Annotated in this window: 99 protein-coding genes and 3 riboswitches (1 of these 102 cut by a window edge); of the genes, 61 read left to right on the forward strand and 38 right to left on the reverse strand. The window is 63.9% G+C overall.

What is annotated here, in order from left to right; all coding sequences use genetic code 11:
• The 13 genes from INS93_RS16980 to tssA form a co-directional block, all read right to left on the reverse strand.
• On the reverse strand, positions 1–3,932 hold a 3,932-nt coding region (locus INS93_RS16980; RefSeq protein ID WP_192984131.1), incomplete at its 3' end, for a DUF6531 domain-containing protein.
• A 6-nt stretch (positions 3,933–3,938) separates the two neighbouring features.
• Positions 3,939–4,367: a DcrB-related protein gene (locus INS93_RS16985; protein ID WP_192984134.1), complete on the reverse strand. Its 429-nt coding sequence runs from the start codon at positions 4,365–4,367 to the stop codon at positions 3,939–3,941.
• On the reverse strand, positions 4,367–6,307 hold the full coding sequence (locus INS93_RS16990; RefSeq protein WP_192984137.1) for a type VI secretion system Vgr family protein: 1,941 nt from the start codon (positions 6,305–6,307) through the stop codon (positions 4,367–4,369). Before INS93_RS16990 ends, INS93_RS16985 begins: the two co-directional genes overlap by 1 nt.
• A 58-nt stretch (positions 6,308–6,365) precedes the next feature.
• Positions 6,366–9,038, reverse strand: a complete 2,673-nt coding sequence (gene tssH / locus INS93_RS16995) for a type VI secretion system ATPase TssH (protein WP_192984140.1) — start codon at positions 9,036–9,038, stop codon at positions 6,366–6,368.
• The gene (tssG, locus tag INS93_RS17000) at positions 9,031–10,083 is read right to left on the reverse strand and encodes a type VI secretion system baseplate subunit TssG (protein WP_192984143.1); all 1,053 of its coding nucleotides are present in this window, start codon (positions 10,081–10,083) and stop codon (positions 9,031–9,033) included. Before tssG ends, tssH begins: the two co-directional genes overlap by 8 nt.
• The gene (gene tssF, locus INS93_RS17005; protein WP_192984145.1) at positions 10,047–11,906 is read right to left on the reverse strand and encodes a type VI secretion system baseplate subunit TssF; all 1,860 of its coding nucleotides are present in this window, start codon (positions 11,904–11,906) and stop codon (positions 10,047–10,049) included. Before tssF ends, tssG begins: the two co-directional genes overlap by 37 nt.
• Complete coding sequence (gene tssE, locus INS93_RS17010) at positions 11,903–12,418, reverse strand: type VI secretion system baseplate subunit TssE (protein WP_192984147.1); 516 nt, start codon at positions 12,416–12,418, stop codon at positions 11,903–11,905. Before tssE ends, tssF begins: the two co-directional genes overlap by 4 nt.
• An 8-nt stretch (positions 12,419–12,426) precedes the next feature.
• Positions 12,427–12,879, reverse strand: a complete 453-nt coding sequence (locus INS93_RS17015) for a hypothetical protein (RefSeq protein WP_192984149.1) — start codon at positions 12,877–12,879, stop codon at positions 12,427–12,429.
• The gene (locus tag INS93_RS17020) at positions 12,876–13,334 is read right to left on the reverse strand and encodes a T6SS effector amidase Tae4 family protein (protein WP_192984152.1); all 459 of its coding nucleotides are present in this window, start codon (positions 13,332–13,334) and stop codon (positions 12,876–12,878) included. The genes INS93_RS17015 and INS93_RS17020 overlap by 4 nt, the downstream gene beginning before the upstream one ends.
• Before the next feature lie 80 nt (positions 13,335–13,414).
• Complete coding sequence (locus tag INS93_RS17025; RefSeq protein WP_160018671.1) at positions 13,415–13,903, reverse strand: Hcp family type VI secretion system effector; 489 nt, start codon at positions 13,901–13,903, stop codon at positions 13,415–13,417.
• Between the two features lie 127 nt (positions 13,904–14,030).
• Positions 14,031–15,524, reverse strand: coding sequence for a type VI secretion system contractile sheath large subunit (gene tssC / locus INS93_RS17030; protein WP_160018672.1), 1,494 nt, complete (start codon positions 15,522–15,524; stop codon positions 14,031–14,033).
• Between the two features lie 14 nt (positions 15,525–15,538).
• Positions 15,539–16,054 (reverse strand): type VI secretion system contractile sheath small subunit, encoded by a 516-nt coding sequence (gene tssB, locus INS93_RS17035; RefSeq protein ID WP_226945585.1) that lies wholly within the window; start codon positions 16,052–16,054, stop codon positions 15,539–15,541.
• 84 nt (positions 16,055–16,138) lie between these two features.
• A complete protein-coding gene (gene tssA / locus INS93_RS17040; protein WP_192984154.1) occupies positions 16,139–17,164 on the reverse strand; it encodes a type VI secretion system protein TssA in 1,026 nt (341 codons plus the stop codon).
• Positions 17,165–17,545: 381 nt separating this feature from the next.
• Here tssA and tagH point away from each other — a divergent pair, with 381 nt between their 5' ends.
• The 14 genes from tagH (at position 17,546) to INS93_RS17110 (ending at position 36,164) form a co-directional block, all read left to right on the forward strand.
• Complete coding sequence (gene tagH, locus INS93_RS17045) at positions 17,546–18,946, forward strand: type VI secretion system-associated FHA domain protein TagH (RefSeq protein ID WP_192984157.1); 1,401 nt, start codon at positions 17,546–17,548, stop codon at positions 18,944–18,946.
• 23 nt (positions 18,947–18,969) lie between these two features.
• On the forward strand, positions 18,970–19,485 hold the full coding sequence (gene tssJ / locus INS93_RS17050; protein WP_319017556.1) for a type VI secretion system lipoprotein TssJ: 516 nt from the start codon (positions 18,970–18,972) through the stop codon (positions 19,483–19,485).
• A gap of 13 nt (positions 19,486–19,498) precedes the next feature.
• Entirely contained in the window at positions 19,499–20,833 is a 1,335-nt protein-coding gene (gene tssK, locus INS93_RS17055; protein WP_192984163.1) for a type VI secretion system baseplate subunit TssK, read from the forward strand.
• 3 nt (positions 20,834–20,836) lie between these two features.
• A complete protein-coding gene (locus tag INS93_RS17060; protein ID WP_192984166.1) occupies positions 20,837–22,168 on the forward strand; it encodes a DotU family type VI secretion system protein in 1,332 nt (443 codons plus the stop codon).
• Positions 22,165–25,665, forward strand: a complete 3,501-nt coding sequence (gene tssM, locus INS93_RS17065; RefSeq protein ID WP_192984168.1) for a type VI secretion system membrane subunit TssM — start codon at positions 22,165–22,167, stop codon at positions 25,663–25,665. Before INS93_RS17060 ends, tssM begins: the two co-directional genes overlap by 4 nt.
• Entirely contained in the window at positions 25,662–26,315 is a 654-nt protein-coding gene (tagF, locus tag INS93_RS17070; RefSeq protein ID WP_192984171.1) for a type VI secretion system-associated protein TagF, read from the forward strand. Before tssM ends, tagF begins: the two co-directional genes overlap by 4 nt.
• Positions 26,312–27,049, forward strand: a complete 738-nt coding sequence (locus INS93_RS17075) for a PP2C family protein-serine/threonine phosphatase (protein WP_160018681.1) — start codon at positions 26,312–26,314, stop codon at positions 27,047–27,049. Before tagF ends, INS93_RS17075 begins: the two co-directional genes overlap by 4 nt.
• Positions 27,040–30,054, forward strand: coding sequence for a serine/threonine-protein kinase (locus INS93_RS17080; RefSeq protein WP_192984173.1), 3,015 nt, complete (start codon positions 27,040–27,042; stop codon positions 30,052–30,054). Before INS93_RS17075 ends, INS93_RS17080 begins: the two co-directional genes overlap by 10 nt.
• The gene (locus INS93_RS17085) at positions 30,054–30,770 is read left to right on the forward strand and encodes an ABC transporter ATP-binding protein (protein WP_192984573.1); all 717 of its coding nucleotides are present in this window, start codon (positions 30,054–30,056) and stop codon (positions 30,768–30,770) included. The genes INS93_RS17080 and INS93_RS17085 overlap by 1 nt, the downstream gene beginning before the upstream one ends.
• The gene (locus INS93_RS17090) at positions 30,770–31,969 is read left to right on the forward strand and encodes an FtsX-like permease family protein (RefSeq protein WP_192984175.1); all 1,200 of its coding nucleotides are present in this window, start codon (positions 30,770–30,772) and stop codon (positions 31,967–31,969) included. Before INS93_RS17085 ends, INS93_RS17090 begins: the two co-directional genes overlap by 1 nt.
• Positions 31,962–33,764 carry an SUMF1/EgtB/PvdO family nonheme iron enzyme gene (locus INS93_RS17095; protein WP_192984178.1) on the forward strand — a complete coding sequence of 601 codons (1,803 nt, stop codon included), beginning with the start codon at positions 31,962–31,964 and terminating at the stop codon, positions 33,762–33,764. Before INS93_RS17090 ends, INS93_RS17095 begins: the two co-directional genes overlap by 8 nt.
• Before the next feature lie 56 nt (positions 33,765–33,820).
• Positions 33,821–34,720 (forward strand): type VI secretion system-associated lipoprotein TagQ, encoded by a 900-nt coding sequence (gene tagQ, locus INS93_RS17100; protein WP_192984181.1) that lies wholly within the window; start codon positions 33,821–33,823, stop codon positions 34,718–34,720.
• A 92-nt stretch (positions 34,721–34,812) separates the two neighbouring features.
• Positions 34,813–35,715, forward strand: a complete 903-nt coding sequence (locus tag INS93_RS17105; protein WP_192984183.1) for an NAD synthetase — start codon at positions 34,813–34,815, stop codon at positions 35,713–35,715.
• Positions 35,712–36,164, forward strand: coding sequence for a hypothetical protein (locus INS93_RS17110; RefSeq protein WP_192984185.1), 453 nt, complete (start codon positions 35,712–35,714; stop codon positions 36,162–36,164). The genes INS93_RS17105 and INS93_RS17110 overlap by 4 nt, the downstream gene beginning before the upstream one ends.
• Positions 36,165–36,313: 149 nt before the next feature.
• On the opposite strand, the gene gyrB is transcribed toward INS93_RS17110, so the two are convergent.
• The 4 genes from gyrB to dnaA form a co-directional block, all read right to left on the reverse strand.
• On the reverse strand, positions 36,314–38,734 hold the full coding sequence (gene gyrB / locus INS93_RS17115) for a DNA topoisomerase (ATP-hydrolyzing) subunit B (RefSeq protein WP_192984188.1): 2,421 nt from the start codon (positions 38,732–38,734) through the stop codon (positions 36,314–36,316).
• A 4-nt stretch (positions 38,735–38,738) separates the two neighbouring features.
• Positions 38,739–39,842 carry a DNA replication/repair protein RecF gene (recF, locus tag INS93_RS17120; RefSeq protein WP_192984190.1) on the reverse strand — a complete coding sequence of 368 codons (1,104 nt, stop codon included), beginning with the start codon at positions 39,840–39,842 and terminating at the stop codon, positions 38,739–38,741.
• Positions 39,842–40,945: a DNA polymerase III subunit beta gene (gene dnaN / locus INS93_RS17125; protein WP_160018690.1), complete on the reverse strand. Its 1,104-nt coding sequence runs from the start codon at positions 40,943–40,945 to the stop codon at positions 39,842–39,844. Before dnaN ends, recF begins: the two co-directional genes overlap by 1 nt.
• 171 nt (positions 40,946–41,116) lie before the next feature.
• Complete coding sequence (gene dnaA, locus INS93_RS17130; RefSeq protein WP_160018691.1) at positions 41,117–42,607, reverse strand: chromosomal replication initiator protein DnaA; 1,491 nt, start codon at positions 42,605–42,607, stop codon at positions 41,117–41,119.
• A gap of 521 nt (positions 42,608–43,128) precedes the next feature.
• Between dnaA and rpmH the strand changes: the two genes are divergently transcribed.
• From rpmH to glmS, 22 genes are all read left to right on the forward strand, one after another.
• Positions 43,129–43,263 (forward strand): 50S ribosomal protein L34, encoded by a 135-nt coding sequence (gene rpmH, locus INS93_RS17135; RefSeq protein ID WP_002551315.1) that lies wholly within the window; start codon positions 43,129–43,131, stop codon positions 43,261–43,263.
• 13 nt (positions 43,264–43,276) lie between these two features.
• Positions 43,277–43,681, forward strand: coding sequence for a ribonuclease P protein component (gene rnpA / locus INS93_RS17140; protein ID WP_036994791.1), 405 nt, complete (start codon positions 43,277–43,279; stop codon positions 43,679–43,681).
• Positions 43,674–43,919, forward strand: coding sequence for a membrane protein insertion efficiency factor YidD (gene yidD, locus INS93_RS17145; protein WP_013717990.1), 246 nt, complete (start codon positions 43,674–43,676; stop codon positions 43,917–43,919). The genes rnpA and yidD overlap by 8 nt, the downstream gene beginning before the upstream one ends.
• Before the next feature lie 2 nt (positions 43,920–43,921).
• Positions 43,922–45,667 (forward strand): membrane protein insertase YidC, encoded by a 1,746-nt coding sequence (gene yidC / locus INS93_RS17150; protein ID WP_104729444.1) that lies wholly within the window; start codon positions 43,922–43,924, stop codon positions 45,665–45,667.
• Between the two features lie 176 nt (positions 45,668–45,843).
• Entirely contained in the window at positions 45,844–47,211 is a 1,368-nt protein-coding gene (gene mnmE / locus INS93_RS17155) for a tRNA uridine-5-carboxymethylaminomethyl(34) synthesis GTPase MnmE (protein ID WP_192984192.1), read from the forward strand.
• An 878-nt stretch (positions 47,212–48,089) separates the two neighbouring features.
• The gene (mnmG, locus tag INS93_RS17160; protein ID WP_192984194.1) at positions 48,090–49,982 is read left to right on the forward strand and encodes a tRNA uridine-5-carboxymethylaminomethyl(34) synthesis enzyme MnmG; all 1,893 of its coding nucleotides are present in this window, start codon (positions 48,090–48,092) and stop codon (positions 49,980–49,982) included.
• A complete protein-coding gene (gene rsmG / locus INS93_RS17165) occupies positions 49,982–50,626 on the forward strand; it encodes a 16S rRNA (guanine(527)-N(7))-methyltransferase RsmG (RefSeq protein WP_420707322.1) in 645 nt (214 codons plus the stop codon). The genes mnmG and rsmG overlap by 1 nt, the downstream gene beginning before the upstream one ends.
• Positions 50,627–50,637: 11 nt before the next feature.
• The gene (locus tag INS93_RS17170) at positions 50,638–51,426 is read left to right on the forward strand and encodes a ParA family protein (protein ID WP_074677179.1); all 789 of its coding nucleotides are present in this window, start codon (positions 50,638–50,640) and stop codon (positions 51,424–51,426) included.
• Between the two features lie 11 nt (positions 51,427–51,437).
• Complete coding sequence (locus INS93_RS17175) at positions 51,438–52,307, forward strand: ParB/RepB/Spo0J family partition protein (protein WP_160018695.1); 870 nt, start codon at positions 51,438–51,440, stop codon at positions 52,305–52,307.
• 130 nt (positions 52,308–52,437) lie between these two features.
• On the forward strand, positions 52,438–52,827 hold the full coding sequence (locus tag INS93_RS17180; RefSeq protein WP_045733559.1) for a F0F1 ATP synthase subunit I: 390 nt from the start codon (positions 52,438–52,440) through the stop codon (positions 52,825–52,827).
• 24 nt (positions 52,828–52,851) lie between these two features.
• Positions 52,852–53,670 carry a F0F1 ATP synthase subunit A gene (gene atpB, locus INS93_RS17185; protein WP_192984196.1) on the forward strand — a complete coding sequence of 273 codons (819 nt, stop codon included), beginning with the start codon at positions 52,852–52,854 and terminating at the stop codon, positions 53,668–53,670.
• Positions 53,671–53,736: 66 nt separating this feature from the next.
• Positions 53,737–53,964 carry a F0F1 ATP synthase subunit C gene (atpE, locus tag INS93_RS17190; RefSeq protein WP_003241387.1) on the forward strand — a complete coding sequence of 76 codons (228 nt, stop codon included), beginning with the start codon at positions 53,737–53,739 and terminating at the stop codon, positions 53,962–53,964.
• A gap of 86 nt (positions 53,965–54,050) precedes the next feature.
• Positions 54,051–54,521: a F0F1 ATP synthase subunit B gene (locus INS93_RS17195; RefSeq protein WP_192984198.1), complete on the forward strand. Its 471-nt coding sequence runs from the start codon at positions 54,051–54,053 to the stop codon at positions 54,519–54,521.
• A gap of 12 nt (positions 54,522–54,533) precedes the next feature.
• Positions 54,534–55,070: a F0F1 ATP synthase subunit delta gene (locus INS93_RS17200; RefSeq protein WP_074677173.1), complete on the forward strand. Its 537-nt coding sequence runs from the start codon at positions 54,534–54,536 to the stop codon at positions 55,068–55,070.
• Between the two features lie 15 nt (positions 55,071–55,085).
• Positions 55,086–56,630, forward strand: a complete 1,545-nt coding sequence (gene atpA, locus INS93_RS17205; protein ID WP_021487437.1) for a F0F1 ATP synthase subunit alpha — start codon at positions 55,086–55,088, stop codon at positions 56,628–56,630.
• 48 nt (positions 56,631–56,678) lie between these two features.
• Positions 56,679–57,542: a F0F1 ATP synthase subunit gamma gene (gene atpG, locus INS93_RS17210; RefSeq protein ID WP_099525062.1), complete on the forward strand. Its 864-nt coding sequence runs from the start codon at positions 56,679–56,681 to the stop codon at positions 57,540–57,542.
• A gap of 30 nt (positions 57,543–57,572) precedes the next feature.
• Positions 57,573–58,949, forward strand: a complete 1,377-nt coding sequence (gene atpD / locus INS93_RS17215) for a F0F1 ATP synthase subunit beta (protein WP_192984200.1) — start codon at positions 57,573–57,575, stop codon at positions 58,947–58,949.
• Positions 58,950–59,028: 79 nt separating this feature from the next.
• Positions 59,029–59,463: a F0F1 ATP synthase subunit epsilon gene (locus tag INS93_RS17220; RefSeq protein ID WP_160018698.1), complete on the forward strand. Its 435-nt coding sequence runs from the start codon at positions 59,029–59,031 to the stop codon at positions 59,461–59,463.
• A 123-nt stretch (positions 59,464–59,586) separates the two neighbouring features.
• Positions 59,587–60,945, forward strand: a complete 1,359-nt coding sequence (glmU, locus tag INS93_RS17225; protein WP_160018699.1) for a bifunctional UDP-N-acetylglucosamine diphosphorylase/glucosamine-1-phosphate N-acetyltransferase GlmU — start codon at positions 59,587–59,589, stop codon at positions 60,943–60,945.
• A 56-nt stretch (positions 60,946–61,001) separates the two neighbouring features.
• On the forward strand, positions 61,002–61,613 hold the full coding sequence (locus INS93_RS17230; RefSeq protein ID WP_192984202.1) for a LysE family transporter: 612 nt from the start codon (positions 61,002–61,004) through the stop codon (positions 61,611–61,613).
• Between the two features lie 73 nt (positions 61,614–61,686).
• On the forward strand, positions 61,687–62,457 hold the full coding sequence (locus INS93_RS17235) for a DeoR/GlpR family DNA-binding transcription regulator (RefSeq protein ID WP_192984204.1): 771 nt from the start codon (positions 61,687–61,689) through the stop codon (positions 62,455–62,457).
• An 11-nt stretch (positions 62,458–62,468) separates the two neighbouring features.
• Complete coding sequence (gene glmS / locus INS93_RS17240) at positions 62,469–64,319, forward strand: glutamine--fructose-6-phosphate transaminase (isomerizing) (protein ID WP_192984207.1); 1,851 nt, start codon at positions 62,469–62,471, stop codon at positions 64,317–64,319.
• Positions 64,320–64,370: 51 nt separating this feature from the next.
• On the opposite strand, the gene map is transcribed toward glmS, so the two are convergent.
• On the reverse strand, positions 64,371–65,150 hold the full coding sequence (gene map, locus INS93_RS17245; protein WP_192984209.1) for a type I methionyl aminopeptidase: 780 nt from the start codon (positions 65,148–65,150) through the stop codon (positions 64,371–64,373).
• A complete protein-coding gene (locus INS93_RS17250) occupies positions 65,147–65,359 on the reverse strand; it encodes a ParD-like family protein (protein ID WP_192984212.1) in 213 nt (70 codons plus the stop codon). The genes map and INS93_RS17250 overlap by 4 nt, the downstream gene beginning before the upstream one ends.
• A 175-nt stretch (positions 65,360–65,534) precedes the next feature.
• On the opposite strand from INS93_RS17250, the gene INS93_RS17255 reads away from it, so the two are divergent.
• Positions 65,535–65,765: a hypothetical protein gene (locus INS93_RS17255; protein ID WP_192984214.1), complete on the forward strand. Its 231-nt coding sequence runs from the start codon at positions 65,535–65,537 to the stop codon at positions 65,763–65,765.
• Between the two features lie 221 nt (positions 65,766–65,986).
• On the opposite strand, the gene cobM is transcribed toward INS93_RS17255, so the two are convergent.
• The gene (gene cobM, locus INS93_RS17260) at positions 65,987–66,742 is read right to left on the reverse strand and encodes a precorrin-4 C(11)-methyltransferase (RefSeq protein WP_192984216.1); all 756 of its coding nucleotides are present in this window, start codon (positions 66,740–66,742) and stop codon (positions 65,987–65,989) included.
• On the reverse strand, positions 66,739–67,179 hold the full coding sequence (locus tag INS93_RS17265; protein WP_192984219.1) for a cobalamin biosynthesis protein: 441 nt from the start codon (positions 67,177–67,179) through the stop codon (positions 66,739–66,741). The genes cobM and INS93_RS17265 overlap by 4 nt, the downstream gene beginning before the upstream one ends.
• 86 nt (positions 67,180–67,265) lie before the next feature.
• A riboswitch (cobalamin riboswitch) is annotated at positions 67,266–67,464 on the forward strand.
• A 94-nt stretch (positions 67,465–67,558) separates the two neighbouring features.
• On the opposite strand from INS93_RS17265, the gene cobW reads away from it, so the two are divergent.
• The 5 genes from cobW (at position 67,559) to cobF (ending at position 75,293) form a co-directional block, all read left to right on the forward strand.
• Complete coding sequence (gene cobW, locus INS93_RS17270) at positions 67,559–68,608, forward strand: cobalamin biosynthesis protein CobW (protein ID WP_192984221.1); 1,050 nt, start codon at positions 67,559–67,561, stop codon at positions 68,606–68,608.
• A gap of 137 nt (positions 68,609–68,745) precedes the next feature.
• On the forward strand, positions 68,746–72,492 hold the full coding sequence (cobN, locus tag INS93_RS17275; RefSeq protein WP_192984224.1) for a cobaltochelatase subunit CobN: 3,747 nt from the start codon (positions 68,746–68,748) through the stop codon (positions 72,490–72,492).
• A 286-nt stretch (positions 72,493–72,778) separates the two neighbouring features.
• Complete coding sequence (locus INS93_RS17280) at positions 72,779–73,780, forward strand: ATP-binding protein (protein ID WP_192984227.1); 1,002 nt, start codon at positions 72,779–72,781, stop codon at positions 73,778–73,780.
• Complete coding sequence (locus INS93_RS17285) at positions 73,762–74,529, forward strand: VWA domain-containing protein (protein WP_319017560.1); 768 nt, start codon at positions 73,762–73,764, stop codon at positions 74,527–74,529. The genes INS93_RS17280 and INS93_RS17285 overlap by 19 nt, the downstream gene beginning before the upstream one ends.
• Positions 74,526–75,293 carry a precorrin-6A synthase (deacetylating) gene (cobF, locus tag INS93_RS17290; protein ID WP_192984230.1) on the forward strand — a complete coding sequence of 256 codons (768 nt, stop codon included), beginning with the start codon at positions 74,526–74,528 and terminating at the stop codon, positions 75,291–75,293. The genes INS93_RS17285 and cobF overlap by 4 nt, the downstream gene beginning before the upstream one ends.
• Positions 75,294–75,351: 58 nt before the next feature.
• Here the strand turns inward: cobF and INS93_RS17295 are convergent, their stop codons facing one another.
• The 4 genes from INS93_RS17295 to INS93_RS17310 all read right to left on the reverse strand — a co-directional run bounded on the left by INS93_RS17295 (position 75,352) and on the right by INS93_RS17310 (position 78,074).
• Positions 75,352–76,248, reverse strand: coding sequence for a nucleotidyl transferase AbiEii/AbiGii toxin family protein (locus INS93_RS17295; RefSeq protein WP_192984232.1), 897 nt, complete (start codon positions 76,246–76,248; stop codon positions 75,352–75,354).
• On the reverse strand, positions 76,235–76,804 hold the full coding sequence (gene abiEi, locus INS93_RS17300; protein WP_160018713.1) for a type IV toxin-antitoxin system AbiEi family antitoxin: 570 nt from the start codon (positions 76,802–76,804) through the stop codon (positions 76,235–76,237). The genes INS93_RS17295 and abiEi overlap by 14 nt, the downstream gene beginning before the upstream one ends.
• A gap of 268 nt (positions 76,805–77,072) precedes the next feature.
• On the reverse strand, positions 77,073–77,531 hold the full coding sequence (locus tag INS93_RS17305) for a GNAT family N-acetyltransferase (RefSeq protein ID WP_192984235.1): 459 nt from the start codon (positions 77,529–77,531) through the stop codon (positions 77,073–77,075).
• Positions 77,532–77,561: 30 nt separating this feature from the next.
• Complete coding sequence (locus tag INS93_RS17310; RefSeq protein ID WP_192984238.1) at positions 77,562–78,074, reverse strand: GNAT family N-acetyltransferase; 513 nt, start codon at positions 78,072–78,074, stop codon at positions 77,562–77,564.
• 391 nt (positions 78,075–78,465) lie between these two features.
• Here INS93_RS17310 and INS93_RS17315 point away from each other — a divergent pair, with 391 nt between their 5' ends.
• Positions 78,466–78,903 (forward strand): hypothetical protein, encoded by a 438-nt coding sequence (locus INS93_RS17315; protein WP_192984240.1) that lies wholly within the window; start codon positions 78,466–78,468, stop codon positions 78,901–78,903.
• 48 nt (positions 78,904–78,951) lie between these two features.
• Here the strand turns inward: INS93_RS17315 and INS93_RS17320 are convergent, their stop codons facing one another.
• From INS93_RS17320 to INS93_RS17340, 5 genes are all read right to left on the reverse strand, one after another.
• Positions 78,952–81,096, reverse strand: a complete 2,145-nt coding sequence (locus INS93_RS17320; RefSeq protein ID WP_192984243.1) for a TonB-dependent receptor domain-containing protein — start codon at positions 81,094–81,096, stop codon at positions 78,952–78,954.
• 119 nt (positions 81,097–81,215) lie between these two features.
• Positions 81,216–81,833: an FMN-dependent NADH-azoreductase gene (locus INS93_RS17325; protein ID WP_192984245.1), complete on the reverse strand. Its 618-nt coding sequence runs from the start codon at positions 81,831–81,833 to the stop codon at positions 81,216–81,218.
• 26 nt (positions 81,834–81,859) lie between these two features.
• On the reverse strand, positions 81,860–82,348 hold the full coding sequence (locus INS93_RS17330; RefSeq protein WP_226945600.1) for a carboxymuconolactone decarboxylase family protein: 489 nt from the start codon (positions 82,346–82,348) through the stop codon (positions 81,860–81,862).
• A gap of 245 nt (positions 82,349–82,593) precedes the next feature.
• Positions 82,594–83,901, reverse strand: a complete 1,308-nt coding sequence (locus tag INS93_RS17335; RefSeq protein ID WP_192984249.1) for an MFS transporter — start codon at positions 83,899–83,901, stop codon at positions 82,594–82,596.
• A gap of 101 nt (positions 83,902–84,002) precedes the next feature.
• Positions 84,003–84,914, reverse strand: coding sequence for a LysR family transcriptional regulator (locus tag INS93_RS17340; RefSeq protein ID WP_192984251.1), 912 nt, complete (start codon positions 84,912–84,914; stop codon positions 84,003–84,005).
• A 140-nt stretch (positions 84,915–85,054) separates the two neighbouring features.
• Between INS93_RS17340 and INS93_RS17345 the strand changes: the two genes are divergently transcribed.
• Positions 85,055–85,798 (forward strand): SDR family oxidoreductase, encoded by a 744-nt coding sequence (locus INS93_RS17345; RefSeq protein WP_192984253.1) that lies wholly within the window; start codon positions 85,055–85,057, stop codon positions 85,796–85,798.
• A gap of 83 nt (positions 85,799–85,881) precedes the next feature.
• Complete coding sequence (locus INS93_RS17350) at positions 85,882–86,451, forward strand: flavin reductase family protein (RefSeq protein ID WP_192984255.1); 570 nt, start codon at positions 85,882–85,884, stop codon at positions 86,449–86,451.
• Positions 86,452–86,497: 46 nt separating this feature from the next.
• On the opposite strand, the gene INS93_RS17355 is transcribed toward INS93_RS17350, so the two are convergent.
• Entirely contained in the window at positions 86,498–87,514 is a 1,017-nt protein-coding gene (locus INS93_RS17355; protein ID WP_192984257.1) for an SEL1-like repeat protein, read from the reverse strand.
• A 150-nt stretch (positions 87,515–87,664) separates the two neighbouring features.
• On the reverse strand, positions 87,665–88,276 hold the full coding sequence (locus tag INS93_RS17360) for a LysE family translocator (RefSeq protein ID WP_192984259.1): 612 nt from the start codon (positions 88,274–88,276) through the stop codon (positions 87,665–87,667).
• A gap of 94 nt (positions 88,277–88,370) precedes the next feature.
• Between INS93_RS17360 and INS93_RS17365 the strand changes: the two genes are divergently transcribed.
• Positions 88,371–89,363, forward strand: coding sequence for a GlxA family transcriptional regulator (locus INS93_RS17365; RefSeq protein ID WP_192984262.1), 993 nt, complete (start codon positions 88,371–88,373; stop codon positions 89,361–89,363).
• A gap of 79 nt (positions 89,364–89,442) precedes the next feature.
• On the opposite strand, the gene INS93_RS17370 is transcribed toward INS93_RS17365, so the two are convergent.
• The 6 genes from INS93_RS17370 to cobG all read right to left on the reverse strand — a co-directional run bounded on the left by INS93_RS17370 (position 89,443) and on the right by cobG (position 95,613).
• The gene (locus INS93_RS17370) at positions 89,443–90,042 is read right to left on the reverse strand and encodes a LysE family translocator (RefSeq protein WP_226945587.1); all 600 of its coding nucleotides are present in this window, start codon (positions 90,040–90,042) and stop codon (positions 89,443–89,445) included.
• Positions 90,043–90,120: 78 nt separating this feature from the next.
• Positions 90,121–90,960 (reverse strand): AraC family transcriptional regulator, encoded by an 840-nt coding sequence (locus INS93_RS17375; protein WP_192984267.1) that lies wholly within the window; start codon positions 90,958–90,960, stop codon positions 90,121–90,123.
• A gap of 146 nt (positions 90,961–91,106) precedes the next feature.
• Positions 91,107–92,756: a precorrin-3B C(17)-methyltransferase gene (cobJ, locus tag INS93_RS17380; RefSeq protein ID WP_192984269.1), complete on the reverse strand. Its 1,650-nt coding sequence runs from the start codon at positions 92,754–92,756 to the stop codon at positions 91,107–91,109.
• A 187-nt stretch (positions 92,757–92,943) separates the two neighbouring features.
• Positions 92,944–93,687: a precorrin-2 C(20)-methyltransferase gene (locus tag INS93_RS17385; protein ID WP_192984272.1), complete on the reverse strand. Its 744-nt coding sequence runs from the start codon at positions 93,685–93,687 to the stop codon at positions 92,944–92,946.
• Positions 93,684–94,310 carry a precorrin-8X methylmutase gene (locus INS93_RS17390; RefSeq protein WP_192984275.1) on the reverse strand — a complete coding sequence of 209 codons (627 nt, stop codon included), beginning with the start codon at positions 94,308–94,310 and terminating at the stop codon, positions 93,684–93,686. Before INS93_RS17390 ends, INS93_RS17385 begins: the two co-directional genes overlap by 4 nt.
• Positions 94,303–95,613 (reverse strand): precorrin-3B synthase, encoded by a 1,311-nt coding sequence (cobG, locus tag INS93_RS17395; protein ID WP_192984277.1) that lies wholly within the window; start codon positions 95,611–95,613, stop codon positions 94,303–94,305. The genes INS93_RS17390 and cobG overlap by 8 nt, the downstream gene beginning before the upstream one ends.
• A gap of 92 nt (positions 95,614–95,705) precedes the next feature.
• A riboswitch (cobalamin riboswitch) is annotated at positions 95,706–95,893 on the reverse strand.
• 250 nt (positions 95,894–96,143) lie between these two features.
• Between cobG and cbiE the strand changes: the two genes are divergently transcribed.
• The 15 genes from cbiE to INS93_RS17470 all read left to right on the forward strand — a co-directional run.
• Complete coding sequence (gene cbiE / locus INS93_RS17400; RefSeq protein WP_192984279.1) at positions 96,144–97,346, forward strand: precorrin-6y C5,15-methyltransferase (decarboxylating) subunit CbiE; 1,203 nt, start codon at positions 96,144–96,146, stop codon at positions 97,344–97,346.
• Positions 97,343–98,080, forward strand: a complete 738-nt coding sequence (locus INS93_RS17405) for a cobalt-precorrin-6A reductase (protein WP_192984281.1) — start codon at positions 97,343–97,345, stop codon at positions 98,078–98,080. Before cbiE ends, INS93_RS17405 begins: the two co-directional genes overlap by 4 nt.
• Positions 98,081–98,496: 416 nt before the next feature.
• Positions 98,497–99,195 (forward strand): (2Fe-2S) ferredoxin domain-containing protein, encoded by a 699-nt coding sequence (locus INS93_RS17410; RefSeq protein ID WP_192984283.1) that lies wholly within the window; start codon positions 98,497–98,499, stop codon positions 99,193–99,195.
• A gap of 277 nt (positions 99,196–99,472) precedes the next feature.
• Positions 99,473–99,667: riboswitch (cobalamin riboswitch) on the forward strand.
• A 333-nt stretch (positions 99,668–100,000) separates the two neighbouring features.
• Complete coding sequence (locus tag INS93_RS17415) at positions 100,001–102,109, forward strand: TonB-dependent receptor (RefSeq protein WP_192984285.1); 2,109 nt, start codon at positions 100,001–100,003, stop codon at positions 102,107–102,109.
• A complete protein-coding gene (locus INS93_RS17420; RefSeq protein ID WP_192984287.1) occupies positions 102,109–102,876 on the forward strand; it encodes an ABC transporter ATP-binding protein in 768 nt (255 codons plus the stop codon). The genes INS93_RS17415 and INS93_RS17420 overlap by 1 nt, the downstream gene beginning before the upstream one ends.
• Positions 102,876–103,847 (forward strand): ABC transporter substrate-binding protein, encoded by a 972-nt coding sequence (locus tag INS93_RS17425; RefSeq protein WP_192984289.1) that lies wholly within the window; start codon positions 102,876–102,878, stop codon positions 103,845–103,847. The genes INS93_RS17420 and INS93_RS17425 overlap by 1 nt, the downstream gene beginning before the upstream one ends.
• The gene (locus INS93_RS17430) at positions 103,844–104,851 is read left to right on the forward strand and encodes a FecCD family ABC transporter permease (RefSeq protein ID WP_192984292.1); all 1,008 of its coding nucleotides are present in this window, start codon (positions 103,844–103,846) and stop codon (positions 104,849–104,851) included. The genes INS93_RS17425 and INS93_RS17430 overlap by 4 nt, the downstream gene beginning before the upstream one ends.
• A 115-nt stretch (positions 104,852–104,966) precedes the next feature.
• Positions 104,967–105,224 (forward strand): hypothetical protein, encoded by a 258-nt coding sequence (locus INS93_RS17435; RefSeq protein ID WP_192984295.1) that lies wholly within the window; start codon positions 104,967–104,969, stop codon positions 105,222–105,224.
• Positions 105,225–105,280: 56 nt separating this feature from the next.
• Entirely contained in the window at positions 105,281–106,126 is an 846-nt protein-coding gene (locus INS93_RS17440) for a DUF692 domain-containing protein (protein ID WP_192984298.1), read from the forward strand.
• On the forward strand, positions 106,117–106,920 hold the full coding sequence (locus INS93_RS17445; protein WP_192984301.1) for a DNA-binding domain-containing protein: 804 nt from the start codon (positions 106,117–106,119) through the stop codon (positions 106,918–106,920). The genes INS93_RS17440 and INS93_RS17445 overlap by 10 nt, the downstream gene beginning before the upstream one ends.
• 156 nt (positions 106,921–107,076) lie before the next feature.
• Positions 107,077–108,261: a C17 cyclopropane fatty acid synthase CfaB gene (gene cfaB, locus INS93_RS17450; RefSeq protein WP_192984304.1), complete on the forward strand. Its 1,185-nt coding sequence runs from the start codon at positions 107,077–107,079 to the stop codon at positions 108,259–108,261.
• A gap of 40 nt (positions 108,262–108,301) precedes the next feature.
• A complete protein-coding gene (locus INS93_RS17455; protein ID WP_192984307.1) occupies positions 108,302–110,059 on the forward strand; it encodes an ATP-binding protein in 1,758 nt (585 codons plus the stop codon).
• 240 nt (positions 110,060–110,299) lie between these two features.
• Positions 110,300–111,640 (forward strand): sigma-54-dependent transcriptional regulator, encoded by a 1,341-nt coding sequence (locus INS93_RS17460; RefSeq protein WP_192984310.1) that lies wholly within the window; start codon positions 110,300–110,302, stop codon positions 111,638–111,640.
• A 533-nt stretch (positions 111,641–112,173) separates the two neighbouring features.
• On the forward strand, positions 112,174–113,127 hold the full coding sequence (locus INS93_RS17465; protein ID WP_192984313.1) for a TAXI family TRAP transporter solute-binding subunit: 954 nt from the start codon (positions 112,174–112,176) through the stop codon (positions 113,125–113,127).
• A gap of 242 nt (positions 113,128–113,369) precedes the next feature.
• Positions 113,370–115,072 carry the 5' portion of a TRAP transporter permease gene (locus INS93_RS17470; protein ID WP_192984316.1) on the forward strand. It continues 325 nt past the right edge of the window, so only the first 1,703 of its 2,028 coding nucleotides appear in the window; the start codon lies at positions 113,370–113,372; the stop codon falls past the right edge of the window.

Genomic DNA, 115,072 nt, shown 5'->3' on the forward strand with positions numbered 1-115,072 from the left:
GTTTCGCGGTCCAGGTACTGGCCCTGGAAGCGCAGGTTCTGCTCTTCGACGAAGAAGCTTTCCTGCGTTTCGGCCAGGGTGTTGCCCCAGACCTGGTAGCGCGCCTGCCAGATGCAGCGGCCGTCGTCTTCGGTAAGTTGCTGCGGCAGGCCGTTGGGGTCGGTGTGGTAATAGCGCAGGCGCGCGTGTTCGCCCTGGCCATCGACGCGCGCCAGCGGGTCGTAGCTGCCTTCGTCGTAGAGGTAGAGGCTGTGTCGGCCGTTGCGGGTTTCGCTGAGCAGGCGCAGGCCGTCCCAGGTGAAGTCGGTCTGGCCGAGCCGGGCACCACGGGCGTCGTAGTGGCTTTTGCCGATACGCCGGCCCAGCGGGTCGTAGTGCATGACCACGCGGCTGCCGTCGTTGTTGGTGACTTCCCGTACGCGGTGTTCGGCGTCGTAGCTCAGGCGCTGCACCTGATGACGGCCGCTGCGTTTTTCCACCAGGCGACCGAAGGCGTCGTAGCGGTAGCGCTTGTCCTGGTAGGTGAGCAGTTTGTTGTGGCGCACCCAGCCGCTGCTGGCGGCTTCGCCGCCGACCGGATGCAGCAGGTTGGCGGCGGCGTCGTAGCTGTAGGTTTCCAGATTGCCGCGAATCAGGTCCTGGCTGGCGATGATGCGCCCGCTGGCGTCGTAGTGCAGTTGCTGCTTCTGTTCGCGCAGGCTGGCCGGGTCACGGTCGAGGCGGCCGATCAGGTTGTCGCTGGGGTCATAGGCGTAGCGCCGCTCGGCTTCGGCCGGCAGTTGCACCGGTTGCTCCAGGCGTCGGCGCAGCCGACCGGTGAGACGACCGCTGCGGTCGTACTGGCTGCGGGTGACGAGCTGCCCCTGGGTGCGCAGCACCTCGCGATGCAGGCGGTCGCGCTCGAAGCGGCTGACCAGTCGATCATCCAGGCTGAGCAACTGCAGGTGACCGCTGCCGTAGTACAGGCGGCGGATACGGCGCTGGTCAGGCAGTTGCGTTTCCAGCAGGTTGCCGAGTTCGTCGTAGGCATGCTGCAAGGTGCCAGCGGCGCTCTGCTCGCTGAGCAGCTGGCCGAGGGCATCGTAGGCGAAGGCCAGTGACTGCACCTGGCCGTCGACGGCGGTGAGGTCGATGCTGATCAGGCGGTCGAGCGGGTCGTAGGCGTATTCGGTACGACCGTCATCGGTGTGCTTGGCGATCATCCGGCCAACGGCATCGCGCTCGAAGCGGTGGATGATCGGCGCCGGTGGTGCCTCGGGTACGCTGCCCAGGCCGGTGCCATGCGGCGCCGGGGTGTAGGCCAGGGCGATGAGGTTACCCTGCGGGTCATAGCGGTAATGCCGGGCGCTGTCGTCGAGGTCATGCTGGGCGGTGAGGCGGTCGAGCACGTCCCAGGTGAAGCGGTAGCGCTCGTCGTTCTCGTTGCTCAGGGCGAGCAGACGGCCATAGGCGTCGTACTCGAAGCCGACGCTGCGGCCCAGGGCATCGATGCGCTGGCGCACCTGGCCACGGCGGTCGTAACGGTAGCGCACCGGCTTGCCGGCAGGATCGAGGTAGGCGCTGAGCTGGCCGATGGCATCGCGTTGAAACGCCTCGCTGCGGCCATCGGCTAGTTGCGTCTGCAACAGGCGCCCCTGGCTGTCGTAGTGGTAGCGGGTAATTTCACCGAGGGCATCGGTGATCTGCACCAGGTTGCCGCGCTCGTCGTAGGCGAAGCGCGTCGGGTAGCCGGAGCAGTCGACCTGCTCGGTGAGCTGGCCGAGGGTGTTCCAGCGCAGGGTCTTGCGCTTGCCGCTGGCGTCGATGATCTCCACCGGCAGGCCACTGCTGTCATAGCGGTAGCGGGTGACATGGCCCAGCGGGTCGGTCTCGGCGATGCAGTTGCCGCGCTTGTCGTAGCGGTACTGCCAGGCATTGCCGGCGGCGTCGGTCTCGGCTTCGGGCAGCGACCAGTGGCCGAGCCACTGGGTGAAGTCACGCCGCCCCAACGGGTCGAGGGTTTCGCAGAGGTTGCCGGATTCGTCATAGGCGAACTGCCAACGCGCGCCGTCCGGGGTGACGGCAGCCAGCAGCTGGCGTTCGTCGTTCCAGTCGAACAGCCAGAGCTGGCCAAGAGCGTCACGGTAGCGGGTGATCTGGTACTGGCTGTTCCAGTGGCGTTCGCTGACGCGGCCAAGGCCGTCGGTGACCCGGGTGATCCCGGCGCCGAGGTCGTACTGCAGGTGGTACTCGTCGCCGTCGTCGGTCCAGTGCCGTGTCACCCGCCATTCGCGACCATCGGCACCGTGCAGCTCACTCCATTCATAAAAGCAGCGCAGACCGGTGGGGCGTTGGTGTTCGATCAGACGGCGGCCGCTGTCGTAGACGAAGCGACGCAGCAACTGGCCCTTGTCATCGCGAACCTCGCTGAGATCGCCCTGAGCGTCATAGCCGTAGGCGACCAGCACTTCGCGCCGGGCATCGGCGAACAGGCGCTCGACCCGGCCGAGGCGCTGCGGGTGCCGGGCGTCGGCAATCAGTTCGATGCACAGCTGGTTGTGGCCATCGCGCACGGCGCGCAGCCGGCCAGCGGCGTCGTATTCGAGCAGCAGGCGGTTGTCGTTGCGGTCGCCGAGCTTGCTCAGGCGCAGACGATCAGGTGACTCGGGCAACGGCTCGAACAGGCGGTAAAGGCCATCGACGCTTTCCACCAGCAGCGCGCCGCTTTCATCGCGGCGGAAGTTCAGGCCTTCGCCGGGGCTGTAGCAGGCATCGCCCGGTGGCAGGCTGCCGATCTCGATGGGGCGACCCTGCTCGTCGATATAGGTCAGCGCTTCGCCGCCCTCCGGGTGCGCGCGCACCTGCACGGCGATCTCGAACGGCAGGCTCCAGCCGGCACCCAGCAGGCCGTCGCGGCGCTCGTCGCGGCTGCTGTAGAAGCGCTGCCACTCGATGGGCATCAGCCCCGGCAGGACGAAATCGAGGTCGTCATCTTCGCCGAGCACCTTGGCCCCGGTGCTGGCGTGCACCGGGTTGGGCGCACCGCTGCTGGCCGCGCCGAGGGCGTTGGAGATGGCGTTGGTGGCGTAGGCGGTCGCACCGCCCATGGCCATGTTGCCGGCGAAACCAGCGGCCAGGCAGGGCAGCTTGCTGCATAGCTTGCGCGGGTTGCCGCGCAGCGCCATGAGCACGGCCAGGGCCAGGCCGATGCCGGGGGTCTTGCCGCTACGGATCGGCTGCACCACCACGGCGTCGCCGCCGATGCGCACGTTCGGCGAGATATTGCCGCTTTCCACCACCGTGGCGTCGCAGGTGCTGCGATCACCACTGCGCACCGCGGGCTGGCCTTCGATGCTGACCTTGCTGGAGCCTTCGGCCAGCAGTTGCACGGGCATCGGCGGGTGCTTCTTGCACTCGATGGCATCCAGCGGGCAGGGGATGACGCCGGGCGCAGGCTGGGCGACGGTCGGGCGCCACATCTCGCTGAAGAAGCTCTTGGCCATGTCGAGGAAGCCGGGCTCCGGTTCCTCGGCGGGCGGTGCCTGCTCCAGCTCGGTGCCGGACGGCGCGGCGGCGCTGCCCAACTTGCCAGCGGCGCGCGCGGCAGGCAGGCCGTTGGTTTTGGTCTTGTTGGCGCCGGTGACTATCTTGGCCTGGACATTGGGCGGGGAGATGGCGTTGCCCAGGCCTTCGCAAAGGGTCGTGAGCCCCTTGTCCCAGCCGGTTTTGTTCATGCCGACCCCCACGGCGATACCGACCACTGCAGCGAGGGCAAAGCCACCGAGACCGCCGGTGAGCACGGTCAGGCCGGTGGCGGCGACTATCGCAGCGCAAGCCACAGCAGTGATGGCGGCATAGGCAGCCACTTCCAGCACGCCGCCGACGATATCGGCCAGCAATGTGGTGTGCAGCAGATCGTCGCCGAGCCGGGCGGCCCAGAGCGCATCAGACATCGCAGGTCATCCGTTGAGGCTGAGGCTGTGCTTGATCTGCGCCCAGTGCGCGGCGTCGGCATCATCGAGCGGCGTCGGCTTGACGTAGCTGAGGGCGAGCAGGCGCCGACCATCGGCCAGCAGTACGCCGAGCTGGAACTGGTAGACCTGCTCCGGCCCCTTGCTGAACTGGCTGCGCAGCTCGACGCCGACGACGGCCTGGGCCGGGCCGACCTGAACATCCTGCAGGGCGCTGCTGCGCAGATCCTTGACCTGTTTCGCCAGCTTGGCGACCTGGGCCTCGAAGTGGCTGCGCAGGGTTTCGCCATCACCAAGGGCGCCACGGGTGATCACCAGCGAGGTGCCAAGATCATTGAGGCGCAGGATGTTGATTGTGCTGTCTTGCAGGTCCTGGCCGGGCAGTTGCAGGCTCAGTTCCTGGGTGGTGTAGCTCATCATGAGTTTCCTTTCTCTTGCCCGAACAGGGATTTGACGGCGGCATCGATGCTGCCCTGATCACCCTGACCATCCGGCGTGGCGCCAGGGCCGCCACCGATGTTCAGGTTGAGTACGCCGCCTGTGTTGAATTCGGCGTCGCCACTGGCGTAGAGGTTGATCGCCACGCCGCTGAGGTTGATCTGGCCGCTGGCGTTGAGTTCGAGAATGCTCTTGCCGCAGACCAGGCGCAGGTTCTGCCCGACCTCGATGAGGTAGCTCTGGCTGATGCTGTCGGTCTTGGTCGAACCCACCACCAGCACGTCGTCGAGCTTCACCGCGCGCAGGCGGTTGTTGCCGATGGTGACGGTCTCGTTCATGCCGATGCTCTTGACCCGGTTGTGGCCCACCGAGTGGGTTTCATCCACCTCGACGACGATGTCCTGGTTGCGCTCGGCGTGGATGTACAGCTGCTCGGCGCCCTTCTTGTCCTCCATGCGGATTTCGTTGAAGTTGGCCGGCGTGCCGCCCTTGCTGGAACGACTCTTGATGCCGCTCTGGGTGGCGTTGGCCGGCAGGTCGTAGGGCACGGTCTGCTCGGCGTTGTAGACGCGCCCGGTGATGATCGGCTGATCGGGGTCGCCTTCGAGGAAGCTGACGATGACCTCCTGACCGATGCGCGGAATCTGGATATGGCCCCAGTTCTTGCCGGCCCAGGACTGCGAGACGCGAATCCAGCAGGAGCTGTTTTCGTTGGACTGGTCGTGGCGATCCCAGTGGAAGTGCACCTTGACCCGGCCGTACTGGTCGGTCCAGATCTCCTCGCCGGCAGGGCCGACCACCACAGCGGTCTGCGGCCCCTGCACCATGGGCTTGGGCGTGCCGCACAGCGGGCGGAAGGTCTGCTGGGCGTCGGTGCAGGTGAGCTGGCACTCGAACTGGCCACCGCCGCCACTGCCGCTCTCCAGCGATTCCTGCGCGACGTGATAACGCGCGCACACCACCAGGTATTCACGGTTCTGGTCGGCGCGGCCAAAGCCGGTGAGGCTGAACAGGTTGCCCGAGGCGATGCCACGCACACTGCCGCCAACCTCGACGCGCTCGTGCAGGCTCTGCAGGGCCTCGATGCGATTGCGTGCGTACTGCTCGCCATCGCTGCTCTGCACGTAGGTACCGGGATAGTCGTACAGCGGGTAGTCGCCGGCGCTGTGCGGACGGGGCATGACCGAGCGCACGTCGATGCGCGCGCTGGGTCGCTGGAAGTCGTAGTCGTTGAGCTCCATCGAGCCCGGCTGCACGTGCTGGGCCAGTTGCCAGTCGTTGATGTGGTCACGCTCGCGGTGCTGCCCGTCCGGCGGGTAGTAGGGCACGCTGGCGTAACCGGGTGCCGGCACATGAGCGCCGTAGGCATCGGCGAGCACCAGCACATGGCGATCGGCCTCGTGGCGGAAGTAGTAGTAGATGCCCTCCTTTTCCATCAACCGGCTGACGAAGTCGAAGCTGGTTTCGCGGTACTGCACGCAGTACTCCCACTCGCGATAGGGACGACTGAGTGCGTCTTCGAAATCGGAGAAACCCAGGTCGCGGAACACCTGCTTGATGATCTGCGGCACGCTCATGTGCTGGAAGATGCGGCAGTCGGAGGTGCGGCTGAGCAGCCACAGCCAGGGTCGCAGGGTGACCCGATAGGCCGCGAACTGGCCACGGTCGACGGTCTGCCCGCAGGCAGCGACGATGCCATGGAAATGCCGTTCACCGCCGCCATGCTGCTGCACGGAGAGCGACAGCGGTTTGCCGAGCAACTGGTTGAGATCGAGGTTGGCGTCGTGGGACACCAGTTGCAGCTCGTACTCGAACAGGCGGCCCAGCTCGTCGCTGCCGTGCATCGAGCGCAGCAGCAGAACGTCCGGCCCGAGCGGGCTGGTGATGCGGGCAAAGCGGGAAGATTGGGCAAAGAACATAGGTCGGGGTTCCGGCCTGCCATGGCGCGGGCCGGCAGAAGCCGACCCGCGCTCGGGCTCAGGCGTTGTCGGCGAAGCTGTAGGTCAGGTCGTTGTCGGCCACGCTGATGCGCACGCCGGCCAGCGGCTTGCCTTCCATCATGCGGGTGAGGAACTCGCGGCTCATGTCCGGCAGCATGCCGTTGGTGAGGATGGCGTCGATCTGCCGACCGCCACTCTCGCTTTCGGTGCAGCGCGAGACCACCAGGTCGACCACCGCCTCGTCGTAGTCGAACGGCACCTTGTGGGTGCTCTCGATGCGCTTCTTGATGCGGCCCAGTTGCAGGCGAGTGATGGCCTTGAGCATAGCGTCGCTGAGCGGGTAGTAGGGGATGGTCACCAGGCGGCCGAGCAGGGCGGGCGGGAAGATCTCCAGCAATGGCTGACGCAGGTCGCGGGCGATGCTTTCCGGCTCGGGCAGGTTGTCCGGGTCCTGGCACAGGCGCGCCACGTGCTCGGTGCCGGCGTTGGTGGTGAGCAGGATCAGGGTGTTCTTGAAGTCGATCAGGCGCCCTTCGCCGTCTTCCATCACGCCCTTGTCGAACACCTGGAAGAAGATCTCGTGCACGTCCGGGTGGGCCTTTTCCACCTCGTCGAGCAGTACCACGCTGTACGGCCGACGACGCACGGCCTCGGTCAGCACGCCGCCTTCGCCATAGCCGACATAGCCGGGCGGCGCACCCTTGAGGGTGGAAACGGTGTGCGCCTCCTGGAATTCGCTCATGTTGATGGTGATCAGGTTCTGCTCACCGCCATACAGCGCCTCGGCCAGCGCCAGCGCGGTCTCGGTCTTGCCGACGCCGGAGGTGCCGGCGAGCATGAATACGCCAATCGGCTTGCTGGGGTTGTCGAGGCCGGCGCGCGAGGTCTGGATGCGCTTGGCGATCATCTTCAGCGCGTGGTCCTGGCCGATGATGCGCTTGCCCAGCAGGCTGTCGAGCTTGAGCACGGTCTCGACCTCGTTGCGCGCCATGCGCCCGACCGGAATGCCGGTCCAGTCCGCCACCACCGAGGCCACGGCCTGGTAGTCGACGGTCGGCAGAATCAGCGGGGCTTCGCCCTGCAGCTGGCTCAGGCGCTGCTGCAGTTCGACCAGTTGGGCGCGCAGGCTCTGGTGGTCCGTGGCGCTGTCGTTATCGACGACACCCGCGCTTTCGCGCAGGCTGGCGCGGGTGGCCAGCAGTTCGTCGACCAGTTGCTTCTCTTCGGCCCAGCGGCTTTCCAGCTCGGCCAGGCGCTCGCGCTCGGCGGCCAGCAGGCTCTCGCTGTTGGCCTGGCGCAGGCTGACGTCGATGCCGATGGCATGCTCGCGGGCGATGATCTGCAGTTCGGTTTCCAGCGCCTCGATGCGCCGGCGGCTGTCATCGACCTCGGCCGGTACGGCGTGCAGGCTGATGGCCACGCGGGCGCAGGCGGTATCGAGCAGGCTGACCGACTTGTCCGGCAGCTGGCGCGCCGGGATGTAGCGATGCGAGAGCTTGACCGCAGCGTCCAGGGCTTCGTCGAGAATCTGCACCTGATGGTGCTTCTCCATGGTCGAGGCCACGCCGCGCATCATCAGCAGCGCCTTGTCCTCGGAAGGCTCGGGCACCTGCACCACCTGGAAGCGACGGGTCAGCGCCGGGTCCTTCTCGATGTGCTTCTTGTACTCGGCCCAGGTGGTGGCGGCCACGGTGCGCAGGCTGCCGCGCGCCAGCGCCGGCTTGAGCAGGTTGGCGGCGTCGCCGGTACCGGCCGCGCCACCGGCACCGACCAGGGTGTGGGCTTCGTCGATGAACAGGATGATCGGCTTGGGCGAGGCCTGCACGTCTTCGATGACCTGGCGCAGGCGCTGCTCGAACTCGCCCTTCATGCTGGCGCCGGCCTGCAGCAGGCCGACGTCGAGGCTGCGCAGCTCGACGTCCTTGAGCGAGGGCGGCACGTCACCGGCGGCGATGCGCAGGGCGAAACCCTCGACCACGGCGGTCTTGCCAACGCCGGCTTCACCGGTAAGGATCGGGTTGTTCTGCCGGCGGCGCATGAGGATATCGACCAGTTGGCGGATCTCCTCGTCGCGGCCAACGATGGGGTCGAGCTCACCCTTGCGTGCCTGTTCGGTGAGGTCGATGGTGAAGCGCTTGAGCGCCTCCTGCTTGCCCATCGCCGCCGGCGCCATGGCGCCACTGGCCTCGCCCGGTGCGGCAGCGGCGAAACCGTCGCTGGCGGCCAGGTGGTTCTCCGGCGAATCACCGACGTACTCGTCGAAGCGCTCGCTCAGGGTCTGCACTTTGATCTTGTCGAACTCGACCGACAGGCCCAGCAGCACCTGGCGCAGGCTCGGCGTCTTGAGGATGCCGATGACCAGATAGCCGGTGCGCACCTGATGCTCGCCGAACATCAGGCTGCCGTAGACCCAGCCGCGCTCGACCGCTTCCTCGACGTGCGAGGACAGGTCGGTGATCGAGGTCGAGCCGCGCGGCAGGCGGTCGAGTGCATCGGTCAGATCCCGCGCCAGGCGCGCCGGCTCCAGGCCGAACTGGCGGATGATGCGGTGCAGGTCGGAATCCTGCAGTTGCAGGAGCTGGTGAAACCAGTGCGCCAGTTCGACATAAGGGTTGCCGCGCAGCTTGCAGAACACGGTGGCGGCCTCGATGGCCTTGTAACCGACGCTGTTGAGCTTGCCGAACAGCGCGGTACGACTGATTTCACCCATGTGGAGTTCTCCTTGATTGATCCGCCGGCGGGGTCGCTGCGGCGTGATGGCGGGCCAGCACCAGATCCCTGGCGTCGTGCTGTGGCTGGCCAAGCCAGGTGGTGTAGCCCAGGCGAGCCTGGCCGTTGAGGCATAGCGCGGGGACTTCCTCGCGCTGCAATACGAGATTCAGTTGCCAGTCGAGTTCGTCGCCCTGGTACTCGGCGACCCAGGCCACCAGCGCGGCGAAGGACTCGCCATCGGGCAGCATGGCGTTGTACTGCTCAAGCGTCAGCGGCCCGAAGCAGATGCGGAAGCTGTGCTGGCGGTCCCAGACCTGGCTGCCGAGGCAGAAGTCCACGCCCAGTTGGCTGGACTCCACGCCCAGGCGCGTGCGCTCGGGCAGGCGCAGCCAACTGCCGGCGTATTCTTCGATCTGCACCGGCACACCGAAGTAGTCGGCGAGGATCGCCTTGAGGCCATCGGGATAACGCGTCTGTGCGGCCAGGTGACCGCTAAAGTGCAGCTTCGCGGCATCGTCCAGCAAGCCCTGCTGACGCAGGCTGGGCATGCCGCGACCACTGAAGGCGGCCAGGCGCGCCGACCAGTAGTCGTCGTCGGGGCGGTCATGGCTGACGGTCGGCCGGGCTTCGGCCCAGGCGCGGTAGAACAGGGTCAGCAGGCGATGATGGAACAGGTCGAGAAAGTGCTTGCTGGTGCTGTCGACGTGGTTGCGCTGGCGCTCGCGCACGTACTCGGTCAGGTGCAGCGGCAGCGGCCCGTTGGGCCCGCCAAGGCCGAAGAAGTATTGCTCCAGACGCGCCGGACGCTCGTCGCTGGCGGGCGTCACGGCGGCCAGGGTGGCCGGAGCGAACGTGCCTTCCTGACGCTGCCCGAGGCGCAGCGGATCGTCAGCCAGGCGCCGGGAATGCCCCAGACGTGGCAAATGCGGGTGCTCGTTCTCGATGCGTCGCAGGGCCTGGAAGAAATCGTACTCCCAGGGCTGTGCCTGCATCTGCTCAAGCGTGTCTACAGGTTCGGACGACGGCCGGGCCGGGCTTTCCATCGCATGATCTCGCCGCGCTCGGTGCTGCGTAGCACCGTCTCGGTAAAGCTGTTGAGGGATACGTAGCGCGCCAGGAAACGCTCGAACACCGCACCGAGGAGAAATACCCCGGTACCGCGAAAGGCGTTCTCGTCGAACTCCAGGGTGATTTCCAGGCCACGGCCGAAGACGATCGGGCCGGGCATCGGCAGACGCCGTGTACAGGGTTTGGCGCTGACTTCGCGCAGACCTTCGATCTGCAGTTGCAGCGCCGGATTCTGCATGTCGCCATACAGGCGCAGCATTTCACGCAAGGCAGCGGCGCCCTGGCCCTGCTCGGCCAGTGACAGGTAGTTCAGCGACAGCTGGCTGATCAGCCGCCAGGCCTGGTTGCCATGGGCCGGGCTGGCACGCGGACGACTCGGCCCCGCGACGCAGCGCACGCTCTGCACCGGCGCGCTGTCGGCCAGGGTGAAGTCGCTCTTGCCGATTCCGACGGTCATGAACAGCGGCAGGTCGCGGTTGGTGCACAGGGCACTGAGACCGAGCTGGCGCAAGTCATGGCGATAAGGCGCCTGGTGGCTGTCGACCAGGCTGATGAAGGTTTCGCTGCCGACATAGCTGGAGCGAGTGCCGCTGCGGCGCTGCTCTGCCGACAGCACGCGCGGTTCACGGCGCACGATGTAATAGGCCTGACCGCGGCCATAGCGAGCAGGGTCGCGCACGGCATAGAAGGGCAAGAAGGGTTGCTCCGGACCACTGCCATGGCCACTGACGCCGCGCAGCGAATGGATCTCGAAATCCATCGGCCGCGTGCGGTCGGCGATGGCGTGGTGCTCGTGCACCTTGTCACTCAGGTGGATGCGATCCAGGCGCCGCGGGAACAGGTTGATCGCCGGAGTACAGAACGGCAGGAACTGACTGGCGCCGACCTGGTTCTGCAGGTGGCTGTCCACACGGTCGAACAACACGATCAATTCCAGCTCTTGACCGCTGCACTGGCGCACGGCACGGCGCAAACCACAGAAATCGACGAACAGGAATCGCTGCGGCAGGGCGAAGTATTCCTGCAGCAGGCGATAGCCCTGGAAGGCCTGCGGCACCACTGGCAAGGCCGCCTCGGCGTCATCGAAGCCGCAAGGGCGCAAGGCGTCGGCAGGCAGCCGTTCGACCCAGTCGCGCCCGGGCTGGCGGGCAAACACGGCGATGCGGTTGCCCAGCAGTTGCTCATAAAGACGAAACGGCAGCTCGTCGAGGCCATTGAGATAAAGCGGCAGGTTGTCCAGCTCCAGGCTGGCGAAGGGTATTTCGGTGCCGCTGCGCAGGGTGATACGCAGCGCGGCCTTGGCCCGTGGCTCGCTGGCGGCGAGGCGACCCAGCGCGGCGGCGGGGTTGCTGATGTACTCGGCCTCCGCCACCTGCAGCGGCCACAGGGTCACCGAGTGAGCCGTGCGGTACTCGCAGGGAGTCTGGCTGTCCTTGCCGAGAGTGGCACGCAGCACGCTGTCGCGCGGCAGATTGAAGCTGCCGTTGAGCGCGCCGTCGTTGGCATCGGTGTGCAACTGCACCACGGTCATCGACGGCGTCGGCGCCAGGTAATGCGGGTAGGCGACCTCCAACAGGTTATGGGTGAAGGTCGGGTACTCGGCGTCGAGTTTCAATTGCACGCGGGCAGTCAGGTAGGCGAAACCTTCGAGCAGGCGTTCGACGTAGGGGTCGGCGCACTCCATTCCCGACAGCGTCAGGCGCCCGGCGATCTTCGGGTATTCGCGGGCGAACTCCTGGGCGCTTTCGCGGATGTGCAGCAGTTCCTGGTTATACAGCTCCAGCAAACGGGGGTTCATGAGCGTCTCCGCTGCTCGGCGGGCAGCACCTGCACATGGCCGGACTCCAGGTCCAGCTCGGTGCGCAGCAGCAAGGGCAGGGCCACCGGCTGGGCCCACAGGTCACCCTGAATCTCGAAACTCAGGGCGTTATGGTTCATCTGTTCGTGACCGACATGGGCCCGCACCCGAACGCTATGGGCCAGGATGCGCGGCTCGAAGGTGATGATGGCGCGCTGGATCAGATTCTCCAGGGCGGCGATATCGACCCCGGAAACACTGCTGCCGGCCAGCGGCGGCAGGCCATAGTTGATCACCGAGGTGCCTGCCGGCGTGTGACGCGTGGTGTCGGCATCGAGCAGGGCGATGGTATTGAACAACCAGGTCAGATCGCGCAGCACCGAAGCCTTGAGCTGATTCATCGACAGCACGCGGCGATCCGCGCTCTCTTGCGGATTGCCGGGGTCATCGTCGGTCAGGCGATCGAGCAGCGAGGGCTGCAGGCGCTCGCGTGGGGTCATGGGGCTGGTCATACGCAGGCTTACCAGTCGAACATCGCGGTGTAGCCCTTCTGATCACCGACACCGCGCAGGCAACTGGCACTCTGAGCCAGCACCGATGGCTCCAGCTGGCCCTCGATCAGTCGAATGGCCTTGTATTGCGAATGACATTCCAGTTTGTTGTCCGCCACGGGGGCTACATGCAGCACCATGACGATCGGCACATCCTGAAAGGTTTCGACATGTGCCTGGCCATCCTTGCCGACGCTGAAATGACACGGCGAGGGAATGTCCAGCGGCAGTACGCTCTGATCTGGCTTGCGCAATACGCAGGCCTGTCCGGCGTTCTCCAGTCTATAAATCTGCCCTGCCAGGTCCACGTGCTCAGGGTAGCCAGAATTGCCTGTGGCAGGCGGTGGAGTCGATTCGGCGCATGCACAGAGGCTGGTCAGCATGCCGAGCAGCAGTAAAGGTGTACGAAGGCGCTTGCTCATGCCAGCTCCCAGAACCAGATCTGCCGGGCCATGTGCCTCGGATCAGCGTAACGGCCTGCAGTAAAGCTGCGCTTCCACAGATCGATGTGGTCGCCCGTGCGCTCATCGACGGTCTGTCCGGCTTGCTGGAAACAGTCCTTGAAGAAGATCAGTCCGGTCTTGTCGGCCAGCTTGAGACGTTCCTGTGCACTGCCACCGATGATCAACGGGCGGCCCAAGTGGTGTTTCCACAACCAGTTGGCCAATGATTCAGCACCCCTGGCGTGTGCGTGCGCACATTTGGGTTCGGTGTAGGTGGCCTTGTTGACCTTGATGGTCTTGTCGGCATTGAGCGTGTAGCTCATGCGAATGGCGCATTGGTTCGCCCATGGACCATCACATACCTTGCCATCGGGGTACTCGTTCCAGATCTTGAGATATTCGTTCCACAGATTGATAAACGAAGGCTTGGCCATGAAACAGTCTCATTACTGGGTGAATCGGATTCTTCCCAAGGCCGACCGCCCCCGGCGCAAGCGCCGGGGGCGGCAGGACATCAGATCTTGACGTTGGAGCGGATGTTCCAGCCGTACTTGATCGGGCCGCCGTCCTTGGTGCCGTCGGCTTTCTGCGGCTGGTAATCGACGGTGACCTTGGCGAAGTTCAGGGTGATGTTCTCGATCAGACGGTCATCGCTGCCCGAACCGCCGGTGCTCAGCGAGGAGATCAGCACTTCCTCGAGGTTGATGATCAGGTACTCCACCTGAGCGTCGCCGCCCGCCTTGCGCACGGTAAGGGTGACCTTGGGCACGTGCTTGCCGCTGGAGCAATGCATCATCAGGTTGGGGCTGGCCTTATCGACGAACTTGGTCAGCGACAGGTCCTGGATGCTCACCTTGCCTGCACCACCGCCGGTACCGGTGTGCATGTTGCCGGACTGGGACATGCCCCAGCTCCAGTTGAGTACTTCGATTTCGTCCTTGTGGGTCTTGTCCTGGGACTCGCCCTTGATGTCACCGATTTTGATGAAGATATCGACAGCCATGTTTTCTCCTGGGTGTGGTCATCGCCACGAGGGTGTGGAAATGCGAAAAGCCCGGGGCTTTCCATGTATCAGGCATGCGGGCCCACGCGGCGACGTCGCCGGGTAGGACCCGCATGCCTGCCGGGGCTCAGGCGCCCTTGGCCGACGGCAGTTTGGAAACCAGCCGCAGCGACACAGTCAGCCCTTCGAGCTGATAGTGCGGGCGCAGGAAGAACTTCGAGTTGTAGTAACCGGGGTTGCCTTCGACCTCTTCCACCACGACTTCGGCGGCGGCCAGCGGATGCTGCGCCTTGGTGGTCTCGGTGGAGTGGGCCGGATCACCGTCGACGTACTTGAGGATCCAGTCCTGCAGCCAGAGCTGCATTTCGTCCCGTTCCTTGAACGAACCGATCTTGTCGCGAACGATGCACTTGAGGTAATGCGCGAACCGGCAGGTGGCGAACAGGTACGGCAGGCGCGCGGCCAGGTTGGCGTTGGCAGTGGCGTCCGGGTCGTCGTACTCGGCCGGTTTCTGCAGTGACTGCGCACCGATGAAGGCGGCGAAGTCGGTGTTCTTCTTGTGCAGCAGCGGCATGAAGCCGTTCTTCGCCAGCTCGGCCTCACGACGGTCGGAGATGGCGATCTCGGTTGGGCACTTCATGTCCACGCCACCGTCGTCGGTGGGGAAGGTGTGCGCCGGCAGGTTCGGCACTTCGCCGCCGGACTCCACGCCACGAATACGCGAACACCAGCCGTAGTGCTTGAACGAACGGTTGATGTTCACCGCCATGGCGTAGGCGGCGTTGGCCCAGGTGTACTTGCTGCTGTCGGCGCCGTCGGTGTTTTCCTCGAAGGCGAAGGCCTCCACCGGATCGGTCTTGGCGCCATAGGGCAGGCGCGCGAGAAAGCGCGGCATGGTCAGGCCGATGTAGCGCGAATCCTCGGACTCACGCAGCGAGCGCCAGCCGGCGTATTCCGGGGTGGTGAAGATTTTGGTCAGGTCACGCGGGTTGGACAGCTCCTGCCAGGAGCCCATGCCCATCACGGTCGGCGAGGCGGCGGAAATGAACGGTGCGTGCATCGCCGCGCAGACCTTGGACAGCTCGCCAAGCAACTCGACATCGGGCGGCGACTGGTCGAAGTAGTAGTCGCCGACCAGGCAGCCGTAGGGCTCGCCACCGAACTGGCCGTATTCCTCTTCGTAGAGCTTCTTGAACACCGGGCTCTGGTCCCAGGCGGTGCCCTTGAATTTCTTCAGGGTCTTGTGTAGCTCCGGCTTGGAGATGTTGAGCACGCGGATCTTCAGCTGCTCGTCACTCTCGGTGTTGTTGACCAGATAGTGCAGGCCACGCCAGGCACTTTCCACCTGCTGGAAGTCGCTGTGGTGAATGATCTGGTTGACCTGTGCGGTGAGCTTGGCATCGATGGCGGCGATGATCGACTCGATCGACTTGATCGCATCGTTGGAGATCAGATCAGTCTGCGCCAGCGCCTGCTCGGCCAGGGTACGCACGGCAGTCTCCACCGCTTCCTTGGCACGTTCGGTCTTGGGTTTGAATTCCTGCATCAGCAGCGAAGCGAATTCGCTGGTCTGCTCGGTGCTGGCCAGTGCGGCCCGGTCTTGTTGCAACTGTTCGCTCATGGTGGTCTTCCGAATCAGGCCTGGGGCTCGTTGTCCTGGGGTTTCGGCGCGCTAGCCAGGGCCTGCAGCAGTGCAGGGTCCTTGATCGCCTTCATGATGATGTCCTCGGCGCCAGTCTTGCCGTCCATGTAGGTCAGCAGGTTGGCCAGCTGGGTACGGGCCTCGAGCAGTTGCTTGAGGGCATCGACCTGGCGCGCCACGGCGGCCGGGCTGAAGTCGTCCATGCTCTGGAAGGTCATGTCGACGCTCAGGTTGCCTTCGCCAGTCAGCTCGTTAGGCACGTTGAAGGCCACGCGCGGCTTCATCGCCTTGAGGCGCGAGTCGAAGTTGTCGACGTCGATTTCCAGGAACTTGCGCTCGGCCACTGGCGCCAGAGGCTCGGCCGGCTTGCCGGTAAGGTCGGATATGACGCCCATGACGAACGGCAACTGCACCTTCTTCTCGGCGCCGTACAACTCGACGTCGTACTCGATCTGCACCCGTGGCGCGCGGTTGCGCGCGATGAACTTCTGAGAACTGCTGTTCGCCATGATTTTCTCCTGGTCGCCTGACGCGACGCGGCGTGTCGGCCTTCGGCCATCTACGGTGAAGCGTGATCCCGCATGCCAGGCCGATCAGGCCTGGTCTGCGTCGGGGCCGCGCAGGTTTTCGAACTGGTTCATGCCATCGGGAATCAGGTTGCGCACGATGGTCGCGAAGTCGGCATTGACCAGGCTGCGAGCCCGGTTGAGCAGCACCGGCAATGGGCTGGATGGCTCGTGGCGGGCGTAGTAGGTGAGGATCCGCTCCAGACTTCTGAGCACATCATCGCGGTTGCTGATTTCGCCGCTGGCGCGTGCTACGGCAGGCGCCGACGCGTGCTGCGCCAGCTGCTCTTGCGCAGCTTCGCCGCCTGCCGGGTAATCCTCCGAAGCGGCCCCAACCGGGCTGTCGCCGAGCACCTGCAGGGCAAGCTTGAGCGGTTGCTGCAGCGCAGAGAAATCCACGCCCTGTGCCGAACCGACCTGCTCGCTGACCAGTTGCTCGATGGCGTTCAAACTGTGCAGCGCACGCTTCAGGGCTTCGTGTGTGAGCTGCAAGGCTTCGCTGTCGGCATCCTGCAGGGCGCCGCCGAGTTCCTCGATGCTGAGGCTTTCGCTATTGGCCAGATGCAGGCCGGCGGCATTCAGTGCCGCGCGTACGGTGATGTTGCCGAACACCCGCGAACGCACCAGCACAGCACTGCGCAACAGGCCGATATTGGTCTCGCAGGTCAGCGCGGAGAGGGTATTGATGCGTACGGTGGGGTCGTTGTCATCATCGGCATCGAGCTGCGGATGAATCTCGGGCCAATAGCGCGAGAGCAGTTCGAAGATCAATTCGAGGCTGTCGGCAAGGCCTTCGACACCGCGCAAAGCCAGGCGGCTTTGCAGCAGATAGCGCGTGATGCGCAGGTCCTTGCTGCGTTGCAGCAGGAGGTGACAGCTCTGTTCCAACTGACGCCATTCGGGCGGCTCGGCGGCCTGGATGGCATCACCCATGCTGCGCTCCGGGCGCCCCAGCGCATCGCGCTCAAGCTGGAGAAAATCGCTGTCGTATTCCAGATCTTCACCGCATGGCGATGCATCTGAAACAGCAGTGAGCAACAACGAATTCTCCACGTACTCGATCTCCTTATCGATTTGAACCGTGTCACAAAAGTGCAGTAGCTTCATCCTGGCTTGCACTAAGCCAATCAACCTTTAATATTGATTGGCCACTACACGATTTCGATGGCGTCGCGCATTTTTCAACTTAAAAATGTTTAAAGTCAAGGTAGACTGGCGCCCACCCAAGACCTTTGTGACTGAGGACAAAGTTTCGGGAAGTTGCGCGCTTCGGCACATACGGGAATCACGAAGCAAAAGGTAAGATCGCGTGTTTTCGCGTTCCAGAGCCCGCTTGATGGACTTTTGAAGAGGGATGTATGCGGCCTGAAAGCCGCATGAATAAAGGCTTTCATGAGTTTTGCGGGATTCACGAAAGCCGGGCAAGGAGGCCACATGGCGCTGCGTTTGATCATCACCAGCTATCACAAGATCACCCCTGGTCAATGCCCCGAGAAAACCCTGGAATATGGTTCGCTGGCAATTGGCCGCGGGCCTGATAATGACTGGGTATTACCGGACCCGTCGCGCCTTGTTTCGACGAAGCATTGCCTTGTGCAAAACAAGGATGGCCGCTACTACATCACCGACAGCAGCACCAATGGTGTGGAGCTGGTCAAGGCTGGTGTACGCATGCAACGCGGCAACAGTGAACTTCTGAATCACGGCGAAGTTATTCGCATCGGTGAATACGAAATTCAGGTAGCACTGGAAAGTTCCATTGCAGAAGGCGCCGCACCGTTTTCCGCCGTCCCTTCCGGGAGCAGTTTCGAAGCCCTGATGGCGAGCCATCAGGACGCTCCGCCCGCACCTTTCAGCTCCCCGGCAACCCCCTTCGACTCCCCGGCCAGCGCCCACCTGCAGAGCGTCGCCCCACACGAGACATTGCCGGATCTTTTCGACTTTCTCGGCCCAAGCACATCGGCGCCAGTACCTGTCTCCGATCATGTCCCGGCGCAGCAGCATGACTTCCGTCCACCAGAGGTCAGAACCCCTCCGGTCGAGCAGAAACCAAGCCTCGAGCCAGGCCTGATCCCCGATGACTGGGACCTGCTCGACAACATCACACCTGCCGCGACAACCCCGGTAGCAGCGCCAGCCGTGGACCTTGCCCTGCAGGCAGAGCCGGCACCTTTGCCACCTCTGCCTGCAGTACCTGCCCCCGCGCCTGCTCCTGCCGCCAGTCAGCCGCAGGTCGCTCAGAACGACGACATGCTGCTGCAGGCCTTCCTCCGCGGTGCCGGGCTTGAGCGCCTGCGCCTGGATACCCAGCAGGCAGCCACGCAGATGGAAAGCATCGGACGCAGTTACCGCCTGATGGTCGATGGTCTGATCGACGTGCTGCGGGCGCGCAGCAGCCTCAAAGGCGAGTTCCGCCTGCAGCAGACCATGGTGCAGCCAGTGGAAAACAACCCACTGAAGTTCGCGCCAAACGCGGAAGAGGCCCTGCTCCTGCTGCTGCGCGGTGGCAATTCGGCGTTCATGTCGGCCGACCAGGCCGTTCAGGACGGCTTCGATGATCTGCGCGCCCATCAGTTGGCCGTCATGGCAGGCGTGCAGGCGGCCATTCGTCACCTGCTGGCACGCTTCGAGCCGCAGGAACTGGAAGCGCGCATGGGTAAGGGCGGCGGGCTGGCCAGCCTGCTGCCGAACGCTCGTCAGGCGCAGTGCTGGCAGCAGTTCGTCGAACTCTACTCGACCCTTTCGCGCGAAGCCGAAGACGATTTTCAGGACCTGTTCGGCCGCGAGTTCGGCCGGGCCTATGAGCAACATATCGCCCGTCAACGTCGCCCTTGAGGGCGTAGACAAGGATGAGCAACGTGCGCAAACGAACACCCCGGCCCGTTCTGTTGGGCCTTCTGCTGGCAGCACTGAGCAGTGGTTGCAGCAAGGACGCGATGGAGAGTGCCGACAACGCGCAGGAACCGACCACCGTCGTCCTGCAATTGCAGGCTGGCGATGAGCTGAACCCCACCACCGACGGCTACAGCGCGCCCGTACGCGTGCGCCTGCTGGAACTGCGCAGCGCCGCCGCGTTCAGCCGGACGGATTACTTCAGCCTCGCCGAACGTGCGGCGACAAGCCTGGGCAACGAACTGGTGGCTGAGGATGAATGGCTGGTGCATCCCGGCCAGACCCGTGAGTTGACCCGTGTGCTGGACCCGGCAACCCGCCATCTCGGCCTGCTGGTCGGCTACCGCGAAATCGACCGGGCGCAGTGGCGCCTGGTGCTGGAGCCGAAGCAGGACACGCTCACTCATTACCGCATCGACCTCGGGATCAACGCCGCCAGCGCTGCTGAGCTCGCCGCGCCGTCTCGCCTTGATTCTCGCTAACAGGAGCCCCCTGATGTCCTGGAACAACCGTGTGATCTGGTCCGAAGGCATGTTCATCGGCACCCAGCATTTCCAGCAGCACGACCGCTACCTGGAGGCGCTGATCGATGCGCGCAGCCGCCCACTGTCAGCGGCTGGCTGGGGTTTCGCCGATCTGCAGCTCGATATGGGACTACTGGCACAAGGCAAGCTGGCCATCGTCAGCGCCCGTGGCCTGTTACCCGACGGCACGCCGTTCAATATCCCGCAGGACGACGTGGCGCCTGCGCCGCTGGAAATCCCCGACGACCTGCGCGACGGCGTGGTCTATCTGGCCCTGCCCCTGCGCCGGGCGGGTGTGCGTGACACCGTCGAAGCGGGTGAAGCACTGGGTGGCGCTCGCTACCGTGGCCAGGTTCGCGAGGTGCGTGACGACAACGCCGCATTCGAAAGCCGCGTACCGGTGATGGTCGGCGAACGCGCCCTGCGTTTGCTGACCGCCGCCGACGGCCTGCAGGAATACGCCGTACTGGGTGTGGCGCGAGTCCGCGAAAAACGCGCCGACCGGGCCCTGGTGCTGGACGAACAGTACATTGCGCCACTGCTCGACGTGGCAGCAAGTGCGCCGCTGGCCGCTTTTCGGGGCGAGCTGCTGGGGCTGCTGCATCAGCGTGGCGAAGCACTCGCCGGGCGTGTGGTGGCCTCCAGCGCCGGCGGCGCCTCGGAGATCGCCGACTTCATGCTGCTGCAGCTGGTCAACCGCGCCCAACCGTTGTTCGCCCACCTGGCCCAACTGCAACCGCTGCACCCGGAGCGCCTGTACAGCGAACTGCTGGCGCTGGCCGGTGAATTCGCCACCTTTGCAAGCGCCGGGCGGCGCCCGTCGGAGTTCCCGATCTACCTGCACGACGACTTGCAAAGCTGTTTCACCCCGGTGATGCAGGCGTTGCGTGAAGCGCTGTCGATGCTGATCGACAGCAAGGCCGTGCCCATTCCCATCGTCGAGAAGGCCTATGGCGTGCACGTGGCCATGCTGGCCGACCGCAGCCTGCTGGACAACGCCAGCTTCGTCCTGGTGGTACGCGCCGACATGCCCGCCGAAACCCTGCGCGGACGCTTCGGCCAGCAGAGCAAGATTGGCTCGGTGGAGCACATTCGCGACCTGGTCAACCTGCAGCTGCCGGGCATCAACCTGCTGCCGCTGCCGGTGGCCCCACGGCAGATTCCGTTCCACGCCGGCTCGACCTACTACGAGCTCGACCGTGGCAGCGAACACTGGAAGCAGCTGGCACATTCCGGCGGCTTTGCCTTCCACGTCGCGGGCGAGTACCCCGGCCTGAACCTGGCCTTCTGGGCGATACGGGGTTAATCCATGACGGATCAAGACGACTGGCTGAACAAGCCACCGGCAGCGCAGCCGCAAAACAACGACCGCACCCAGTTCATGCCGCGCCCGGGTGGTCGTGGGCCGCAGCCCGCCGCCGAGGTGCCGGCTGCGCCGCTGCAGATGCCGGCCGCACCGCTACCGGCGGGCCAGGCCCGTGGCATGAACCCTCTGGAGCAGGCCGCAGGCCCGCTGCTGAGCATGCTCACCCGACTGCGCAGCACCCTCGCCCATCCCGCGCCGGCCAGCCTGCGTGCACAGCTGCTGGGCTACCTGCGCCAGTTCGAGCAACGCGCCGAAGCCGCCGGCGTGCCGCGCAACGATGTGCTGCTGGCGCGCTACGCGCTGTGTACCGCGCTCGATGAAGCGGTGCTGAGTACGCCGTGGGGCAGCACCAGCGAATGGGGCAAGCAGAGCCTGCTGATCACCGTGCACAACGAGGCCTGGGGCGGCGAGAAGGTGTTCCAGCTGCTCGAGCACTGCCTGCAAAGCCCGCGCGAACGCCTCGACCTGTTGGAGTTGCTGTACCTGTGCACCAGCCTCGGCTTCGAGGGCCGTTATCGGGTCATGCACGACGGCCGCAGCCAGCTGGAGGCGCTGCGCGAGCGCACCGCCGCAACCCTGCGCAGCGTGCGTGGTGAGCGCGAGCATGAGCTGTCACCGCACTGGCGCGGAGTCAGCGTGGCACCGGATCGCTTGTCGCGGCTGTTGCCACCCTGGGTTGGTCTGGCCGTGGCGCTGGCACTGCTGCTGGTGTTGCTGCTGGTGCTGCGGATGAAGCTGACGGCCGATGCCGAACCGGTGTTCCGGCAGATTCACGCCCTGGGCGAGGTGCCGGTGCAGAGCATCGAACCGGCTGTGGTCAAGCCGCGCGTGGTCGAGCGGCCACGCCTGGCCACCTTCCTCGCCGACGACATTCGCGCCAATCGCGTAGCGGTCGAGGATGGCGTCGACCGTTCGGTAGTCACCATCCGTGGCGACGAGCTGTTCAGCTCCGGCAGCGCCAGCATCCGCGATGACTTCCAGCCGTTGCTGCTGCGCATCGCCGAGGCAATCGCCAAGGTCAAGGGCCAGGTGCGCATCACCGGACACAGCGACAACCAACCGATCGCCACGTTGCGCTTCCCGTCCAACTGGGCGCTGTCGCGCGCCCGTGCCGAGGAGGTGCTGCAGATGCTCGCGGCGCGTACCGGCCAGGCCCAGCGCTTCAGTGCCGAGGGTCTGAGCGACACCGAACCGCTGGCCTCCAACGCCACGGCCGAAGGACGGGCGAAGAATCGCCGCGTAGAGATCACCGTACTGGCGGAGGGTGTGGAGTGAAGGCGTTGTTCGGATTCATCACCCGCTGGGTCATCCCTGTGCTCGGGCTGATCGCCCTGAGCCTGATCATCTGGTTCATCGGCCCGCTGCTCAACGTGCTACAGCCAGCCTGGACGCGCTGGACGCTGATCATCGTACTGTTCGCATTGTGGCTCGGCTGGCGCCTGTTCTGTCTGCTGCGCGAACGCCAGCAGGAGCGCAAGGTGCTCGACAGCCTGGCCGCGCAAGCGCCGCCGGACGCCGCCAGCGTGGCGACCGCCGAGGAGCTGGCGACCCTGCGCCAGCGCATGGACGAAGCCCTGGCGCTGCTGAAAAAGGCGCGTCTGGGCGGCGATGAGCGGCGCAACCTGTATCAGCTGCCGTGGTACGTGATCATCGGCCCGCCTGGCTCCGGCAAGACCACCGCGCTGGTCAACTCCGGGCTGAATTTCCCCCTCGCCGCCCAGCTGGGCGCCGGCGCCATTCGTGGAGTGGGCGGCACGCGCAACTGCGACTGGTGGTTCACCGACGAGGCCGTGTTGCTCGACACCGCCGGGCGCTATACCACCCAGGACAGCCACGCCCAGGTGGACAAGGCCGCCTGGCTCGGCTTTCTCGACCTGCTCAAGAACCAGCGCGCACGTCGCCCGATCGATGGTGCCTTCATCGCCATCAGCCTGTCCGACCTGCTGCAGAGCAGCGACAGCGAGCGCGCTGCACATGTGGCGGCTATCCGTTCGCGGGTGCAGGAGTTGTACAGCCAGCTCGGTGTGCGTTTCCCGGTCTACGTCATGCTCACCAAGTGCGATCTGGTGCCGGGCTTCATGGAGTTCTTCGATGACCTCAGCCGTGAGGAGCGCGCCCAGGTCTGGGGCTTCACCTTCGCCCTGGATGACGGCAAGAGCATCGGCGGCCCGCTGGAGAGTTTCGACAGCGAGTTCGTCGCCCTCGAACAACGCCTGAATCAACGTCTGGTCGAGCGCTTGCAGCGCGAACGCGACCCGGCCCGACGTGATCTGATCTACGGTTTTCCGCAGCAGTTCGCCGCGATCAAGAGCCTGCTCGGCGAGTTCCTCAATGGCGTGTTCAAACCCAATGCCTACGAAGAACGCACCCTGCTGCGCGGCCTGTACTTCACCAGCGGTACCCAGGAAGGCAGCCCGATCGACCGCCTGATCGGTGCCATGGCGCAGAGCATGAGCCTCGACCGTCAGCACCTGGCCCGGCAGAGTGGCAGTGGTCGCAGCTACTTCCTCCAGCATCTGTTCAGCCGCGTCGCATTCGCCGAACGCGGCCTGGTCGGCGTCGACCAAAAAGTCGAGCGCCGCCGCAAATGGCTGGCCATCGGTTCGCTGGCAGCCAGTGTGCTGCTGGTGCTGGTGGTGAGCACGCTGTGGCTGCTCAGCTTCAACGCCAATCGCGACTACATCGCCCAGGTCGGTGCCCGTACCGCACCGCTAGAGCAGCAGGTACGCAGCCTCAGCCCGGCGCAGCGCGATGTGCTGGCGGTGCTGCCCCTGCTCAGCGCCGTACGCAACCTGGCCGGTGACCCGCCGGACTGGGCCAAGGGCCTGGGTCTGTACCAGGGCGACATGCTCGAAGAGCAGGCCGCCAGCGTCTATCGCCGCCTACTGGTGGCCACCTTCGCCCCGCGCCTGGTCAGCCGAGTGGAGGAACAGCTGCGCACTGGCGGCGGTTCCGACTACCTCTACGAAGGGCTCAAGGCCTACCTGATGTTCGGTGGCGGCGAGCAGTACGACGCCGAGTTCATCAAGGCCTGGATCGGTCTGGACTGGGATCAGAGCCTGCCGCGCGATCTGTCGGGTGAGCAACGCCAGGCCCTCGACGGCCACCTGCAAGCGCTGTTCGAGCGGCGCCCACCGGATGCGCGCCTGGATCAGCGGTTGGTCGACGAGCTGCGCATGCAGCTACAGCGCCTGCCGCTGGCGCAGCGTGTGTATGACCGGGTCAAGCGGCAGAAGCTGCCGGCTGGGGTCAGCGACTTTCGTCTCAGCGAGGCCGCCGGGCGCGACGCCGCACTGGTCTTCACGCGCAAGAGCGGCAAGGCGCTGAGCGACCCGCTGAGCGGTTTCTACACACGCCGTGGCTACCGCGAAGCCTTCCTGCGCGCAAGCGTCAGCCAGGCCAGTGTCGTGGCCGAGGAACAATGGGTACTGGGCCGTCAGCTCGACAGCACACAGGATGCCGTGAACCTGGCCGCCGATGTACGCCAGCTGTACCTGCGTGATTACGTGCAACAGTGGGATGCGCTGCTGGCAGACCTCGATTTCGTGCCGATCACCAGCGTGGCCCAGGCGGCGGATGTGCTGCGGATCCTCTCGGGGCCTTCCTCACCGCTCAAGCAGCTGTTGATCGGGGTAGCGCGGGAAACCGACCTGCAGCAGGCGCCCGAATCTGAAGGCGTCGCCAAGGCGACCGACGAGGGTGTCGACCAGCTCAAGCAGAAACTTGGCTCGCTGCTCGGCCAGACCCAGGCCGGCAATGCCGTGGCGGCGGTTACGCAGATCGATCCAGTCAGCGCGCATTTCGCCGAACTCAACAGCCTGGTCAGCCAGGACCCGTCGGCGCCGATGGCCATCGATGGTCTGCTGGCAGACCTCAACGAGCTCTACGTGCAACTCAGCAGCATGGTTGGTGCCAGCGGCGAGGCGCTGCTCGGCGAAGCGAAGAATCAGGCCAGCGCCGCAGCAGCGCGGGCCAACCTGACCGCCGCACGCCAGCCCGCATTGGTCCAGGGGCTGGTCCGTTCGGTCGTCGCCGCCAGCACCAACAGCATGATGGGCGGGGTACGCAACCAGCTCAACGCCGCCTGGCAAAGCGATGTGGTCAACGTCTGGCGGCAGTCGCTGAGCGGCCGTTACCCGATGGTGCCGGGCAGCCAGCGCGACGCCACGCTGGATGATTTCGGCCAGTTCTTCGGCGTCGGCGGGGTCATGGACAGCTACTTTCGCAAGTACCTGCAACCTTACGTCGACACCTCGGCACGCAACTGGCGCTGGCAGCCGGGCGCGGCGCAGAAGTTGGGCATCTCCGCCGGCGTGCTGCAGACCTTCCAGCGGGCGGCGCTGATTCGCGACGAGTATTTCCGCAGTGGCGGCCTGCAACCGAGCGTGCGCTTCGACCTCAAGCCGGTGAGCATGGATGCCACCATCAGCCAGTCGCAGCTCGATCTCGACGGCCAGCTGATCGGCTTCGACCACGGCCCGAGCCGGCCCGTCGCAGTGCAATGGCCGAACCCCGGCAGCATCGGCGTGGTGCGCCTCACGGTGTCGCCACCGGTCGAAGGCGGGCGCTCGGCGCTGACCCTGGAAGGGCCGTGGGCCTGGTTCCGCCTGCTCGATCAGTCCGAGCTGATTGGTGGCGCCTCGCCGGATCGCTTCAACCTGCGCGTACGCCTGGACCGCTCCAGCGTTGCCTACGAACTGCGCGCCAGCAGTGCTTTCAATCCTTTCAAGAGTCGCGCGGTGGCCGGCTTCACCCTGCCGGAGCGGCTATGACGATGATGGGTTTCTACGGCAAGGTCGCCAGCCGCGGCGACTTCATCGAACGCAACCTGACGAAAGACTTCCTGCGCGGCTGGGACGCCTGGCTATCGGCTGGCCTGCAGAGCAGTCAGGGCCAGCTCGGCGAAAGCTGGCTGGACGCCTACCTGACCAGCCCGCTGTGGCGCTTCGCACTCGCCCCAGGCGTCTGTGGTAGCGAGGCCATGGCCGGGGTGCTGATGCCGAGCATCGACCGCGTCGGCCGCTACTTTCCGCTGACGGTCGCCTGCCGTATTCCTGGCGGGCAGCCGCTGCAGGCCTTGCAGGCGAACGAAGCGTGGTTCGAGCGGATCGAGGACCTGCTGCTGAGTACCCTGGAAGAGGGCGCCCGCTTCGAAGACTTCGAAACAGCGGTGCAGAGCCTGGAGCCCCTGCCGGCTACGACGCTGCCCGCCTACGACCAGGCGCATGGTCTGCAGCATTGGCCGGTGGTCGATGCACCAGGGCGCCTGGCAGCGCTCGCGGCCGAGGCCTGCAGCGGCGCCAGCCTGTGGTGGGGGCGTGGCTCGCAACGCATCGCGCCCGGATTGCGCCGTTGCCAGGGGCTGCCACCGACCGAGTCCTTCGCGGCTTATCTGCTGGGCCCGGAGGTCGTCGCGCAATGACTGCACTGCACTACCAGTCAGCGGCCTACAGCCATGTAGGCCTGGTTCGTCAGATCAATGAAGACGCCTACCTGGAACGTCCCGAGGCGGGCCTCTGGGTAGTGGCCGACGGCATGGGCGGGCACGCGGCCGGCGATTACGTCAGCAGCCTGATCGTCGACAGCCTGCGCCACATCAAGGCGAGCGACACCCTGAGTGACTATGAGCATGTGCTACGGCTCAGCCTGAGCCAGATCAACGCTGCCGTGCGCGAGCAAACCCACCTGCGTGGCGTGACCATGATGGGTAGCACCGTGGTGCTGATGGTTGCCCGCGGCGACCAGGGCTTGTGCCTGTGGGCCGGCGACAGCCGCCTGTACCGACTGCGGGCAGGCGAGCTGCAGGCAGTTTCCCGTGACCACAGCTATGTGCAGGACCTGCAGGACAGCGGCCTGCTCAGCGAGGCCGAGGCGCGCCTGCACCCGCGCGCCAACGTCGTCACCCGCGCGGTGGGCGTGCAGGACCAGCTGGAGCTCGCCTGCAGCGTCTTCGACATCCAACCGGGCGACACCTGGCTGCTGTGCAGCGACGGCCTTACCCGAACGGCCGAAGACCACGAGATCCGCGATGTGCTGGCGCACAACGACCCCTATCAGGTGGTGCGCAGCCTGGTCCATCTAGGCCTGACACGCGGCGCCCCCGACAACATCACCGCCATCGTCATCAAGGCGAGCGAGCCCGTCTCATGGACCTGAATATTCCCGGTTTCGACATCGACAGGATGATTGGCGAAGGCGCCATGGCCACCGTCTACCTGGCTCTGCAACGCTCCCTCGAGCGCAAGGTGGCCTTGAAGATCATGGCCCCGGCGCTGGCGGCCGACGCCTCGTTCTGCGAGCGTTTCCTGCGTGAGGGCAAGACCCTGGCGCGTCTGGCGCACCCGCATATCGTCACCGTGCACGACATCGGCAACGCCGGCGAGCACTACTACATGGCCATGGAGTACCTGCCCAACGGTACCCTGAGTGAGCGTATCGCCGCCGGCCTGAGCCCCGAGCAGGGCTTGCAGTACATCCGTCAGATCGCCTCGGCGCTGGGTTATGCCCACAGCCAGGGGCTGATCCACCGCGACGTGAAACCGGCCAACATCCTCTTTCGCGCCGACGGTACGGCGGTGCTGTCGGACTTCGGCATCGCCAAGTCACTCGACGACCGTACCCAGTTCACCCAGGTCGGTTTCGCCGTCGGCACACCCAACTACATGAGCCCCGAGCAGGCGCGCGGGCTGGATATCGACGGCCGCGCCGACCTCTACGCGCTGGGCGTCGTGCTCTACGAAATACTGGTCGGTGAGCTGCCGTACATGGGCACCGACGCACTGTCCACGGCACTGGCACACCTGACTCAGCCGTTACCGGATCTGCCGCTGCAGCACAGCCGTTATCAGACCCTGCTGCAGCGCCTGCTGGCGAAGAACCCGGATGAGCGTTTCAACAATGCCGGGGAACTGCTAGCCGCGCTCGATGCCCAGCCAGCACCCGACTCGGATGCCACCCTGATCCGTCCAGCGTTCACTCAGCAAGCCACACTGGGCGCGCCCTCGACGAGTGAACTGGGGGAGCTGCAACCGGTATCCATCGAGATTCCACGCAGTACGCCGACGTCGGCGCCGACCGAGGCACCCGCACCGACTGCCGCTGCCAGCAGCGCAGCGGCACGACCGTCCACTGCCAGCAAGGGGCCACGCATGGCGCTGCTGGCGGTTGCCGTGGCTGCTGCGCTGGGCCTCGGTGGCGGCGTCTACTGGTGGCTCGGCCAGCCATCCGCCGTGGTGGCTTCGGATAGCTCGCCGCAAGACAACGGGCAGGTCGCAGCTGTCGCGCCACTGGCTGACGATACGGGTGAGGCCGGCGAGCGGCCGCTGCTGATGCCGGGCAAGACCACGCTCTACCAACGCATCCTGGCCAAGCCCGGGGCGCAGCTGTTGAGTGCTCCGGGCGCCGCCACCGGCGAAGCATTACCGGCCTTCTCGGTGCTCTATGTATATGCCCGGCGCAACCAGGACGGCCAGTCCTGGATGCAGGTCGGCGCAGCCAGCGATGGCCGCGTGCAAGGCTGGATCGCCGCCGAACAGGCTACCGACTGGAAACAGAGCCTGGTGCTGAAGTTCACCGAGCGTTCCGGGCGAGCGCCGGTGCTGTTCATGCAGCAGGCCTCCGACGTCGAACAGCTGATCGACCGCACCAGCCAGGCGCGAGAGCTGCTGCTCAAGGCGCAGAACGATCCCGAGCAGGTACCGCAGGTGGTGGCACTGGAGCCGACGAGCAGTGCGGTTCCGCAGGACCAGTTCTACCTGATGCCGATCTTCGACTTCCGCGAAGCCTTCGATGCCGAAGGCCAGCCGGTGCAGTTGCTCAACATCGCCTCGATCGACCCCGGCAGTGCAGCTCAGAGCCCTGCAGACAAGCCGGTCGCTGCCAACGACTCGGGTTTCCGTACCGGCATCGTGCTGGTGGTCGACACCTCGGTGTCGATGCAGCCCTACATCGACCGCGTGCGCCAGGTGGTCAGCGAGCTGCAAAGTCAGCTGCAGGCGCGCAGTGAGCTGGATAACGTCAGCTTCGGCCTGGTGGGCTATCGCAACAGCACGTCGCGCACACCCGGCCTGCAGTACCTCAGCAAGACCCTGGTGAGCCTGGAGGAGGGCAGTGATCCCCAGCGTTTCCTGCGCGCTGCCGAACAGGTTCAGGCGACCACCGTATCCAGCCACTCCTTCAACGAAGACGCCTTCGCCGGTGTCATGCAGGCCGTAGAAGGCATGGACTGGTCGAGCTATGGCGGCCGCCTGATCCTGCTGGTCAGCGATGCCGGCGCGCTGCGCAAGAACGACCCTTACAGCAGCACCTCGATGAACGAGGCCGAGGTACGCCAGGCGGCACTGAGCAAGCAGATCAAGATCTTTGCCCTGCACCTGCGCACCCCCGCCGGCACGGCCAACCACGCCTCGGCCGAGCTGCAGTATCGGGTGCTGACGGCCGACAGCAACCCGCAGATCGGCGACCTCTACGTCTCGGTGCCGGGCGGTGATGTCCAGGCCTTCGGCGAGCGCGTGCGCGAGATCGGCTCGACCTTCGCCGAACTGGCGCAGCAAGTTCGCGCGCAGCAGGCGCCAGTGACGCCGCAACTGTCCGCAGGTGCCAACCTGGCGGCCAAATCGCAGGCCATCGGCTACGCCATGCACATGGATTTTCTCGGTCGACGTAGCGCCAGTCAGGCGCCGCAACTGGTGAGTGCCTGGACCGCCGACCGCGACCTGAGCAACCCGAACCTGCCGACGCTGCAAGTGTGCGTGATGCTGACCAAGCTGCAGCTCAACGACCTGCAGCAATCGCTCAAGCTGATCGTCGACGCCGCGCGCAAGACCAGGACCTCGCCGGCCGACTTCTTCAGCGAGATCGCCAGCGCCAGCGCCTACATGAGTCGCGACCCCTCGGCACTGCGCCAGGGCGCCAATCTGGCGCAGAGCGGTGTGCTCGGCGAGTACCTCGACGGCCTGCCGTATCGCAGCAAGGCACTGAGCATGAGCCAGGACCTCTGGTTGTCGCTGTCGGTGGCCGAGCAGGAGGACTTCATCGACGAGCTGGAGTCGAAGATTCGCCTCTATGAAACCTTCCACAACGACATGGCCAACTGGGTGCGCTTCGGCAACGCCGAACCGGGCGACGCCCTGTACCGTGTCCCGCTGTCGACGCTGCCATGATGATTCGCCTGCAGCAGGTCCTCAAGCAACGTGGCCAGGGCGCACAGCGCTACAGCCTGGCCATCGAGCAGTTGCAGCTGGAGGCCGGCGCGCAGGTGGCACTGGTTGGCCCCAGCGGCTGCGGCAAGAGCACCCTGCTCGATCTGCTGGCCCTGGTGCTGGCACCGGATGCCGCCGAAACCTTCAACCTCGAGTTGCCCGGCTCGGTCAGCGATATCGCCGGATTGTGGCGACAGGGCCGGCACAGCCAACTGGCACAGCTGCGCAGCCACTATCTGGGTTACGTGCTGCAGGCTGGCGGGCTGCTCGGCTTTCTCGATGTGCGCCGCAATATCGCTCTGCCCCGGCAATTGCTCGGCATGGCAGACAGCGGCCAGGTGCAGCATCTGGCACAGGCGCTGGATGTGCAGGAGCAGTTGGATAAATATCCCGCGCAGTTGTCGATCGGCCAGCGCCAGCGCGTCAGCTGTGCACGGGCTTTGGCTCACGGACCGCAATTGCTGCTGGCCGACGAACCCACTGCAGCGCTGGACCCGCTCAATGCCGAACGAGTCATGCAGTTGCTGCTCGCACAGGCCACGAAAACCGGCGCTACCTGCGTGGTGGCAACTCACGACGAGGCGCTGGCGCAGCGCGCCGGCCTGACCGTCCTGCGCATGAACTGCCGGCGCGACGCCGACGGCGGTGTCAGCGCCCATCTGGAGCAGGCCGCCTGATGCGCCCGCTGCTGATCGCCGGACTGGCCTGGCAGGACTATCGTCGCGAGGCGCGCCTGTCGGCGTGCAGCGTGCTGGCCCTGGTGGCGGTGATCGCGCCGCTGCTGGTGCTGTTCGGCCTCAAGCACGGCCTGGTCGGCAGCCTTACCGAGCGCCTGCAACGCGACCCTGCCGTGCGCGAAATCATCCCGCTGGGCGGCACGCGCCTGCAGGCAGACTTCATCGAAGCACTAAGGCAACGCGAAGAGGTCGCCTTCGCCATCCCACGTACCCGGCAGATCGCCGCCACCAGCGAATTGCAGATAACGCCAGGGGAGGCGAGGGTAAGCGTGGAGATGCTACCAACAGCGGCAGGCGATCCGCTGCTGCAGGGCTTGCCGGTGCCGCAGACGCTGCAACAGGTGGTGCTCAGTCATAGCGCTGCCGAGAAGCTGGGAGTCACGCCCGGCAGCCAGCTGCAGGCCCGCTTCGGCCGCCAGCGTGGCGGCGACCTGCAGTGGCAACAGACCACCCTGCACGTCCTGGCTGTGTTGCCGCTGACGGCCTTCGAGCGCGATGCGCTGTTCGCGCAAGCGGCGCTATTGGAAGCCGTCGAGGATTACCGCGACGGTCTGTCTGTGCCTGCGCTGGGCTGGCCTGGCGCAGCGGCAACACAGGCGCCGCGCATCTATCCCGGTTTTCGTCTGTACGCGCGCGCGCTGGATGACGTCGAACCGCTGCGCCAGTACCTGGCCGCACAGCAGGTGCAGGTCTTTACCCAGGCAGCGCAGATCGCCCAGGTGCAGGCACTGAGCCGCAACCTCGATTTGCTGTTCTGGCTGATCACCACCCTGGCGCTGGGCGGCGCGGTGGCGGCCACCGGCGCCGGCACCCTGGCCGCCGTCGAGCGCAAGCAACGTGAACTGGCCGTGTTGCGCCTGCTGGGCTTCGGCAGCGGCGCGCTGCTGCTGTTCGTGGTTCTCCAGGCGCTGTACAGCGGCCTGTTCGCCAGCGTCCTGTCGGCCCTGCTGTACCGACTGGCGGAGGGCGGTCTCAACCATCTTTTCGTGCAGGTGCCGGGCGATTACGCCAGTCGTCTGCTGCCCGAGCATTACCTGGTGGCCCTCGGTGCCGTTCTGCTGGCCAGCGCGCTTGCCGCTGCGCTGGGAGGCATGCGCGTGGCCCGGATCGACGCCTCTCAAGGAATTCGTGATGTCTGACAGTCGTTTCGCTGCCTGCGCCCTGATACTCGCCACGCTCGCGCTGACGGCCTGCTCACCGGGCGATGAGCCACCAGCGGCGAACACACCCGCCACATCTGCGCAGTCCGAAGCTGAGGCTCCCCGCGAGCTCGATGCGGAGCAATTGGCCAGACTGGACAACCCCAAACCGTTACCCGGCGACGTCAGCCTACCGCTGCCCTGTGGCGGTGAAATGCTGTTCCGCCATGTCTATGTACTCACCCAGGGCAGCCTGGACGACCGTGAAGTCAGCCTGGGATATCCGTTCAGCGAAGGTGAGGCTGGCTACAAACAATCCTTCATCTCCGGCTATCGCCGCGACTTCATCAACGGCCAGTTCAGCCTGCAGGACCTGGCGCCGCAGTGGCAGAAGCAGATCGCCGAGCGCCTGCCCAGGATCGACGCCGGCAGCCCGCTGAAACCGATGATGTATTTCATCGGCAAGTACGAGGTCACTGCCCGTCAGTATGCTCAGGTCATGGCCCAGGCTCAGGCGCTGGCCAGTGGCGAGCCAGCACCTGCTTGCGCGCCGGTCACCGATATGAGCGGGCGACTGCCGCAGGTGAAACTGTCGCGTTTCGAGGCAGAGCGTTTTGCAGCGGTCTACAGCGCCTGGCTGCTGGCCAATCACCGTGATCTGCTACCCGTGAGCGGCAGAGGCAGCAAGGCAGAAGAAGGCGGCGCGGCGTTCGTCCGTCTACCCACCGAAGTGGAATGGGAGTTCGCTGCCCGTGGCGGCTCGCAGGTCAGCCGCCAGGAGCTGGAAGGCCGGCTTTTCCCGCGTCCGGTCGAGGGCAGTGACGATGACGGCCCACTGGCTAACTGGGCCGTGTTCAACCAGGTGGCCGGCGGTACCGGACAGGCGCCCCGACTGATGCCGATCGGCACCAAGCAGGCCAACCCGCTGGGGCTGTTCGATGTGATCGGTAACGCCGCCGAGATGGTGCAGGAGTCCTTCCAGCTGGTCAGTGCCGGGCGCCGCCAGGGCACCTATGGCGGCTTCGTGGTCAAGGGTGGCAACTACCTGGAAGGCGAGGGCACGCTGTTCACCGGCATGCGCCGCGAGTACCCGCTGTTCGGCGCCGATGGCAGCGAGCAGCGTAACGAGACCACCGGGTTTCGGGTAGCCATCGGCGCCTTGTCCGCCCCACGCTCGCGCTACGACGAGCTGTTCGCTCAATGGCAGAAACAGGGACGTCTGTCCGGGCTGACCGATGACATCGACGATGCCGAGGACCCGACCCAACGCCTGGACAGCATCATCGCCGGCGCTACCGACCCGCGTCTGCAGGCCGAACTCGGGCTGGTCAATGAAGAGCTCAAGCGTAACGTCTCGCTGATCGCCCGCCAGCGCGAAGAGGCCGCTGGCAACCTGATCCAGTCTGCCGCCCTGGTGGCGGAGACCATCAACAACTACAACATCCGCCTGACCAACCTGCGCAAGAGTCAACGGCAGGCGCAACAGAACAATGACGCCGCCTCGGCGCAGATATTGAGCGGCGCCATTGATAACGGCACCAAGGCGCTCAACGGCGCCGTGGCGATCTACATCGACAACATGGCCAGCGGCACCCGTTACACCAACAGGGTGATCCAGGTGCAGTTCCAGCGCATCAAGGAAGAACTCGCACGCAAGCCTGTGATCGGCAACAGCCTGGTCAACCGCGCCACCCTGTTCGTCAATCACGTCGCGCTGTACCGCGCCCAACAGCGTGCCAATCCGGCCGAGATCCTCAAACAGTTGCTGGAAACGCAAGCGGTACCGCAACCGTGAGTACGCCAGCCATTGCCGCCAAACATCAATCAACCACAAGCAGAGAGAGCCTAGCTATGCGTCCATCCACAACGAACCTCACCTCGCAACCTCGTAGCCGCGTCATGACACTCGCCGCTATCGGTTTTGCCTCGATGACCGTACTGGTCAGCGGCTGCTCCACCTCCGCCGTCAACCGTGTCGGTAAAACCACCGAGGTCACCTATTACCCAAGCTGCTACCAACCCGTTCAGCACCTGCGCGATACCGACTCCAACATGACTCGCTCGATCGCTACCGGCGCCGTGCTGGGTGCAGTCGGCGGCGCCTTGACTGGCGCGTTGACTGCCGACAAGGAAGATCGCTCGCGCAACGCTGCCATCGGCGCCGCCGGCGGAGCCCTGATCGGTGGCGCAGCGGCCTATTACACCTCCAAGCAACAGCAGATCAGCGATGACCGCCAGCGCATTGGCTCCTACTCCACCGACATCAATGCCAGTGCCAGCACCTTCGACCGCAGCATCGCCTACGCCGAAGCCTCGCAGAGCTGCTATCAGAAAGAGTTCACCAGCCTGCTGGAGCAGCGTAAGTCCGGCGCGATCAACGATGTAGAAGGGCGCAAGCGTCTGGCCGAAATCATTGCCGGCCTGAACGAGTCCAACGACCTGATCACCGCCGTCAACGGCAAGGCGGGTGAGAACCTGAGCAACTACACCCAGGCTTACGAGGCTGACCTGAAGAACGTTGGCGTCGAGCGCGCCGAAGTGACCACGGTCGCCAAGGCACCTGCCAACAAGCCGGTCAAGCAGACCAAGGTGCCTACCGAAGCAGTCAATACCGAGCGCGTTCTGCAGCAGGCCGAAGCCAAGCAGAGCAAGAGCCAGCAGGTGGCTGTAGCCGGTAGCAACCAGGTCAACAGCATGTGCAGCAACCCGGATATGGGCGATTGGGCACCGATTCCCTGCCCGAACGTCTGAGTCCTTGCGGATGATTGACTGACCGGACGCGCCGCTGGTCCGCCCTTTCCGGACGGAGCAGCGGCTATCGGAGTTTCTACCAAGGAGGGCAAATGTCCGACTACCTGATCGGGTTGAGAAACACCCCATCACAGGTCATGGCACGACAGCGCATCGAAGCCATGATCGACCTGCGCAAACTCTACACAGCCATCGATGCCGACCCCGCCATCTCCGGTGCTGGGGTGGTGTACATCGATGCCAATTTCAACGTGGTGACCCTGCGCGAGTTCACCCCGATCTGCAGCATCAGGCCCAAGCGCATCATCATTCGTGAAGCCCAGCGCAATGTCTCGCCGCAGCAGTTCGTTCAACAGGTGCAATCCAACCCGCGCGAATCGCGGCTGGTGGCCGAGAGCGTCAACACCAGCCTGGCCTGTGCCGGCGCGGTGCTGGGCTGGATCGCGATCATCGGCGGCACGGCCATCGTGCCGTTCACCGGAGGGGCGAGTCTGGTGATCACGACACTGGGCGTGGCGGCCGCATCGGCAAGCTCCGTGCAGTGTATGGCAGGTGCTGCGCGAGTCTATACCGAAGTGAACAACCCGGAAGCACTCGATAGGCTGGACAGCCAGCAGTGGTATCAGGACGTGTCCAGAGCACTGGATATCATTTCTCTGGGCGGTGTAGCCGGGGCCGGAGCAACGGTTTTGCGCGTGATGAACATGCGCAGGGCCATGACCGGACGAAGCTGGTATCAAAGCCTGAATGGCTTGAGCCGTCAGGAACGGCGACGGTTGACCAACGAGATCCTGGAGAACCGCAATCCGGCGCTTACTCCCGCCCTCCGTAAAGCGTTGCAGAGCAGCGGTGAGCTTCCGAAACGCTTCAGTACCAGTGAAATCTCATCGACATTGGCTATCAATATCAGAGATGCGCTGGGTGCCGGGATCGGCTTGCTCGGTAGCAGCATGGTACAGACTTACGCCATCGGTCTTTACGAGGAGCTGGAGTGAAGCAAGGACTCGATTTTCTCTCGATACTGCGTCGGCACTTCCCGGTCTTCATCGCTGCGTTCTTTCTGGCGCTGTTTTCCCTGGCGGTCAGTCAGATTCTGCTGCTGGAAGTCTATCCACCCAGCCTGGATGACTATGGCATCTACATGATGCTGGGCAGTTGCGGGATGTCCTTGTACCTGTGCGCGGCCAACCTTCTGGTGATTCGCGGCCGCCCCTGGGCGGTATGGCTGATCGTCGCAGCTATGGCGGCTTGCATCCTCGTGGTTATCGGTCACTGGGGCAGACGCGCACCCGACCTGCTGTATTCCATCGGTCTGCTGCTGCCGTTGGCTACCCTGCTGACGCTCAACAGCAAGCGCTACCGCACCATGCTGACAGCCATGGTGGAAGTACGCGGTCAGCGCGCGGCGTGGCGTGAGCGCTACAGGAAGGCTCGCCAACGCTAACTCAATCTGGATGCAGGCGAGTAGCTAACCATAGCCTGGCTACCGAGTCCGACCACCCGTTAAAAATGAAAAGCCCCTGTCGATTCGCATCGACAGGGGCTTTTCATTTCACGCCCACTAGCATGACTGACTTGGCAACAGAGTAGCCATCAGAAGTCCAGGTTCGACACCGCCAGGGCATTGGACTCGATGAAGTCGCGGCGCGGCTCCACGGCATCGCCCATCAGGGTGTTGAAGATCTGGTCGGCGGCGATGGCGTCTTCGATGGTCACCTTGAGCATGCGACGCACTTCCGGGTCCATGGTGGTTTCCCACAGCTGATCCGGGTTCATCTCGCCGAGACCTTTGTATCGCTGGATGCTGTGACGCTTGGTGCTCTCGGTCATCAGCCAGTCCAGCGCTTCCTTGAAGGTGCTGACCGGCTTCTTGCGCTCGCCACGCTGCACGTAGGCGCCGTCTTCCAGCAGGTTGTTCAGCTGATCACCCAGGGTGGTGACCGTTTTGTAATCGTTGCTGGCGAAGAAGTCGCGGTTGAAGGTGGTGTAGCTGGAAAGCCCGTGAGATTTCACTTCCACTTCCGGCAGCCACAGGTGGCGTTCACGATCTTCGCGAAGACTGGCACTGTAGGTCTGGCCAGACTTCTCGGTAGTCTTCAGACGTGCCGCAAAGCCTTCCAGCCAGTTCTGCATGAAGGCCTGGTCAGCGAGCTGCTCCACCGAAATACGGGGCAGGTAGACGAAGTGTTCGGTGATGTCCTTGGGATAAACACGCGACAGGCGGTCCAGGGTCTTCATTACGCCACGGTATTCGCCGACCAGCTTCTCCAACGCGCTGCCAGAAAGACCTGGGGCGTTCTCGTTGACGTGCAGGCTGGCGTCTTCCAGGGCCGACTGGGTCATGTATTCATCCATGGCCTCGTCGTCCTTGATGTACTGCTCCTGTTTGCCTTTCTTCACCTTGTACAGCGGCGGCTGAGCGATATAGATGTAGCCACGCTCGACCAGCTCCGGCAGCTGGCGGAAGAAGAAGGTCAGCAGCAGGGTACGGATGTGCGAACCGTCGACGTCAGCATCGGTCATGATGATGATGTTGTGGTAGCGCAGCTTGTCGATGTTGTATTCATCACGACCGATACCGCAGCCGAGCGCGGTGATCAGCGTGCCTACTTCCTGAGAGGAAATCATGCGGTCGAAGCGCGCGCGTTCGACGTTGAGGATCTTGCCCTTGAGCGGCAGGATAGCCTGGGTCTTGCGGTTACGGCCCTGCTTGGCAGAACCGCCCGCGGAGTCACCCTCCACGATGTAGAGTTCGGACAGCGCCGGGTCTTTCTCCTGGCAGTCGGCCAACTTGCCGGGGAGGCCGGCGATGTCCAGCGCGCCTTTGCGGCGAGTCATCTCACGCGCTTTACGGGCCGCTTCACGGGCACGAGCAGCATCGATCATCTTGCCGACCACGGCCTTGGCTTCGTTGGGGTTCTCCAACAGGAAGTCGGAGAAATACTTGCCCATTTCCTGTTCGACCGCGGTTTTTACCTCGCTCGATACCAGTTTGTCCTTGGTCTGCGAGCTGAACTTCGGATCCGGCACCTTGACCGAGATGATCGCAGTCAAGCCTTCGCGGGCATCGTCACCGGTGGTGGCGACCTTGAACTTCTTCGCCAGGCCTTCGGACTCGATGTAGTTGTTCAGGTGGCGGGTGAGGGCGGAACGGAAACCAGCCAGGTGCGTGCCACCGTCTCGCTGCGGAATGTTGTTGGTGAAGCAGAGCAGGTTCTCGTTGAAGCTGTCGTTCCACTGCAGTGCCACTTCGACACCAACGCCGTCTTCTTCGCGCTGGATGTTGAAATGGAATACCTGGTTGACCACCGTCTTGTTGGTGTTCAGGTATTCGACGAAGGCTTTCAGGCCACCCTCGTACTTGAACAGCTCTTCCTTGCCGGTGCGCTCGTCGCGCAGCATGATGCCCACACCAGAGTTGAGGAAGGACAATTCGCGCAGGCGCTTGGCCAAGATGTCCCAGCTGAAATGGATATTGGCGAAGGTCTCTTCAGACGGTTTGAAGTGGATCTGCGTGCCGGTACCGTCGGTGTCGCCCACAGCGGCCAGAGGCGCTTGCGGCACACCGTGGACGTAGGTCTGTTCCCAGATCTTGCCGCTACGGCGGATGGTCAGCACCAGCTCCTTGGAGAGGGCGTTCACCACCGAGACACCCACGCCGTGCAGGCCGCCGGATACCTTGTAGCTGTTGTCGTCGAACTTTCCGCCAGCGTGCAGCACGGTCATGATGACCTCGGCCGCCGAAACACCTTCTTCCTTGTGCATATCGACCGGAATACCACGGCCATTGTCACGCACGCTGATCGACTCATCCGGGTGGATGGTGATGGTGATTTCGCTGCAATAGCCTGCCAGCGCTTCGTCGATCGAGTTGTCGACCACCTCGAACACCATGTGGTGCAGACCACTACCATCGTCAGTGTCACCGATGTACATCCCGGGACGTTTGCGTACGGCGTCCAGTCCTTTCAGCACCTTGATGCTGGAGGAGTCGTACGTTTGGTTCTCGCTCATGCCTTCACTCCCGATGGTCTTGGGTCTGGGTGATACGGCCATGTTCCACGTGGAACATGGCAACCGGCGTATCCGTCTGCCAGCCTTCCCTCAACAATTCATGATCCACACAGGTGATGAACACCTGGCAGCGCAAATCTTCCAGCAACCGGCACAATGCCTGGCGATGCTGCTCATCCAGCTCCGACGGTAGGTCGTCCACCAGATAGATACACTGACCACGCTTGGCTTCGTTAACCAAGTGGCCTTGGGCGATGCGCAATGCGCACACCACCAATTTCTGTTGTCCTCGCGACAGAATCTCTGCCGCGTTGTGCCCCGCAAGTCGTAGGCGCAAATCGGCGCGCTGCGGCCCGGACTGGGTATGCCCAAGTTGCTGATCGCGGAGGAGGGATGTAGCGAGCACTTCGCTCAGGTCCCGATCCTTGTCCCACCCACGGTAGTAACTGAGGGTAAGCCCTTCCAACTCCAGCAGCTCGGCCAGGGTCCGTTCGAACACCGGTTTCAACGCCTGTATGTAGGCCCGTCGGTAGGTGTCGATTTCCTCGCTAGCACTGCACAGTTCACGGTCCCATGCGGCCTGCGAAGCACCGTCAAGTGTACCATGGCGCAGCCATGAGTTCCGCTGCCGCAGGGCTTTCTGCAGACGTTGCCAGGCGCCTAGAAAACGATGTTCCACGTGGAACACGCCCCAATCGAGAAACTGTCGGCGAATCTTCGGTGCACCTTCCAGCAGCCGGAAGCTGTCCGGATTGATCAGTTGCAGGGGCAACAGATCGGCTAGCTGCGCAGCACTCCGGGCGTTCTGCCCATCGATACGAATCTGCAGCTCACCCTGACGATCGCGCGATATACCCAGATTGCTGGAACCACCTTCGGCCAACTGCACCTGACCGAAAATGGTGCAGGCGGGCTGCTCGTAATGGATGACCGGTTGTAGGCGTGTGCTGCGGAAGGAGCGGGCGAGACCAAGCAGATGGATAGCCTCGAGCACGCTGGTTTTGCCGCTGCCGTTGGCGCCGTGGAGGATGTTGATGCGGGAGGAGGGGGAGAGGGTCACCGGGTGCAGATTGCGCACCGCGGTGACCGTGATACGGCTTAGGGACATTAAAGACGCATCGGCATGACAACGTAGGCAGAATCGTCGTTGTCGGCTTCCTGCAGCAGGGCACTGCTGTTGGAGTCGGAGAGAATCAGGCGCACCTGCTCGGTGCCCATCACGCCCAGCACATCCAGCAGATAGCTGACGTTGAAACCAATCTCCAGGCCGCTGCCAGCATAGTCGACAACGATCTCTTCCTCGGCTTCTTCCTGCTCCGGGTTGTTGGCCTGAATCTTCAGCAGACCAGACGCCAGGGTCAGGCGAATACCACGGTACTTCTCGTTGGACAGAATCGCGGTGCGGCTGAACGCTTCACGCAGGCCCTGACGATCCGCCAGCACCAGCTTGTCACCACCACGCGGCAGCACGCGCTCGTAATCCGGGAACTTGCCGTCCACCAGTTTCGAGGTGAAGGTGAACTCGCCGGTGTTGGCACGGATGTGGTGCTGACCGAGAACGATGGCAACTTCGGCGTCCTGCTCGGTGAGCAGACGAGCCAGTTCGAGAATACCCTTGCGCGGCACGATGACCTGGTGCTTGCCTTCCTGCTGGATGATCGCTTCCATCGAGCACATGGCCAGACGGTGACCGTCGGTGGCGACCGCACGCAGCAGGCCACTCTGCACTTCCAGGAGCATGCCGTTGAGGTAGTAGCGCACATCCTGCTGAGCCATGGCGAAGCTGGTGCGTTCGATCAGACGACGCAGCTTGGCTTGCGGCAGGTTGAAGGTCAGCGACCCCGGACCTTCCTCGACGGTGGGGAAGTCGTTGGCCGGCAGAGTCGACAGAGTGAAACGACTGCGCCCGGCCTTGACCAGCAACTTCTGATCATCGACACGAATGTCGATCAGCGCGTCGCTCGGCAAGCTCTTGCAGATGTCCATCAGCTTGCGCGCCGGCACGGTGATCTCACCCGGTTCGGCGGCATCTTCGAGTGTGACGCGACCAACCAGTTCGACCTCGAGGTCGGTGCCGGTAAGCGACAGCTGCTGGCCTTCGACCACCAGCAGCACGTTGGACAATACCGGCAGCGTCTGGCGTCGTTCCACGACACCGGCGACCAGTTGCAGGGGTTTCAACAGGGCTTCGCGTTGAATAGTGAAATGCATGGTCTAGTCCCTTGCCTCGTGGATATGCGTAATTAGAACCTGTAAAAAGTCTCGCGAGCTAGAGCCATGCAAGGCGAAAACAGGGGAGGAAGCGGAGTGTACTTTTGTACATGAGCATTCCGAGCCTGTTTTCAACGCAGCAGAGCCGACGCGCAGCAGACTTTAACTGGTTCAGGTAGTCAGGGTGCGCAGCAGGTTCTTGTAGTCCTCGCGGATGTCCGCGTCGGATCCCCTAAGTTCAGCAATCTTACGACATGCGTGCAACACCGTGGTGTGATCGCGACCGCCGAAGGCCACACCGATTTCCGGCAGGCTGTGATTGGTCAATTCCTTCGACAATGCCATGGCCACCTGACGCGGCCGGGCGATCGAGCGCGACCGACGCTTGGAAAGCAGATCGGTGATCTTGATCTTGTAGTACTCGGCGGTGGTGCGCTGAATATTGTCGATGCTGACCAGCTTGTCCTGCAGGGCCAGCAGATCCTTGAGCGATTCGCGGATCAGTTCGATGGTGATGTCTCGGCCCATGAAGTGCGAGTGAGCGATCACGCGTTTCAGCGCGCCTTCCAGCTCACGCACGTTGGAGCGAATACGCTGGGCAATGAAGAACGCGGCATCGTGCGGCAGATCGACCTTGGCCTGGTCGGCCTTCTTCATCAGGATTGCCACGCGAGTTTCCAGTTCGGGCGGTTCGACCGCCACGGTCAGGCCCCAGCCGAAGCGCGACTTCAAGCGCTCTTCCAGACCTTCGATCTCTTTCGGGTAGCGGTCGCTGGTGAGGATCACCTGCTGCCCCCCTTCGAGCAGCGCGTTGAAGGTGTGGAAGAACTCCTCCTGGGAGCGCTCCTTCTTGGCGAAGAACTGGATGTCATCGATCAGCAGCGCATCGACCGAACGGTAGAAGCGCTTGAATTCGTTGATGGCGTTGAGCTGCAACGCCTTGACCATGTCGGCGACGAATCGCTCGGAGTGCAGGTAAACCACCTTGGCGTTAGGGTTCTTCGCCAGCAGGTGGTTACCCACGGCATGCATCAGGTGAGTCTTGCCCAGGCCGACGCCGCCATAAAGGAACAGCGGGTTGTAACCGTGCTTGGGGTTGTCCGCTACCTGCCAGGCGGCAGCGCGCGCCAACTGGTTCGACTTGCCCTCGACGAAGTTATCGAAGGTGAAAGTACGATTGAGGTAGCTGGTGTGCTTCAGGCCACCTTCGACCTGTACGGTACGTTCGGTGCGTGGCGCAACGGCTGGAGTCGGCGGTTGCGGCGCTGAGCCTGCCATGGAGTCGAAGCTGGCACGCGACGGCTCTTGCTGCGCCGGCGGCGGCACTGGCTTGCTGACGGCTGCTGCTGCCTGCACCTGAGCGGCACGTGCAGCAGCAGGCAACGGGGCCGTTGGCGCAACACGGGCAGTGGCTGCGCGTTTGCTGCCTATTAATAAGGAAAGCGCAGGTACCAGACCGCCGGCACGCTCACCGAGCAACTCAAGCAAACGGCTCAGGTATTTCTCGTTGACCCAGTCGAGTACGAAACGATTCGGCGCATACACGCGCAGCTCGTCGCCTTCGGCTTCGACCTGCAGAGGACGGATCCAGGTGTTGAATTGCTGGGCCGGCAACTCGTCGCGCAAAAGCTCGACGCATTGCTGCCATAGTTCCACTGACACTGACTATCCCCTATCCAGGCGGCGATGCAAAAAACAGCAGCCATTGTAACGGCCAACGACCGAGTTATCCACATAGCAGAGGGTAGATGGCCAAGTAAAATCAAAGCCTTAGTTCCATTCATCAGGCTTATCAGCCACCCCATAAGCCTTGTGGATAAGCACCCGATAAGCTTCTGCAAAACCCTGGGGATGAACGGTCGGATAACCACGCTGTGGGTAACCCGGCTTTCTATCCTCAGGCTATATGCAGGACACGCACAGACGAACCACGCCTTTTGGACAGACTTATCATCGCCGGATGAGCAAGCAGAACGCTGCCATCAGATGGTTGTCCACAGACATTGGCAGCACCATTCAACATAAACATAGAAAAAGAGCTTTAAACCCTTTTCCTTCTTTCTATTTCTATCTGGTGAATAAGGCTGGTTGGAAATTGACCTACCGCGCGGCTTTCTCTAGAATTGCCGGTCTCTTAAAACCGGGGTCATACCGACCCTAGTCGATCACCCAGGTAACGCACCATGAAACGCACTTTCCAACCCAGCACCATCAAGCGCGCTCGCACCCACGGTTTCCGTGCCCGTATGGCCACCAAGAACGGCCGTGCCGTCCTGTCGCGTCGTCGCGCCAAGGGCCGCAAGCGTCTTGCTGTCTAATTAATCCAGACAGGTGGTGAGTCGAGGCTTCGGCCGGGAAAAGCGACTGCTGACTCCCCGGCAATTCAAGGCAGTCTTCGACTCCCCAAGCGGTAAAGCTCCGGGCAAAAGTGTCCTGTTGCTAGCGCGCGATAACCAGCTTGATCATCCCCGCCTAGGTTTGGTGATCGGCAAAAAGAGCGTCAAGCTCGCCGTCGAGCGCAACCGCATCAAGCGTCAAATCCGCGAGTCCTTTCGCCTCAATCAGGACAACCTGACAGGCTGGGACATCGTGGTGGTCGCCCGCAAAGGGCTAGGTGATCTGGAGAATGGCGAGCTCGCTCAGCAGTTCGGCAAACTCTGGAAACGCTTGGCCCGAAGCCGGCCCAGTCGCGACGCAGACTTATCCCCCGGGACAAGCGACAATCCCCATGCGTAAAGCGGCTCTAGCCTGTATACAGGTTTATCGCTACGCCATCAGTCCGCTGATGGCCAGTCATTGTCGCTTCTATCCCAGCTGCTCCTGCTATGCCTACGAAGCCATCGAGCAACATGGCTTCCTGCGTGGTGGCTGGCTGGCAGCACGCCGTCTTGGTCGCTGCCACCCCTGGAATGCCGGCGGTTTCGATCCGGTTCCACCCGTTAAAACATCCCGTTCCCCTTCGATGGCCGAATAATCATGGATATCCAACGTTCGATCCTGATCGTCGCCCTGGCAGTCGTGTCCTACCTCATGGTCCTGCAATGGAACGAGGACTATGGCCAGGCTGCCCTGCCAGCCGAGGTTAGTACCTCGACCGCTGCGACGCCTGCCCTGCCCGACACACCTGCTGCAACTGCCAGCGCCGGCGGCGACGACATCCCAACTGCCGTGGCCGAGCCGACTGCAGCTGCCGTTGCGCCTACCGCTGCTGCCAGTGACGAGCTGATTCGCGTCAAGACCGATGTGCTGGACCTGGCCATCGACCCGCGTGGTGGTGATGTCGTGCAACTGCGTCTACCGCAGTACCCGCGTCGTCAGGATCGCCCGGACGTGCCGTTCCAGCTATTCGACAACGGCAACGAGCGTACCTACCTGGCGCAGAGCGGCCTGATTGGCCAGAACGCCCCGGACAAATCCAGCGGTCGTTCCCTGTGGAGCAGCGAGAAGCAGAGCTACGAACTGGCCGAAGGCCAGGACAGCCTGGTGGTCGATCTCACGTTCAGCGAGAACGGCGTCAACTACATCAAGCGCTACAGCTTCAAGCGCGGCCTCAATCCGCAATGCTCGGCGCGTGAGCAACAACTGAAGAAGCCTGGCTGCATCGATCCGTCCGCCTATCAGGTCGACGTGCGTTATCTGATCGACAACCAGAGCGAGCAAGCCTGGAGCGGCAACCTGTTCGCCCAGCTCAAACGCGATAACAGCGGCGACCCGTCCTCGACCACCGCTACCGGCACCGCCACCTACCTCGGCGCCGCACTGTGGACCACCGAAGAGCCGTACAAGAAGGTGTCGATGAAGGACATCGACAAGCAGTCCTTCAAGGAAACCGTGCAGGGTGGCTGGGTCGCCTGGCTGCAGCACTACTTCGTCACCGCCTGGGTGCCGAACAAGGACAGCACCAATCTGGTACAGACTCGCAAGGACAGCCAGGGGAACTACATCGTCGGCTTCACTGGCCCGTCCATACAGGTCGCGGCCGGCGCTCAGGGCGAAACTGGCGCGATCCTCTACGCAGGTCCCAAGCTGCAGGAGCACCTGGGCACCCTGTCTCCGGGCCTGGAGCTGACCGTCGACTACGGCTTCCTGTGGTTCCTCGCGCAGCCGATCTTCTGGCTGCTGCAAGTGATCCATGGTGTGCTCGGCAACTGGGGCTGGTCGATCATCTTCCTGACCATCATCATCAAGCTGATCTTCTTCCCGCTGTCTGCCGCCAGTTACCGCTCGATGGCGCGCATGCGTGCCGTATCACCGAAACTGCAGGCGCTGAAAGAGCAGCACGGTGACGATCGCCAGAAGATGTCCCAGGCGATGATGGAGCTGTACAAGAAAGAGAAGATCAACCCGCTGGGCGGCTGCCTGCCGATCCTGGTGCAGATGCCGGTCTTCCTCGCCCTGTACTGGGTGCTGCTGGAATCAGTCGAGATGCGTCAGGCGCCCTGGCTGCTGTGGATCACCGACCTGTCGATCAAGGATCCGTTCTTCATCCTGCCGATCATCATGGGCGCGACCATGTTCATCCAGCAGCAGCTCAACCCGACGCCGCCGGACCCCATGCAGGCCCGCGTGCTGAAGCTGATGCCGATCATCTTCACCTTCTTCTTCCTGTGGTTCCCTGCAGGTCTGGTGCTGTACTGGGTAGTCAACAACTGCCTGTCCATCGCCCAGCAGTGGTACATTACGCGCAAGATCGAAGCGGCAGCGAAACCGGCCAACGCCTGATTCGCCAAGGCTTCCAAGCATCAAGCAAACGCCCCATGATTGGGGCGTTTTGCTATCCAGGCATTTGTCGTAGGAGCGAGCTCTGCTCGCGAATCTCTGTATCCACAGGCTTTGCGAGCAGAGAACCAGGCTTCCCCTCGCTCCTATATTCAGTCGTACGCATCGAGTAAACCGCCATGAACCACGCCCGAGATACCATCGCCGCCGTCGCCACCGCCCAAGGTCGGGGTGGTGTGGGTATCGTGCGGGTATCTGGTCCTCTTGCGGGTCAATTGGCCCAGGCCATCTGCAGGCGCGAGTTGAAGCCACGCTTCGCTCATCACGGGCCGTTTTATGGCGAGAGCGAGATGACGCTGGACGAAGGTCTGGCCATCTACTTTCCCGGTCCCAATTCCTTCACGGGTGAGGACGTACTGGAACTTCAGGGCCATGGTGGCCCGGTGGTGCTCGATCTGCTGCTACGCCGCTGCATGGCATTGGGTGCACGCCTGGCACGCCCGGGTGAGTTCAGCGAGCGCGCCTTCCTCAACGACAAGCTCGACCTGGCTCAAGCCGAGGCCATCGCCGATCTGATCGAGGCCAGCTCCGAGCAGGCTGCGCGCAATGCGCTGCGTTCGCTGCAGGGCGAGTTCTCCAAACGGGTGCATGCACTGACCGAGTCTTTGATCCAGCTACGCATCTACGTCGAAGCCGCCATCGACTTCCCCGAGGAGGAGATCGACTTTCTCGCCGATGGCCATGTACTAAGCCAGCTCGACAGCGTGCGTGCAAACTTATCCACAGTGCTGCGCGAAGCCGGCCAGGGCGCCTTGCTGCGCGACGGCATGACCGTGGTCATCGCCGGCCGGCCCAATGCCGGCAAATCCAGCCTGCTCAATGCTCTGGCCGGGCGTGAAGCCGCCATCGTCACCGATATTGCCGGCACCACCCGCGACGTGCTGCGCGAACATATCCACATCGACGGCATGCCCCTGCATGTGGTCGACACCGCCGGCCTGCGTGACACTGACGACCAGGTCGAGCGCATCGGCGTGGAACGCGCGCTGAAGGCCATTAGCGAGGCTGATCGCGTGCTACTGGTGGTGGACTCCACAGCGCCGGAAGCGGCTGATCCTTTCGCCCTGTGGCCTGAGTTTCTGGAACAGCGCCCGGATCCGGCACACGTCACCCTGATCCGTAACAAGGCCGATCTCTCTGGTGAGACAGTCACACTGCAAACCAGCGCCGATGGCCACGTCACCCTCAGCCTGTCGGCCAAATCCGCAGACGGCCTGGAACTGCTGCGCGAACACCTGAAAGCCTGCATGGGTTATCAACAGACCGCAGAGAGCGGCTTCAGCGCGCGACGCCGCCATCTCGAAGCACTGCATCAGGCCGAGCAGCACCTCGAGCACGGCCGCAACCAGCTCACCCTGATGGGCGCAGGTGAACTGCTGGCCGAGGATCTACGCATGGCCCAACAAGCGCTGGGTGAGATCACTGGCGCCTTCAGTAGCGACGACCTGCTGGGGCGCATCTTCTCCAGCTTCTGCATCGGTAAGTGAAGCCACATACTCAGGCGCTCTGCATTCACCATCCTCTTATCCACAGCTAGCCTGCAGGAGCGGATTTATCCGCGAAAAGAGCATAGGTCGCGTCATCAGTCCTGCTCTTGCTGCCTTCCCGGATTTCATCCGGGCTACGAACTGCAGGCCAGACGCAGGCTGCGTCTCAGACTGGTGGTAATCGTCGGCTCGCCCAGCCCTCCTTACATAAGCTTGAGACCTATCAAGGGCTAACACGGCACTGTGACAATGCCCGGTTTTCAGCCTAATTCCGGGCTCTCTGAAGATTTATTCATAGTGAAATAAACCCTGTGGAAAACCGCACCTGAACCCTGCCCATAACCCTATGACAAAGCTGGGCGTAACTACCCCTGTGGGTAACTGGCACTTTCATCCACAGTGGTTCAGCAGCTTTCTCAGTGGAACCGAGCAGGAATGACACAGGCTTATCATTCGCTGTACACCAGTAGCCGCATGGCTTAGAAAGCTTTATCCACAGAAAAGGCTCTCTCTATACATAAACATAAAGAACAAGCTTTATAAAAATTCTCTCTTTTCTATTCTTTATAAGCCTGAGCGCACTTTTCATAAGGATAGGGTCATCAGGTAAAGGCTCAAGCAGAGAAGAACATAGCTAACCAGCTGGCTATTTTTTGTGCAGAAGGCTTCATTCAGCAGGCTGAAGCCCCTATACTTGCCGCCTTTCTGATCGGGCATGGCGCAAGCGCCCCCGAACGATGGAAGCCTTCGCAGCATGCCCGCCCTCATCCGGCGCTACGCGCCACCTTCTCCCCCAGGGAGAAGGGCATCATGGAGGGCGTCGCTACGCGACTTTCACGCTACAAAAGATCCCTTTCTCAACAGGCACGAGGTGCGTGGTGGATTTCCCTTCCCGTTTTGACGTGATCGTGATCGGCGGCGGTCATGCCGGTACCGAAGCAGCTCTGGCTGCAGCACGCATGGGCGTGAAGACCCTGCTGCTCACCCACAATGTCGAGACCCTCGGCCAGATGAGCTGCAACCCTGCCATCGGCGGAATCGGCAAGAGTCACCTGGTCAAGGAAATCGACGCCCTTGGCGGCGCCATGGCCATCGCTACCGACAAGGGCGGTATCCAGTTCCGTATTCTCAACAGCCGCAAAGGCCCAGCCGTACGTGCGACCCGCGCGCAGGCCGACCGCGTGCTGTACAAGGCCGCAGTACGCGAGATTCTGGAAAACCAGGCCAACCTGTGGATTTTTCAACAGGCTGCTGATGACCTGATTGTGGAAAACGCTCAAGTCAAGGGCGTGGTCACCCAGATGGGCCTCAGGTTCCACGCGGATTCCGTGGTGTTGACCACAGGCACCTTCCTCGGCGGACTTATCCACATTGGTCTGCAGAACTACTCTGGCGGCCGTGCCGGTGATCCACCTTCCATCGCCCTGGCGCATCGACTGCGTGAACTGCCACTGCGCGTCGGTCGCCTGAAGACCGGTACGCCGCCACGCATCGACGGTCGTTCGGTGGATTTCTCGGTGATGACCGAGCAGCCGGGCGACACCCCTACGCCGCTGATGTCCTTCCTCGGCAAGCGTGAACATCAACCGAAGCAGATCAGTTGCTGGATCACCCACACCAACGCGCGTACTCACGAGATCATCGCCGCCAACCTCGACCGCTCGCCGATGTACTCCGGTGTGATCGAAGGTGTAGGCCCGCGCTACTGCCCGTCGATCGAGGACAAGATCCATCGCTTCGCCGACAAGGACAGCCACCAGGTGTTCATCGAGCCGGAAGGCCTGACCACCCATGAGCTGTACCCCAATGGCATCTCCACTTCACTGCCGTTCGATGTGCAGCTGGAGATCGTGCGCAGCATCCGTGGCATGGAAAACGCCCACATCGTGCGCCCTGGATATGCCATCGAATACGACTACTTCGATCCGCGTGATCTCAAGTACAGCCTGGAAACCAAGGTCATCGGCGGGCTGTTCTTCGCTGGCCAGATCAACGGTACCACCGGCTACGAAGAAGCCGGCGCTCAGGGCCTGCTTGCCGGCTGCAACGCCGCGCTGCGCGCGCAGGGCAAGGAAGCCTGGTGCCCGCGTCGTGACGAAGCCTACATCGGCGTGCTGGTCGATGACCTGATCACCCTGGGCACCCAGGAGCCGTACCGCATGTTCACCTCGCGTGCCGAATACCGACTGATTCTGCGTGAGGACAACGCCGACCTGCGCCTGACCGAGAAAGGCCGCGAGCTGGGTCTGATCGACGACGAGCGTTGGGCGGCCTTCGAGGCCAAGCGTGAAGGTATCTTGCAGGAAGAACAGCGCCTGAAGAGCACCTGGGTGCGCCCAGGCACGCCGCAAGGCGATGCAATCGCCGCGCGTTTCGGTACGCCGCTGGCCCACGAATACAACCTGCTCAACCTGCTGGCTCGCCCGGAGATCGATTACGCCACGCTGGTCGAACTGACCGAAGCACCGGTTGTGGATAACCAGGTAGCCGAGCAGGTAGAGATCAAGACCAAGTACGCCGGCTACATCGACCGTCAGCAGGACGAGATCGCCAAGCTGCGGGCCAGTGAGGACACCAAACTGCCGGATGACCTGGACTATGCCTCGATCTCCGGGCTGTCCAAGGAAATCCAGTTCAAGCTCGGCAGCACCCGCCCAGCCACGCTTGGCCAGGCTTCACGGATACCGGGGGTCACCCCGGCGGCGATTTCCCTGCTGCTGATTCACCTGAAAAAACGCACCGCCGGACAGAAGCTGGAGCAGAGCGCCTGATGTCGGTCACTCATCGTCACGCCGAAGAACTGATCCAGGGTGCCCGCGAGCTTGGTATCGAACTCAGCGCGCAGCAGCAGCAACAACTGCTCGCCTACCTGGGCCTGCTGATCAAGTGGAACAAGGCTTACAACCTCACTGCGGTGCGCGACCCCGACGAGATGGTTTCGCGCCATCTGCTCGACAGTCTGTCGGTGGTGCCGTTCGTGGCCGAGCTTGGGGATAACTGGCTGGACGTAGGCAGCGGCGGCGGCATGCCCGGTGTTCCGCTGGCAATCATGTTCCCCGAGCGGCGTTTCACCCTGCTCGACTCCAACGGCAAGAAAACCCGTTTTCTGGTGCAGGTGAAACTGGAGCTGAAACTCGCCAACCTCGAGGTTGTCCACAACCGGGTCGAAGCGTATCGCCCCGAGCAGCCGTTCGATGGCATCAGCTCGCGCGCGTTCAGCAGCCTGGAAGACTTCAGCAACTGGACGCGCCACCTCGGCAGCGTCGACACCCACTGGCTGGCGATGAAAGGCGTGCACCCGGATGACGAGTTGCAAGCTCTGCCGACCGACTTCCGTCTCAGTGCCACGCATGTGTTGCGGGTTCCCGGTTGCCAAGGCCAGCGCCATCTGTTGATACTGCGTCGCTCGGTCTAAGGGGAAAGAAGATGGCCAAGGTATTCGCGATCGCCAATCAGAAAGGCGGCGTGGGCAAAACCACGACGTGCATCAACCTGGCCGCCTCTCTGGTAGCGACCAAACGCCGTGTGCTGCTCATCGATCTGGACCCGCAGGGCAACGCGACCATGGGCAGCGGTGTCGACAAACACGGTCTTGAGCACTCGATCTACGACGTACTGATCGGCGAATGCGACCTGAGCCAGGCTATGCAGTTCTCCGAACACGGCGGCTACCAACTGCTGCCGGCCAACCGCGATCTGACTGCCGCCGAAGTCGCCCTGTTGGAAATGAAGATGAAGGAGAGTCGCCTGCGTTATGCCCTGGCGCCGATCCGCGAGAACTACGATTACATCCTCATCGACTGCCCACCGTCTCTGAGCATGCTGACCATCAATGCCCTGGTCGCTGCCGATGGTGTGATCATCCCCATGCAGTGCGAGTACTACGCGCTCGAGGGCCTGTCCGATCTGGTCAACAGCATCCAGCGCATCGCCCAGCTGCTCAATCCCAAGCTGCAGATCGAAGGTCTGCTGCGCACCATGTATGACCCGCGTATCAGCCTGACCAACGACGTCACGGCTCAGCTCAAGCAGCACTTCGGTGACAAGCTGTATGACGTCGTGATACCGCGCAACGTACGGCTGGCCGAAGCACCGAGCTTCGGTATGCCGGCGCTGGTCTACGACAAACAATCCCGTGGTGCCATCGCCTACCTGGCCTTGGCCGGCGAGCTGGTGCGCCGTCAGCGTGCCGCCGCGAAAACCGCTACCGCTTAAGGAACATCCGCATGGCTGCGAAGAAACGAGGTCTGGGTCGAGGTCTGGACGCACTGCTCGGCGGCAACACCGTCAATGCATTGCAGGAAGAGGCCGCTCAGGTCGACACGCGTGAACTGCAATACGTGCCGCTGGAGCTGATCCAGCGTGGCAAGTACCAGCCGCGCCGTGACATGGACCAGACCGCTCTGGAAGAGCTCGCTGCCTCCATTCGTGCCCAGGGCGTGATGCAGCCCATCGTCCTGCGCCCCATCGGTGGTGGACGCTTCGAGATCGTCGCCGGTGAACGCCGTTGGCGTGCCAGCCAGCTGGCCGGTCAGGACAAGATTCCGGCCATGGTCCGTGAACTGCCGGATGAAGCCGCCATCGCCATGGCGCTGATCGAGAACATCCAGCGCGAAGACCTCAACCCGATCGAGGAAGCCGTGGCCCTGCAGCGGCTGCAGCAGGAATTCGAGCTGACCCAGCAACAGGTCGCCGATGCGGTGGGCAAATCCCGCGTCACCATCACCAACCTGCTGCGCCTGATCGCCCTGCCGGAAGAGATCAAGACCCTGCTTTCCCATGGCGACCTGGAGATGGGGCATGCCCGTGCACTGCTCGGTTTACCCCTCGAACAGCAGGTTGAAGCTGCGCGACATGTTGTCGCACGTGGCCTGACCGTTCGTCAGACCGAAGCCCTGGTGCGCCAGTGGCTCAGCGCCAAACCAGCCCCGGTCAAGGCCAAGGCAGACCCGGACATCAGTCGCCTGGAGCAGAAGCTCGCAGAGCGTCTGGGCTCGCCCGTGCAGATCAAGCACGGCAGCAAGGGCAAAGGGCAGTTGGTGATTCGCTACAACTCCCTCGATGAATTGCAGGGTGTACTGGCGCACATTCGTTGAAACAATTCAGTCTGTAGTCCTACTTCTCTCCTACTACAGCACGGTTGATCAGGCGCAGGCTGAACCCTATACTCCCCGCGCAATTTTGTCGGCTACGGGCCGAGATTCGGCGCCTTGCAGGGAGAAGTCGATGGGCATCCCCAGTAAGGTCCCGTTTCATCGTCAGCCAGGTTTTCCGATCCTGATTCTTCAGGCCATCGTGACGGCTGTGATCGCAGTTATTTTTGCCGTCAGTGGTGGATGGGTCGCGGCCTATTCGGCACTGCTGGGGGGGCTGATAGCCCTGCTGGCCAACGCGTATTTTGCATTCAAGGCCTTTCGTTATTTTGGCGCGCGTTCGGCCCGAGCCATCGTCCAGTCGATCTGGGCAGGAGCAATGGGTAAATGGATTATCACGGCAGTGCTGTTTGCACTGGCGTTCGTAGGGGTTGAACCACTTGCACCGATGCAGCTGTTCATCGGTTATCTGCTAGGCCTTCTGGCTGCAGCCTGTGCCCCCCTACTCATGAAAGTTTTCTGAAGCATTGGACCGTTTGAGGCGTTTATGGCTGATACCCCAGCAGAATATATCCAGCATCACCTGCAGAACCTGGTCTACGGCTCTCACCCGGATAAGGGCTGGATCATTGCCCAGACCCCGGAAGAGGTTAAAGCGATGGGCTTCTGGGCTGTCCATGTGGACACTCTGGGCTGGTCCCTGTTCATGGGCCTGATTTTCATCACCCTGTTCCGTATCGCCGCGAAGCGAGCCGTTACCGGTGTGCCGACCGGCCTGCAGAACATGGCCGAGATGTGCATCGAGTTCGTCCAGGGCATCGTCAAGGACACCTTCCACGGCAAGAACCCGTTGGTTGCGCCGCTGGCCCTGACCATCTTCATCTGGGTGTTCCTGATGAACAGCCTGAAGTGGATCCCGGTCGACTACATTCCCGGCCTGGCGCATGCCATGGGCCTGCCGTACTTCAAGATCGTCCCCACCGCCGACCCTAACGGTACCTTCGGTATCTCCCTGGGCGTGTTCCTGCTGATCATCTTCTACAGCATCAAGGTCAAGGGCATCGGTGGCTTTACCAAGGAACTGTCGTTCACCCCGTTCAATCACTGGGCGCTGATTCCTTTCAACCTGTTCCTGGAAATCATCGGCCTGCTGACCAAGCCGCTGAGCCTGGCCCTGCGTCTGTTCGGCAACATGTATGCCGGTGAAGTGGTGTTTATCCTGATCGCGCTGCTGCCCTTCTACGTTCAGTGGGGTCTCAACGTGCCATGGGCTATCTTCCACATCCTGGTCATTCCGCTGCAGGCGTTCATTTTCATGGTGCTGACCGTGGTTTATCTGAGTGCTGCGCACGAAGATCACCACTGATCGACATCGAAAAACCCGAAAACCCCTAACTCGTAACCTTAACCTCTAAAAACTCTGGAGCTAACTATGGAACTCGTCTACATCGCCGCTGCCATCATGATCGGTCTGGGTGCCCTGGGTACCGGTATCGGCTTCGCCCTGCTGGGCGGCAAGCTGCTGGAATCCACCGCTCGCCAGCCTGAGCTGGGCCCGCAGCTGCAAACCAAGACCTTCCTGATGGCCGGTCTGCTCGACGCCGTTCCGATGATCGGTGTGGGTATCGCGATGTACCTGATCTTCGTTGTCGCGGGTTAAGAGTTCCTGAGTTCGAGGCAGCATGATGAGTGCTGCCTCTTCAGGCTTTTCTTCCCTGAACACGAGATAGCACGAGGTAAATCGCTGTGAACATTAACCTGACCCTGTTCGGTCAAACGATTGCCTTCGCTATTTTCGTCTGGTTCTGCATGAAGTTCGTATGGCCGCCGCTGACGCTGGCCATGCAGGAACGCCAGAAGAAAATCGCAGAAGGTCTGGATGCTGCCGGGCGCGCTGAGCGCGATCTGCAGTTGGCCCAGGAACGCGCTGCCCAGATGCTTCGTGAAACCAAAGAGCAAGCTGCCGAGATTCTCGATCGGGCGAACAAGACCGCCAACGCAATCGTCGAAGAAGCCAAGGCCCAGGCCCGCTCTGAAGGTGAAAAGCTGATTGTTGGCGCCAAAGCCGAAATCGATCTGGAAGTGAATCGCGCCAAGGAACAACTGCGTGCACAGGTAGCAGCTCTGGCTGTCACCGGCGCCGAGAAGATCCTGCAGTCCTCCGTGGACGGCGCTGCGCACAACGATCTGGTCGCAAAACTGGCCTCTCAACTCTAAGCGAGGCTCGCGATGATCAATACCAACACGCTCGCTCGGCCCTACGCGAAAGCTGCGTTTGAGTTTGCCAGTGCTGCACAGCAGGCCGATGCCTGGTTGAACATGCTGTCGCTTTCCGCGGCTGCGGTTCAAGCGCCGGCCATGGCTCAGCAGTTGGTCAACCCGGCGTTGACCGATGAGCAGAAAGTCAATGTACTGGCGCAGCTCTGTGCCGGTCACATCGACGCTTCGTTCAGCAACTTCCTGCGCTCGCTGGGCAGCAACGACCGACTGTCGCTGCTCCCGGTGGTACGCGAACAATTCGCTGTGCTGAAGGCTGAAGCCGAACGCGCCCTCGATGTCGAGGTCGAGTCGGCTTTCGAGCTCAGTGCTGAGCAATTGCAAACTCTGGCTGCCGCCCTTTCCAAGCGGCTCGATCGCACCGTCCAGCCCACGCCCGTGGTCAATCCCGCCCTGATCGGCGGTGTTGTCATTCGTGCAGGTGACCTGGTCATCGACGGTTCGGTCCGCGGCAAGCTGAACAAGCTGGCCGAAGCGTTGAAATCCTGATTTGAGGGAACTGGCATGCAGCAATTGAATCCTTCCGAAATTAGCGAAATCATCAAGCAGCGCATTGAGTCGCTTGATGTATCCGCTCAAGCCCGTAATGAAGGCACCATCGTCAGCGTTTCCGACGGTATCGTGCGCATCTACGGCCTCGCCGACGTCATGTACGGTGAGATGATCGAATTCCCTGGTGGCGTGTACGGCATGGCCCTGAACCTGGAGCAAGACTCCGTAGGTGCCGTAGTACTGGGTGGTTACCTGACCCTCGCCGAAGGCATGAGCGCCAAGTGCACCGGTCGCATCCTGGAAGTTCCGGTTGGTCCGGAGCTGCTGGGTCGTGTGGTCGACGCACTGGGCAACCCGATCGATGGCAAAGGCCCGATCAACGCCGCCGCTACTGACGCCGTTGAAAAGGTTGCGCCGGGCGTGATCTGGCGTAAGTCGGTCGACCAGCCGGTGCAGACCGGTTACAAGTCGGTCGATGCCATGATCCCGGTAGGCCGTGGCCAGCGTGAGCTGATCATCGGTGACCGTCAGATCGGTAAGACTGCTCTGGCCGTCGACGCCATCATCAACCAGAAAGACAGCGGCATCCGTTGCGTCTACGTCGCCATTGGTCAAAAGCAATCGACCATCGCCAACGTCGTACGCAAGCTGGAAGAAGCTGGCGCGCTGGCCAACACCATCGTGGTTGCAGCTTCGGCTTCCGAATCCGCTGCCCTGCAGTTCCTGGCGCCGTACTCCGGTTGCACCATGGGCGAATACTTCCGCGACCGCGGTGAAGATGCCCTGATCGTGTACGACGACCTGTCCAAGCAGGCCGTTGCCTACCGTCAGATCTCCCTGCTGCTGCGCCGTCCGCCAGGCCGTGAAGCCTACCCGGGCGACGTGTTCTATCTCCACAGCCGTCTGCTGGAGCGCGCTTCCCGCGTTTCCGAAGAGTACGTCGAGAAGTTCACCAATGGCGCCGTGAAGGGCAAGACCGGTTCCCTGACCGCTCTGCCGATCATCGAAACCCAGGCCGGTGACGTTTCCGCGTTCGTTCCGACCAACGTGATCTCGATCACCGACGGTCAGATCTTCCTGGAATCGGCCATGTTCAACTCGGGTATCCGTCCGGCCGTCAACGCCGGTATCTCGGTATCCCGTGTGGGTGGCGCAGCTCAGACCAAGATCATCAAGAAGCTTTCCGGTGGTATCCGTACCGCTCTGGCTCAGTACCGTGAACTGGCGGCATTCGCCCAGTTCGCTTCTGACCTGGACGAAGCCACCCGCAAGCAGCTCGAGCATGGTCAGCGCGTAACCGAGCTGATGAAGCAGAAGCAGTATGCGCCGATGTCCATTGCCGAAATGTCGGTGTCCCTGTACGCAGCCGAGCGCGGCTTCCTGCAGGACGTCGAAGTCGCCAAGATCATCAGCTTCGAGCAGGCCCTGATCGCCTTCTTCAAGCGTGATCACGCCGACCTGATGGCGAAGATCAACGAGAAGGGTGACTTCAACGACGAAATCGACGCTGGCCTGAAAGCCGGTATCGAGAAGTTCAAGGCCACCCAAACCTGGTAACCGCAGCGGGGGCTTCGGCCCCCGCCTGCTTGAACCAAAAGGTGTGAAATGGCAGGCGCAAAAGAGATTCGCAGCAAGATTGCGAGCATCAAAAGCACGCAAAAGATCACCAGCGCCATGGAAAAAGTGGCGGTCAGCAAAATGCGCAAGGCTCAACAGCGCATGGCTGCCGGTCGCCCCTACGCTGAGCGTATTCGTCAGGTGATCGGTCACCTGGCCAAGGCGAACCCGGAATACCGCCACTCGTTTATGGTGGAGCGTGATGTAAAGCGCGTCGGTTATATCGTGGTGACCTCGGACCGTGGTCTGTGTGGTGGCTTGAACATCAACCTGTTCAAGGCGCTGCTCAGAAGCCTGAAGGAATGGCGCGACCAGAAGGTTGAGGCTGATTTCTGCGTGGTGGGCAGCAAGGGCGCGAGCTTCTTCCGCAGCAACGGGGGCAACGTGGTTGCCGCCATCAGCAAGCTGGGTGAAGAGCCGTCCATCAACGACCTGATCGGTAGCGTCAAGGTCGTGCTGGATGCCTACGCTGAGGGCCGTATCGACCGTCTGTATCTGGTGTCGAACAAGTTCGTCAACACCATGACGCAGAAGCCGGAAGTGCAGCAGTTGCTGCCGCTGGCCGCGAGCGATGCGCAAGGCGTACAGAAAGGTCTGTGGGACTACGTGTACGAGCCGGACGCCCAGCAACTGCTGGATGCGCTGCTGGTACGTTACGTCGAGTCGCAGGTCTATCAGTCCGTGGTCGAGAACAGCGCGTGCGAACAGGCTGCGCGGATGATCGCGATGAAGAACGCAACCGACAACGCCGGTGATCTCATCAAAGACCTGCAGCTGGTTTACAACAAGGCACGTCAGGCAGCGATCACCCAGGAAATTTCGGAAATCGTCGGCGGCGCTGCCGCGGTTTAAGAACGGTTCAAATATTCAGAGGAACCAAAGATGAGTAGCGGACGTATCGTTCAAATCATCGGCGCCGTCATCGACGTGGAATTCCCGCGTGACAAGGTGCCGAGTGTTTATGAAGCGCTGAAAGTAGTTGGCGCCGAAACCACCCTGGAAGTTCAGCAGCAGCTGGGCGACGGCGTGGTACGTACCATTGCGATGGGTTCGACCGAAGGCCTCAAGCGTGGCCTGGACGTCAACAGCTCTGGCAAGGCCATCTCCGTACCGGTCGGTAAAGCGACCCTGGGCCGGATCATGGACGTGCTGGGTAACCCGATCGACGAAGCCGGCCCCATCGGTGAAGACGAGCAGTGGGAAATCCACCGCCCTGCGCCGAGCTATGCCGAACAGGCTGGCTCCAACGAGCTGCTGGAAACCGGCATCAAGGTTATCGACCTGGTCTGCCCGTTCGCCAAGGGCGGTAAAGTCGGTCTGTTCGGTGGTGCCGGTGTCGGCAAGACCGTGAACATGATGGAACTGATCCGTAACATCGCCATCGAGCACAGCGGTTATTCCGTGTTCGCCGGTGTGGGTGAGCGTACTCGTGAGGGTAACGACTTCTACCACGAGATGAAGGACTCCAACGTTCTCGACAAGGTAGCCCTGGTCTACGGTCAGATGAACGAGCCACCAGGCAACCGTCTGCGCGTAGCGCTGACCGGCCTGACCATGGCCGAGAAGTTCCGTGACGAAGGTCGTGACGTTCTGTTGTTCGTCGACAACATCTACCGTTACACCCTCGCCGGTACCGAAGTATCCGCACTGCTCGGCCGTATGCCGTCGGCAGTAGGTTACCAGCCGACTCTGGCCGAGGAGATGGGCGTTCTGCAGGAGCGTATTACCTCCACTAAGAAAGGCTCGATCACCTCGATCCAGGCTGTATACGTACCTGCGGACGACCTGACCGACCCGAGCCCGGCGACCACCTTCGCCCACTTGGACGCCACCGTCGTTCTGTCCCGTGACATCGCTTCCCTGGGTATCTACCCGGCCGTTGACCCGCTGGACTCCACCAGCCGTCAGCTGGACCCGAACGTGATCGGCCAGGAGCACTACGAGACCGCTCGTGGCGTTCAGTATGTTCTGCAGCGCTACAAGGAGCTGAAGGACATCATCGCGATCCTGGGTATGGACGAACTGTCCGAAGACGACAAGCAGCTGGTATCGCGCGCTCGTAAGATCCAGCGCTTCCTGTCCCAGCCGTTCTTCGTGGCTGAAGTCTTCACCGGTGCCCCGGGCAAGTACGTGTCCCTGAAGGACACCATTGCCGGCTTCAGCGGCATTCTCAAAGGCGACTACGACCACCTGCCGGAACAAGCGTTCTACATGGTAGGTGGCATCGACGAAGCCATCGAGAAAGCCAAGAAACTGTAAGTAACGGGTGCGCCCCCCAGGGGGCGTCCGGGCCGGAGCGGGCAGCAGCCTGATCCGGCCTCTCAACCGAGGCATTGTTATGGCTATGTCAGTCCACTGCGATATCGTCAGTGCGGAAGAAGAGCTGTTCTCGGGGCTGGTGGAAATGGTCATCGCCCACGGTCACCTTGGTGACCTGGGTATCCTGCCGGGCCACACCCCGCTGCTGACCGATCTCAAGCCGGGTCCGGTGCGAGTGATCAAGCAGGGTGGCACCGAGGAGGTGTTCTACATCTCCGGTGGCTTCCTGGAAGTTCAGCCGAGCATGGTGAAGGTTCTTGCCGACACCGCTGTTCGTGCCGGCGACCTGGATGAAGCCGCTGCCATCGAGGCGCGCAAGGCTGCCGAGAAGGCACTGAGCGAGAAGGGCACCGAGTTCGACTACGGCAGTGCTTCGGCACGCCTGGCCGAGGCTGCTGCTCAGCTGCGCACCATCGACGAGATGCGCAAGAAGTTCGGCGGCCGCAGCCGCTGATCGCGTATCGCGGTATCACGCAAAGGGGCGACTTAGGTCGCCCCTTTGCGTTTCTGGCAAAATAGCGTTTTCTTCGCGCGGCTCTCTGGCCGCGGCCAACTCTTGCCCAGCAAGGAGCTTTCTATGAGTCTGGATATCGTCATTCTTGCCGCTGGCCAGGGCACGCGGATGCGTTCCGCTTTGCCCAAGGTGCTGCACCCGGTCGCCGACAAACCCATGCTGGGTCATGTCATCGACACTGCACGCAGCCTGCAGCCGCAAAGCATCCAGGTGGTGATCGGTCATGGCGCCGACAAGGTGCGCGAGCGTCTGGCCGCCGATGACCTGAATTTCGTCATCCAGGCCGAGCAGCTCGGCACCGGCCACGCCGTGGCTCAGGCTCTGCCGCAGCTCAACGCCGATACCGTACTGATTCTCTACGGCGACGTACCGCTGATCGAAACTGCCACCCTGCAGCGGCTGATGGCCCTGGTCAGCGATGATCAGCTGGGCTTGCTCACCGTCGAGCTGGCCGACCCGACGGGCTACGGCCGCATCGTGCGTGACGCCGATGGCGTGGTGCAGGCGATCGTCGAGCACAAGGATGCCAGCGAAGCACAGCGGCAGATCCGCGAGGGCAACACCGGTATTCTCGCCGTACCGGGCAAGCGGCTCGCCGACTGGCTGGGCCGCCTGTCCAACAGCAATGCCCAGGGTGAGTACTACCTGACCGACGTGATCGCCATGGCGGTGGCCGACGGTCTGGTGGTGGCCACCGAGCGTGCCGCCGACGAAATGGAAGTGCTGGGTGCCAATGACCGCATCCAGCTGGCTCAGCTCGAATGCCATTATCAGCAGCGCATGGCTCGTCGCCTCATGGCCCAGGGTGTCACCCTGCGTGATCCGCATCGCTTCGATGTGCGTGGTGAAGTCAGCGTCGGCCGCGACGTGACCATCGACATCAACGTCATCCTCGAAGGCCGCGTGATCATCGAGGATGATGTGCAGATCGGCCCGAATTGCGTGATCAAGGACTCGGTGCTGCGCAGGGGCGCCATCGTCAAAGCCAACAGCCACCTGGACGGTGCCGAGATGGGCGAGGGCGCCGATTGCGGCCCGTTCGCTCGCCTGCGTCCGGGTACCAGACTGGGCGCCAAGGCCCATGTGGGTAACTTCGTCGAACTGAAGAACGCCGTGCTGGGCGAAGGTGCCAAGGCTGGCCACCTGAGTTACCTGGGCGATGCCGAGATCGGTGCGCGGACGAATATCGGCGCCGGCACCATCACCTGCAACTACGACGGTGCCAACAAATTCCGCACGGTAATGGGCGAGGACGTATTCATCGGCTCCAACAGTGCGCTGGTGGCGCCGGTAACGCTGGGCGACCGCGCGACCACCGGTGCCGGTTCTGTGGTGACCAGCGATGTGCCGGCCGATACGCTGGCAGTAGGCCGTGCCAAGCAGCGCAATATCGAAGGCTGGAAGCGCCCCACCAAGAAGTGAACCCGCTCTGGCCTGGGTGATCAGGCCTGTGGATAACCTGCCGGAGGCAGTCCTGTATGTTCGGTGTGACGGATTACCCCGCCTTCGTGGTGGCCTTCATCATCCTGCTAGCCATTCCCGGGCCGGGTAACCTGGCGTTGATCCTGTCCACGGGCAAGGGCGGGATTCGCGGCGGGCTGGCTTCGACCTTCGGGATCATGCTCGGAGACCAGGTGCTGCTGTGGTTGGCGGTGGCCGGGGTCGCCGCGTTGCTCAAGGCCTATCCGGCAGCCTTCCATGTGGTGCAGTGGCTTGGCGCCGGCTATCTGGTCTACCTCGGCCTGCGCATGATCCTGGCCAAGCCTGGTGCGGCGCCGACGCTGGACATCAAGCCGCGGCGATACCTGTGGCAAACCCTGGTGATCACCGTCTTCAACCCCAAGGCCATCATCTTCTACATGGCCTTCTTCCCTCTGTTCATCGATCCGCAGCGCCATCAGGGGTTGATTACTTTCGGTTTCATGGCCGTGACCATCATGGCACTGACCTTTCTCTACGGCTTGCTGATCGTGCTGCTGACGCACTTTCTCGCCGAGCGCATGCGCGCAAATCCTCGTATCGCGCGTGGTCTGGAGAAATTTGCAGGGCTTTGCCTGATCGGTTTCGGGGTCAAGCTGACGCTGAACTGACCGGCGGACGCTTGCGGGCATTTCGATCATATGTTTTGATTCGCGCCATTATCTTTCGAATCGAAACTTAAGCATGTCGAAGCGCAACACGCCGCAACGTCGCCACGCCATCCTCGCCATGCTCGCCGAGCAGGGCGAAGTGTCGGTGGACGCCCTGGCGCAGCACTTCGCCACCAGCGAAGTGACGATTCGCAAGGACCTCGCCGCCCTGGAAAAGAACGGTCTGCTGCTGCGCCGCTATGGCGGCGCGGTACCGGTGCCGCAGGAGCTCATCGGCGAGCCGACGCAGCCCATCTCTCCCTACAAGCAGGCGATCGCCCGTGCCGGTGTGGCGCGGATTCGCGAGCACGCGCGCATCATCATCGACAGCGGCACCACCACGGCGGCGATGATCCCGCAGCTCGGCCACAAGCCGGGCCTGGTGGTGATGACCAATTCGCTGGGCGTGGCCAATGCCCTGCGCGAACTCGAGCACGAGCCGGTGTTGCTGATGACAGGTGGCACCTGGGACCCACACTCGGAATCCTTCCAGGGCCAGGTGGCCGAGCAGGTGCTGCGTTCCTACGACTTCGACCAACTGTTCATCGGCGCTGATGGCATCGACCTGGAGCGTGGCACCACCACCTTCAACGAGCTGCTCGGTTTGTCGCGGGTGATGGCCGAAGTGGCCCGAGAAGTCATCGTCATGGTCGAGAGCGACAAGATCGGCCGGCGCATACCCAATCTGGAACTGCCTTGGAGCAGCTTCCGTACCTTGATTACCGACGAGCGCCTGGATTCCCAGGCTGCCGAACAGATACGCGCGCGCGGCATCCAGCTGATTCTCGCGCCGCTGGAAACTTGAGGAGATAAACCATGTGTGGAATCGTCGGCGCTATCGCGGAGCGCAATATCACCCCTGTTCTAGTGGAAGGCCTCAAGCGCCTGGAATACCGCGGCTATGACAGCGCCGGTGTAGCACTGCTGAACGAGCAGGGCGCGCTGGATCGCCGCCGCCGTGTCGGCAAGGTCAGCGAACTGCAGACCGCGCTGCAGGCCGAACCGCTGGCGGGGCGTCTGGGCATCGCCCACACCCGTTGGGCCACGCACGGTGCGCCGAGCGAGCGCAACGCTCACCCACACTTCTCTGGCCATGAGTTGGCCGTGGTGCACAACGGCATCATCGAAAACCATGAAGAGCTGCGCGAGCGCCTCAAGGGCCTGGGCTACGTCTTCACCTCCGATACCGACACCGAAACCATCGTCCACCTGCTCGAGCACAAGCTGCAACAGCTCGGCGATCTCGCTGCCGCGCTCAAGGCCGCGATTCCCGAGTTGCATGGCGCCTATGGCCTGGCGGTGATTAGCGCCAAGCAGCCGGATCGCCTGCTTGCTGCCCGCAGTGGTAGCCCGTTGGTGATCGGCCTGGGCCTGGGTGAAAACTTCCTCGCCTCCGACCAGTTGGCCCTGCGCCAGGTCACCGACCGCTTCATGTACCTGGAAGAAGGGGATATCGCCGAGATTCGCCGCGATGGCGTGCAGATCTGGGACGCCGCCGGCAACCCGGTGCAGCGCGAAGCCGTGCAGTACCACGAAGGCGCCGAAGCTGCGGACAAGGGCGAGTACCGTCACTTCATGCTCAAGGAAATCCACGAGCAGCCCAAGGTGGTGCAACGCACCCTGGAAGGACGTCTGGGTAGCGATCACGTACTGGTGCAGGCCTTTGGCCCACAGGCTGCCGAGCTGTTCGCCAAGGTGAAGAACGTACAAATCGTCGCCTGCGGCACCAGCTACCACGCCGGCATGGTTGCCCGTTACTGGCTGGAAGAGCTGGCCGGCATTCCCTGCCAGGTCGAGGTGGCCAGCGAGTTCCGCTACCGCAAGGTGGTGGTGCAGCCTGATACCCTGTTCGTCAGCGTCTCGCAGTCCGGTGAAACCGCTGACACCCTGGCCGCCCTGCGCAACGCCAAGGAGAAGGCACCGGGGCAGGGCGGCTACCTGGCCAGCCTGGTGATCTGCAACGTCGGCACCAGCTCGCTGGTGCGCGAATCCGACCTGTGCCTGCTGACTCAGGCCGGCCCGGAAATCGGTGTGGCCTCGACCAAGGCCTTCACCACCCAGCTGGTCGGCCTGATGCTGCTGACCCTGGCCCTCGGCCAGGTGCACGGCAGCCTCGACAAGGCGCTGGCTGCCGAACTGGTGGAAGAATTGCGTCGCCTGCCGACCCGTCTGGGCGAAGCGCTGGCCATGGACAAGACCGTGGAGAAGATCGCCGAACTGTTCGCCGAGAAGCACCACAGCCTGTTCCTCGGTCGTGGCGCGCAGTATCCGGTGGCCATGGAAGGCGCGCTCAAACTCAAGGAAATTTCCTACATCCATGCTGAGGCCTATCCGGCCGGTGAGCTCAAGCACGGTCCGCTGGCGCTGGTGGATGCCGACATGCCGGTGGTTACCGTGGCGCCGAACAACGAGCTGCTGGAAAAGCTCAAGTCCAACCTGCAGGAAGTCCGCGCCCGTGGCGGCGAGCTGATCGTCTTCGCCGACCAGCAGGCCGGCATGAGCAATGGTGAGGGCACCCACGTCGTTGCCATGCCGCATATCCATGACCTGCTCGCACCGATCCTCTACACCGTGCCGCTGCAACTGCTGTCGTACTACGTTGCAGTACTCAAGGGTACCGACGTCGATCAGCCGCGTAATCTGGCTAAAAGCGTCACGGTCGAATAAGACAGCTGGCGAAGAAAAGCCCGTCCAGATGGACGGGCTTTTGCGTTTCTATCACGCCGAAATCCTGCTCAGGTGGTGCTCTTCGGGGCGCAGCGTAAGCACGCGAACGCCGTCTCGGGTGACCGCCACGGTGTGTTCGAATTGCGCCGAGAGTTGGCCATCGCGGGTCACCACCGTCCAGCCGTCGCGCAGCGTGCGTACATCCTCCGTTCCCCGGTTGAGCATGGGTTCGATGGTGAAGGTCATGCCTTCGCGCAGCGTCAGGCCGGTGCCGGCTTTGCCCCAGTGCAGCACTTCGGGTGGTTCGTGCATTTCCCGGCCGATGCCGTGGCCGCAGTACTCTTTGACCACCGAGTAGTGATGGGCACGAGCGTGCCGTTCGATGGCATGGCCGATATCGCCGAGACGGGCGCCGGGTTTGACGGCTTCGATGCCTTTGCACATGGCCTCATAGGTGACCTGGGCCAGTTGACGCGCCTGTTCCGATACCTCGCCGATCAGGTAGGTCTTGCTCGAATCGGCGATGTAGCCGTTCTTTTCAAGGGTGATGTCGAAATTCACCAGGTCGCCGTCGCGCAGGATATCGTCGGCGCTGGGGACGCCATGGCACACCACTTCGTTGCGCGACGTGTTCATGGCGTAGGCGAAACCATACTGTCCCTTGCTCGCCGGGCGTGCCTTGAGTTCGCCCACGATGTAGTTATCCACAAGGTCATTGACCTGCAGAGTGGACATGCCCAGCAGATCCAGGCGATCCAGGTAGCCGAACACGGACGCCAGCAACCTGCCGGACTCCGCCATCAGGGCGATCTGTTGCGGCGTCTTGCTCATGAGGCGTCCGCCATTCTTGGCGGAGCCACCACGCCAGCTGCACGCATCTCGGCTGCGATCACTTCGTTGAAGCTCTGCGTCGGATTCATCTCGCAGAGCATGCCGATGCGAATCCAGAAACCCGCCTGTGCATTGATAGAGCGGCCAGACACGCTGCTCGCCCTGCGAATCTGCTCATGCAACTCGTCATCGATGTTGACGATGCCCATGAAAACCTCCTCATATATATTTCGTATATGAATCATATATGACTGCGGGCCTGATATCACTTACCGATTATTAACCGGCAAGGCGTGCACCCCTCATCCATTACACTAGGAGCCGTACCCGCTGCTTACTAAGTGGCAGTCGGGTCACCTGAGTCACGCTGGAACAGGAGAGAGGATGAAGCGTAGCGATGTGAAACGCAGAACGACCGAGGGTGTTGTGTTCGACACCCAGGTCATGGTCAACCCGGCCAATACCGCTGAGTGGATCGTATTTTTCAAGAAGGACGCGGGGCGTAGCTTCTTTCTGGTGGATGAGGCCGATCAGGTCGAGACTTTTGCCAGTCTTGATGAGTTGATGCCGGAACTGCGGGTGCTGGGTATCAAGCGGGTCGAGGTGCAGCTCTGAATAGTTGCTCACAGTTGCCGTGGATCAACATGTGGATATCCTTGTGATACCTGGCTAAAGCCCTTATGGGTAGGGGCTTTCAGCGACTTGTACAGAAACTGCTCGCCTGCATGCCCATTATCCACAGAGTGCTTGGATAACAGGCTTTCTATCCTGTTGATAAGGCTATGTAAGCCTTGTATAGCAAGGCCTTCAGCGCTTTGTACGGTTTCTCGCCAAGCTCAATCAGTGCTGCGGCGGTAGAGATGGTGATGCGCCGCGTCGTACAGCGCCGACTCGGCGAAGGCGCCCGGATCGAGCACGCGGCCGACCAGAATCAGCGCCGTGCGGCGGAAATCCTTGGCGGCGACCTTCGTTTCGATATCGGCCAGGGTGCCCAGTACCCAGTCCTGATCCGGCCAGCTGGCCCTGTGGATAACCGCGATGGGGCAGTCGGCGCCGTAGTGCGGCAGCAGTTCGGCGACGATCGCCGGTAACTGGCGCACGCCGAGGTGGATGGCCATGGTCGCGCGGTGCCGGGCCAGATCATGCAACTGCTCACCCTCTGGCATGGGTGAAGTAGTGCCGTAGCGGGTGAGGATCACGGTCTGGGCGATGCCGGGCAGGGTAAGTTCGGATTCCAGCAACGCCGCGCAGGCGGCAGTGGCGGTGACGCCGGGGATGATCTCGAAAGGGATACTCAGCGCACGCAGCTCGCGAATCTGCTCGCCAATGGCGCCGTACAGCGACGGGTCGCCGGAGTGCACGCGGGCCACGTCCTGGCCATGCTCATGAGCTTGACGCAGCAGCTCGACGATCTCGCCGAGGTTAAGTTCGGCGGTATTGACTACCTGTTCGGCGCTATTACCTGCGATAACTGCCTCGGGCACCAGCGAACCGGCATACAGAATGACCGGGCACGAACGGATCAGGCGCTGGCCCTTGACGGTGATCAGCTCGGGGTCGCCGGGGCCGGCGCCGATAAAATAAACGGTCATGCTGCGGGTTCTCTATCGAAGGTGGCCAGCGCACAGGTGGCGTTGGCCGTGCGGGTTTTCTCGCCCAGTAGTTGGGCTGCCGTGCCCAGTCGAGTGGCCAGGGCCAGGGCGCAGGGTTCAGCTACAGCGGTGCTGCCCGTTATGGATCGGATGAAAGGACTGCCGGCTTTCTCCGGCTGGTGGAGCGTGAGCGCTTCCGGGGTGAAGAATGTCAGCTCCAGATTGAGATGCATGGCCAGTTCATGCAGCCCTGGTTCGTCGCGCTTGTGGGCGATGCTGGCCAATCCAGCGAGGTTATCCACAGTCAGCTCATGTCGGGCCAGGCTGTGGATGAGCAGGGTGAGCAGGTCTTGCCGGGGGCAATCGCGCCTGCAACCAAGCCCGGCTACCACCATGGGCGAGGCGTCAGGGCCGGGGTTCGAGGGGCTTGGCATCATCAAGGGAGCTCATGCTGTGCAGCGGCGTAGCTCACCATGGTGCATCCCACCGGTCAACCGCGATTGACCGGCCGCTGCGGCCTGCGTAGCCTTCTCGCTTTCGAGGTTCTTCCCGGCACGCGGCTGGGGAGCTAAGAGGGAACAGGGTCGATGCCCTGGCTGCCCCCGCAACTGTGAACGGTCTTAAACCCTTCGATACACCACTGCCGTAGGGCGGGAAGGTGAAGGACGCGCGCAACGCGCAGACCGTGAGCCAGGAGACCTGCCTCGATTGACCAGCCAACTGCTCGGACGGGGTGATCCGACGCGGCCAGCGCGCCCTTGCGTGCCCGCCTGCGCGTACCCGTCCGCCGAACTTACCGACGCCACGGGGCCATCCATGAAAACCCTCGCCAAACTGCCTGTCACCATCGTCACCGGTTTTCTCGGTGCCGGCAAAACCACCCTGCTGCGTCACCTGTTGGCCAATGCCGGCGGCCGCCGTATCGCGGTGATCGTCAACGAGTTCGGCGAGCTGGGCATCGATGGCGAGATCCTCAAGCAATGCTCCATCGGCTGCAGCGAGGAGGAGGCCAACGGCCGCGTCTTCGAGCTGGCCAATGGCTGCCTGTGCTGCACCGTGCAGGAAGAGTTCTTCCCGGTGATGCGCGAGCTGGTGGCGCGCCGTGGCGACCTCGACCATATCCTTATCGAGACCAGCGGCCTGGCGCTGCCCAAGCCGTTGGTGCAGGCCTTTAACTGGCCGGAAATCCGCAACGCCTGCACGGTCGATGCGGTGATCACCGTGGTCGACAGCCCGGCGGTGATCGCCGGTACCTTCGCCGCCTTCCCTGATCAGGTGGATGAGCAGCGCAAGCTCGATCCCAATCTGGATCACGAATCGCCGCTGCACGAGCTGTTCGCCGACCAACTGGCCAGCGCCGACCTGGTGATCCTCAACAAGGCCGATCTGCTCGACGCCGAGGCGCTGGCCGCGGTGCGCGCCGAGGTGGCCGAGGAGCTGCCGCCGGCAGTCAAGGTGATCGAGGCGCACGGTGGCGAGCTGCCGCTGGACGTGCTGCTGGGGCTGAACAGCGAAACCGAGCTGCATATCGACAGCCGCCGCACCCATCACGACGATGAAGACGACGACCACGATCATGAGGAATTCGACTCGTTCCACGTGGAACTACCCGAAGCCGAAGAGGCGCGCCTGCTGGCTGCGTTGAAGGATGCGGTGGCCAAGTACGGCATCTTGCGGGTGAAGGGCTTCGCTGCCATCCCCGGCAAGCCGATGCGTCTGCTGGTGCAAGGTGTTGGCCAGCGCTTCGACCGCCACTTCGACCGTGCCTGGCAGGCCGACGAGCCGCGAGTGAGTCGTCTGGTGGTGATCGGCCAGCAGCTCGACCGAGCGGCCATCGAGGCCGAGCTGAAAGCGGCGCTGGCCTGATACGGAACGTAGGGCGTACTCGCGTAGCAGTACGCCTTGTGGACGTGTGCGCTGGCGGTGGACTGTTCGCTTCGCTCCTGAGTCCACCCTACGGCGCTACCACCAGTCGCGGCTAAAGCTCCTCCCACGGAACGAACATGCACCTATTGCGTACCCAGCCCGGCGCCCAACTGCCGGCCGACAGCATCGCCGACCTTGGCCAGACGCCTGCCGAGCTGGTGATCCTGTGCACGGGTGATTCGCATCTCTCCCTGCTGGCCGAAGCCGCCCGGCAACTGCCGGACGACTACCCCAGCCTGCGCCTGGCTAGCCCGGCGCAGCTGAGCAACAACGCCTCGGTGGACTACTACGTCGAGCAGGTGCTGCAGCATGCCAAAGTCATCCTGATTTCGGTGCATGGCGGGGTCAGCTACTGGCGCTATGGCGTCGAACGCCTGGTTGAGCTGGGTGCGCGCGGCGCCACTGTGATCATGGTGCCGGGCGACGACAAGCCCGACCCGGAGCTGAATGCGCTCGGCAACGTCGGTGAGGAAGACAGCCAGCGCCTCTGGCAGTACCTGCGCCAGGGGGGGCTGGATAACGCCAGTCAATTGTTCCGCTGCATCGGCAGCCGCTGGCTGGGCCGCGCTGACAGCTGGCAGGAGCCGCAGCCACTGCCACGCGTCAGCCTCTATCACCCGCAGCACAGCCCGGCCGCGCTGGCTGACTGGCAGCTGCAATGGCAACCCGGCGCGCCTGTGGTGGCGCTGCTGTTCTACCGCAACCATGTGCAGTCGGCGAACACGGCCTTCGTCGATGCCTTCTGCGATCACCTCGTCGCTCAGGGACTCAACCCGCTACCCATCGCCGTGGCCAGCCTCAAGGAGTCGGCCTGCCTGGATCAGGTACAGGCCTGGCTGGACGAGACGAGCGCCGCGCTGATCATCAACACCACCGGCTTCGCTCTATCCAACCCCGAGGCGCCGCAGGCACGGGTGTTCCGCCGCGATATTCCGGTGCTGCAGGCCATCTGCTCGCTGGACAACCAAGCGCAATGGCAGGCCAGCGCCCAGGGCCTGGGCTCGCGCGACCTGGCCATGCACGTGGTGCTGCCCGAGCTGGATGGTAGGCTGATCGGCACTGCCATCAGCTTCAAGGGCCTGGCCTGGCGCAGCGAGCGGAGCCAGAGTGACGTGGTGTGCTACCAGGCACACGAATCGGGTATGGCCTTCGTCGCCGAACTGGCGAGTAATTGGTGTCATTTGGCGATTAAAGGTAACGATCAGAAGCGAATAGGTCTGATCCTGGCCAACTACCCGACTCGCGATGGCCGCATTGGCAACGGCGTGGGTCTGGATACGCCCGCCGCCGCGCTGAACATCCTCCGTGCGCTGCAGGTACAGGGCTATCCGGTGGATAACCTGCCGGGTAGCGGCACCGAACTTGTCCACAGCCTGCTCGGCGGCGTCACCAACGACCTCGACGGCCTGGATTCGCGGCCCTGCGCGCAAAGCCTGGCGCTGGACGACTACCTGAGGTTTTTCCACAGACTGCCTGAGCAGAATCAGCAGGCAGTGCGCGAGCGCTGGGGCGAGCCGCAGGCCGATCCAATGTTCCGCAGCGGGCGGATGATGGTCGCCGGCCTGCGCTTCGGCCTGACCTTCGTCGGCATCCAGCCGGCGCGCGGTTACCAGATCGACCCGGCGGCGGTGTACCACGACCCGGATCTGGTGCCGCCGCATGGTTACATCGCCTTCTACGCCTGGCTGCGTGCGGCGTTCGCCGCCGATGCGCTGATCCACGTCGGCAAGCATGGCAATCTGGAATGGCTGCCGGGCAAGAGCGTCGGCCTGTCCGAGAACTGTTGGCCGCAGGCGCTGATCGGGCCGCTACCCAATGTCTACCCGTTTATCGTCAACGACCCTGGCGAGGGTGCCCAGGCCAAGCGGCGCTCCCAGGCGGTGATCATTGATCACCTGATGCCGCCTTTGACCCGTGCTGAGAGCTACGGCCCGCTGCGCGACCTGGAGCGACTGGCCGACGAGTACTTTGAGGCCAGCCAGCTCGACCTGCGCCGCGCCGTCGAGCTGCGCGGCGAGATCCTGGCCAAGGTGCGCGAGGCCAGTCTCGACCGCGAGCTGGGCCTGCAACTCAACGATGACGGCGACAGCTGGCTGCCGCAGCTCGATGCTTACCTGTGCGACCTCAAGGAATCGCAGATCCGCGACGGCCTGCATGTGTTCGGCGAGTCGCCTGCTGGCCAGTTACGCCGTGACACCCTGCTGGCGCTGCTGCGCATCCCCCGTGGCGATGGCCAGGGCGCCAATGCCAGCTTGCTGCGCGCGTTGGCGCGTGGCCTGGAGCTGGGCCTCGACCCGCTGGATTGCGACATGGGCCAGCCCTGGGAGGGGCTGCGTCCACAGGCATTGCAGTCTGTGGATAACAGTCTGTGGCGCAGCGTCGGCGATACCCGCGAGCGCCTGGAGCTGCTGGCGCTGAGGTTGATCGAGCAGCGCCTGGCCGGCGAGTGCATCAGCGATTTCGGCGACGAGGTAGCGCTGATTCTCGATGGGCTGACCGAGCATATCGCGCCTTTGCTGGATGCCTGCGGCGATGCCGAAATGGGTGGCTTGCTCGCCGCGCTGGCAGGGCGTTTCGTGCCCGCCGGGCCGAGCGGCGCACCGAGCCGTGGGCGCCTCGACGTGCTGCCCACCGGGCGCAACTTCTTTACCGTCGACGTGCGCCACCTGCCCACGCCCACCGCCTGGCGCCTCGGCGTGCAGGCGGCTGACCGTCTGCTGGAGCGCCATCTGCAGGACGAGGGCGACCACCTGCGCCAGCTCGGCCTGTCGGTGTGGGGCACGGCGACCATGCGTACCGGCGGCGACGACATCGCCCAGGCCCTGGCGCTGATGGGCGTGCGCCCGGTATGGCAGCCGGGCAGCCAGCGCGTCGAGCGCTTCGAGGTATTGCCGCTGGAGCAGCTCGGCCGCCCACGGGTAGACGTCACCCTGCGCGTCTCTGGCTTCTTCCGCGATGCCTTCAGCAACCTGATTCGCCTGTTTGACGAGGCCGTGCAGGCGGTGATCGAGCTGGATGAGCCGGAAGACATGAATCCGCTGTCGGCGCGGGTCTGGCGTGAGTCGCTGGCATTGAAGGACAGCGGCCTTGATGAAGGCGAAGCGCGGCGTCAGGCTGGCTGGCGGGTGTTCGGCGCCAAACCGGGCGCCTATGGCGCCGGGGTGCAGAACGCCATCGAGGAGCGCCTATGGCAGAGCCGCGCCGATCTGGCCGAGGTCTACCTCAACTGGGGTGGCTACGCCTACGGCAGCGGCGCCGAGGGTACGCCTGCGCGGCAACGCTTCATCGAGCGGCTGGAGCAGATGCAGGCGGTGCTGCACAACCAGGACAACCGCGAGCACGACATCCTCGACTCCAACGACTACTACCAGTTTCAGGGCGGCATGCTGGCGGCGGTGGAGACCCTGCGCGGGCTCAAGGTGGCCAGCTACTTTGGTGACAACAGCCAGCCGGATACGCCGCGCATTCGCACCCTGAAGGAAGAACTCAATCGCGTGGTGCGGGCACGCGCCGCCAATCCCAAATGGATCGAGGGCATGAAGCGCCATGGCTACAAGGGTGCCTTCGAGCTAGCCGCGACCATCGACTACCTGTTCGCCTTCGACGCCACCAGCGAGCTGGTCGATGACCACCAGTACGCGCTGCTGACCGATGCCTACCTGCTCGATAGGGATACCCGCGACTTCATCCAGCAGCACAACCCAGGCGCGCTCAACGATATCCTCGAACGCCTGCTGGAAGCCCAGCAGCGCGGCCTGTGGGAGAATCCCGGGCAATACCGCGAAGCCCTGGAGAACCTGCTGCTCGATAGCGAGGAATCATGAAACGACGCGCTCTCGTAGGGTGGGTTAACCGCCTGGCGCGGTTGCCAGCCAACTCGCTGAAGCGGGTGCGGCGTAACCCACCATTGGCGTCACACGACATATCGCCTGGTGGGTTACGCGGCGCGCCGAGTTTTTCTGCAGATGTAAGGCCGGCGTTATGCGCCGCTAACCCACCCTACGGGTGCAGCGTGCCCATTGTGGGAGGCGCTTCAGCGGCGACATGCTCGCGGCTAAAGCCCCTCCCACAAAAGCCAGGTGCGACCGCTCAACTCCACGGATCACTGCCATGACCGAGCATCATTTCCCCCTCGCCGCCGTGGTCGGCGCCGATTCGCTGAAGCTGGCGCTGTGCCTGGCGGCCATCGACCCGGCCATTGGCGGCGTGCTGATCGAAGGCCCGCGTGGCATGGCCAAGTCCACGCTGGCTCGTGGCCTGGCCGATCTGCTCGACGGTGGGCGCTTCGTCACCCTGCCGCTGGGGGCGAGCGAGGAGCGCATCGTTGGCACCCTGGATCTGGATGCGGCCCTCGGCGAGGGCCGCGCGCAGTTTTCCCCTGGCCTGCTGGCTCGTGCCGATGGCGGCGTGTTGTATGTGGATGAGGTCAACCTGCTGCCCGATCATCTGGTCGATCTGCTGCTCGATGCCGCCGCCAGCGGGGTCAACCACGTCGAGCGCGACGGCATCTCCCATCGCCACGCCGCGCGCTTCGTGCTGATCGGCACCATGAACGTCGAAGAGGGCGAGTTGCGCCCGCAACTGCTCGACCGCTTCGGCCTCAACCTGGCTCTGGATGGCCAGCCGCAGCCGGCTGAGCGCGCCGAGATCGTGCGCCGTCGCCTGGCCTTCGATGCTGATCCCGCCGCCTTTCTGCAACGCTGGCAGGGCGAGCAGGACGCCCTGGCCGAACGTTGCCGCAATGCCCGCCAGCGCCTGGCCGGTATCCCGCTGGATGACGCAACGCTGGGCGAGATCAGCCAACGATGCTTCGCCGCCAGCGTCGATGGCCTGCGCGCCGATCTGGTCTGGCTGCGCGCTGCCCGTGCCCATGCGGCCTGGCGTGGCGCGGCGGCTATCGAGCCTGTGGATATCGATGCGGTGGAGGACTTTGTCCTGCGCCATCGCTGTCGCCAGTCGCAACCGCCTGCTGCCACGCCGCCCGAGCAGAGCCAGGCGCCGCAACAGGCGAAGGAACAGAGCCAGGGTGAAGGCCAGTGGGGCGAGCTGCCGGCGCAGCCGCAGGCCATGGGTGAGCGGCGGGTGCCGCCGCGCTGGCCAAAAAAGCCCTGAGCATCCGCCCGCGCACAGCCACTGGCGCGGATGCCCGTAACCGGCCCGGACGACTCGGCGGCGGCCATCGCGGCGCTGCCCGTGCTGGCGTGCACGGTCGTATCGACTGGGCGGCGACCCTGCGCCAGGGCCGACCGCAACGCCGCGAACAGTTGGTACTGCGCCCGCGCAGCCAGCAGGCTGAGGAACTCTGGCTGGTGCTGGTCGATGCTTCTGCCTCGACCCGGCGCCATGGTGCGCTGAGCCGGGCCAAGGGCGTGCTCACCGAAGTGTTCGACAGCGCCTATCGCCAGCGTGTGCGCCTGGCCGTGCTGCAGGCTGGTGGCCGCGAAGCGCAATGGTTGTGGCAGGGGCGCAAGGCCAGCGCCGAGCTGCATCGCTGGTTGCACGAGTTGGGCGCAGGAGGCGGCACGCCGCTGCTCGACGCGCTGAATCAGGCCGGCGACTGGCTGCTGCGCCGCCAGCGCGCGAAACCGAACGAGCGCCAGCGCCTGCTGATCCTGACCGATGGCCGTTTGCGTGATCTTCCAGCGTTGGCGCCGCTGCCGTGTCCGACCCTGCTGCTCGACACCGAACGCGCGCCCATCCGCCTGGGCCGTGCCCGCCAGCTGGCGCAGGCGCTACAGGCCGAGTACCACCATATCGATGATCTACTGCCTGTAGGAGCCGCGGGGGCGCCTAGCCTCGCGGGTGATGATCGCCGGCAAGCCGGCTCCTACGGGTTGTCCGTTACCTGGAGAACCCCATGAAAACCCTGCTGCTGGTCGGTATCGGTGCCGGCGACCCGGACTACATCACCTACCAGGCGATCAAGGCGCTGCGCCGCAGCGATGTGATCTTCCTGATGGACAAGGGCGCGGCCAAGCACAAGCTCAACGCCTTGCGCCGGGAGATCTGCGCGCGCTTTCTCGATGGCCGCACGCCGCGTTTCGCCGAAGGCCAGCAGCCGGAACGTGAACGCGATGCTGCCGACTACCGCGCCAGCGTCGATGAACTCAACCGTGACAAGCAGGCGGTGTTCGAGCAACTGCTCGACGAGCAGATGGCCGATGGCGAGACGGCAGCCTTCATGGTCTGGGGCGACCCGTCGCTGTATGACAGCAGCATCCGCATCATCGAAGCCATCGCCGCGCGCCGTAGTGATTTCACCTACGACGTCATCCCAGGCATCACCAGCCTGCAGGCGCTGACCGCGCGTCACCGCATCCCGCTCAACAGCATCGGCCGCGCCGTGGAAATCACCACCGGCCGCCTGCTCGCCGAAGGCTGGCCGCAGGGCGTGGACAGCGTGGCGGTGATGCTCGACGCCAAGGACACCTACCGCCGCTTCGTCGGCCACGGCCTGCATATCTACTGGGGGGCCTACGTCGGCACCGCCGATGAAATCCTCATCGCCGGCCCGCTGGACGCAGTGGCTGAACACATCGCCACCACCCGCGCCGAGGCGCGCGAGCGCAATGGGTGGATCATGGACAGTTATCTGCTGCGCAAAGAGGGTGTGGCGGAGGCGTAACATGAGGCGCGGTGAAGAAGAGCGCTGTCCTCCCTACGCCTGTGCAAGAGCAGCCCGCTTACATCATGAAGTGGCTGGAATCCTCTGCGGGGTCGAGGCTGTTTTGCGCGCGGCGTATCAAGCGGGGAACCTCGTCGATCAGATAAGCCCAGAATCTGTCGTCGTTCACCGTCTGTTCAACGAGTTGGATTGGCAGGAAACGCTGCATTTCGCTGCGAAAATCCGTCTTCACCTGCGGGTCGTTGATCAGCGTAGCTGAGCGCTGCGCAGCTTTTTCCAGGAAGTCGCGAGTTTGCACCCGGTGGTCGTTGAGTTTGTCGGGCAGCAACTGCAGGGCTGGTTCTATCTTTTGCTGTTTCAGCCAGAGCAGATCCCAGAGGTCGCGGCTCTTGATCCGCCCCTGCCTCAGAACGAATGCCAGGATCTTGTCGACATGGATTTCCTCGAGTGCTTCTGCGTTGAGGATCAGGCCTTGGGTGCCCATGTCCACGCCATAGGGGTTGAGTAGCGCTCTGGGCGTGCTGATGTAGCTCGGGATGGCGCAGATATCGATATGGATGCGTTGGGCTGGCAGGTTGCGTGCGTCAGGACGTGTCTGCACCTTCAGCTTCCAGGTATCAACGTTGCCGGACTCCTTGCTCGGTTCGCTGACGTCTACACGCAGGCTGTATTTCGCCTGCAACTTTTGGATCAGTGCTTCACTCATCTGGGCGAAGTCGTCCCGGTTGAAATCGGCGCCACCCGTGAAGTCCAGATCCTCGCTCAGGCGATTGGAGCCATAGCAAGCCCGCAGGCAGGTTCCGCCGATAAAGCAGAGCTTCTCGAGCAGGCCGGCCTCGCTCAACACCAGCATGATGTCGTGATGCAGCAGTTCCTTTTCTACCACGACGCGCAGGTTGGCCAGGTCAGGCAGGTTGCCGATGGCCTGGTCTACCAGTTGGTCAAACAAGCTCATTGGCGATGCTCCAGTCGATCAGGTCGAGATTCCTTTTCGCCGCCTTCATGTCGCGGATGGCCAGCGCAGGCTTGGCTCGCCACATTCGGCATTTGCTGTCGTAATCGAGCTGTCCCGAGAGCGCTTCGGCTTTCTGCGCGGTGTGAACGAATTCGATGGTGCCCCACGAACCGCATTTGATCAGGCTGCTGCGGCCCGACGACATCAGCGTGATCCAGTTCATCGGTATCTGCGAAATGATGCCCGTGTCGCTCAGCGCCGTTTCCAGGCTTATGTAGTTGAATTCATGTGCGCGCAGGCGCGCCGCAGCATGAAACAGCAACAGGCCGGTTGTCGGTTTGGCTGGCCGATAGAAGTAGAGGCCACGGCAGATGCGCTCCAGCTTGCCGTCCCTGGCAGCCCGGCTGAGCAATGCGCGGTAGGCCTCGGCGGAAATGTCCGGAACCAGAGCGCGCATATCCGAAGGCGTGAACAGGTAGCGTTCGGCATTCGCCAAGCTGCTCAGGCCGTCATGGAGGCGGCGTATGGGCTGGACTGTTTCGCGGCGTTGACTCATCGGAATAACTCAACGGTAAGTGACGATAAGTGTAACTTACTGTTGAGTTTTCGCAATGAGACAAGTCCTGATGAGACGACGGATACCACCTCTTGGTCCGGCCAGTGCTTGCGAATCTACCGAGGCGTCTACGTTGGTACGGCCTATGAAATGTTCATCACTGGTTCAAATGCCTTGCCTCAGTTTGCTGCGCAAGAACGGTTCGGCGCAGGGATGACGTTAGGACGGTGGACAAGAAGAGCGTTGTCCACCCTATGTACTCGTGTTTTCAGTAAGTCTTCAGCGATTTTTCCATCACGACAGTGCGTTCCGCACCGTGGAGCTCATCGCGAATTTTCCGATAGCCCAGGCTGGCGTAAAAGCCTTCTGCGGTCAGTGATGACGGCACCAGCAGCGTGGGCGTCCCGGCGTTCTGCGCTTCGGCATGGATCGTCTCCATTAGCTTGCGACCCACTCCGCTGCCCTGATGGTCGGGCTCGACGAAGACCGTTCTGACAACATCGCCGTCGAGGCTGGCGGTGGCGATCAGATCGTCGTGCATCAAGGCGACGAAAACCTTGCGCTTGTTGAGCAATACAGCCATAGCTTCGGGTGTGAAGCTTTTCTCTACCTGGGCGATCACCTCGGGTGGATAGTCCTGAGCGTTCGACTCGCGTAACGCGGTGATCACGATACGGCTGATCGCCGCCGCATCCTCTTTCGTCGCAAGCCTGATCATGCAGTCCATGCTGTTCTCGCTCTGTTGTCGTTCAACGACTCAATTGGGGTTTTCCAAGTCGCTGATTTCTTCCCGATAAATCCGCATACCACGCGCCTGATAGTTGGCCAGGGCCGCCGGATGATCGAAGGTGCAGGTGTGTACCCAAACGCGCTCAGTCCCCGGCCATTGCCAGGCCGATTGAATGGCATGGCTAAGTAGTGGGCCACCGAAGCCGCGGTCGAGAAACTGTGGAGCCAGGCCGAAGTAACGAATCTCCGTATTGTGGCTGTCAGGACGGAATAGCTCGTAGTAACCGGCGATGGCGCCACGGTGATAGGCGACCCAGGTACGGTGTGCTTCGTTTTCCACCATGGTGCGCCACTGTGCGTCGCTCCAGTCGTCCAGGTCACCCCATTCCCAGGTCGAGCCGACCAGTTGATAGAGGAAGCGGTTGAGCGCCGGTTGCGGCTCTTCGCACTCAATGATCTGCAGGTCGCTGCGCTGAGGTTTGACGCGCAGTTGCTCGGTGCTGGTCATCTCCAGGTAGTAGGTGGTGTAGGGCTGGCTCATCACGAACCTCACAGGTAAAGCCCGACTATAACCCGGAGGCTGACGTGCCCAGGTCATCAAGGGTGGACAAGAAGAGTCTTGTCTACCCTATGCGCTAGTCCACAAGCGGCGCTGCTGATTAAACCGACCGAACAGTGTCCGGATATGGTCGCTCGCTTGGATAGGCAGTGATGCCTATGGCTATCCGTGATTGATGTGGTCGAATTGCAGGCGTCACTCCAGGCAAAAGGCTGCCGTTGTTAGGCAATACCTTGCCGTTCTTCGTCAATCAGTTGAATGCGTACGAGGCTAGCCCTCTGTTGTCCCTCGGGGTGGCTGGGTGAACAGTTTTGCTTGGCGCGAGTCTTGCCTCAGGTGATCTTGTCAATAACGTGCAGGAGGCATGGTTTCGATGAGAGTCGATGCAGGAACAAGCTACCCATACGTGAGTCAGCGCCAGCAAACTTCCGCCAATCATTCAGTTGCTACGCCCTCTTTGGCCGCTCAATCTGCCACTCAGATTGATGGCACCAAACAGAGTGATTTCACCAGCATGACCCGCCAGGAAATGCGTGATTGGGTCAATACTCAAATCAGCAACGGGGAAATGTCACTTGATGACAGTCGGCCCTTCATGGCTATGACCATGAAAATTCCGGTAGGCAGCCTCAGTGGCGAGATACCTGCCGAACGTGATGGCGCGCGTCACGATTTCACGCAGAAGATTCGAGACGGCATCGAGGGCGCACAATCGCGTAATGACGGAGCGACTCAGAGAATGCTGGAATCCGCTTTGCAAATCATCCAGCGGTCTCAGGGGCAGGTCAGCAGGGTGGATGTGCGGGCCTAGGTACAAGGGATCGGTTTACCGACCCCTTTCGCGAGGCTCAAGTCCACCTCACAGCCAACTCCAGGAAACCCCCGTATACACCCCAAACCCTTCCCCGGGCGTGGAGCGCGCCACGTCTGCGCCGTTGTCGTCATAGCCCGGCGTCACGGTGGCGGCATAGCGCTTGTCGGTCAGGTTGCGCAGGTCGAGCCAGGTTTGCCAGTCGTCCTTGGGTGAGGCGTAGCCGAGGGTGGCGCCGAAGGTGGCGTAGGCATCGGCGTAGTAGGAGTTGGCATAGTCCACCGCGACCCTGGAGGCGTACTGAGTATTCACGCCGGCATAGAAGCCGCTCGGGTGGTCGTAGCGCAGTTCGGCCTGGTAGTAGTGGCGTGGCAGGCCAGGCAGGCGGTTGTCGCCGAAGGCATCGTCGTCGCGGTAATGGAAGTCGCTGAAGGTGTAGGCCTGGCGCAGGCTCAGGACGCCAGCGGCGCCACCTTGCCACAGCGGGCTGGTCAGGCCGGCTTCGATGCCCTGGTGCACGGTGGGGCTGGCGTTGGATTCGGCGAAGACGTTGGGCTCGATCTCGACGGTGAGCAGTTCATGGCGTACCTGCGAGTAGTAGTAGGTCAGCTCCCACTGGCCCAGTGCGGAATCGCCGCGCCCGCCGACCTCGAAGGTGGTGGCGGTCTGGTTATCCAGGCTGATGGCGGCGCGCTGGCGCGCGGCATAGGGCTGCGTGGTGGTGCTGGAAAATCGCAGTGGAGAACTCCAGAGCATCGACCAGGCATGTGGCGGTTCTACCGAGCGGCTGATATTGCCGAATAGCTGCACATCGGGATTGAGCTGGTAGCGCAGGCCGATACGTGGCGCGTAGTCCCAGGTGCTTTCGTCGAGCTTGTCGTCGTTGGCTGGCCAGGTCACCTGCACGTCGCGGCGGGTATGGATCAGCGCCAGGCCGCTGGTCAGCCACAGGTCAGGCGTCAGCTCCAGCTCGTTACCGATATGCAGCACGCTGTCTGAACCCAGGTGCTCGTAGGCGCGCATCAGGGTGCCGGCCGGATAGGGCGTGCCGTTGACGTTGATCGGCAACGCTGCGGTCTCTTTCGCTTTGCTGCTCGGCAGGTTGGTGGTGGTGCGCCAGCCGATGGTGGTGCTGCTGTTGAGCCCGAACAGGGTATGCCGGCGCGTGTAATTCAGGCTGCCACTGACGTCGCTATAGTCCACGCGGATACGGTAGGCGCCGCCTCGGTAGGCGGTCTCGGTGATATCCATGGGGTAGTGGTGATAGGCCAGGCCGGCGACCAGGGTGGAGTCGTCGTCGATGCGCCAGGTGGTCTTGTTGGCCAGCCAGGTGCTGCCGGGCTGGTCACGGTGGGCGTCGATGCGCAGGTTGGCCGCAGCGGCCTGGCGTGGGTCGTCCTTGAGCTGGGCCTTGCTCAGGCGGCCCGGCGTTTCGTGCTCGGTTTCGCGGTAGCGCAGGTAGAAGCGCGTCTCCAGATTCTCGTTGAGCCGATAGCCGAAGTTGGCGGCCACGCCTTTGCCCTTGCCCGATGAGTGATCCTGATAGCCATCGGTGTGGCTGTCGGTGAGGGCGAGGTAATAGTCGAAATCGCCCAGCACCTGACCGGAAGCGATGTTGCGTTTCTGGTAACCGTAGCTGCCGGTTTCATAGCGCAGTTGCAGCTTGGGCGCGGTGTAGCCGGTGTGGGTGATGTAGTCGATGGCGCCGCCCAGAGCCAGCGAGCCGCGATCGAAGCCATTGGCGCCACGCAGCACGTCAGCGCGACTTATCCACAGGGGTTCCAGCAGCTCATAGGGTGTGCCGCCAGAGCCGGTCAGCGGCAGGCCGTCGAGCAGGATATGGGTGCCGGAGGCATGCGAGCCGGGGCCACGGTTGATGCCCGAGCCGCGCACGCTGATCTTGACGCCCTCGTTGCCGGGCGACTGCGCGTAGACGCCCGGCTGGTAGGCCAGCACGTCGGCGACGCCGGCCACGCGGCCCTGCTCGACCTTGTCCATGTCCACCAGGTTGGTGGCGCCGGGGACCTGTTTCAGCGCTTCCTGCGCGGTCTCGATTTCGCTCAGCGGTGCGCCGCTGATTTGCATGGCGTCCAGTTGCATGGGCTGCTGAGCCAGGGCGATTGGCGCTGCCAGGCAGTTTAAGGTCAGCAGGGCCAGGCGGGCCGGTCGAGCGTATAGCGGCTGGGGCAACATGCGAAGGTTCCATTGAGCGGGCTACGAGTCTGTCTGATGGATGACGCAGGCGATTCGTCACCATCGCCCGCCACCCTACAGAATCCTTCGCTCAGATGCCTGGCGTGTTGCCAGCCGTTTCACTCGGCAGCGAAAAACGCGGCTACCTGTGACTGCGCCACGGCGCGGGCTTCCAGCAGGGCCTGCTCACCTCTGGCGGTACCCTCCACACAGAAGAAGTGCATGTTCCTGAGGCCCACCGTGGCCAGGGCCGCCTGCAGGTAGGGGCGCAGGAAGTCTGGCTGCCGCGCCTGCTCGCCGTTGATCAGCCCGCCTGAGGCCAATGCCACGTACACCGGGCGATCACGTAGCAGGCCAACCTTGCCTTGCGGTGTGCCGTTGAATGTCATGCGAATCCGCACGATGTGATCGACCCAGGCCTTGAGTGTCGAGGGGACGGTGTAGTTGTGCATGGGGGTGGCGATCAGCAGCACATCTGCTTCGTCGAGCTGACGGATCAGCTCGGCGGAGCGGCGCAGGGCGCTGCCGGGCTCTGTCTGGTCACTGTCAGAGGGAGACGCCAGAGCCATGGCATAGTCCCGATCGACATGTTGCAGATCGTTGAGGTCGACGTCCTGCACTGCCAGTGAGTGCCGGCCAGCGAGGCCGTCGAGCACCAGGTGAGACAGACGCAGGCTTTCTGATTCAGCGCCACGCGTGCTGCTGATCAGGCGCAGCACGCGGATAGATGCAGGCATGGGCGTAACCTCTCTGAGATCGTGCTTCAGGCCAGGTCAGCCTTGTCCAGGCCGAACTGCTTGTCGGCGGAGCCCGGCACGTTACGGAAGGCCACGCTCAGGCGATTCCAGCCATTGATGGCGACCACCAGGAAGCTCAGGTCCGACAGTTCCTGCTCGGAGAACTGCTCGCGTACGCTGGCGTAGATGGCGTCGGACACGCCATGCGGCGACAGCTGGGTCAGGGCTTCGGTCCACTCCAGTGCGGCGCGCTCCTGCGCGGAGAACAGCGGCGATTCGCGCCAGACGGCGACATGGTGCAGGCGCAGCTCGCGCTCGCCATGGATCTTCGCTTCCTTGACGTGCATGTCGACGCAGAAGGCGCAGCCATTGATCTGCGAGGCACGCAGCATGACCAGATGAGCCAGCGGCGCGAGGAATGGGCTGCGGGTCAGCAGCATGGAGAATTCGGCGTACTTGCCGGAGGCCTTGGGAGAGAGTGCAAAGTAGTCGAGGCGCTGGCTCATGGTCATCATCCGTATGCGAGTTGAGAAGAAACCGATGCCCCTCTGCAACTGGCAGAACCACTGCGGCACGGTGAGGACGAATGTACGCAGCAGTGGCCTAGCCACATAGATCCATTTTCGCGGATTTTTATTGATCCACTTTGCGCAACGGTCCTATTCGCTGCCTGGCCATCAATGACGGCCAGCGCCCGCCGAGTGGCAGCAGGTAGGCTGCGGCCTGTGCGCCGCAGCCTTGAGTCAAGCGTGGAGAGGTCTCAGGCCGGTTGATAGTTCAGCGGCCGCCTCGACGACTCGGGCAGTGCCAGGCCCCCCGCCAGGGCCAGCAGGGCGATGACGATCAGGTAGTAGGCCGGCGACATGCGATTGCCGGTTGCCTCGATCAGCCAGGTGGCGATCAGCGGCGCGGTGCCGCCGAAGATCGTGTAGGCCAGGTTGTAGGTGAACGCCGAGGCGGTGTAGCGCACGCGGGTGGGGAACTGCTCGGACAGCAGCACGGCGGTTACCACGCCGCAGATCACTGCACCGACGGCCAGCAGCATGGCGCCCAGGGCTGAAGCCAGCAGGGTGCCCGAGGCGGCCAGGGTAAAGGCCGGATATACCGCGACAATCAGCGCCACCCCGGCAGTCAGGATGGTGCGGCGGCGGCCAACGCGATCCGAGTAGCGACCAACGAAAGGGCACAGCAGGGCGGCGAAGAACAGCGCGATCAGGCTGGCCAGCAAAGCCACCGGCCGTGCTGCGCCACCGACCACCTGCATGTAGGTGGTCAGGTAAGTGGTGAACATGTAGAACGACAGCGCCGTGGCGGAGATGAATGCCGACAGGCAGAGCACGGTGCCGCCGTGCTCGCGCAAGGTTTCGCGCAGCGGCGAATGTTCCGGATGAGGCTGCGCCGTCAGGGCCTGGAAGGCCGGTGATTCGTCCAGGCGCAAGCGCATGTACAAGCCGACTAGGCCCAGCGGTGCGGCGATCAGGAAGGGTACGCGCCAGCCCCAGGCCTGTATCTGCGCTTCATCCAGCCACAAGCCCATGCCGAACACCAGCCCGGCCGCGCAGGCGAACGCCATGAAGGTCGAGACTGGTACGAAGCTGCCATAACGCGCCTTCTGCTCGGTGGGCGCGTGCTCCATCACGAAGGCGCAGGCGCCGGCATACTCGCCACCGGCGGAGAAACCCTGCAGGCAACGCGCCAGCGCCAGCAGCAGCGGGGCGAACAGGCCGATGCTGGCGAAGGTCGGTAGCAGGCCGATCAGCGTGGTGGCGCCGGCCATCAGCAGCACCGTGATCGACAGCACGCGCTTGCGTCCGATGCGATCGCCAAGAATACCGAAGACGATGCCACCGAGCGGGCGCAGGGCAAACGACACGGCAAACACGGCGAAGGTCTGCAGCAGCGCCAGGGTCGGATTGCCCGGCGGGAAGAACAGCGAGGCGATGGTCACGGCGAGAAAACCGTAGACGGCGAAGTCGAACCACTCGACGAAATTGCCGATGGCCGAGGCGGCGATCACCTTGTGCAAGGTGGCCGGGCTGACCTGCTGGCCTGTGTTGATAGCATTCATGCGACGCTCCTGATCCCTGATTTAGACGGCTTCAGGCAGGTTACGGAGCGATGGCCGGGGCGGGCGCTTCGCAGGCGACAGCGGCGTTGCCGTGAGCGACCTCAGCCCTGGGGAAACTGCGCCGGATCGGAAAAGCAGGCGCGCAGGTGATCGAACACCAGGCGTACACGCGGTGGCACGGGACCTTGCTGTGGGCGGTAGATGAACAGCTGCCAGGGATCGGGCGCCTGCTCCGTCAGCACCGCCTGCAGGTGGCCGCTTTGCAGGTACGGCTGCGCCAGGTAGGCAGGCAACTGGCCGTAGGCCAGGCCGGCAAGCACGGCTTCCAGCTCGGCTTCGGGGTCGTCACACACCAGCGCGGGCGCGGGCGGGTGCAGGCTGGGGCCGTGGGCGAATGTCCATGGCCAGGGACGGCCGTTCTTGCGGTCGATCAGCACCGACAGCGGCCGTTGCTGCAACTCGTCGAGATCGCGCGGCGCGCCGCTGGCAGCGATCAGTTCCGGCGTGGCCACCACCTGCAGGGGCACGGGTGCCAGGGCGCGAGCGACGTAGCGGCTGTCACGCAGGAAGCCGACGCGGATGCCGATGTCGATCTGCGCTTCCACCGCGTCGGTGATCTCGTCCTCCAGGCGCAGGTTCAGTACCAGCTGTGGGTGCTGCTTGAGCAAGGGCTGCAGGAACGCCACCAGAAAGCGCTTGCCGATGGCCTGCGGCGCGGTGATACCGATGCGCCCGGCGATGGCCGATTCGGCATCGGCGCGGTGGCCGCGAAACAGCGCGTCGAAATCCTCCAGCATCTGCCGGGCGCGCACCGCATAGGCCTCGCCGAAAGCGGTGATATGCACCTGGCGGGTGTTGCGGTGGAAGAGAATCTCGCCGAGCTCCTCCTCCAGCGCCTTGATCGCGCGAGTCACCGCCTGCGGGGAAACCCCCAGGCGAGTTGCTGCCTCGCGGAAGTTGCTGCAGTCGGCCGCGCTGCAGAAGATGCGGATCATCTCCATGCGATTGAGCATGTCGGGGCGCCTCTGTATTCCAGAATGTGGAATAGCCTAATCCAAACTCTTCCATTCATTGAAACTGAAATCACCTCTAACGTGAGCCCATGTCCGGCGTACGGCACGGACACTCCAACGAATCGAGAGAGGGCTTACCCATGAGCAACAACATTTCCGGCAAGGTCGTGGTTATCACCGGCGCCAGCAGCGGCCTGGGCGAAGCCACCGCGCGTCACCTCAGCCAACTGGGCGCCAAGGTGGTGTTGGCGGCGCGGCGCAAGGAGCGTCTCGAGCAGCTTGTCAGCGAGCTGGCTGCCGCTGGCGGCGAGGCCGTGGCCTACCAGACCGACGTGACCCGCGCCGATGAGGTCAAGGCGCTGATCCAGGGCGCACTGGACACCTTCGGCCGCGTCGATGTGCTGGTCAACAACGCCGGGCTGATGGCCATCGCGCCACTGAGCGACGTGCGCGTCGAGGAGTGGGAGCGCATGATCGACATCAACATCAAGGGCGTGCTCTACGGCATCGCTGCTGCACTGCCGGTGTTCCAGCAGCAGAACGCCGGGCACTTCATCAATATCGCTTCGGTGGCCGGGATCAAGGTGTTCAGCCCCGGTGGTACCGTTTACAGCGGCACCAAGTTCGCCGTGCGCGCCATCTCCGAAGGTTTGCGTCACGAAGTGGGCGGCAGCATCCGCACCACCACCATCGAGCCGGGCGCGGTGGACTCCGAGCTGAAGTTTGGCAGTGCCCACCAGCAGAGCCGCGACTTCGTCGTCGACTTCTACAAGCAGGCGATTCCGGCTGAGTCGGTGGCGCGCGCCATCGCCTACGCCATCGAACAGCCGGCCGACGTCGACATCAACGAGATCGTCCTGCGCCCGACCGTGCAGGAGTTCTGATTCACCGCTGCTGCGGCAGGCGCTTGCGATGCTGGCCTTCACAGGCCAGCATGCGAGCGCCTTTTTCGTTATCAGGAGTCTGCATGAGCGCGCCCATCCGTCCCGTCGACCTGGCCAAGGCCTACCGCCTGCTCAACCACGGCCCCACCGTGCTGGTGTCGGCTCGTCATCAGGCTGTGGATAACGTCATGGCGGCGGCCTGGTGCTGCGCCCTGGATTTCGACCCGCCGAAGCTTACCCTGGTGCTGGACAAGGCCACCCGCACCCGCGCGCTGATCGAGGGCAGCGGCCTGTTCGCCATCCAGGTGCCGACCGTGGCGCAACTGCAACTGACCCAGGCGGTGGGCAACGCCAGTCTGGCCGACGATCCGGCGAAGCTGGTCCATGCCGGCGTCGAGTTGTTCACGATGGAAAGTCACGACCTGCCACTGGTGGCGGGCTGCTCGGCCTGGCTGGTCTGCCGGTTGCTCGATGAGCCGCACAACCAGCAGGCCTACGACCTGTTCATCGGCGAGGTGATCGCGGCCTGGGCGGACGAGCGCGTGTTCCGCGACGGCCGCTGGCATTTCGAAACGGCCGACCCGAGCCTGCGCAGCCTGCATCACGTGGCGGGCGGGCATTACTACGCGATTGGCGAGGCGCTCAAGGCCTGAAGTGACAGGGCCCATGCTGAGGATCATGGGCCCTGGAGAGGGCGTTTCAGCGATAAGTGCTTTCGATGATCCGCCGAGCATCGGCATTCGCCTGCTCAAACGACAGCTGCGTATCCTGCAGGAGCGCCACCAGTTGCGGGTTCTGCAGGATGTCGGCACCCGGTTCGAGCATCTGGGCACGGCGCGACAGCACCATGTACAGGGTGACCTGCTCGCGCGTCTCTATGTAGGGCAGTTCCAGCGCGGTGAACATGGCCTGGCGGATGAAGTCGCGACGCTGCTCCGTCTCCATGCCCTGCAGAACCTCGGGATCGTTGAGGTGGATGGTCGCCGAGTAGCGACCGATATCCTCTTCGCGCGCTTCTGCGTACATGGCTTCCTTGCTGATGACCCGCTTCTGCAGGCTCTCATAGAGCTTGTCGCTGGCAGCAAGCTGCTTGGCATCCATCTTCTGACGCAGCTGCTCCTGCTGTTCGGCGTGGTCGTCGCCGACGATGCGTGACCAGGCCAGGCTGGCGGCCAAGTCCTCGTCCGCTTCGTAGCGATAGGCAAGAGCGTTTTGCGATTCACCATAGCCATGCAGAGCCGAGCGCTCCAGCCAGCGCTTGGCAAGCTCAGGGTCCTGCTCCACGCCTTTGCTGCCGATCTGGTAGATGCGCCACATGCCGTACTCTGCGCACCAATCGTTGCGGCTCGCGGCATAGGCGATGTAGTTGAAGGACTCCTGATCCTTCTCGGCCTGGGATTTTTCCGGGTCTCTATCGGCAATCAGCGACAGGTAGCAGAAGGCCCGGTTGTGTTCGGGCGCGGCGAAAATCAGGCAGCTTTTGGCGTTTGCCGTGTCGTTGGCGTTGAACAGCTGCGTGCCCAAGCCGTAGAGAATGTCGCTGTCCATTTGCGCTGTGCAGTACGAATTTGCCTGCGCAGGGGGCAGTACCGTCTTCAGCGTCAACTGCGGCAGGGTGGCGTTGAGATCCGCAGTCGTGTCGTGCTGCTCGGGCGTGCTGGCACAGCCGAGCATCAGAGCGGAGAAAACTACTGGCAGGCAGTGAAAATGCCGCATATTGATCGTCCTTAATCGCTGGTTGGATGTGCCCGGACGCTGCTCGTCCGGTGCATCGGTAGGTCGGCATTCTATCGGTCAGCGCCATCCTGGCAAGGTTGCGTCCTCAGGCTGTGAGGCAGGTAACACTCGCAACCGTCCTTCCTTGCATCAGCGCGCCAGCGGCAACGCCACGCCGATCAGCACGAAGAGCACGCCGCAACTGCGATTGAAGGCACGGCCGCCGCGCTGCAACAAGGGGCGTACGCGAACGGCCAGCAGCGCCAGCAACAGCTCGACGAGAAACTCGACCACGGCAAAGGTTGCCGCCATCACCACGAACTGCACGGCCAGGCCGCGCTGCGGGTCGACGAACTGCGGCAGGAAGGCGCCGTAGAACAGGATCACCTTGGGGTTCGACAGTGCCGACAGCAGGCCCTGGCGAAACAGCCGGACGGCGCTGGGACGGGCGCCGCTATCGGCCAGCGTCAGGTTCATCGGCGGCGAGCGCCACAGCTGCACGCCCAGCCAGATCAGGTAGGCGCCGCCGATCCACTTCAGCGCCAGCAGTGCGCTGGGCGCGGTCTTGAGCAGGGCGCCGAGGCCGAACATGGCCAGGGCGATCAGCGTGCTGAAGCCGACCACGCCACCGAGGATGGTGGCCAGCGCCATGCGTGCGCCATACAGCCCGCCGTGGGTCAGCGCCAGCAGGCTGTTGGGGCCGGGCGTCAGCGCCAGGCCGAGGGTGGCGACGAAGTAGACGAGCCAGAGTTCGAGGGCCATGCGGGTCTCCTGTGAGTGCGCGGCCAGTCTAGTCAGCGGCAGGGGCAAGAATGAGGTAGATTCTGGCCATCTAACGGTTGATTCTGGACTGAGCATGGCCGAAGAACCTGATCTGCGGTTTCTCCTGCTGCCGTTGCCGGAGTTCGCCCTGCTGCCGTTCGGTGGTTTTCTCGACAAGTTGCGCTTCAGCGCCGACGACGAGGACTACAGCCGCCAGCGCTACTGCGCCTGGACGATCCTCGGCCTGCAGCCGGGGCACGTGCTGTCCAGCAGTGGTGCGGCGCTGCGCATCGAGGCTACGCCGGATGAGCTGAAGCTGGCCGACTACGACTACCTGGTATTGTTCGGCGGGCGCAGCGCGCAGGCCACCGCCGCGCTGGCACCGGCTTACCAGCCATTGCTGCGTCGTGCGGCGCGCGCCGGAGTGAAGCTGGTAGCGATCGACAACGCCAGCTTTCTGCTCGCCACCTGCGGCCTGCTCGACGGCCATCGGGTGGCGGTGCACTGGCGCCATGAGGCGGAGTTCCGCACCAGTTTTCCGCACCTGCGCCTGGCCCGCGAGCGTCTGTATTGCCTCGATGGCGCGCGGATCTCCTGCGCGGGAGGCACGGCGGCCATCGACCTGGCAGTGGAGCTGCTGGCCCAGGGCAGCGGCCGGGCGCGTGCGCTCAAGGGCCTGGCCGACATGCTGGTGGACGAGACGCGCAGCGGTCAGCACGCGCTGCGTTCGCTGCACTCGACGTCGAGCGGTGAGCGCCATGTCGACCGCGCCATCGCCCTGATGCGCCACGGCCTGGCCAGTGCCGACGGCATCGAGCAGCTGGCGGCCAGCGTCGGCATCAGTCGTCGTCAGCTCGACCGTCTGTTCCAGGCCAGCCAGGGCATGAGTGCGCGCGAATACTGGAACGAGCTGCGCCTTCAGCACGTGCGCTGGCGCCTGCTCAATTCCAGCCACAGCCTGGCGCAACTCGCCGACGAGATTGGCGTCAGCGATGCCAGCCACCTGGGCAAGCTGTTCCGCCAGCGTTTCGGCCTGGCGCCCGGCACCTTCCGCCGTCAGGGCGGCGCAAACTCCTCCAACTTGTAGGCGCCGCGCCCTCGCGGCGAATGTCAGGGCAACGCCGGCATGGCGGTGTCCGCAATCGCTTCGCGCCGGGGCGGCGCTCCTACAGGCTTGCCAGCAGCGGCAGCCAAACCGAAGCGAGCAGCAACACAGCCATGCAGCGGTTGAACAGCAGCAGCCTGGCCGGTTGTCGCAGCAGCTTCGCACCGCCAGCGCCGAGCAGACCCCAAACGATGAGGCAGGGCGTCGACACCAGCAGGAACAGCGTCGCGTAGCTCGCTACCGCGCCGAACGAGGCCTGGCCATCGAGGAAGATCGCCGTGACCGAGACGGTCATCAGCCAGGTCTTGGGATTGATCAGTTGCAGGCCGGCGCCCTGGGCGAAACCCTGGCGCTGGTCGATGCTGCGCTCGTCCAGGCTGGCGGTGTCGGCGCGCATCAGCTTGCAGGCCATCCAACTGATCCAGGCCGATCCGGCCCAGGTCATCACCGTCTGCAACAGCGGGGCGCGGGCCAGCAGTTCGCCGAGGCCCAGGCCGACCACCAGCAGCATCAGACTGGCCGAGAGACTGGCGCCCACGGCGATGGTCAGCGCGATGGACAGACCGAAGCGGGCGGCGCTGCCGAGGATCAGCAGGTTGGTCGGGCCGGGGGTGATCGAGGCCACTGAGGCGAAAAGGATGAAGGGCAGCCACTGGTTCATGGCAGAGCCCGGCGGGCAGTGAAAGACATCTGGCATCGCTCCATATCGGGATATGGCGCGATTGTCCGGGCAGCTATCTCAGTGGTCTTGAAGCTTTGTGCAGAGGTTGCGGTAGGCGCCCGGGGTGAGACCGTTGGCGCGGCGGAACCAGCGGCCCAGGTGGCTCTGGTCGGCAAAACCCAGGTCGCTGGCGACATCCGCTGGCGCCGTGCCGAGGGCCAGCAGGCGGCGGGCGCGTACCAGGCGCAGCTGGATCAGGTAGCCGTGTGGGGCGATGCCGAAGGCTGCCTTGAACGCGCGGCTCAGGCGAAAGCGGTCGACGCCGCAGACGTGCGCCAGTTCGTCGAGGCCGATGTTCTGGTGAAAGTGCGCATGCAGGTACTCGCGTGCGCGCAGGGCCACGCTGGCGATCTGCGGGTTGCCCGGCAGGCGCTGGCGCCAGTGCAGGCTGCGCGAGATCCGCTCCAGCAGCGCATCCAGTGCGGCGTCGCGCACCATGCGCGGCTCGTCGTCACTCAGCGCCTGCAGGGCATTGGCGATGCACGGCAGCAGGCCGGGGTCGTCCGGCTGGGTGCGTGGTACGCCGGGCAGGCAATCGCTGGGCGCCTGCTCGAACAGCGCCGGCAGCGCGCGCTCCAGCCAGGCTGGCTCGAGATAGAGGGTGGAGTAGGTGAAGCCGCCCGGTGTCGGTGCATGGCCGTCATGGATGTCGCCGGGCTCGAGGAAGAAGGTTTGTCCCGGCACGCTGCTGAACAGCGCACGACGGCAATGGAACTGCTGCACGCCCTGTTCGGTGAAGCCGATCAGGTAGCTGTCGTGCCAGTGCGGATCGTAGGCGTGGCCCTCGAAATGCGCGCGGATCACCTCGATACCGGTATCGGCATCCTGCTTGAGGTCGACCCATGACTGCGCGTTCATCGCCTGCTGCCCGTTTGTGCTGTGAACGCTTGAGCTTACCGCGTTCGGTGCGCAGGGCTAGAAGGTTTGTGCAGGCGCCTTTCGTAGGAGCTGGCTTGCCAGCGATCAAGGTGTTCGACGGTGCCGGATCGCCCGCAAGCGGGCTCCTACGGGTTGGGATACCGGCGCGGCGTGTAGACCCACTCGCCGCCATCTGCGCGGGGGAAGCGGCGGGTCTGGCTGGAGCCGATAATCACCAGGGTGCGCATATCGACCATCTCTGGCGTCAGTTCACCCAAGGTGAGGCTGCGCAGCGCTTCGGCGGGGCGGCCGATATCGCGACCGAGCACCACCAGGGTCTGCGGTTCGCGGTGCTGGCGCAGCAGCTCCAGGGCGCGACCGAGCTGCCAGGGGCGGGCCTTGGAGATCGGGTTGTAGAAGGCCATGGCCAGGTCGGCGATGGCGGCGTGCTGCAGGCGTTTTTCGATCACTGCCCAGGGTTTGAGGTTGTCGGAAAGCGAGATCAGGCAGAAGTCATGACCCAGCGGCGCGCCGGCCTTGGCGGCAGTGGCCAGGGCGGCGGAGACGCCGGGCAAGACCTCCAGTTCGACGCCGTGCCAGGCATTGCCCTGCGGGCTTTCCAGCGCTTCCATCACGGCGGCGGCCATGGCGAACACGCCGGGGTCGCCCGAGGAAATCATCACCACCCGGCGGCCAGTGGCGGCCAACTCGAAGGCGTGGGCGGCGCGCTGCAATTCCTCGCGGTTGTCGCTGGGGTGCAGGCGTTGCTCGGCGCGCAGCGGGCCAGCCATCTTCACGTAGGTGTCGTAGCCGAGCAGGTCTTCGGCCTCGTCGAGGGCGCGGCGCACGGCGGGGGTCATGTGTTCGGCGGCGCCGGGGCCGAGGCCGACCACGCTCAGGCGTCCACGGCGCTGACCAAGGCACTCGATTTCCAGCGGCTGCTCGTCCAGCAGCAGGCGCAGGCCGTCGCCGATATGGTGCTCGGGCGGCAGCGCGGATGTGCTGTGGATAAAGCGCAGCGGCAGGTTCAACTCGGCTGCTGCCGCGTGCAGCTCGGCATTGGTCATCCAGCCTTTGTCCGCGAGCAGAACGGCCAGCGCTTGCGGCGCCAGCTTGGCGGCGGTCAGCGTCTGCTGCAGGCGCGCGGGCAGGTCGACGCCGGGCTGTTCGATCAGCGCGGCGGCGCAGCGCGGGTGGATCAGCAACTCATCCGGTTGCGCAGGGCGCGCCTCTGCGGTGATGTGGATAACCCGACTGGCGGCTTTATCCACAGGCAGTTGCGCCGCCTCCAGCCAGGGCGCCTGGCCTTCGATGCGTACCGTCTCGCCGCCGAGCAGGTCGCTGACGAAGCGCTTGCCCTGCTGCAGGTCGGCCAGTGCATAGCCGGCTGGCGGCTCCAGCAGGCAGGTGCCGAAGCGCAGTTCGCCGCTGGTGGTGATGGCTGCCGTCACGCCCAGGTGCGCGGCGATCTCGCGGGCCAGGCGATTGACCCCGGCCAGGCCACCGAGCAGCGGCACCACGGCACTGCCGTCTTCGGCCAGGGCCAGCACCGGCGGTTCGCTGCCCTTTTCCGCGAGCAGCGGGGCGAGGCTGCGAATGACGATGCCGGCGGCGCACAGCGCCACCAGTGGCTCGCCTGCACGGTACAGGGCGCGCAGGGTGTCGCCGAAATCGTCGTAGTGGCGCTCGGCGCCGTCGGCGCGCCCGCGCAGGCCATGGATCACGGCCTGTGGATAAAGCGCCTGGAGGCGGTGTGCAGTGGCCAGCGCGCTGACGCCGAGGATGACGATGTTCATGCGGTAAATCCTGTAGCCCGGATGCAATCCGGGGAATGGCTGTCCCGGATTGCATCCGGGAGGTCAGGCAGCGATCCGTGGGAGGCGCTTCAGCGGCGATTGTCGCGGCTGAAGCCCCTCCCACAATGACGGTGTATCAACGAGTACGGAGCTGACGCCTTTTTCATCCACCAGAGTGTGTGAGCGTTCACCCCCGCCACTTCTGCCCAGGCACCAGGATCATCGAGAAATACGGCGAATCCATCGGCTCCACCTCGTCCAGCGCGACGATCTTCTGGCTGGCCATGGTCGCGCGCTCGACATAGTGAGCGCGGCCATCCAGACCGAGTTTGCGCAGCACCCGGCGGACCTTGTCGAAGTTGCGCCCGAGCTTCATCACCACGGCGGCTTCGGCGTCGCGCAGGCGCTGTTCCAGCTCGTCCTCCGGGAGCACGCCGGACAGCACGCTCAAGCTCTGGTTGCGGTACACCAGCGGCGTGCCGAGTACCGAGGCGCAGCCGAGCATGGAGCACACGCCGGGCACCACCTCCACCTCATACCGGCCGGCCAGACGGTCGTGCAGGTACATGTAGGAACCGTAGAAGAACGGGTCGCCCTCGCAGATCACCGCCACGTCCTGGCCTGCGTCCAGCAGGCGGGCGATCTGCTCGGCGCAGGTGTCGTAGAAATCGGCGATCACATCCTCGTAGGACAGCGGCGGGGCCAGCTTCTCGGTGGTCACCGGGTAGACCAGCGGCAGGCGCTGCTGGGCGGCGTCCAGATGCTCTTCGATGATGCCGAAGGCATTCCCGCCATGGCCGGCGTTGTGCTTGGCCTTGGCCACGAAGTAGGCCACCACGGGTGCGCTTTTCAGCAGGCGCAGGGCCTTGAGGGTAAGCAGCTCGGGGTCGCCGGGGCCGACACCGAGGCCAAGCAGACGGCCAGCCATCATTCCACCTCCGAGGCGAGGGCGTTGACCGCCGCTACCGCCATGGCGCTGCCGCCACGACGACCACGGACGATCACGTAAGGCACGCCACGGCTGTCTGCGGCCAGGGCATCCTTGGATTCCGCGGCGCCGATGAAGCCCACCGGCATACCGATGATCAGCGCCGGTTTCGGCGCGCCGGCGTCGAGCATTTCCAGCAGGTAGAACAGCGCAGTGGGCGCGTTGCCGATCACCACCACACTGCCTTCCAGGTGTTCGCGCCAGTGCTCCAGGGCCACCGCCGAGCGCGTGTTGCCGACTTCGCGGGCCAGCTCCGGTACGCCGGCATCGTGCAGGGTGCAGATCACCGGGTTATTGGCCGGCAGGCGTGGGCGGGTGATGCCTTCTGCGACCATGCGTGCATCGCAGAGAATCGGCGCGCCAGCCAGCAGGGCCGCACGGCCGGCAGCGCCGGCACCGGGGGAGAAGCGCAGGTCTTGCACCACATCGACCATGCCGCAGGCGTGGATCACGCGCACGGCCAGTTTTTCCAGGTCGGCGGGGATGCCATCGAGGTTGGCCTCGGCGCGGATGGTGGCGAAGGAGCGGCGGTAGATTTCCTGGCCGTCGCGGATGTAATCAAGCATCGGGTGTTCCTGCGGAGTGTTGGCGGGCGAACCAGGCGCCGGCCTCGTCGATGGTCATGGCGGGCGCCAGCAGGCGGCCGAAACCGGGCGCCTCGGGCGTGCGTTGATAGAGCTGGTAGTGGTCGGGCGTGCTGGCCAGCAGGGTGTAGGGCTGCACGCGAGCGCTGGCGCAACTGCGCGGGCAGGCGCTGAGGTGCACCTGTGGTCGCGCGCCGCTTTCGCGCAGCAGGTCGGCCAGGTGCAGGGCATGGTGCTTGCTGTCGGCCAGGCCGCGTGCGCAGGCGGCCGAGCCGGTACAGGCGACCAGACCAAGCAGCGGCTCGTCGACGTGGGTCAGCAGGCCCAGTTCGCCCAGTGCTGCCAGCAGTTCACGGCTGGCGGGTTCGGGCACATTGCCCAGCAGCACGCCTTGCCAGGGTGTCAGGCGCAGCTCGCCGTCGCCGTGGCGCTCGCTCAGCTCGGCCAGCGCCAGCAGTTGTTCGGCGTGCAGTCGACCGAGCCGGGCGCTGGCCAACACCATGTGCAGGCCATTTTGCGCCTGTGGATAAATCCCTGCCGGCGTGTGTTTGATCGTTGCGGCAGGCTGCCACGCCGGGGGGGCCTGCAGGGTGAAATCCAGGCGTGCCTGCAGGTGTTGCAGCAATTCGTCGGCAGGGATCTGCGTCAGCAACTGGCGCATGCGTGATTGCTCGGGGGTCGCCAGTTCGAGAAACAGCAACAGGAGTTCGCGCACCAGCGTGACCGCCTGGGTCGCCTCGATTCGCGCCAATGGCGTATCGAGGGGGCAGCCGGCCAGGCCCAGCAACAGGTGCTGTTCATCCTCGGCGGCCAGCCACAGGTCGTGGGGGTGTGCGCGCATGGCCAGGGCTTCGCCGCCGTCCAGCTGCAGGGCGAATTTGGGGGAGAGGGCATGCAGCGCTGGAGTGTCCTGCAGCAGGTCGAGCAACTGGCTGGCCAGCGGGCGCACGTCCATTCGCGCCTGCGGGTCGAGGCCGGCAGCAGGGCTGAGCAGCAGGTTGCGCACATCGTCAGCGGCGGCCACGCGCGGGCCGAGACCGGCGCTCAGCAGGGCGTCGATCAGTGCGCTTTCCTGGCCGGGGAGCACGCCACGAATCTGCAGGTTGCTGCGGTTGGTCAGCTCCAGCACGCCGCTGGCATGTAGCAGCGCTGCCTCGGCAATCGCCCGCGCCTGCGCACAGCGCAGCACACCGCCAGGCAGCTTGATGCGGCAGATGCCGCCATCCAGCGCGGGGACGATGCGCAGCAGACCGGGGCAGGCGGAAGGGCGGACGGATGTGGGCAAGCGGTCACCTGTGGATAACGACGCGGCGACCGAACCAGCGAAATCCCATCGGGGACTTCATGGCATCGGTACACCCCGCCCGATGTTGGCACTCGCGACCAGCGTTCGTCGGCAGGTCTCCTGGCTGACAGGTCTTTATCTGCCGCGGCCTTCCCGGAAATCCAGTGGCGCGGTTGCGGCAGACTCGCTGTTTACAGTTGCGGGGGCAGCCACGGTATTACCGTGTTCCCTCTTCGAGCCTGTCTACGATCTGCTGCGCGTCGGCCCTGCTGCGTTAAAAGCAGACTCGGAATGCTCATGTGCTACAGCACACTGCGCTTCCTCGCCTGCTTTTATTCGCTGGCGCTCACCCTCCGGGCCAGCCTTTGGCTGTTACTCCCGTTGGTCGTTGCGCCTTGCATGGCTCTAGCTCGCGAGATCGTAAACAGACTCTTAGGCCCTTTTATAAGGGGCACCGACGAAGGCGCTATTATGCCCGCTTTGCCCGGAGCGCGGACAGGCGGTCCGTCGGGCCTGTGCGAGGACATTGGATGAAACCCTGGTTGACCCTGGTCGGTATCGGCGAAGACGGCTATCCCGGCCTGGGCAAGGCCGCGCGCCGCGCGCTGCTGGCAGCCACGCGCATCGTCGGCGCGCCGCGCCAACTGGCGTTGCTGCCGCCGTGCATCAGCGGCGAGCGGGAAACCTGGCCCAGCCCCTTCGACTTGCAACCGCTGCTGGCGCGGCGTGGCGAGGCGGTGTGCGTGCTGGCCAGTGGTGACCCGATGTTCTACGGCGTCGGCGCCAGCCTGGCGCGCCAGGTGCCTGCCGACGAGTTGCGGGTATTGCCCGCGCCATCCTCGTTGTCGCTGGCGGCGGCGCGTTTGGGCTGGCCATTGCAGGAGGTGGAGGTGCTGTCGCTGGTGGGGCGACCGCTGGCCACGCTCAATGCCCGGCTGTATCCCGGCACGCGCCTGCTGGTATTGAGTGCCGATGGCGACACGCCTGCACAGGTTGCCGAAGCCCTGCGTGCGCGCGGTTTCGGCGCCAGCCGCCTGACCCTGCTGGAGCACCTTGGCGGGCCTGACGAGCGCCGCCTCGATGGCCTGGCCGCGAGCTGGAACCTGCCGCGTGGCGCCGATCTCAACCTGCTGGCCGTGGACTGCCTGGCTGACGCCGAAGCGCAGCTGTTGCCGCCGACCTGCGGCCTGCCGGACGAGGCCTATCGCCACGACGGCCAACTGACCAAGCGCGATGTGCGCGCAGTGACCCTGGCGCGCCTGGCGCCGCTGCCCGGCGAGCTGCTGTGGGATGTCGGCGCCGGCTGCGGCTCCATCGGCATCGAATGGATGCGTGCGCACCCAGCCTGCCGCGCCATCGCCATCGAGGCCAACGAGGGGCGGCAGGCGCATATTCGCCACAACCGCGACGCCCTCGGCGTGCCGGCCCTGCAACTGGTCGCCGGGCATGCGCCCGAGGCGCTGGCCGGACTGCCGGCACCGGATGCGATCTTCATCGGTGGCGGTGTTACCGTGCCTGGCGTGCTGGACGCCTGCTGGGCCGCGCTCAAGCCGGGCGGGCGCCTGCTGGCCAATGCTGTGACTCTTCAGAGCGAGGCGGCGCTGGTGGCCTTCCGCGAACAGCAGGGCGGCGAGCTGCTGCGTCTGACCGTCGCCCAGGCACAGCCGCTGGGCGGTTTCGACACCTGGCGCGCAGCGCTGCCGATCACCCTGCTGGCGGTGCGCAAGCCGTGACGGTGCGCTTCCTGCTGCTCGGCGGCACCACCGAGGCGCTGCGCCTGGCCCGTCGGTTGGGACCGGAGACGGTGTACAGCCTGGCAGGCCTGGGTCGAGTGCCTGACGATCTGGGGTGTCGGGTGCGTGTGGGTGGTTTCGGTGGCGCCGAAGGGCTGGCCGACTTTATCGCCGCAGAAGGCATCGAGCTGCTGCTGGATCTGACCCATCCCTATGCGGCGCAGATCAGCCATAACGCGGCGCGTGCTGCGCAGATCACTGGTGTGCCCTGCTGGGCGCTGCGTCGTCCTGGCTGGCAACCCGGCGCCGGTGATGACTGGCGCGAGGTGGGCGACTGGGATGAACTGACCCGCGCGCTGGCGCCTTTCGAGCGGCCATTCTTCACCTCCGGGCGTGAGCCGCTGGCGCACCTGCACGAGATTCCCGAGCACCAGCACTGGACGGTGCGCTGCCTGCAGGCCGAGCCGGCGCCGCCGCGCGCCGAGATCATCGGTGCGCGTGGGCCATTTACGCTGGACGAGGAGCGTGCGCTGTTCGCCCGTATCCGCTGCGACGTGCTGGTGAGCAAGAACAGCGGCAGCGCGTCCACCGAGCCGAAGTTGCAGGTGGCGCGTGAGCTGGGTCTGCCGGTGTTGTTGTTGCGCCGGCCTGAGCTGCCGGTGGTGACGCGTGAGTTCGCCGAGCCGAACGCCCTGTGGGAGGCGCTTCAGCGGCAACTGGATGGCTGCCGCTGATCGTTCCCACGCTCCGCGTGGGAATTCAGCTCTGGACGTGCCCACGCAGAGCGTGGGTACCATCGGCAACGCGTGAGTTCGCTGAGCCGAACGCCCTGTGGGAGGCGCTTCAGCGGCAACTGGATGGCTGCCGCTGATCGTTCCCACGCTCCGCGTGGGAATTCAGCTCTGGACGCTCTGCGTCCAATCACGTTGGCACAGCAACCAACCTCGCCAGGCACGACGCGGAGCGTCACACGCGCAGGTGCCCACGCAGAGCGTGGGTACCATAGGTAAACCCGCCAACGACGGCCTACGCGCTGCGCGCAATTGCGTAGGGTGGACGTCGCTTTTCACGTCCACCGCAACGGTGGATCGATAAAGCGCGATCCACCCTACACGCGCTGCTAGACTGCCGGCCCGTTCTGGAGACCGTCATGAGCCAAACCCCCTACGCCCGCATTCTGTTCATCGGCCCCGGCCTGGGTCGTGGTGCCTCGGCCGAGCGTTTGCAGCGGCGCATCGAAGCTCTGCTCGGCGAGGCGCACCTGCATGACACGGAGCAGGACGGCTTCTGGCAGGCGATAGACGAGGCACCACGGCCATTGCTGGTGGTGGATCTGGAGCCGCGCGCCGATGCTGCGCACCGCGACTGGCTGCGCGAGCGCATTACCGAACGGGGCGACGGGGCAGGTGTGTTCGTGGTCTGCACGGCGCTTGAGGACACCTGGCTCGATGGCCTAGGCGCGCTGCTTGCGCATCGCGAGGCGCATCTCCCCTGCAGCGATGTGCCGCCTGTGCCGGCCCATCACGCCTGGTCGCAGATCCCGCCGCATGCGCAGCGCCTGCTGCTGTGCAACGGCCCGCGCTGCACGCGCAAGGGTGCGCTGGGCCTTTGGAAAACCCTGCGCCAGCGGCTCAAGGCCGCGGGCAAGCTGGAGTGCGAGGGCGGTGTGCATATCACCCGCAGCCAGTGCCAGTTCCCCTGCGACCTGGGTCCGACCGCGAGTCTTTATCCACAGGGTGAGTGGTATGGCATCAAGGACGAGGCGGCGGTGATTCGTCTGGTGGATGAGCGCCTGGTGGCGGGTAGGGCGTTGCCGGAGTTGCGTATCGATGAGCAGGGCGGCCACTAGGTTCTGTACGAAAAGTCGTCGAGCGAAGGTCAGGCAAGGCAAAAAACGGCGAAGAAGCGCAGTTTACGTGTGGTAAATGAGCATTCTGAGCCGGTTTTTAACGCAGCATCACCGAGCGCAGGCACTTTTCGTACAGAGCCTAGTTACAACTACGGATAGTCCAGGTCAGGTGTCGTCACGGTGGACAAGCTGCGCGTTGTCCACCCTACGCTTAAGTCTGCCCCAAAGCGCCTCCCACAATTGCCCCTGCGCCTTGACTTGAGCGGGTGCGGGTGGTCATATCCGCCCCGCTTCAGGTGTCTCACGCCGCCGCGCGTGAGGTGAAACGGGAAGTCGGTTGAAGTCCGACGCTGCCCCCGCAACGGTAAGCGAGCGACCGCATCGAAACGCCACTGTGCGCCACGCGCATGGGAAGGCGATGCGTTCATGACCCTCGCAAGCCCGGAGACCGGCCTGGAGTCGTTTGTGTCTGGCAACCCGCGGTGGGCGGGCGTTGACTCCAGTAGGGCGCCCTCGTGCCCCTGTCTGCTGTTGCGCATTTCCATCGGATTGCCGTGCCTTTTCTCTCTGCGATGGAAGCAATATGGCGCGCCATTTCCGCTACAAGAACCTCTTTTCTTCCTGCCTGAAAGAAGGGCCTGAGCCCGGTTCCGGTTACCTGCAAAACAAGATAATGTTATGTTATAACAATAACATTATCGCTTCAGGCCAGGGTCATCAGCGGTCGTCACTGGCCGTTGCAAGGCCCGATTCCAACGCCTCGAAGCGACTCGACGAGCCTCTTCAACGCCCCGGAATTGTTCACGTGCTACACCTCTTGCGCTTCTGTTCCCTGCCATTGCTGGTCTTGGCTGGCGGTACCGCCCTGGCCGACGAGTCCGCTGTCGATCTCCCCGCTGTAACCGTCCAGGCGCAAGCCGCGGAGGAGGGCGAGACCACCCTGCATACGCCGACCACGTCCGGCTCACGCCTCGACCTGTCGGCGATGGAAACGCCGGCCAGCACCACCAGCCTGAGCGGCGCCGAAGTGCGCGAGCGCAACAACCGCAGCGTGCAGGATGCCGTGACCCGCACGCCGGGCATCAGCAGCATCGGCACGCCGGGTAATGGCGGTACGGCGCTGTCGGCGCGTGGTTTCAGCGGCCATTCCTCGACCATGCAACTGTACGACGGCACTCGCCAGTATATCGGCGCGGGTACGGTGACCTTCCCGGTGGACACCTGGTCGGTGCAGCGCATCGACGTGCTGCGTGGCCCTGCGTCGGTGCTCTATGGCGAAGGCGCTACGGGCGCGGTGATCAACGTGGTGCCGAAGAAGCCCTTCGCGGGCGAGATTCGCAACCAGCTACGCCTCGGCTACGGCAGCGACGACCGCCGTCAGGCTGCGCTGGACAGCGGTGGCTCGTTGAGCGATTCGTTGAGCTACCGCTTCAACGTCAACCAACAGGCCAGCAATGGTTGGGTCGACCGCGGGGATTCGGACAGCATTGCACTCAGTGCCGCCCTGCGCTGGGACGCCAGAGATGACCTGAGCTTCACGCTGTCTCACGATCACGGTGACCAGAGCCCCGAGCGCTACTTCGGCACCCCGCTGGTCGGTGGTCAATACCGCGAGAGCATTCGTGATCGTAATTACAACGTCGCCAATGCCGACATTCGCTACAACGACCAGATCACCCGCCTGACCACCGACTGGCACATCAACGATGTGCTGAGTGCCAGCAACCAGCTCTACTACATCAAGACCCAGCGTTACTGGCGCAACGCCGAAGCCTACCGCTGGCAGCCGGGCGATAGGGTCGAGCGCAGCGAGTTCTACGAGATCAAGCACACCCAGGAACAGGTCGGTGACCGCCAGAGTTTCACCTTGGATCACAATCTGTTCGGCCTCGACAGCCGCACCCTGGTCGGTGTGGATTACAACCGTATCCACTTCGCCCGTCAGCACGACTTTGCCAGCAGTTTCAGCGACAGCGTGCCACTGGCCGGCTCCGGTGGCGGTCAGTACCAGAGCAGTGATCCGCGCGGTTACGGGCCGCGTGAGCGCAACCTGGCCCGGCAGTTCTCGCTGTTCGCCGAGAACCGTACCCAGCTCAGCGAGCGCCTGTCGCTGGTCACCGGCGTGCGTCGTGACCAGGTGCATATCCAGCGCGACGATCTGCTGAGCGATAGCCGCGTCGACCGCAGCCTGAGTGGCGGCAACTGGCGCGCCGGCCTGGTCTTCGCGTTGACGCCCGATCTGTCGCTGTACGGCCAGTACGCCACCAGCACCGAAGGGGTGAACAACCTGCTGACCCTCAGCCCGAGCCAGCAGCAGTTCGACCTGAGCAAAGCCAGGCAGAGCGAAATCGGCCTCAAGCAGATGTTCTGGAATGGCCAGGGCGAGTGGACGCTGGCCGCCTACCACATCGTCAAGAAGAAGCTGCTCAGCCGCGAAACCCCGACCTCGCCCACCGAACAGATTGGCCAGCAGTCTTCCGATGGTCTGGAAGCCACGCTGGAACTGGCGCTGGGTCAGGGCTGGCAGGTGTCGGCCAACGCCGCGTTGGTGCGTGCCGAGTACGACGACTTCATCGAAGGTGGTGGCGACCGCAGTGGCAATCGCCCGACCAACGTGCCCAAGCGCACCGCCAACCTGTGGCTGAACAAGGCGCTTGGCGGCGGGGTGGACGCTGGCATCGGTGCGCGTCATGTCGATGCGCGTTACGCCGATACCGCCAATACCGCCAAGGTGCCCGGCTATACAGTGGTCGACGCCACTATCGGCTGGCAGGCATTGCCGGACGTACGCCTGGGCCTGGAGCTGAACAACCTGTTCGACCGCCAGTACGCCACCAGCGCCAGCAGCGACGGCGAGCAGTGGTACCTGGGGGCGCCGCGCTCGTTCTTCGTCACTGCGGATTACAGCTTCTGATGGGTCGCCTGCGCATCCGCGAGCTGGCCTGGTCGCCTGATGGGCAGCGCCCGCTGCTCGACGGCATCGACCTGGACGTTGGCGACGGCGAGTTGCTGGGGCTGATCGGCCCCAACGGCAGTGGCAAGACCAGCCTGCTGCGTTGCGCCTACCGCTTCCAGCGGCCCAGCGCCGGCTGCGTCGAGCTGGACGGCGAGGCGCTGTGGCAGCGCTCGCCGCGCTGGAGCGCGCAGCGGGTGGCGGTGGTGCTGCAGGAGTTTCCGCAGGACTTCGGCCTGCGCGTGCATGAGGTGGCGGCCATGGGCCGCACGCCGCACAAGGGCCTGTTCGATGGCGACGATGCCGACGACCAGCGCCTGGTCAGCGAGGCACTGGCGCGGGTCGGCCTCACTGCGCTGGCGCGGCAGCCTTTCGCCCAGCTGTCCGGCGGTGAGAAGCAGCGCGCGCTACTGGCCCGCGCCCTGGTGCAACAGCCGCAACTGTTGATTCTCGACGAGCCGACCAACCACCTCGACCCGCGTTACCAACTCGAACTGCTCGGCCAGATCAAGGCGCTGGGCCTGGCGACGCTGGCCAGCTTCCACGACCTCAACCTGGCCGCAGCCTTCTGCGACCGTCTCTGCGTGCTGGATCACGGCCGTCTGGTGGCCATCGGTACGCCTGCCGAGGTGCTCACCGCCGAGCTATTGCAGCAGGTGTTCGGCGTGCGGGCGCTGGTCGATACCCATCCACTGGCGGGTCATCCGCGTATTACCTGGATCGTTTGATGAGTCTGTGTCATTCGCGGCTGAAGCCGCTCCTACCCACGTTCGCGCTCTCGGCGTTGCTGCTGGCCAGCCCCGCCTGGGCCGTCACCGTCACCAGCTGCGACCGCCAACTGACCATCGAGCAGCCGCCCCAGCGTGCGGTCAGCCACGACATCACCCTGACCGCCATGCTCCTGGCCCTGGGCCTGAAGGAACGCATGGTCGGCTACAGCGGTGTCAGTGGCTGGAAGACGCCGACACCGGAGCTGCAGGCCGATCTGGATGACCTGCCCGAACTGGCCGCGCGTTATCCCTCGCTGGAGAACCTGCTGGGCGCGGGCGCCGATTTCGTCTTCGCCGGGTGGAACTACGGCATGCGCATCGGCGGCGAGGTCACCCCGGCCAGCCTGGAGCGCTTCGGCATTCCGGTGTACGAGCTGAGCGAGTCCTGTGCGCATGTCATGCCGGGTCGTGTCGCCAGTCTCGATGATCTGTACAACGACCTGCGCAACCTGGGCCGCATCTTTGCCGTCGAGGATCGCGCCGAAGCACTGGTGCAAGGGATGCAGGCGCGCGTTGCCGCCGTCAGCACGCAGCTCGGTGAGCAGCCGACGCGTCCGCGCGTATTTGTTTATGACAGCGGCGAAGACGTGCCCTTCAGCGCCGGACGTCTGGGCATGCCGCAGCCGCTGATCGAGGCGGCGGGTGGGCGCAATGTGATGGATGGGGTGGCGGCCAACTGGATGAAGGTCGGCTGGGAGTCGGTGGTCGAGCAGGACCCGGAACTGATCCTGATCGTCGATTATGGTGAGCGCACGGCGGCGCAGAAGCGCGATTTTCTCCTGCAGCATCCGGCGCTGCAGGGCGTGACGGCGATCCGCGAGCAGCGTTTCGTGGTGCTGTCTTACCTGGCCGTCACCCCGAGCCTGGACAATGCGATGGCCATCGAGACGCTGGCGGCGGCGCTGCACCCCGAGGCCTTTGCCCAGTGAGTCGATTTCGTCTGTTGCTGCTCGGTTTGAGCGTGCTGCTGGCGCTGTCCTGCGCCGTCTCGCTGGCTTTCGGTGCGGCGCAGGTGCCGCTCGAGCGCGTGCTGGCGATCCTTGGCCAGCATCTGTTCGGTAGCGTGCCCGATGTGGCGGTGAGCGTCGGCCAGGACAGCATCGTCTGGCAACTGCGCGCGCCACGGGTGCTGCTTGGCGCGCTGGTGGGCGCCGGGCTGGCGCTGGTCGGCACGGCGCTGCAGGCGGTGACGCGCAACCCGCTGGCCGATCCGCATCTGCTCGGGGTCAGTTCCGGCGCAGCCTTCGGTGCCGTGCTCGTGGTGCTCTACCTGGGCGAATTCGCCGGCCTGCTCAGCCTGCCTCTGGCGGCCTTCGCCGGTGCGCTGGCGAGCATGCTGCTGGTGCTGGCCATCGCCAGTCGTGGCGGGCGGCTGGAGAGTGATCGGCTGCTGCTGGCCGGAGTGGCGGTGTCGTTCGTGATGATGGCGGCGAGCAACCTGCTGCTGTACCTGGGCAACCCGCACGCGGCCAGCTCGGTGCTGTTCTGGATGCTTGGCGGCCTGGGGCTGGCGCGCTGGGAGCTGCTCTGGCTGCCGGCCGTGTGCCTGCTGATGGCGTTGGCCGTGCTGCTGGGCCTGGGCCGCGCGCTGAACGCGCTGATGGCTGGCGAGCAGAGTGCGGTGAGCCTGGGGCTGGAGCCACGCCGGGTGCGCCTGCTGGTGTTCGTGGTGGCCTCGCTGCTCACCGGGGTGTTGGTGTCGCTGTCCGGTGCCATCGGCTTCGTCGGGCTGATGCTGCCGCACGTGGCGCGCTTTCTGGTCGGCGCCGAGCACCGTCGCGTGTTGCCGGTGGCGGCGCTGCTGGGGGCGCTGTTGTTGGTCTGGGTCGATGTCGCCGCGCGCACCTGGCTGGCGCCGCAGGACCTGCCCATCGGCATTGTCACCGCCGCCATCGGTGGGGTGTTCTTCGTTCTGTTGCTGCGTCGGCGCTGAGTCGCGAAAGTTTTTTCAGCGCTGCTGTAACGCCAGTTCGCCTCGTCGCTCTAGTTGAATGCCGGCACGCAAAACACCTTAGCCCGGCTAACCCAGATCATCCGAGGATACGCACATGACCATGAAATCCACCGCTGCTACTGGTGCCGCCATCGCCTTCGCTGCTGCCAGCCTGTTCGCTGGTCTCTCAAGCACCGTAGCAGTGGCTGAAGAAGCCAAGGTACATTGCTACGGTGTCACGTCCTGCAAAGGCCAGAACGACTGCAAGACCGCCGAAAACAGCTGCAAAGGCCAGGGTGCTTGCAAAGGTCACGGCTTCAAGTCGATGACACTCGCTGAGTGCAATGCCGCAGGCGGTACTGTCGGCGAGTAAGTGAGCTGGGGCGGCCGCGCTGCGGTTGCCCCGCATCACCGAGCGAGGAGCCAGCGATGAATGCTCAACGCGGTAATCTGGGTTTCGGCCTGGGCCTGCGCAGCACCTACTACCAAGCCATTCTCGAGCAGCAGCCGGCCATCGACTGGTTCGAGATCGTCTCGGAAAATTACCTGGTAGCGGGCGGCAAGGCCCTCTACTTTCTCGATGCCATCGGCGAGCGATACCCGCTGGTGATGCATGGCGTGTCGCTGTCGATTGGTGGCCCGCACGAGCTGGACCGCGACTACCTGCGTCAGCTCAAGCAACTGGCTGCGCGCGTGCAGCCGGCGTGGATCTCCGATCATCTGTGCTGGAGCCGGGGCAATGCCCACCAGCTGCATGACCTGCTGCCGCTGCCCTACACCGAGGAGAGCCTGCAGCATGTGGCCGCGCGGGTGCGCCAGGTGCAGGACGTGATCGAGCGGCCGCTGGTACTGGAAAACGTCTCCAGCTACCTGCGCTGCGCCGATGATCAATTCAGCGAATGGCAGTTTCTCGCCGCGCTCAGCGAGTTGAGTGGCTGTGAGCTGTTGCTGGACGTCAACAATGTCTACGTCAGCGCGCGCAACCATGGTTTCGATGCCTGGACCTTTATCAGCAGCCTGCCCAGGTCGCGCATCCGTCAGTTGCACCTGGCCGGCCACAGTGATTACGGCAGCTACCTGATCGACACCCATGATCAGCCGGTCAGCGACCCGGTCTGGCAGCTCTATCAACGCACGCTGCAACACCTCGGCCCGGTGTCCACGCTGCTGGAGCGCGACGATCATTTTCCCGATCTGGACGTGCTGCTCGATGAGCTGAATACCGCGCGCCGGTTCGCCGCTCAAGCATTGCAAGGCACGCCGCAATGCGCCTGAGTGACTGGCAGGCGCAGGTCCAGGCCTATTTGCTCAGCCCCGATGCCGAGCCCAACCCGGCCTTGCAGGCCAGCCTGTTGGGCAGCGCGGCGCTGAGTGCCGAACAGGGTCTGGCGATCTATCACAACGCTTACCGTGCGCGCCTGCTGGAAGCCTTGCGTGGTGACTATCCGGCGCTGCATGGCTGGCTTGGTGACGACGAGTTCGACAACCTGGCCCTGGCTTATCTCGATGCGCACCCCTCGCAGCACTTCAGCCTGCGCTGGCTCGGCGCACAGCTGGCGGCGTTCATCGGGGGCTACCTGATACCCGCGCAAGCCGCGCCGCTCAGCGAACTGGCGCAGCTGGAATGGGCCTTTACCCTGGCCTTCGATGCGCCCGAGGGCCAGCCCCTGAGCCTGACGCAGATGGCAGAGCTGCCCGCCGAGGCGTGGCCGACCTTGCAAGTCCGCCTGCTGCCGAGCGTTCAGTGGCTCGAGTGCCGGCATAACAGCCTGGCGATCTGGCGTGCGTGCAAGGAGCAGGGCGACTTCCCCGGCAGCCAGCCATTGGCCGAGGCGCAGACCTGTGTGATCTGGCGCGACCAACTGATTACTCGCTATCGCAGTCTGGCCGCTGATGAAGCGGCGGCTTTGCAGGGTATGGCCGTGCAGGGTTGGTGCTTTGCCGAGTTGTGCGGCGAGCTGGCGCATCTGGGCGAACAGGCACCGGTTCAAGCGGTGAGCTGGTTGCGCCAGTGGCTGGCTGACGGCCTGCTGCAGCGGGTCGATAGCGCTCAGCCGCTGCCGGCTTAGGCATGACGACGCAATCCGCCAGCGAACTCAGGCGTACTCTGCGCCAGTCGTTTCGATCACACGCGCCGCTAGTCGCCAGGATCGAACTGCTGGAAGGGTGCAAAGGTCATCTGAGCTAGTCTCTGTAAGACGCACTCCTGGCCAGGAGGGATGACCATGCTCGCGCAATTGCCCACCGCACTTCGTGATCTACGACTGCCGCTGCGCCTGAAACTGTGGGACGGCAAACAGATCGATCTGGGGCCCAAACCCCGGGTGACGCTGGTGGTAAAGGATCCCACGCTGGTCACGCAACTGGCTCACCCCAGCCTGGATGCACTGGGCGCGGCCTACGTCGAAGGACGGGTAGATCTGGAAGGTTCCATTGAAGAAGCCATCGAAGTTGGCGATGCGCTGAGCACGGCACTGCTCGGTGATGAATCCGCACCCGCGCAGCATTACCTCGCCCACGACAAGCTTAGCGACGCCGAGGCCGTCAGCTATCACTACGACCTGTCCAACGAGTTCTACCAGCTGTGGCTGGACCGCGACATGGTCTACTCCTGCGCCTACTTCGAAACCGGCCAGGAAGACCTCGATCAGGCCCAGCAGGCCAAGCTGCGCCACCTGTGTCGCAAGCTGCGCCTGCAGCCGGGTGACAGGCTGCTCGATGTCGGCTGTGGCTGGGGCGGCCTGGCGCGTTTTGCTGCGCGCGAGTTCGGTGTCGAGGTCTATGGCATCACGCTCAGTCACGCCCAGCTGGAGCTGGGTTTGCAGCGTGTGGCCGAAGAGGGTCTTGAGGGCCGTGTGACTCTGGAGCGCCTGGACTACCGCGACCTGCCGCAAGATGGCCGCTTCGACAAAGTGGTCAGCGTCGGCATGTTCGAGCACGTTGGCCACGCCAATCTGCCGCTGTACTGCCAGCGCCTGTTCGGCGCTGTCAGGGCCGGTGGTCTGGTGATGAATCATGGCATCACCTCGCGCTTCACCGATGGCCGCCCGGTGGGTCGTGGCGCCGGCGAGTTCATCGACCGCTACGTGTTTCCGCAGGGCGAGCTGCCGCATCTGGTGACCATCAGCAAGGCGATCAGCGAGGCCGGGCTGGAGATCGTCGACGTCGAGAGCCTGCGCCTGCACTATGCGCGCACCTTGCAGCTGTGGAGCCAGGGCCTGGAGCGGCAACTGCAGAAGGCCGCGCAGTGGGTACCGGAAAAATCCCTGCGCATCTGGCGCCTGTACCTGGCCGGCTGCGCTTATGGCTTCCAGCATGGCTGGATGAACCTGCATCAGATCCTGGCGGTGAAGCCGCGCGATGACGGTGGTCATGATCTGCCGTGGACACGTGCTGACCTCTACGCCTGATGGGGTAACATGCGGCTCGTTCTGATTCCGCGAGCCGCCCATGCCCTTGCCGCAGCGTCCCCGTTATCGCTCCCGCGTTCTGCTCACCGTCCTGGCGATTCTTGCCGGCCTGCTGGTGAGCCTGTGGCTGGGTGGACGCTATGCCGAGCACCGCGCCTGGGACGAGCGCAGCGTCGAGGCGCGCGGGCAACTGCAGCTCTATGCCCAGTCGATCCGAACCCTGGTCGAGCGCTTCAGCTCGGTACCCGAGGTGCTGGCGCTGGACAGCGACATTCGTAGCCTGCTGCGCGCACCGCATGATCGTCAGCTGCGCCTGGCGCTGAACCAGCGCCTGGAGCGGCTCAACGCGGCCGCCGGCTCCACCGTGCTGTATCTGCTCGATGCCCAGGGTGAAACCCTGGTGGCCAGCAACTGGCGCGACTGGAGCAGCTTCGTCGGCAATAATTACGCCTTTCGCCCTTATTTTCAGAACGCTTTGCGTGATGGCGGCGCGCGCTACTTCGCGGTAGGTGTGACCACGGGGATTCCCGGCTACTTCCTTTCTCATGTGGTGCGCGACGACAAGGGCGAACTGCTCGGCGTGCTGGTGGTCAAGCTGGAGTTGGAAGACCTGCAGCGAGAATGGGTCGGCCAGCCCGGGGTGCTGATGGTCGCCGACAGCTATCAGGTGGTAATCCTCAGCAACAAGCCGATCTGGCGTTTCCGCGCTCTGCAGCCGCTCAACGAGCAGGCGCGTGCTGAACTGGTGGAGGTGCGCCGCTATGCCGAGCAGGCGTTGCAGCCGCTGGCGCATCAGGTGCACCGGCATATTGACGCCGATGCGGACTGGGCGCGTGTGGATGGCCCTGACGGCAACCGCGATTATCTCTGGCAGCGCCTGCACATGCCCGAGGAGGGCTGGACCCTGCATCTGCTCAGCGAGCCGGTCGGCCTGGCAGACAGTGTGCGCAGCTATCGGCTGGCCGCTGCCGGCGTGTGGATGACCTTAGCCTTCCTGTTTCTGTTCCTCGCCCAGCGGCGCAAGAACCAGCGCTTGCAGGCTGGTATCCGCGAACGTCTGGAGCGCGAGGTGGCGCTGCGCACCGCCGAGTTGCGCGAAGCCCAGGACGGCCTGGTGCATGCTGCCAAGATGGCCGCGCTGGGGCAGATGTCGGCGGCCCTGGCGCACGAGATCAATCAGCCGCTGACCGCCCTGCAGATGCAACTCGGCAGCCTGCGCCTGCTGGCGGGCAGTGGTCGGCCGGAAGCGGTGCGCGAGGGTCTGCAGCGTATCGATGGTCTGCTGCAGCGCATGGCCGCGCTGACTGGCCACCTCAAGACCTTCGCCCGCAAGACCCCGGCCGGCCTCAGCGAGCGCCTGTGCCTGGGTGACGTGCTGGAGCAGGCCCTGCAACTGTTGGCGCCACGCATGCGCAGCGAGCAGGTCGAGCTGCGCACGCAGATCGACGACGAGGCCGAGGTGTTGGGTGATGCGATCCGCATCGAGCAGGTGATTCTCAACCTGCTGCACAACGCCCTCGATGCCATGGCCGACAGCGAGCCGCGCATCCTCCTGGTGCGCATCGCCCGCGAAGACGACGGCTGCCTGCTCAGCGTCGAGGACAGTGGCGGTGGCATCGCCGAGGAAACCCTGGGTCGGGTATTCGAACCCTTCTTCACCACCAAGCCGGTGGGGCAGGGGTTGGGGCTCGGGTTGGCGGTGTCCTACGGTATCGTGCGCGATCTCGGCGGCATGCTGGAGGCGCACAATGGTGAGCTGGGTGCGGTGTTTACCCTGAGGCTGCCGGCTGCGCCTTGATGCCGGGTGGCAGGCCGTAGGGTGGATGACGCTGTTTTCATCCACCAAGGTTGTCGCGGTCACGGTGGATGGGTGAAGCGTCATCCACCCTACGGCTAGGGCTTGTGGGGCGGCTGGGCTGCATTCCGCTTCAGCCGCGAAATGCAGGCTCAGCTTCGTAGGGTGCGCCGTGTGCACCGGTCGTTCCCCCGGATTGTATTCGTCGGGCTACACTGCCCGCCGTTTTGAACAGGAGGTGCCATGAGCGCTCAGGTCATAGTGGTCGACGACGAAGCGGCGATTCGCGAGGCGGTGCAGCAGTGGCTGGAGCTTTCCGGTTTCGATGTGCGTACCTGCGCCAGCGCGGCCGAAGCGCTGGCGCTTGTCGACCGCGACTTCCCCGGCATCGTCGTCAGCGATGTGCGCATGCCCGGCAGCGATGGCCTGCAACTGCTCGACAAGCTGCTGCAGGTAGACACCGACCTGCCGGTGATCCTCGTCACCGGTCACGGTGATGTGCCCATGGCAGTGCAGGCGCTGCGTCAGGGCGCTTATGACTTCATCGAGAAACCCTTCACCCCCGAGCGTCTGCTCGACAGCGTGCGTCGCGCACTGGACAAGCGCCGGCTGGTCTGCGAGAACCGTCAGCTGCGTCGGCAGGTGGCCGACAAGGGCCGTATCGAGAGCCAACTGATCGGCATTTCGCGGTCGATGGAAAACCTGCGCCGGCAGATCCTCGAGTTGGCCGGCACCTCGGTCAATGTGCTGATCCGTGGCGAGACCGGCAGCGGCAAGGAGCGCGTGGCGCGCAGCCTGCACGACTTCAGCCCGCGTGCCAGCAAGGCCTTCGCGGCGCTGAACTGTGCGGCGATTCCCGAGACCATCTTCGAAAGCGAGCTGTTCGGCCACGAAAGCGGCGCCTTCACCGGCGCCCAGGCGCGGCGCATCGGCCGTATCGAGCATGCCGATGGCGGTACCCTGTTTCTCGACGAGGTGGAGAGCCTGCCGCTGGCGCAACAGGTCAAGCTGCTGCGCGTGCTGCAGGAAAAGACCCTGGAACGCCTCGGCTCTAACAAGAGCATCCAGGTCGATTTGCGGGTAATCAGTGCGGCCAAGCCGGACCTGCTCGACGAGGTCAAGGCCGGGCGTTTTCGCGAGGACCTGGTGTATCGCCTGAACGTCGCCACCCTGCATATTCCGCCGCTGCGCGAGCGCCGCGAGGACATTCCCCTGCTGTTCGAACATTTCGCCCACGAGGCGGCGCTGCGTCATGGGCGCGAAGCGCCGCCACTGGCCCCGAGCGAGCTGGCTCGGTTGCTCGGTCATGACTGGCCGGGCAACGTGCGTGAGCTGATCAACGCTGCCGAGCGCCATGCCCTGGGGCTATCCAGCCCACCGCCGGCCGAGCGTTTTGCTGGCCAGGCGCTGGCGCAGCAGATCGAGGCTTTCGAGGCGCAATGTCTGCACAACGCACTGCTGCAATGCCAGGGCAACATCGCTGCCGTAATGGAAATGCTGCAACTGCCGCGCCGCACCCTCAACGAGAAGATGCAGCGTCATGGCCTGGCACGCGGTGATTACCTGCCGGGCGGCGAGGAATAGACAGGCGCGGCGCATGTAGAGTGCTCGGTGCGCACCTGTTGCCACGCTCTCGAGTCAGCCGGTGCGCACGGCGCACCCTAGGGTCTGGCGAGCAGCCGTAACCCGGATGCGATCCGGGAGGTAGTGATCACCTCATTCTCGGATTGCGTCCGTTTACCTGGTAAGCGGATTGTTGCCTATGCTCGCTCGGGTGTAAGCGGTTTCCCGCTCAGTGACCCATGGGTCTATCGATAAAACCCCTCTATCTCGGGCTTTCCAGCCCCTGGCACGGCATCTGCTATGACAGTTGTAGCCGCGCAGCATCTTGCCGACGTGGCGACCATAACAACGACAAGAGGTCAGCCCATGAACTGCCATGTCCCTCGCGCCATGCCGCATTCGCTGCCGTGCATGGGCCTCCGTGCTGCGCCTGCCGCGGCTCTTGTCCGAAGCTGAACCCTGCGCTGCTGATCGCGCAATGTCGGCGCTGCCTGTGCGGCGTCGTCTAGAGTGAAACTCTGCATACAGCCAATAACAACGACGGAGATACTTCCATGCGACTGACCAAGAAACTCAGCCTGTTTGCCGCCGCCGCGGCCATCACTGCCAGCACCGCTGTGCTTGCCGCCCCGACCTTCATCAACGTGCTCACCGGTGGTACCAGCGGTGTGTACTACCCGATTGGCGTGGCCCTTTCGCAGCTCTACAGCAACGGCATCGAGGGCTCCAAGACCTCGGTCCAGGCGACCAAGGCGTCGGTGGAAAACCTCAACCTGCTGCAAGCCGGTCGTGGCGAGCTGGCTTTCGCTCTGGGCGACTCGGTAGCCGATGCCTGGAACGGCGTCGAAGACGCTGGCTTCAAGGCGCCGCTGAAGAAAATCCGCGCCATTGCCGGTACCTACCCGAACTACATCCAGATCGTTGCCAACGCCGAATCCGGCATCAAGACCCTGGAAGACCTCAAGGGCAAGCGCATCTCCGTCGGCGCGCCGAAGTCCGGTACCGAGCTCAACGCTCGCGCCATCTTCAAAGCGGCTGGCCTGACCTACGAGGACATGGGCAAGGTCGAATTCCTGCCGTACGCCGAGTCGGTCGAGCTGATCAAGAACCGCCAGCTGGACGCCACCCTGCAGTCCTCCGGTCTGGGCATGGCCGCCATTCGTGACCTGGCTTCGACCATGAAGATCAGCTTCGTTGCCATCCCGACCGAAGTGACTACCAAGATCGACAACGCTGCCTACCAGGCTGCCACCATCCCGGCCGGTACCTACGATGGCCAGGACGCCGACGTACCTACCGTCGCCATCACCAACATCCTGGTCAGCCATGAAGGCGTTTCCGACGAAGTGGCCTACCAGATGACCAAACTGATGTTCGACAACCTCGACCGCCTGGGCACCGCTCACTCTGCGGCCAAGGACATCAAGCTGGAAACCGCTACCAAGAACTTGCCGATCCCGCTGCACCCGGGTGCCGAGCGCTTCTACAAGGAAGCCGGCGCGCTGTAATGCCGGTTCAGGCCGCGGCATGGGTCGCGGCCTGCCTGCTCTGCATCCACGCCAACTCTGCTCTTGTAGGAGCGGCTTCAGCCGCGATGTTCGCGAGAAAATCGCGGATAAATCCGCTCCTACAGCGCAAAGGTTGGAACGGACAGAACCCCCAGAATCGCGAATAAAACCGGCGTTCATGGACGGTGGGTTTTGTTGGCGACTCTGTCCCCGTATCGAAGTAGTCATGAGGTTTGCACTCCATGAGTGAACAAAACAACGGCCTGGCTGCCAGCCCGTCCGACTGGCCGAAGGCGCTCTTTGCCGTCGCCCTGCTGTTTTCCATCTTCCAGATCATCACCGCAGCCTTTCACCCGGTGTCGACCCAGGTGCTGCGTGCGGTGCACGTCGGCTTCCTGCTGCTGCTGGTGTTCATCAGCTTCCCGGCGCTCGGCAAGGGTCGTCCGTGGCAGCCCATGGCCTGGCTGCTGGGCCTGGCCGGCATGGCCACGGCGATCTATCAGTGGTACTTCGAGGCGGATCTGATCCAGCGCTCGGGCGACCTGACCACCGGCGACATGGTCATCGGCCTGATCCTGATCGCGCTGGTGTTCGAAGCGGCCCGCCGGGTCATGGGCATCGCCTTGCCGATCATCTGCGCGCTGTTCCTCGCCTACGGCATGCTCGGCCAGTATCTGCCGGGCGAGCTGATGCATCGCGGTTACGGCCTCGACCAGATCGTCAACCAGCTGTCGTTCGGCACCGAAGGCCTGTACGGCACGCCGACATATGTGTCGGCGACCTACATCTTCCTGTTCATCCTGTTTGGCGCCTTTCTCGAGCAGGCCGGGATGATCAAGCTATTCACCGATTTCGCCATGGGCCTGTTCGGCCACAAGGTCGGCGGCCCGGCCAAGGTGTCGGTGGTGTCCTCGGCGCTGATGGGCACCATCACCGGCTCCGGCGTCGCCAACGTGGTCACTACCGGCCAGTTCACCATCCCGCTGATGAAGCGTTTCGGCTACCGTTCGGCCTTCGCCGGTGGCGTCGAGGCGACTGCGTCGATGGGCAGCCAGATCATGCCGCCGATCATGGGCGCTGTGGCCTTCATCATGGCCGAGACCATCAACGTGCCCTTCTTCGAAGTGGCCAAGGCCGCGCTGATCCCGGCGTTGCTGTACTTCGGCTCGGTGTTCTGGATGGTTCACCTGGAGGCCAAGCGCGCCAACCTGCGCGGCCTGCCCAAGGAGGAATGCCCGAACCCGTGGAAGGCCGTGCGCGAGCGCTGGTTCCTGCTGATCCCGCTGTTCATCCTCATCTACCTGCTGTTCTCCGGTCGTACCCCGCTGTTCTCCGGTACCGTCGGCCTGGCCCTGACCGCGATGGTCATCCTTGGCTCGGCGATCATCCTGCAGGTTTCGTCCAAGGCCATGCGCTTCGCCTTCTGGATCGCCCTCGGCGTGCTCTGCGCCGGCTTCTTCCGGCTCGGTATCGGCGTGGTGTTCGGCGTTATCGCCCTGCTGGTGGCGATCTGCTGGTTCGTAAAGGGCGGCCGCGAAACCCTGACCCTGTGCCTGCACGCGCTGGTCGAGGGCGCGCGTCATGCCGTGCCGGTGGGCATCGCCTGTGCCCTGGTTGGTGTGATCATCGGTGTGGTATCGCTGACCGGGGTGGCGTCCACCTTCGCCGGTTACATCCTCGCCATCGGCCAGGACAACCTGTTCCTGTCGCTGGTGCTGACCATGCTCACCTGCCTGGTGCTGGGCATGGGTATCCCGACCATCCCCAACTACATCATCACCAGCTCGATTGCTGCGCCGGCGCTGCTGGAACTGGGCGTGCCGCTGATCGTTTCGCACATGTTCGTCTTCTACTTCGGCATCATGGCCGACCTCACGCCGCCGGTAGCGCTGGCCTGCTTCGCCGCAGCGCCCATCGCCAAGGAGCGTGGTCTGAAGATCAGCCT

The organism is Pseudomonas sp. EggHat1 (assembly GCF_014892995.1).
GTDB classification, from domain to species: Bacteria; Pseudomonadota; Gammaproteobacteria; order Pseudomonadales; family Pseudomonadaceae; genus Aquipseudomonas; species Aquipseudomonas chaetocerotis.

What these genes read in the sequence shown, in the direction of transcription:
- INS93_RS16985 (WP_192984134.1), bottom strand. Translation starts at nt 4,367, where the DNA reads ATGAGCTACACCACCCAGGAACTGAGCCTGCAACTGCCCGGCCAGGAC.
- INS93_RS16990 (WP_192984137.1), bottom strand. Translation starts at nt 6,307, where the DNA reads ATGTTCTTTGCCCAATCTTCCCGCTTTGCCCGCATCACCAGCCCGCTC.
- tssH (WP_192984140.1), bottom strand. Translation starts at nt 9,038, where the DNA reads ATGGGTGAAATCAGTCGTACCGCGCTGTTCGGCAAGCTCAACAGCGTC.
- tssG (WP_192984143.1), bottom strand. Translation starts at nt 10,083, where the DNA reads ATGGAAAGCCCGGCCCGGCCGTCGTCCGAACCTGTAGACACGCTTGAG.
- tssF (WP_192984145.1), bottom strand. Translation starts at nt 11,906, where the DNA reads ATGAACCCCCGTTTGCTGGAGCTGTATAACCAGGAACTGCTGCACATC.
- tssE (WP_192984147.1), bottom strand. Translation starts at nt 12,418, where the DNA reads ATGACCAGCCCCATGACCCCACGCGAGCGCCTGCAGCCCTCGCTGCTC.
- INS93_RS17015 (WP_192984149.1), bottom strand. Translation starts at nt 12,879, where the DNA reads ATGAGCAAGCGCCTTCGTACACCTTTACTGCTGCTCGGCATGCTGACC.
- INS93_RS17020 (WP_192984152.1), bottom strand. Translation starts at nt 13,334, where the DNA reads ATGGCCAAGCCTTCGTTTATCAATCTGTGGAACGAATATCTCAAGATC.
- INS93_RS17025 (WP_160018671.1), bottom strand. Translation starts at nt 13,903, where the DNA reads ATGGCTGTCGATATCTTCATCAAAATCGGTGACATCAAGGGCGAGTCC.
- tssC (WP_160018672.1), bottom strand. Translation starts at nt 15,524, where the DNA reads ATGAGCGAACAGTTGCAACAAGACCGGGCCGCACTGGCCAGCACCGAG.
- tssB (WP_226945585.1), bottom strand. Translation starts at nt 16,054, where the DNA reads ATGGCGAACAGCAGTTCTCAGAAGTTCATCGCGCGCAACCGCGCGCCA.
- tagH (WP_192984157.1), top strand. Translation starts at nt 17,546, where the DNA reads ATGGCGCTGCGTTTGATCATCACCAGCTATCACAAGATCACCCCTGGT.
- tssK (WP_192984163.1), top strand. Translation starts at nt 19,499, where the DNA reads ATGTCCTGGAACAACCGTGTGATCTGGTCCGAAGGCATGTTCATCGGC.
- INS93_RS17060 (WP_192984166.1), top strand. Translation starts at nt 20,837, where the DNA reads ATGACGGATCAAGACGACTGGCTGAACAAGCCACCGGCAGCGCAGCCG.
- tagF (WP_192984171.1), top strand. Translation starts at nt 25,662, where the DNA reads ATGACGATGATGGGTTTCTACGGCAAGGTCGCCAGCCGCGGCGACTTC.
- INS93_RS17075 (WP_160018681.1), top strand. Translation starts at nt 26,312, where the DNA reads ATGACTGCACTGCACTACCAGTCAGCGGCCTACAGCCATGTAGGCCTG.
- INS93_RS17080 (WP_192984173.1), top strand. Translation starts at nt 27,040, where the DNA reads ATGGACCTGAATATTCCCGGTTTCGACATCGACAGGATGATTGGCGAA.
- INS93_RS17085 (WP_192984573.1), top strand. Translation starts at nt 30,054, where the DNA reads ATGATTCGCCTGCAGCAGGTCCTCAAGCAACGTGGCCAGGGCGCACAG.
- INS93_RS17090 (WP_192984175.1), top strand. Translation starts at nt 30,770, where the DNA reads ATGCGCCCGCTGCTGATCGCCGGACTGGCCTGGCAGGACTATCGTCGC.
- INS93_RS17095 (WP_192984178.1), top strand. Translation starts at nt 31,962, where the DNA reads ATGTCTGACAGTCGTTTCGCTGCCTGCGCCCTGATACTCGCCACGCTC.
- tagQ (WP_192984181.1), top strand. Translation starts at nt 33,821, where the DNA reads ATGCGTCCATCCACAACGAACCTCACCTCGCAACCTCGTAGCCGCGTC.
- INS93_RS17105 (WP_192984183.1), top strand. Translation starts at nt 34,813, where the DNA reads ATGTCCGACTACCTGATCGGGTTGAGAAACACCCCATCACAGGTCATG.
- gyrB (WP_192984188.1), bottom strand. Translation starts at nt 38,734, where the DNA reads ATGAGCGAGAACCAAACGTACGACTCCTCCAGCATCAAGGTGCTGAAA.
- recF (WP_192984190.1), bottom strand. Translation starts at nt 39,842, where the DNA reads ATGTCCCTAAGCCGTATCACGGTCACCGCGGTGCGCAATCTGCACCCG.
- dnaN (WP_160018690.1), bottom strand. Translation starts at nt 40,945, where the DNA reads ATGCATTTCACTATTCAACGCGAAGCCCTGTTGAAACCCCTGCAACTG.
- rpmH (WP_002551315.1), top strand. Translation starts at nt 43,129, where the DNA reads ATGAAACGCACTTTCCAACCCAGCACCATCAAGCGCGCTCGCACCCAC.
- yidD (WP_013717990.1), top strand. Translation starts at nt 43,674, where the DNA reads ATGCGTAAAGCGGCTCTAGCCTGTATACAGGTTTATCGCTACGCCATC.
- yidC (WP_104729444.1), top strand. Translation starts at nt 43,922, where the DNA reads ATGGATATCCAACGTTCGATCCTGATCGTCGCCCTGGCAGTCGTGTCC.
- mnmE (WP_192984192.1), top strand. Translation starts at nt 45,844, where the DNA reads ATGAACCACGCCCGAGATACCATCGCCGCCGTCGCCACCGCCCAAGGT.
- rsmG (WP_420707322.1), top strand. Translation starts at nt 49,982, where the DNA reads ATGTCGGTCACTCATCGTCACGCCGAAGAACTGATCCAGGGTGCCCGC.
- INS93_RS17170 (WP_074677179.1), top strand. Translation starts at nt 50,638, where the DNA reads ATGGCCAAGGTATTCGCGATCGCCAATCAGAAAGGCGGCGTGGGCAAA.
- INS93_RS17175 (WP_160018695.1), top strand. Translation starts at nt 51,438, where the DNA reads ATGGCTGCGAAGAAACGAGGTCTGGGTCGAGGTCTGGACGCACTGCTC.
- INS93_RS17180 (WP_045733559.1), top strand. Translation starts at nt 52,438, where the DNA reads ATGGGCATCCCCAGTAAGGTCCCGTTTCATCGTCAGCCAGGTTTTCCG.
- atpB (WP_192984196.1), top strand. Translation starts at nt 52,852, where the DNA reads ATGGCTGATACCCCAGCAGAATATATCCAGCATCACCTGCAGAACCTG.
- atpE (WP_003241387.1), top strand. Translation starts at nt 53,737, where the DNA reads ATGGAACTCGTCTACATCGCCGCTGCCATCATGATCGGTCTGGGTGCC.
- INS93_RS17200 (WP_074677173.1), top strand. Translation starts at nt 54,534, where the DNA reads ATGATCAATACCAACACGCTCGCTCGGCCCTACGCGAAAGCTGCGTTT.
- atpA (WP_021487437.1), top strand. Translation starts at nt 55,086, where the DNA reads ATGCAGCAATTGAATCCTTCCGAAATTAGCGAAATCATCAAGCAGCGC.
- atpG (WP_099525062.1), top strand. Translation starts at nt 56,679, where the DNA reads ATGGCAGGCGCAAAAGAGATTCGCAGCAAGATTGCGAGCATCAAAAGC.
- atpD (WP_192984200.1), top strand. Translation starts at nt 57,573, where the DNA reads ATGAGTAGCGGACGTATCGTTCAAATCATCGGCGCCGTCATCGACGTG.
- INS93_RS17220 (WP_160018698.1), top strand. Translation starts at nt 59,029, where the DNA reads ATGGCTATGTCAGTCCACTGCGATATCGTCAGTGCGGAAGAAGAGCTG.
- glmU (WP_160018699.1), top strand. Translation starts at nt 59,587, where the DNA reads ATGAGTCTGGATATCGTCATTCTTGCCGCTGGCCAGGGCACGCGGATG.
- INS93_RS17230 (WP_192984202.1), top strand. Translation starts at nt 61,002, where the DNA reads ATGTTCGGTGTGACGGATTACCCCGCCTTCGTGGTGGCCTTCATCATC.
- INS93_RS17235 (WP_192984204.1), top strand. Translation starts at nt 61,687, where the DNA reads ATGTCGAAGCGCAACACGCCGCAACGTCGCCACGCCATCCTCGCCATG.
- glmS (WP_192984207.1), top strand. Translation starts at nt 62,469, where the DNA reads ATGTGTGGAATCGTCGGCGCTATCGCGGAGCGCAATATCACCCCTGTT.
- map (WP_192984209.1), bottom strand. Translation starts at nt 65,150, where the DNA reads ATGAGCAAGACGCCGCAACAGATCGCCCTGATGGCGGAGTCCGGCAGG.
- INS93_RS17250 (WP_192984212.1), bottom strand. Translation starts at nt 65,359, where the DNA reads ATGGGCATCGTCAACATCGATGACGAGTTGCATGAGCAGATTCGCAGG.
- INS93_RS17255 (WP_192984214.1), top strand. Translation starts at nt 65,535, where the DNA reads ATGAAGCGTAGCGATGTGAAACGCAGAACGACCGAGGGTGTTGTGTTC.
- cobM (WP_192984216.1), bottom strand. Translation starts at nt 66,742, where the DNA reads ATGACCGTTTATTTTATCGGCGCCGGCCCCGGCGACCCCGAGCTGATC.
- INS93_RS17265 (WP_192984219.1), bottom strand. Translation starts at nt 67,179, where the DNA reads ATGATGCCAAGCCCCTCGAACCCCGGCCCTGACGCCTCGCCCATGGTG.
- cobW (WP_192984221.1), top strand. Translation starts at nt 67,559, where the DNA reads ATGAAAACCCTCGCCAAACTGCCTGTCACCATCGTCACCGGTTTTCTC.
- cobN (WP_192984224.1), top strand. Translation starts at nt 68,746, where the DNA reads ATGCACCTATTGCGTACCCAGCCCGGCGCCCAACTGCCGGCCGACAGC.
- INS93_RS17280 (WP_192984227.1), top strand. Translation starts at nt 72,779, where the DNA reads ATGACCGAGCATCATTTCCCCCTCGCCGCCGTGGTCGGCGCCGATTCG.
- cobF (WP_192984230.1), top strand. Translation starts at nt 74,526, where the DNA reads ATGAAAACCCTGCTGCTGGTCGGTATCGGTGCCGGCGACCCGGACTAC.
- INS93_RS17295 (WP_192984232.1), bottom strand. Translation starts at nt 76,248, where the DNA reads ATGAGCTTGTTTGACCAACTGGTAGACCAGGCCATCGGCAACCTGCCT.
- abiEi (WP_160018713.1), bottom strand. Translation starts at nt 76,804, where the DNA reads ATGAGTCAACGCCGCGAAACAGTCCAGCCCATACGCCGCCTCCATGAC.
- INS93_RS17305 (WP_192984235.1), bottom strand. Translation starts at nt 77,531, where the DNA reads ATGGACTGCATGATCAGGCTTGCGACGAAAGAGGATGCGGCGGCGATC.
- INS93_RS17310 (WP_192984238.1), bottom strand. Translation starts at nt 78,074, where the DNA reads ATGAGCCAGCCCTACACCACCTACTACCTGGAGATGACCAGCACCGAG.
- INS93_RS17315 (WP_192984240.1), top strand. Translation starts at nt 78,466, where the DNA reads ATGAGAGTCGATGCAGGAACAAGCTACCCATACGTGAGTCAGCGCCAG.
- INS93_RS17320 (WP_192984243.1), bottom strand. Translation starts at nt 81,096, where the DNA reads ATGTTGCCCCAGCCGCTATACGCTCGACCGGCCCGCCTGGCCCTGCTG.
- INS93_RS17325 (WP_192984245.1), bottom strand. Translation starts at nt 81,833, where the DNA reads ATGCCTGCATCTATCCGCGTGCTGCGCCTGATCAGCAGCACGCGTGGC.
- INS93_RS17330 (WP_226945600.1), bottom strand. Translation starts at nt 82,348, where the DNA reads ATGATGACCATGAGCCAGCGCCTCGACTACTTTGCACTCTCTCCCAAG.
- INS93_RS17335 (WP_192984249.1), bottom strand. Translation starts at nt 83,901, where the DNA reads ATGAATGCTATCAACACAGGCCAGCAGGTCAGCCCGGCCACCTTGCAC.
- INS93_RS17340 (WP_192984251.1), bottom strand. Translation starts at nt 84,914, where the DNA reads ATGCTCAATCGCATGGAGATGATCCGCATCTTCTGCAGCGCGGCCGAC.
- INS93_RS17345 (WP_192984253.1), top strand. Translation starts at nt 85,055, where the DNA reads ATGAGCAACAACATTTCCGGCAAGGTCGTGGTTATCACCGGCGCCAGC.
- INS93_RS17350 (WP_192984255.1), top strand. Translation starts at nt 85,882, where the DNA reads ATGAGCGCGCCCATCCGTCCCGTCGACCTGGCCAAGGCCTACCGCCTG.
- INS93_RS17355 (WP_192984257.1), bottom strand. Translation starts at nt 87,514, where the DNA reads ATGCGGCATTTTCACTGCCTGCCAGTAGTTTTCTCCGCTCTGATGCTC.
- INS93_RS17360 (WP_192984259.1), bottom strand. Translation starts at nt 88,276, where the DNA reads ATGGCCCTCGAACTCTGGCTCGTCTACTTCGTCGCCACCCTCGGCCTG.
- INS93_RS17365 (WP_192984262.1), top strand. Translation starts at nt 88,371, where the DNA reads ATGGCCGAAGAACCTGATCTGCGGTTTCTCCTGCTGCCGTTGCCGGAG.
- INS93_RS17370 (WP_226945587.1), bottom strand. Translation starts at nt 90,042, where the DNA reads ATGAACCAGTGGCTGCCCTTCATCCTTTTCGCCTCAGTGGCCTCGATC.
- INS93_RS17375 (WP_192984267.1), bottom strand. Translation starts at nt 90,960, where the DNA reads ATGAACGCGCAGTCATGGGTCGACCTCAAGCAGGATGCCGATACCGGT.
- cobJ (WP_192984269.1), bottom strand. Translation starts at nt 92,756, where the DNA reads ATGAACATCGTCATCCTCGGCGTCAGCGCGCTGGCCACTGCACACCGC.
- INS93_RS17385 (WP_192984272.1), bottom strand. Translation starts at nt 93,687, where the DNA reads ATGATGGCTGGCCGTCTGCTTGGCCTCGGTGTCGGCCCCGGCGACCCC.
- INS93_RS17390 (WP_192984275.1), bottom strand. Translation starts at nt 94,310, where the DNA reads ATGCTTGATTACATCCGCGACGGCCAGGAAATCTACCGCCGCTCCTTC.
- cbiE (WP_192984279.1), top strand. Translation starts at nt 96,144, where the DNA reads ATGAAACCCTGGTTGACCCTGGTCGGTATCGGCGAAGACGGCTATCCC.
- INS93_RS17410 (WP_192984283.1), top strand. Translation starts at nt 98,497, where the DNA reads ATGAGCCAAACCCCCTACGCCCGCATTCTGTTCATCGGCCCCGGCCTG.
- INS93_RS17420 (WP_192984287.1), top strand. Translation starts at nt 102,109, where the DNA reads ATGGGTCGCCTGCGCATCCGCGAGCTGGCCTGGTCGCCTGATGGGCAG.
- INS93_RS17425 (WP_192984289.1), top strand. Translation starts at nt 102,876, where the DNA reads ATGAGTCTGTGTCATTCGCGGCTGAAGCCGCTCCTACCCACGTTCGCG.
- INS93_RS17435 (WP_192984295.1), top strand. Translation starts at nt 104,967, where the DNA reads ATGACCATGAAATCCACCGCTGCTACTGGTGCCGCCATCGCCTTCGCT.
- INS93_RS17440 (WP_192984298.1), top strand. Translation starts at nt 105,281, where the DNA reads ATGAATGCTCAACGCGGTAATCTGGGTTTCGGCCTGGGCCTGCGCAGC.
- INS93_RS17445 (WP_192984301.1), top strand. Translation starts at nt 106,117, where the DNA reads ATGCGCCTGAGTGACTGGCAGGCGCAGGTCCAGGCCTATTTGCTCAGC.
- cfaB (WP_192984304.1), top strand. Translation starts at nt 107,077, where the DNA reads ATGCTCGCGCAATTGCCCACCGCACTTCGTGATCTACGACTGCCGCTG.
- INS93_RS17455 (WP_192984307.1), top strand. Translation starts at nt 108,302, where the DNA reads ATGCCCTTGCCGCAGCGTCCCCGTTATCGCTCCCGCGTTCTGCTCACC.
- INS93_RS17460 (WP_192984310.1), top strand. Translation starts at nt 110,300, where the DNA reads ATGAGCGCTCAGGTCATAGTGGTCGACGACGAAGCGGCGATTCGCGAG.
- INS93_RS17465 (WP_192984313.1), top strand. Translation starts at nt 112,174, where the DNA reads ATGCGACTGACCAAGAAACTCAGCCTGTTTGCCGCCGCCGCGGCCATC.